Origin of the sequence: Pseudoalteromonas sp. 68 DY56-GL68 (assembly GCF_041414825.1) — a bacterium.
Lineage (GTDB): Bacteria > Pseudomonadota > Gammaproteobacteria > Enterobacterales > Alteromonadaceae > Pseudoalteromonas.
Window position 1 is genome coordinate 245,123 of the sequence record NZ_JAOCZL010000020.1, and the last position, 115,343, is coordinate 360,465.

Genomic DNA, 115,343 nt, shown 5'->3' on the forward strand with positions numbered 1-115,343 from the left:
AGACTGTCCTAAATAGCGTGAGTCAAAATGTTATTGTTATGCGCCGATATAAGCCTATTCAGTGCTGATAAATTAGCTAAGCGTTATCATTAATTAGGCGCTTTTTACAAGTTATAAGGATTCAAAGCTTACAACACAAGTGTTAGACATAAAATCCTAAAATAGTTCGTTATTTTTTAAGGATTTTTAGCCTACCATATAAATACGCGTTATTTTTGTAAATAAGCTAAAAAAAGCCTATGGTTGGTAACTAATTTCGTTTCTCTATTGGCATTCGTATTCGGGTTGTTTTAGAATCAGGAAAAACAAACAGGTCAGACCTGTCAGCGGGAGAGCATAAATGTCTGAGCAAAATATACTTAAAACAGCAAAGGGCGATCGTATCGCCATCGTTAGCGGCTTACGAACGCCGTTTGCAAAACAAGCGACTGCATTCCACCATGTGCCAGCACTTGATATGGGTAAACTGGTTGTCAACGAGATGCTTGAACGTCTTAATTTCGACAAGTCTGAAATCGATCAACTTGTATTTGGCCAAGTAGTGCAAATGCCAGAAGCGCCTAATATTGCTCGTGAGATTGTTTTAGGCACAGGTATGCCTGTTTCAGTAGATGCATACTCTGTATCACGTGCGTGTGCGACAAGCTTCCAAGCAATTGCTAATGTTGCTGAGTCAATTATGGCAGGTTCAGTGCAAGTGGGTATCGCTGGTGGTGCTGATTCATCGTCTGTGTTACCAATCGGTGTGAGCAAAAAATTAGCCGGCAGCTTGGTTGATTTAAACAAGGCGCGAACACTTGGCCAGCGTTTGAAGATTTTCTCAAAACTGCGCCTAAAAGACTTACTCCCTGTACCACCAGCTGTTGCTGAGTACTCTACTGGTTTATCTATGGGTCAAACGGCAGAGCAAATGGCGAAAACGCATAGCATCAGTCGTGAAGATCAAGATGCTTTAGCACATCGTTCTCACACTCTTGCAAGCCAAGCATGGGCTGATGGCAAGCTAAAAGACGAAGTAATGACGGCCCATGTTGCGCCTTATAAGAGTTTTATTGAGCAAGATAATAACATCCGCCATAACTCAACGGTTGAAGGCTACGCGAAATTAAAACCAGTATTTGACCGTCAGCATGGTTCAGTTACTGCTGCTAATGCAACACCATTAACAGATGGTGCCGCTGCGGTATTAATGATGAGCGAGAGTAAAGCTAAAGCACTGGGTTACAACATTCTTGGTTATGTACGTAGCTTTGCGTTTTCTGCAATCGGTGTTCATGAAGACATGCTAATGGGTCCGGCGCACTCAACGCCAATCGCTCTAGACAGAGCAGGAATTACATTAGCTGATTTAGATTTAATTGAAATGCACGAAGCATTTGCAGCGCAAACACTTGCCAATATGAAGATGTTTGCGTCAGATAAATTTGCACAAGAAAAGCTAGGTCGTAGTAAAGCGATCGGCGAAATTAACATGGACAAGTTCAATGTCTTAGGTGGCTCTCTGGCATACGGCCACCCATTTGCGGCAACAGGTGCACGCCTGATCACGCAAAGCTTGAATGAACTTAATCGTCGCGGTGGCGGCCTAGCACTCACGACTGCGTGTGCAGCGGGTGGCTTAGGTGCAGCCTTTGTATTGGAGAGTGCGTAATGACAGATTCAGTATTTAGTTTATCAGTGGCAGATGACGGCGTAGCCGTTGTAACCATTGATGTGCCGGGTGAGAAAATGAACACCCTGCGTAGCAGTTTTGCAGAAGATTTAAAAACCTTACTTAAAGACGCACAAGCACAGGCAGTAAAAGGCATGGTGTTTATTAGCGGTAAGAGCGATAACTTTATCGCCGGTGCTGATATTAAAATGCTTGATAATGCTAATAACCGTGAAGACGCATTAGCGCTGAGCGAAATGTGCCAAGAAGCGTTTTTTGATATGAAAAAACTACCTTTCCCAACAGTGAGTGCCATTCATGGTGCAGCACTGGGTGGTGGTTTAGAGTTTGCTTTAGCTTGTGATTATCGTGTTTGTTCTGACAGCGACATCACTAAACTTGGCTTGCCAGAAGTACAGTTAGGCTTATTACCAGGTGGCGGTGGTACACAGCGTTTACCTAAATTAGTGGGCCTTCAAAAAGCACTTGAATGGATGCTTACAGGTAAGCAAGTTCGTGCTAAGCAAGCGAAGAAAACAGGCTTAGTAAACGACTGTGTGCCGCACAGTGTTTTACTTGACGTTGCTAAAGAATTTGCACTAAAAGGTAAGGCGAAGGTTACTAAACCAAAACTTGACCGTTTAAGCCAATTACTTGAGTCGAACCCATTTGGCCGCAACATTATTTTCAAAAAAGCACAAGAAAATGTGCTGAAGAAAACCGGTGGTCACTACCCAGCACCTTTAGCCATTATTAAAGCAGTTCGTGCAAGTGTTGAGCTTGATCAGTTAAAAGCATACAAAACTGAAGCTGAAGGCTTTGCCACGCTAGTTATGAGCGATGAGTCAAAAGCATTGCGCGGTATTTTCTTTGCAACCACTGAAATGAAAAAAGAATGGCGCAATGATGATGCACCAGCAATCGCTAAAGCTGCGGTATTAGGTGGTGGCTTAATGGGCGCGGGTATCGCTCATGTCAGTGCAGTGAAAGCGGGTGTGCCAGTGCGCATCAAAGATGTGGCTGAAAAGGGCATCAGCAATGCGATGAATTACAGCTATAAAATTTTAGATAAAAAGCAAAAGCGCCGTATTTTGTCTAAAGCTGAGCTGCAACAAACCATGAACCGTATTACCGGCACCACCGATTACAGCGGCTTTAAACACATTGATATCGTAATCGAAGCAGTGTTTGAAGACTTAGCTCTTAAGCAAGGTATGGTGGCTGATGTTGAACGTGAGTGCCAAGACAACACGATTTTTGCAAGTAATACCTCGTCATTACCGATTGCACAAATCGCTGCGGATGCAGCGCGTCCAGAAAATGTAATTGGTCTGCATTACTTCTCACCTGTTGAGAAAATGCCACTTGTTGAGATCATTCCACATGCAGGTACGTCTGAAGAAACCATCGCCCGCGTTGTTAACTTTGCCCGTAAACAAGGTAAAACACCGATTGTGGTTAAAGATATGGCTGGTTTCTATGTAAACCGTATCTTAGCGCCTTATGTAAATGAAGCGGCTAATTTATTGCTTGCAGGTGAGCCAATTGAAAAGATTGACCAAGCCTTAGTTGAGTTTGGTTTCCCAGTTGGTCCATTAGCATTACTTGATGAAGTAGGGATTGATATTGGCTCTAAAATTGCCCCCATCCTTGAAAAAGAATTGGGCGAGCGTTTTAAAGCCCCTGATGCCTTTAACCGCTTAATCGATTCTAAGCGTTTAGGCCGTAAAACAGGTCGTGGCTTTTATCTTTATGACAAAAAAGATAAAAAAGTGGATGAGTCAGTATACGAGCTACTGGGAGTTACGCCATCACCTCGTTTAAACAAGAGCGAAATTGCTAAACGCTGTGTGGCACAAATGCTGAACGAAGCGGTACGTTGTTTAGATGATGGCATTATTGCTAGCCCACGTGACGGTGATATTGGTGCTATTTTTGGTATCGGTTTCCCTCCGTTCTTAGGCGGTCCATTTAGCTATATGGATAAACTGGGTGCAGCACAGGTTACTTCTGAAATGGCCACATTTGCTAATTACAACCCAATTTTTACTCCTTGCGATACATTAAAAGCAATGGCTGAAAAGGGGGGGCGTTTTTACCAAGCAGAAAGTGAAGAGTCGGCAGTTGCCGAAGCTGCACAAGTCGATCCAGTTGAAGTAACCAAAGAAGTGGTTGAAGACGAGCAAGCTTCAGATGAAGTGGATACAGAAACAACTAAAAGCTAATTCTTTAAATTAGTTAGTTAATTTAAAAGCCCTGCTCATTTTGAGCGGGGCTTTCTGTTTCAAAGGAATATTGCTTTAAAGAAATATAAGAAATTTTATGGCATCACTGTGATTTTATATTTAATATAAGCAATTAAATTCAATGACTTAATTTCAACAAGGATGTCAGAGTGTCTACTTCATGGAAGCCTAAGGGTTTTATCGCTATTCTTCTTGGCGTGTTATTTCAGCCATTTGTATTTTTGTACGTTAATAAATTCAGGTTGTTCATTACTTACCTTGTCTTAACGGCCTTATGTTACTTGCTTGACATTAAAATCCAAGCGAGTGCAGGAGAGGCCGATTGGTATCAAGGTATCTATCTCACAAGTGTGTTTATAATTATATGTCCACTCCATGCTTTTTGGATAACAAAGCACTATAACGCAGATAAGAAGCGGCCTTGGTTCGCAAGTTGGTGGGCTGTAACTTTAATTTATCTTACCCTCTCTGCTGCTCTTATTTTAATGAGAATTTTTTCATTTGAGCCTTTCACTTTACCAGCTTCATCTATGGCACCTCAGTTAGATAAAGGGAGCCAAGTTCTAGTTAGTAAAATAGGTTTTGGTAATTATCGGTACTTAGGCTATCAAATTTCAAGATCGCCCATGTCAGCTAAAGTAGGTCGAGGTGATGTTGTTGCCTTTCAGTATCCGAAAAACCCTGATTATACTTGGCTGAAACGCGTAATAGGGGTGGCTGGCGATAGAATTGTTTATCGAAATAAAACTGTTTATATCCAAAAAGCATGTGATGAGGGAGCCGATATTTGCGCTGACTTCATCCCTTTAGAGCAATCTTTCGTTTCTCAAGCTGAAGGTGGACTTAAAGTTCTGCAAGAGGTAAATGATGGTAAACGTTATCAAATTTTACTAAATGAGAATCACCCTGAACAGATAAGTCATTATTTCAACCAAGCTGGCAGTGAAAAGGCGGAATGGATCATCCCTGAAGATCACTACTTTGTTATGGGTGACTCTAGAGATAATAGCTCAGATAGCCGCTTTTGGGGCTTTGTTCCTAAAGATAACGTGATAGGAAAAGTGATTTATACTTGGTAGCTGTAAAGCAGCTTACGCTGCAGTATTGGCCATAAGTGGTATTTAATTAGCTAAGTAGGTTTGTTATAACTAGACTTATTTACTTAGCGATTGATCACCATGACTCTCACCACTGCGCGATTAACTTTACGGTTGTTAAATGCTGATGACTGGCCACTGTTTTACACTTTGCACAATGATGCAGAGGTTATTGAGAAATGCTTTGATAAGCCCTCAGAAGCGCAGCTACGTGCGAAGTTTAATGAACGTTTAAAGCCTTGGCAGCCAGATGCAAACTCGCCACTGTGTTTAGTTATTATTGAAACGAGTACAGGTAAAGAGGTGGGGGTGACAGGCTTTACCTCATCAACCGTTCCTGATATTCAAGAAGTTGGCTACTTATTGCTGCCTAATTTTCATGGTCGTGGCTATGCCACCGAGTCTTTAAAGGTGGTGCTTGATTTTGCTCAGGCTGAGTATTCTGTGAAGGAGTTTAAAGCTGTCGTCACTGAAGGCAACATAGGTTCAGAAAAAGTACTTGAGAAGTGTGGCTTTCAGCTAGTTGATAAGCAATTAGATGCCTATGCTATTGATGGGGTTTTGTATACCGATCATCATTTTCATTTAAATTGCACTGATCACAGGGTGTGATCAGTGCGGTCAAATTATAGGTGAAGCTCAATCGCTTTTCTGTCTTTTTCAGGCATATTTGCAACCACCAAATCAAACGAGTTATCAATCATTCGTTCAATTTCTCCTTGTGGGATAGTGCCATCTAAAATCACTGTATTCCACAACCGTTTATTCATATGGTAACCAGGAATTACAGAAGGAAAAATATCACGTAATGCTTGGGCTTCGTCCGGATCGCATTTTAAGTTAAGCCACCAAACAGGTTCACCATCTTCATTTGTTTGGCCTTCTTTTCCCTCTGCGAGAGTCGCAAACATTTTATGATTTACTTTATAAACATCGACGTCTTGACCAAATGGCTGAGTGAGCATTACCACTGGCTTTTTCATTAAGTATTCATGTACAGCATGTTGATTCATGATCCAGTCCTTGAAGTCATTTTTCGTTGCTATAAAGATAGCATCTTTTTATTCGGTTTGAGACATTTATTACGATAATTCGCTGAAAAATAGACCAATTACATCAGCAAAAGTAAAACTGCAAATTTTTGTTGAACAATAGTAATTACGTGGTAAATTCCTGTCATTAAAAAACGATAGGAATACACCCATGCCTAAGGCTAGTGAAGTCAAAAAAGGTGCCGCTATTGAGCATAACGGCCAAGTTTTAGTAGTAAAAGATATTCAACGTTCAGTACCGCAAGGTCGTGCTGGTGGTAGTTTATACCGCATGCGTTTATATGATGTTGTTACTGGTGGCAAAGTAGACGAAACATTTAAAGACAGCGATATGCTTAAACTTGCTGATTTAACTCGTCGTGAAGCGATGTTCTCTTACATTGATGGTGAGGAGTATGTTTTCATGGATAATGAAGACTACACGCCTTATAACTTAAACAAAGAAGCAATCAGCGAAGAGATTTTATTTGTTAATGAAGAGACGCAAGGTCTACATGTTATAGTAATCGATGGCTCACCAGTGGGGATTGACTTACCTTCAAGTGTAGAACTTGTTGTTGAAGAAACAGACCCTTCAATTAAGGGCGCTTCAGCAAGTGCTCGCTCAAAACCTGCACGTTTGAGTACAGGCCTTACTATTCAAGTGCCAGAGCATATTTCAACAGGCGATCGTATTCGCATTAACACCGCAGAACACAAGTTTATGGGTCGCGCTGAAAAGTAGTCCTAACTGGTTATGTTTGATAAAACCGATTGCAGATCGGTTTTATCATTTTATTTACTTATAAAGTAGTATTTTCATTAATCATTTAATATTACTTTGTTTAAAGATTGAAAAAGGGACAGAAAAAGCGCATTATTAAGCGCTCAAATTATTGCTATGTGGCTGTTTCTATCATGTATACGGGTTAGGTAGCAAAAACAATAATAACTAGCAGTAGTAGATTAAATGTTAGACCACGGATTGGAAAACAGAGAATACGTTAAATTACCTGAAGGGGTTGATATTGCAATCACACCCGCAGGTGTTGTCTCCCGTAGCTATGCCTACATCATCGATTTCTTATTTCGCAGTCTTATTATGTTCGTTGTATCACTTGTATTTAGCTTTTTAGGTGATGCAGGGCAGGGCATTATTCTGATTATTTATTTTATAACATCTTGGGGATACAACATTTTTTTTGAAATGAAAAATGGTCAAACTCCTGGGAAAAAGCGTCTTAAGATCCGCGTAGTACAAGATAATGGCTTACCAGCCAGTTTTTCACAAATTGTTGTACGAAACCTATTACGTCCAGCAGATATGTTACCTATTGGCTATTTTTTAGGGCTAGTTGTCATGATGTTCAACTCTCGTTTTAAGCGTATTGGTGATTGGGCAGCAGGCACTATGGTTATTTATGATGATGAAGTAGAGGCACGTCCTGAACTACCGAAAGGTAATATTGAAATTCCAGTATTGAGCTTAAGCACGGAAGAACAATTAGCAGTGCTTGCTTTTGCAGAGCGCAGTGATGAGCTTTCTGATGCGAGGCGCAGTGAACTCGCTGCAATTTTAGCTGAACCATTTAAGTTAGAGGACAATGAAGCGCAGAGTATGTTAATCGGTTATGCGCGTTTTTACTCAGGTCAGTTAAGTAACTCTAATGAACAGGCGCATAGTGAGACAGTGCAATGAAGCAAACGCAATTTGTAAAATCGAATAGCCAGAGCTGGAATGAATTTAAGGCGCTTTGCGAGCTTGCAGAATCAGAAAGTTTGCCGGTTTATTTTCCTAATATGTACCGTAAGGTGTGTAATGATTTAGCCATTGCCCGCAGTCGCCAATATAGCCCCGTACTTATTGAGCAAATTAATCGTTTAGTTCAGTATGGTCAAAAGCGCTTGTACTTATCTCGCAGCAATCAGTTTTCTGAGATATGGCATGTTGCCCGCACAGCATTTCCTCGGGCCCTCTATGAGAACCGTATAATGCTGGGCATTAACTTATTAGCATTTTGGGGCTTAGCACTTATCGCGTTTATTTGGGTGATGCTTGACCCTGATGCGGTATATACATTTTTGGGGCAAAGCACTGTACTGCAAATTGAAGAAATGTATAACCCCGGGGGCAGTGTACAAACAGCTGAGCGTGGCGCAGCTCAAGATCTCATGATGTTTGGTGTTTATATTTACAATAACATTGGCATTGCATTTCAAATGTTTGCTGGTGGGGTGTTGTTTTGTGTTGGCGCTGCATTTTTCTTACTATTTAACAGCTTTTACTTTGGTGCGATTGCCGCTCACATTGTTAATATTGGCTTTGAAGGGCCATTTTTCTCATTCGTTATAACCCATGGTTCATTTGAATTAACCGCGATTATTATTGCCTCTGCTGCAGGGTGTCAGATAGGTTATGCATTATTGAATCCTGGTCATTTTACCCGCGGCTATGCAATTAAACAGGCCGCACAAAAAGCATTGCCTCTTATTGTTGGTGCGTTTTTAATGCTTGTTCTTGCGGCATTTATTGAGGCCTTTTGGTCGCCACGTGATATAGCCAATGAAATAAAATATAGCGTAGGGAGTGTTTGCTGGGCGTTTGTTTTGTATAGGCTATACAAGGGGATGCGTTATGGAGCTTAATAGGTTAAGTTTTAACCCGCGTAAACGTAGCGCCTATGAAAACTTTGATTTAACTGTATTATTAACTAAACAGCACTTTTTACCTTTGTTTAGCCTTTATATCTGCTTAGCTTTACCAACATTTTTGATATTAGGGTTTTTACTTGGCTGGTCAATCGCTACATTTGCTGTATGGCTATTAAAACCTTTATTTGAACGCCCTTTACTTGATTACATGTCGAAGGCTGTTTTTAGTCAACCAACCTCGATTAAGTCAAGCATACTGGTTATAAAGCAGCTTAAATTTAAGGATATGCTAGCGCATTTAACCGTATTTAGGCTCAGCCCTAATCGTGCATTTTTGGCTCCGGTGGAGCAATTAGAGCGCTTGTCAGCAGAGCGAAAGCAAAAACGTAAGCAAGTTCTTTTTGCAACATCAAAGCCAAAGCAAACCTTATGGATGCTTTTTTGCGTACATTTCGAGTTTATTGTTTTAATGGGACTTTCGGCTTTTTCAATTGCATTGATCCCAAATTCATTTTCTCTTGAAGAATCTATCTATCAATTTCAAGACTCTCCTGCTTGGCTAGAAATTGCTTTTAACTTACTTTATTTATTAAGTATTTCCCTCGTCGCGCCATTATTTGTCACAGGGGGGTTTTTAGCCTATTTACATCGCAGGGTTGAGCTCGAAGGTTGGGATATTGAGCTTGCTTTTAAGAATATAAAAACACGTTTTGCACAGCCTTTGTCATTGATATGCGCTTGCTTACTTAGCTTTTTGGCAGCGATGCCACAAACCAGTTTTGCTGAGGAGCTTGATAAAGATGCTGTTAAAGAACAAGTGATTACACTTTACAATCAAGATGATGTTATTGAAAAGAAAACGACTTGGGTTCCTGATTTTAATTTTGAGCAAGACAACGCAAGTCCATCATCGTTTGATTTTTCATGGCTGAGTAACTTTTTTGAGTTAATTGGATTTACGCTTAGCTATTTAGTATGGGGCTTTGTAGGATTACTTGCACTGTGGCTTGTTTATTATCTTGTTAAGAATAAAGGCTTTTTCACTGGGTTGAAGCTGCCTGAAAAGCCACAAAAAAAATCTGACCATGTTATTCCGTCTTTATTTACTGACATTAAACATGACGAACTTCCTGATGATTTAATTAGTGCTGCACTTGAGAGTTATCGTTCAGGAAACTTACGGTTAGCGCTTGGTTACTTATTGCATCACTCACTTCGCTGGGCACAGGTTCAGTATGAGATAAAACTTCATCGTTCAATGACTGAACGTGAGTGTAAACAAGTAATTGATGCAAGCGTGCCCAAGCAATGGCAAGCTGTATTTAGCACATTATTTTCAGCATGGGTCATTGTTGCTTGGGGACATCGAAAACCTAATATCGACTTTGAACAACTTGCAGAGCAAATTAAGCAAATGTCGTTGCCTGTGGAGTTAAACCATGAAACTTAAGTATTTTATGATTGGTTTACTGGTTTTAACCGTTGCTTTACTCGGGTCAATGTTGGCATCAGTAAAGTGGGAAAAACAGGAAGTAGAGATAGGTTTTCAACCAGAGGTAGCAAAAGACAGCTTCACTCTGGCTCAGCGTTTATTGGCTTCATATGATGTGCAATGGCACAAAGACAAACGTTTAGCCAGCCAAACTAACCCCAATCAATTAACAATAGACCCAAATACTATGCTGGTTGTTGATGAGGCTGTACTTGCTAACTCATATGAGCTAGATCAACAGCTAGTGCAGTGGGTCGCTGACGGTGGGCGTTTAGTGTATGTACTTAACCGACAGCGCGATGAGCTAGGGATTGATAACGCAATTTTTTTCCAAGAGTTAGGGATTGATGTTACAACCGTCGATGATGTGTTTGAATTCAATTTTGTGCTATTAGAAGAAGGCAGCTCAAATACAACACTGACAATTGATGAGACAACGCAATTAGAACTCGAACTTAGCCAAGCTTTTAAAATTGATAGTTGCCAAGGCGTGCAAACAGAAAATCAAGCGGGTGATACTGTAATGTGCGATCTGCCCTTTGGTGCAGGCCGTGTTATTGTTTTACCATCACTGGCCCCTTTTACTAATTATAAGTTACGGCATCTAGATCATGGCAGCCTATTAGTTTGGTTAACTCAAGGTGCCAGTAAAGTGACGTATGTGCCGTATTTAAGTTACCCAAATTGGTTATCTAAGTTGTGGCATTGGAGCTGGCAGTTTGTGGTTAGCTTATTACTGACAGTGGTATTTGCTGTGTGGCATATTAGTAGCCGTATTGGCCGCGCATATGCGCCAGATGTCGATAGCAAAACAAGCTTTAATCAGCATATTCGAGCTATTGCAAATTTTTACACAGAACACGGTCATGAAGCGCGTTTATTTGAAGCGTTAAAAAAAGATTTTAATGCAAAAGTAGAGACGCGAGTCCCTAATTTCAAAATGCTTAGTGCACACAAACAGGCTGAGATTATTGCCAGCCTAACTCAGTTTGATAAAGAGCAAGTCGAGATCTTGCTTTCAAGCGAACTTCCCGAGTCTCGTGAACAACGAACAGATTATATAAAACGATATAGACAATTAAGGAATGCCTTATGAGCACGGAACTAGATACTCACTCATTGAGCCTGGTAGATGCGGCAAACGCAGTAAAAAAAGTGAAAGAAAATATTGCGCGTGTTCTTGTTGGTCAAGATGCCATTGTAGAAGACGTATTAACAGTATTGTTTGCCGGCGGACATGTGTTACTTGAGGGTGTACCAGGGCTTGGTAAAACCTTGTTGGTACGAGCACTTGCTAAAAGCTTGAGTGTTGATTTTTCGCGGGTTCAGTTTACACCCGATTTAATGCCATCGGATGTCGTAGGTCACAGTTTATATGATATGAAATCGGGTGAATTTAATATTAAAAAGGGACCTGCTTTCACCAACATATTATTGGCCGATGAAATAAACCGTGCACCTGCAAAAACTCAGTCAGCGTTACTTGAAGTGATGCAAGAACAACAAATAACCATTGATGGTGACACGCTGTCAATCGACTCGCCATTTATGGTTCTTGCCACGCAAAACCCGCTTGACCAAGAAGGTACGTATCCGCTACCTGAAGCAGAACTTGACCGTTTCATGATGAAGATTGAGCTAGGGTTTCCTTCGTTCGAATCTGAAGTGGAGTTACTAAAACTAAACACCAAGATGGTTTCGAATGAATCAACCGTTGATGCATTGCCTGCTGTATTGAATGCTGCCCAAATTGCACAAATTAAACAGCTTTGTGCAGATATATTAGTGGACGAACAGATTTTAAATTATGCGGTTGATATTACGCGTAGCTCAAGAACGTGGCAGGGAGTTTTACATGGTGCAGGGTTGCGAGCATCTATTAATATTATTAAAGCGGCAAAAGTTATGGCGCTAATGAATGGTCGCGACTTCGTAACCCCTGATGATGTTAAATCAGTGTCAGTTAACATACTTCGCCATCGTTTGATCTTATCTGCTGATCTTGAGCTTGAAGGTGTGTCATTTGATGAAGTGATTAGTGCCATTCTTGCTAGTGTTGAAGCACCACGATCATGAAACGTATAAAGCTAAGACCATCAAAACGCCTAGTACAGATACTGAGTGTTATTGTCCTCTTAGTGGTGGTATCTGCTTTGATTGAGCTTAGCAGCTTATTTATTACGCTACTGCTTTGTATTCCTTTGCTGATTGCTTGTGTTGATTGTTACTTTTCGCGATTTGCGCACAATGTATCTGTAGAGCTTTCAACAAATCAAAATATGGCGTTATATCGCTGGCAGCCAATAAAGTTGCTACTAAAAAATAAAGCGAAACAGGTTCTACGTGCTGATATCAGTATTCATTTAACAAATGCTCTGGAGCTTGCTGAAGCTGTAAAAAGTATTGAACTTGAGACAAACCAACAAGCTGAGCTTAGCTACTCTATGCGTGCCCATAAGCGAGGAGATGCAGATATTTCGGCGGTTGAATTACGTATAACTTCTGCGTTTGGGTTATGGCAATCAAATTGGTTAGCAGCACATCGTACCCAGTTAAAAGTATACCCAGACTTTAGCCGTGTCACGTCGAAGCAACACCTTAATGGCGTGACAAATAAACCAATTAATGGCCTTAAGCTAACAAAAAAACGTGGTGATGGAATTGAGTTTCATCAACTAAGAGAGTATCGCCAAGGTGACAGCGTTAGGCAGATAGATTGGCAAGCAACCAGTAAACGCCGTAAATTGATATCCCGAGAATACCAAGAAGAGCAAAACCAGCATGTAATTGTTATGCTTGATGCTTCAAAGAAAATGGCTATAGAGGCTAAAGAGGGCAGTCACTTTGACCACGCGCTAAATGCATTATTGTTACTATCACACACAGTATTAAAGCAAGGTGATTGGTTTAGTATGCAAAGCTTCAATCAAAACGTGCGTTGGTTACCGGGTGTAAAAGGGGCACAAAACGTGTCGCGGGTCATGAACCACTTTTATGATCTTTACCCAGACCAAAGTAGCAGTGATTATGTGGTTGCTGTAAATCAGCTAATTGCCAAGCGCAGTAAGCGCTCTTTAGTTTTACTCGTTACAACACTCGACGAACAAAGTATTGATGAATTACTGCCTGCGATAAAACTATTACAGAAGCATCATTTAGTTGCTTTAATCAACATAAATAACCGCTCTGTGAGTGAAGTGCTTAAAGAGCCAATTCAAAAGTACGAAGATGCAACAAGTTATTGCGCAGCACTCAGTTTATTAAATACACATAAGAAAAATATGGCGAAATTGAGAAAAGAAGGGGTGATTGCGATTGATTGTAACCCTGAGCAGTTATTGCCTCATGTGCTCAATACATATTTGAATGTGAAACATTCAGGTGCTTTATAATGATGCAGTTAAGTAACTAAAACATACTTGGATGTTAAACGGGACACATAGTAAAAAGGCATTAAAATTTAATGCCTTTTTCATTATGAAATTAAAGTAGCTTATTGCTGTCTATCAATTGCTTCATTAATCTTGTATTGGAAGTAAATAACGTTAAAGAAGAACGTTAAAATACCATTTAATTTTACAGGCTCAGCGCTACCTTCATTAATTAATTCAGTGAGTGAAGTACGGAGTGAGAAAATTAAAATAATGGCTACGACAAATGAGGCTAGCGACACAATAAAGCCGAGCTCAGGTAAAATACCAGCTATTGATAAAACAAGGTTAACCACATACAGCGCCACATAGCCATAAACTAGTCCTTGAGCTATTTGGTTTTTCGCCAGTGAGTTTGCTTTGTTTGTTCTATTTACAAGCCAGTACACACTGTAGATACCTAATGTGATGATACTTAAAAAGAACACGCCCCATGCTGAGAAGCGGTCAAAGTTCAAAATGGGTTTGTTGCTACCATCGTTATTTTGTGTAAGGTTTGCTTCCGGTGCCTCGTAGACGTTTGCAGTATTGTCAGACATGATGTCTCCTAATCATTTTTGTTTATTCCTTATGTGCATCAATGCACGTTCCTATTTTAACAATTTTGACCGCTTTGTATATAAATAATACAATTTTTTATTAGGTTTATGTTTGATATTTAAGAATATAATCTGCCTTTATACTGGCTATTTACATCCTGACGTTTTCACTGCTGCTTAAGTTATGTACACTGCGTGCTTATCACTGTGGGGGCTATTGTGTTTTTTGTTTGTGTGAGTTGTGTATTTATTTTTGTAATGTATTTAGAGTCCGTTTCAAAAGGCATGCCTGTTAAACGTTGGGTGCTTTTAGGTGGGGCGCTAGGCCCTGTTGCTTGGTGCTTGTTTAACATACATTATCGACGTGCATTGATACGTCATATCGGCTTACAAGCGTGCAGTTGGCGACCTTAAACTTCAACGCTTCTTAATAAACTGGGCGCTGATTTATTACGCTGTTTTTTCAAAAAAGCTGTGAACTCAGGTTGTGACAAGGGTTTTGAGTAGTAATAACCTTGTACTGTTTGGCAATTTAATTGCTCTAACATCGCTATTTGCTCTGCTTTTTCAACGCCTTCAGCAACAACATGTAAGTCAAGGTTGTGTGCAATGGTAACGATTGAGTCGACCATATTACGGCCTCGTTCTGATTGCATGTCGTCTATAAAAGCTTTATCAACTTTTAATGTATTGAGTGGGAACTGCTTTAAGTAAGCCAACGATGAGTAACCCGTACCAAAGTCATCCATTGCTAAGTGTATGCCTCTGGCACTAAGAGAACGCATCACTGAAATTGCTTCATTAGGATCGTCCATTACCGTTCCTTCGGTTATTTCGAGCTCTAAAAAGTAAGAGGGTAGTTCATTTTTTTGTAAAATTACATCAATGCGAGTCGTTAAGTCAGGTAAGCTAAATTGCTTTGCAGATAGGTTTACAGCGACACGACCATTAAATAACCCTTGGTCGATCCATGCCTTCACATCACGACAGGCTTTATTAAGCACCACTTCACCGATTTCAATAATTTGCCCCGTTTCTTCTGCGATAGGAATAAACATTCCTGGGCTGATAATCCCCTTTTTAGGTGTGATGAAACGCACAAGTGCTTCCATACCATCCAATTTGCCGGTGCGAATATTCATTTTGGGTTGATAATAAACTTCAAAATGATCTTCTTTTAAACCGTAACGCATTAGGTTTTCTATTTGCAGGCGTTTAACGGCTTGGCGATTCATTGTGTCGTTAAAGAATAAGTAACTATTGCCTTTTTTCTTAGCGTGGTACATCGCTGTATCGGCATTTTTTAATAAAAGCTCAGGTGTATTGCCATCTTCAGGGAACAGTACGATACCAACACTCGAGGTGATTACTAGCTCATGGCCTGCCATGTTAAAAGGTGTGGCAATCGCTGCTAAAAACAGCTTTGCCATTCGCGTAATCGTATGAATGTCGTTGGTGCCTGACATAACAAGTGCAAACTCATCACCACCAAGGCGATAAAATACGTCTTTTTCACGGGTGAGCTTATTTAATCTCATGGCCAATTTGGCGAGCAGGCTGTCACCAAGTTGATGGCCTAAGGAATCATTGATCTTTTTGAAGTTATCCAAGTCAAATACTAATAGAGCATGATGATTATCTTGTTTGGCGAGCTTTTTAAGATTAGTAAAAAATAAATTACGGTTAGGCAAGCCGGTAGTACGGTCTCGGTTTGATAAATTATGTAACTGTGACTCAGCTTTTTTGCGCTCTGTTTGGTCAGAATAAACCACAACGTAATTACATATTTGATTATGCTCGTTTTTGATTTCGTCGATAGAAATCTCTATGGGGAGCAACTGTCGTTGTGCATTTCTAAGCTTAACTTCTTGCTGCCAGTGATCTGTAGCTCTAACCGTTGCTTTTATTTCATCTACGTAGCTTTGATCATAGCCAAAAAGAGCAAAATCTTTCTTTAGATATTGCTCTCGAGTACCGCCAAAAAGGGTCAAAAAGCTGGGGTTTAAATCAACTAATTTAAAGTTTTTATCGTAAATTGCGATGGCATCAGTCAGTGACTCAACACATTTTGCAAATAGGTTTAAACGTGCTTCTGTGGATTTGAGCTGTGATATGTCACGTACGGTGCCAGTCATACGTAGGGGGTTAAGATTGACATCTTTTTCAATAATCTTTCCACGGTCGAGTACCCAATGCCAACGCTCTAAGCTGTCTTTTATACGATAGCTTGCTTCAAAAAAGGCAGTGTGTTCAGCAAAATGTTTTTTGAGGGCTTTTTCAACATGTTGTAGATCATGAGGATGGATTAAATCACGGTTGGGTGGGAAGCCTGCTGCGTTATTCGTATCGGTGGTATATTTATCGTTTATACGAATAACTTCACCTGTTTTTATATTCCAGTCCCACAGAGTATCTCCGCTGCCTTCTACGGTACTTTTTAATCTATGTTCTGAAATACGAAGTTGATGGCGTGAGCGTTTGAGCTTATAAATAACGAATAGCAAATATGGTAATAACAGCAGCATTATAGAGCTAGGTATAAGCAATAGGGTGCTTTGCTCTAGCTCTATAGGGCTTGCAGCGGCTGAAAATATACCGGCCATATTGAGTGTTAGAAATACAGAAATCATTGTTATTATTTTTGTCATTAATGCAATACCTTAATTCGCACCAGATAATTTAATCTAAGCTCGCAAGCGAGTCAAAGAGAATGCGAAGAAAGGGTTGTTTTTGACTGTTTTTTGATTGCTTTATCACTTAACAGCTCTATTCGAGGTCGCGATTCGGCAAATGTCTCTTTTATGTATTGTTGCATTTGCTTTAAGCTCAGTTTATCAAGCTCAACAAGAAGTTGTTGCTGCATATTAAACTTACTATCTCGATTACCAATTGCTAACCAGAGCCTTTGTGAGCGAAGACGAAGATTTTTATCTTTTTCTGCTATATGTGTAATTAACCCTGCTTTTGTATCTTGCCATTGTTGCTCATCTAAAGAATCAATGTGCTGTAGATAGTTACTTATAAAATGCTGATGACGGATGAGTATTTCGTCAGCGGTGTGTTTTGGAGACTGAACATAAAACGCAATGCCAGCACGCGTATTAAAAGGTGCGTAGCCAGCCCCCACTAAATAACCAAGTTGTTGCTTGGTTCTAAGCTCATTAAAATAGTCTTGATTGATAAGGTGATTTAACACCATCATCTTTACTTTTTCAGCTGTGTCATCAGTCAGCGCTTGGTAATAAAGAACCATGGCGTGGTCATTACAATTTAGCTCAACGCGTTGCTGCTCGACATCTGTTATATCGTTAAGAGGGCGTGTTAGGTCGATAATTTTAGTGCAACCTGCTAAATGATCCGCCACTTGTTTTTGAAAAGCCAGTGCATCACTACGCTGCCAATTACCATGTAAAAACGACTCTACGTGTAGCGCTTTAAAGAATTCATGTCTGAAACAATTAAATTGATGAAAACTTGTATCTTTTAAAGCTTGTGCAAGTGCATTCGGTTCTGGGTTCCACGGCATCATTTTAGCACCTAAGATACTGAATAACTCGCTTACCGGCTTGTTTTGATTACTATTACGCCAATGCCTCACAAGTTGCTTTTTATATTCAGCAAAACGTTTTGCGCATATTTCTACACTAAATAAGGCTTCGAGTAATTCATCAACCAGTTCAAGCTGACTTGATGATAAGCCTGCGGTATGAAGCGTTAGGCCACCCTGGTGAGAGGTTAAATGATAACTTAAGCCTGCCAGCTCGGCAGGGTAAAATTGCTCAGCGACACTATCCATAAATAAATCAGCAAACAGCCGAGTTAAAGCCATATGCTTGACATCTTTAATGGCATAGTGCGAGTCCATCGCTAAGTAAAAATGTCCCTTAGCAACGCGAAAAGTCGCATCCTGCTTAAACCAAAAATCAAAGCCTTCTTGTTTTATCAGTAACTCAGGCGTTTTTTTAGGTTCATCCAGTGCTAAAAGTTCAACATTCTTCGTTAGATACGGGTTGGCAACAGGCAAACTCATTTCAGGTAATGGGGTGTTAATTTCACTTAATGCATCAAGCCAGCAAGGTGATATATTTTCGATTTTATAAGGCGTATTGTACCAAGCCGTGGTGTTTTCCGGCTCTACATCTGGATGTATGAGTACAAGGCGCATATTATCTGGCGTTAACCATTGCATTGCAATTTCATGCGCGCAGTGATTAAAGCCTTCCATAAGGTAATCACCTTGCACGTAGTTGGCTTCATCATAGTGTTGCATGTTAATGCTTAAACCACTTACCCAATCTATAAGTCGGGCTTTCTCTTGATTATCAAAGGCAATCTGCAGCAAATTCTTCTTATCTTGATAAAGCCTTGGTAACTTGTCACAGTTTTGGTTTATCAGACAAATGTATTCGAATACCATTTCAACAATATCTTCGTAGTATTCAATACCTTCATCGGTCAGTGCCATACTGATATTGAAGTCTTTGAAGTTACTGCCGTTTATACCACCGCCTGCTGAGAGTGCGTTGATCCAACCTTGCTCTTTTAAAATTGAGTAAAGTGAGCCTTTTCCCTCATAACCTAACAAGTGAGCAATAAAGCTCACCGTTTTATGGCGATAAAAATCATCAATATTTGGCATAGCAAAGCTAATGATGAGCTTTTGCATGTGCTTATGCGGCTCAATGTGCAGCACTTTACCTAAGTCTTGTTTGCGATAAAGTGGCTGCTCAATAATTTCTTTGCTTTTGGGCTGACCTTTAATCTCGCTGAAATAGTGCTTCACCCAGTTGGTCATTGTCGCAATATCTTCATTACTACAGATCACCAGTGTCATCCACTGAGCTTGGTAATGGCTGTTGAAAAAAGCGCGTAACTCGTCACTTATGCAGCCTTCGCGATCTGCCAAGGTTTGCTGGTTACCAACCGAAAATTTAGCAAATGGATGTGCAGGGTTTACCGTTTCTTTATGGGCTTGGTAGATGCGTCTGCCATCATCTTTGATCTTTAATTTAAATTCGGCATCAATCGCGTTACGCTCTTTGGCTGTCTCTTTTGGGCTTAATAGAGGGGCAATAAAAAAGCGGCTAAATTGAGCGAGGGCCTCAGAAAACTGATGATTATTAATATCAAAAAAGTAACAAGAGTGCTCAGTGCCTGTCCATGCGTTAGTGTTACCACCAGATTGTGATACAAAATTAGAAAACCCACCAGACTCAGGGTATAGGTCAGTGCCTAAAAAAAGCATATGCTCTAAAAAGTGTGCAAGGCCTTGCCTATCAAGGGGATCGTCAAAGTGACCTGCATTAATTGCCATTGATGCCGCTGATTTAGTTGATTCTAAGTCTTGCACTAAAAGTACTTTTAGACCATTGTCCAGTGTGAGGGGGTGGTATGTTCTGTTATCATTGCGGCTGATATTCAAAAGGTGCTCCTGAAGAATGCGTTAATGTCCTAACAACAGATGATAAATCAGGAACGCTAAAGGCACTGCAACGAAAATCTACCTGAATATCATAAGAGGATGTTTAATGTGTTTTGTGATGATATTCTAATATAGCGGACAATCAAGCAAACTGGCTACTGTTTTATATTCTTTAATCGGTTGATTTTTTATGAAAACAATCTTAATCATGCGCCATGGCGAAGCAACGCCAATGCAAGCAGATGATGCAGCAAGACAACTGACAACTACGGGGCAACAGGAAGCCAGCAAAATGGGGCAATGGTTAGCAATAAATTATAAACCAGATGCGTTATTGGTAAGCCCTTACATACGTGCCCAGCAAACTGCGAAAGCAGCAACACAAAGTAATCCATTACAATTTAGTGAAACCTGTAATGACATAATTCCAGATGGTACTCCTCAAGTTGCTGCTGACTACCTTGAAACTCTAATCGCCATGCACCCAGAATGCTCAACTTGGTTGGTTGTTGCACACATGCCAATTGTTAGTTACTTGGTTGACCAATTGAGCCCTGGTAACATGCCGATTTTTAACACAGGTGCTATTGCTGTTATTGAATATGACGATACCAAGCAGCGCAGTCATTACTTAAGTATTCACTCACCTAATAACGTCGAAATATAAGTATGAATTTGCTAGATTCATGTTTTTATCAACTATTGAATTAAAATTATGACAATCGAACGTTTACAAACTGGTGCGCGCATGAGCCGTATCGTCAAGCATAATGATACGGTGTACCTTTGTGGCCAAGTGTGTGCAGATGCAGAAAAAGATATCAGCGAACAAACTCAAACCATGCTAGATAAGGTAGAAGTTTTACTTATTGAAGCGGGGAGTAGTAAAGAGCATATGCTAAGCGCCACAATCTACCTGAAAAGTATGGAATACTTTGCAGCGATGAACGCAGTTTGGGATGCATGGGTACCACAAGGTCATGCGCCAGCACGTGCCTGTGTAGAGGCAAAAATGGCGCGCGATGCACTGCTTGTAGAGATTTCGGTTGTTGCAGCCGTTAAGTAACGAGCAGCGTAAGGCGCAGTTGATTGCTCGCTTTAATGATCAATCAGGGCGTGCCGTTGTTGAACTACCAAGTTGGCATTTTTGCGATAATGAGCAAGATGCCAATGACTGCGCTTTACTTGTTTTAAAAGGTATAAAACAAGCAACAACCTCTTCACTGTATTGGTTTAAAGCCAATGACAAAGCTTTACCTCAAGTTGGCGACCTAGCTATTTTTACTAATTGGCAAGAACAGCCCTTAGGCATTATTGAAACCATCGCGGTTACTATTACGCCATTTAATCAAATCACAGACGAATATGCTGCATTAGAGGGGGAGGGCGACAAAAGCCTCGCTTATTGGCAGCGTGTGCATTGGAATTATTATCAGCGAGAGCTAGCAGGTACAGGTTATCAATGCCATCCTGAAATGCCTTTAGTATGTGAGCAGTTTAAATTGGCATTTAAGGAGTCAGAATGAGTTCGAACCCTGTGGTTCTTATTACTGGAGGCGGCCGTGGTATTGGCGCTGCAACGGCTAAGTTATTTGCCGAGCAAGGTTATGACGTGTGTATTAACTATAAGTCAGATCAAGCAAGTGCAGAGCAGGTCGCTGATGAGATAAAAACGCTTGGCGTGAATGCCTATTTGTTCCAAGCCGATATCGCTGATGAGCAGCAAGTACTCGCCATGTTCGCCAAATTAGATGAGCAGGTTGCGCGCTTAGACGTTTTAATTAATAACGCGGCGATGATGCAACCACAAATGCCGCTATTAGAGATGAATGCAAAGCGTATTAACGCCATTTTAAGCTGCAATGTTACAGGCGCATTTTTGTGTGCGCGAGAAGCAATTAAACGAATGGATAAAGGCAGTATTGTGAACGTTTCATCGGGGGCTTCACGAACAGGTTCGCCAAATGAATACTTAGATTATGCCGCATCGAAAGGTGCACTTGATACCTTTACTATTGGCCTTGCCAAAGAAGTAGCCAGTAAAGGTATTCGGGTAAACGCGGTAAGGCCAGGCCTTATTTATACCGATATGCACCGTGATGGTGGCGAAGCAAACAGAGTTGATCGTTTAAAATCTAAGTTACCGCTAGGGCGAGGTGGTGAAGTTGACGAGGTCGCTTCAGCAATTTACTTTTTAGCAAGTGAGCAAGCCTCATTCACAACAGGCAGTTTTATTGATGTGTCGGGTGGTTTATAAAAGCCCCTTATTTGGTAAGTAAGAGGCTTATGGGTTAGTTACATGTTGTTAAGTTTTGGTTTTGAGGGTTGAGTTGATGAAAAACATGGCAAGTATGGCCTTGCCCATTATCAGAATAACGAACAGTAACGTGTAATGTTGCACCATCTCCTCCTGGTGGGGGCTGGCCTCCAAAGTGTGGGCCTTTATTAATATGGCACTGACCTTGTAACCACGCTTGTCTCAGTGCTTGGTTTTGCGAAGAGCTTATTAGCTGCTGCCAAACTGCGCGTTGATGGGGGTTATCAAAAGTATCTTGATTGTAAGTACATTCGGCATAGCTGCTAAATGAACTTAGCGTCAATAATATAAAGAAACTTTTGCTCAAAGCGCTTTTTGTAAAATGATTTTTCATAGTCTTATCCTTTTTAATATGCATAACTTCAATGCTGTATGTGGTGTTAGTGCAATAATATTTAACTAACGTATATCAGCAGTTGATTTTCCTGAGCTTTTTAAGGTCTGCAGGTTGTTAATGTTTTTAAATCAGGCGCTTTTTGGTTAAACACATGGCAGGTACGGTAATCATCCTTAACTGTTATGTGCAGAGTTGAGCCATCGCCTTTAGGGTGAGGAGCACCCCCTCTATGTGGGCCTTTAGAAATCGCGCAATAACCTTTGTCCCAAGCCATCGCTAGGTAGGTATCCTCAGAATTGCGAATCAAGTTCTGCCAAAATTGGATATTGCCTTGGGTGGCTGGGAATTGGGCTTCTTGATTAACATGACACGCTCCAAAACTATTTGTTGAAAGCAGTATAGTAAAGAGGAGGAGTGCTATTTTTAATTGATTTAAAATTGAACTGTTCATGGTTAAACTCCATTAGCTAAATGTTGCATAGTCACTTTGACATTGGCCAAGTGCTGAGTTATTTCGCAAAGTCTGATTTACGCTTTTTAAGCGTTCCCGATCTTCGCTTGCGAGGCTGATGACTGTGTTGCATAAGTGACAGCTAAATCGCATGCCTTGGCTTAGTGCATCTAAATCGATAGCAATTTTTGCACTTTGGCAATGCGGACAATTGATTGTGTTCAAAAGATCCATAATGTATTCCTTGTTATAAGCGCCTTATAGCAAGGCGCTCAAGGTGATTATTTAGATTTATCTTCACTACTACTTGAAACCATGATTGGCTGGATTGCTGCTGTGTAGGCTTCAATGATAGTAGTTACGCCCTGCGGCAGTGGTAGCTGACCAGCGTTGACTGCAACTGTGTACTTGGCAGCATTAGATTTTTCATAATGCTCTTTGTCGGATGATGATGATTGGCTAGTTGATTTAACCGACCCCTCAACTGATGCCGAAAAGCCCAAATAGCTAAATCCTGCTTTAAAGCTGCCGCTAGCCTCTTTGCTTGAACTGCTCGATGATTCAACATCATGTGAATATGAGCTTTTTACTTCCATCTCAAAATTCACATCAACATTTTTAACTGCTAATGAATTTAGCGGTAAAATTGTTAGTAGTGGTAGGTTCAGTGTCGACTTTGCAGGTGTTTTTGCATCACCTGTGTTTTCATCAATTACTGGGCGAATGACTTCCAGTTTCACCATAATTGGCTGACGAGTGCCGTCATCTTTATTTTCATCACTTACAGGTTGAAAACAGGTTTCAAGCAAAAAGCGAGTTTGTGAAATTGCCATATTTGCATTGGCATCTGCTGCTGCATTTAATGGTGCACCAATGAGTGACTTCATTGGTAAACCAGAAAACTGTTGTGCCATACTTACTAATGCATTTTCCATAATATTTTCCTTTTACAATTTTTGTTTATCCAGGGATTTGTGCTCTAAGCGAGCGTTCATAACCTTCAATCAGCTTTTGAAGGCCTTCAGGAGTTTCATCTCCTTGAAGCTTGATTTCGATTTCCACATTGGCGTTATTTTTTTCCTTAGATTTAGAAAAAATGTTTCCGCTAGACTGCGCAGGAAATGCGACAAATAAATCGTTTTGATCATTAGCTGTGACTTCGAGGCTAGCTTTAATATTTACTTCTTGAACTTTGGTCGAGCTAATGGGGGTAAGTGTGATTAATGGAACATCGACATAACTAATTTTTGGCCCATTCTGATCCTTATCAGGAAATGCCATTTGCATTGTTTTTGGTTTTAAAACGCGTTTTACTTGACTATTTGATGCGAGTTTTTCGTTATGTTCGTTTAGGATATTGATAGCAGACTCAGTATCTTCGCTATCGATAAAGGTTTTAATTCTTTGGATGGCATCATCATCTAAATCTGATACATCACTGGTTGGGATTTCGATGATTTCAAAAAATTTATTAATATGTTTTATGCCTTGGGCTTCAACTTCATTTGTAGCTTGTTTTATGCTTGAGTGAAGCTCATGAATTAACGCTCTAAATTTAATCATTTTTTTATTCCATTAGTGACTGGGTTAACTCAGTTATAGGCACTTAAGGAAAATTAATTAATAAGAGCTGATCTTATGATTGTCTTGAGACTGCAATTTTTTTGCGAACAGTTGAGATAGTTCGTTGACTTATACCAAACACTCGGATCAGCTCGTCATTATCCATCCCGTTTTTGATTGAATCTTCGTAGGCTATTTTTCTAAGCAGACTGAATACACCCCAGCGGTTTGGGATTTCTATATAGCCCGAGGAGTCGGCAAGTGAGCAGAGTTTGTCATAGCGTGCTTGTGTTAACTCTATAGAAAGACTTTGTTCTAATTTAGACTTGTGTTTACCGAGGTAAATTTTTCTGCCTCCGTATTCGCCGATAAATTGATAGAATTCTTTAGCTGAAAATGACTCTACAAGTTCGGAAAGAAAAAAGGGTAATCTTGCTAATATTTCTATTTTGTATTCATCGTAGAAAGTATATAACTCATTCATATGATTGATTTTATTAGTATAGATAGCCCCAAAAATTTCGTAATGCATCCTTTGCAACTCCAGCTAATTAGGCTTATCTTGACGGTAAGCCTTGAATTTATTGGTTTTTCTATTTGTAGTTATCAATGAACGGGAAGCACATAAGAACAATTCATATGGATTTTTAACAACTTATTAATATTATCTATTCTTTTTATTTACTTTAGTGTAGCTAATTTAGGACTAAATGGTGGATAAGGTTGGTGTAAATAGGATAAAAACATTTGATTTATATGAAGGTTTTTAAACCTATTTAGTTAAGCAATATACTTAACCAAACACTAAAGCTGACTACACTTAATACCGTTGAGAGCACCACAGTACTTGCGAGCGTCGCTTGATGCTGCTTAATTTGATTGGCGATTAGGTAAGCGTTGACCCCTAAAGGAGAGGCGCTTAAAAGTACTAAAACGTTCAGTAATGATTGTTCTAGATGAAATACGTAGCCTGCAAAAAAGTATACCCCGCACGGTAAAACGACAAGCTTGATGATGGTTGCGATAAGTGATGCTTGTAAGTTGTCGGCCACTTTATAAAACGCAAGGTTCGCTCCTAATACAAATAACGCACAGGCAATGGCAGGTTTAGCAAGTAAGCTTAGGCCATTTACTAAATCATCAAAAAGTGTAAAACCAAGTAGGTTTACAGCAAGGCCGCTACTGATGCTTAATACCACAGGGTTCAGCAGCATGTTTTTAGCAAATGTTCGCCAAGAGAATGTTTGCTGCGATTTAGCACTGAGCAAAAAGGTGAGGGTAAACAAAAGTGCGCTGTGAAAAGTAATGATCATAAACACAATGCCGACCATCTGTTGCCCAAGTGCAGCAATAATAATAGGCAAACCTACCAGTACCGTATTTGAGTAACTACTGCCAAGGGCAAATACAGCATGACGTGACGGCGCAGATTGCTTGCTAATGAGATAGCAGTCAATCACATAGCCAAGGGTATAAATAGCCAACACCGGAATGTAAAAGCTCAAAAACCCCGCAATAGACACACTATTTTGTAAATCGGCTTGAGCCATATTTAAAAATAGAAAAGCAGGCACGCTAATGTAAAAAGTAAACTTACTTAACCCTGCTATATGCTCTTTCGATAAAAACGTGCTACGAGAGCTGATGTAGCCACTTAACACGATAAAAATCAGTGGAAAGATAATCGAAAAAATATGCACATTAGGCCTTATGATAAGAAGACGTTAGCGTCTGAACTCATCACTTTGTGGAAGGTTAATTAAAATAAGTACTGCACCCTTACCACCAAATTCAAGAGGTGCTTGGTGCATGGCAATCACATCAGGGTGCTGCACTAAATATTGCGGTACCTTGTGTTTAAGTATGCGCTCACCAATACCGTGCACAACACAGGCGCAATAGTAATGTTGTTTTTTACACTCATGAATCAAACCCGCTAGCTCGTCTTTGGCTAATTCTTTATTTAAGCCATGTAAATCAAGAGTTAAATCAGGTGGGTAATCTCCACGGCGAAGTTGTTTTGCCAAATAGCTATCGTGACCAGGCTTGACATAACTGACGGTGCCGTGAGTGTCGATATCTGGTACATATTCATCAGAAAAGAAAAATTCTGCCTGATGTTGCTTTTTTTGCTGGGAAAATTGCTTGGCTTGTGACACTTTAGGCTTATTGGTGAATCGAATAGTGTCTTGTTTAAATGCTTTGGCACCACTGATACTTTGACGAAATAAGTCAATATCGTCAGCGCTAATGTGGTTGTTGTCGTGGGGATCTTTTTTCATGGCGGAAGTCTAAACAAAAAAACGCTAAAAATCGAGTAAAAACCAACTGAAAAGACGGTACAATACGCGTCAGAACAGACTTTGAAAGTTAAGGAACATACATGAACCATTTCCAGATAGAAGACGCAATTTTAGACGAGGCAATTGCAGAACTTTCAACGTTGCATGATTGGTTACGTTGGACAACCAGTCAATTTGCCAGCAGTGGTATTTTCTTTGGGCACGGCACAGATAATGCGTGGGATGAAGCAGTTAGCTTACTATTACCAGCACTAAGCTTGCCAATCGACGCGCCAAAAGAGCTAATGCATGCGCGTTTAACCAGCACCGAGAAAAACCGTTTAGCTGAACTAATTGCAGAGCGTATTAATGATTGTACGCCAGTACCTTACCTGACCAACACCGCATGGTTTGCAGGTATGCCGTTTTATGTTGATGAGCGCGTGTTAATTCCACGTTCGCCATTTGCAGAGTTAATTAGCAACCGCTTTGCACCATGGTTAGAAGAGCCAAGCTCAGTATCGCGCATTCTTGATTTATGTACCGGCTCTGCATGTATCGCTATTGCACTTGCGCAAGCATTTGAAGATGCACAGGTTGATGCGGTTGATATTTCTTATGAAGCGCTCGAAGTTGCTGATATTAATATCAGTGATTACATGCTAAATGACCGTGTACTGCCAATTCAGTCAGACGTGTTTAGTGGTGTTCCGGGTCAAAAATATGACCTGATCGTAGCTAACCCACCGTATGTTGATGCTGAAGATATGGCTGATTTACCACGTGAATTCCATCACGAGCCAGAGCTTGGTTTAGCATCGGGTCATGATGGTCTTGATGTTACTCGCACCATCCTAGCGGAAGCTGCTGAGCATCTAACTGATAACGGTTTGTTATTTGTCGAAGTTGGTAACTCTATGGTACATATGGAAGAGCTGTACCCGGGTGCGCCGTTTGAGTGGGTTGAATTCGAACAAGGTGGTCTTGGCGTGTTTGTAATCAGCAAACAGCAGCTTGTTAACTATTTCGCAGATTAACAGCAGATTTTAAAAGCCGAGCCTGAGGGCTCGGTCTCAGTAGTCATTAGGAATGAGGAAAATTAATGGCAGGTAATAGCATTGGACAACTATTTAAAGTGTCCACCTTTGGTGAGAGCCACGGCGTTGCATTAGGCGGCGTTGTTGATGGCACACCAGCAGGTCTTGAAATTAGCGAGGCCGATTTACAAATTGATTTAGACCGTCGTAAGCCGGGGCAAAGTCGTTATACAACACAGCGCCGCGAAAGTGACGAAGTAAAAATTCTTTCGGGTGTATTCGAAGGTAAAACCACAGGTACTAGCATTGGTTTACTGATTGAAAACACTGATCAACGCTCAAAAGATTACGGCAAAATTGCCGATGTATTTCGCCCAGGTCATGGTGATTATACCTATTGGCATAAATACGGTATTCGTGATTACCGAGGTGGTGGTCGCTCTTCTGCCCGTGAAACTGCGATTCGTGTAGCGGCAGGTGCAATTGCAAAAAAATACCTAAAACAATTTCACGGTATTGAAGTGCGTGCTTGTTTGAGTCAGCTTGGGCCAATTAAAGCTGAAGATTACAACTGGGATGAAGTGGAAAACAATGCATTTTTCTTCCCTGATCCTAGTAAATTAGACGCGCTTGATGAATATATGCGCGACCTCAAAAAACAAGGTGATTCGGTAGGCGCTAAAGTTAAAGTGGTTGCTAAAAATGTGCCTGTTGGTCTTGGTGAGCCAGTATTTGATCGCCTTGATGCAGAACTTGCACATTCACTAATGAGCATTAATGCAGTAAAAGGCGTTGAGATTGGTGATGGCTTTGATGTGGTTGAGCAAAAAGGCTCTGAGCACCGTGATGAGTTAACTCCAGATGGTTTCACATCAAATCACGCGGGCGGTGTACTTGCAGGTATCTCGACAGGGCAAGACATCATTGCCTCTATCGCACTTAAGCCAACTTCAAGCATTACCATACCTGGCAACAGCATTAATACTAGCAACGAAGCGGTAGAGATGATCACCAAAGGTCGTCATGACCCATGTGTGGGTATTCGCGCAATTCCTATTGCTGAGGCGATGATGGCGATTACCTTAATGGATCACTTATTGCGCCAACGTGGTCAAAACCCACATGTAAGACACGAACATGGACCAATCAAAGGTTCGATTGATTAACTCGGTTTGATTTAGCAAAGAACTATAAACTTAAAACGCGGCTTGATTTGCCGCGTTTTTGATTGAAAGTGTGAGCTATATATTTTCTAAGAGTGATGTGCTTTATCTTTATATAAACCAATTTATTAACATGGCAATTAATGCAAAAATTTTTTTCATTGCGGGTTTATTGAACTGTTCATTTGCATTAGAATCATCACAATTTAGGGACTAATTTTAAAAAGGATATTTTTATGTCAGAACAATTCAACTTGTGTTTTAGCACACAAAGCCGTGCTGCATTACCCATCGATATTAGTAATAAAGAAGCTTATAAACAGTTTCGAAAAGATAATCCCCATATTTTTGGTTCTTTTATACCTGCAGGTACCCCTTTTATTTTGAGTGAACCAGGTTCAAAAAGTGTTAAAAATTTACGTGCTAATCGTCCAGACCTTGCATGTGCTCTGGACAGTGTTAATAGCTGGTCTCAGTCGACTAAGCGCAATATCACTAAAATGGCTAATGATTTCGGTAGCGATAATACATTTGCAATCGCAGAGTTATACGAAAAAGAACTCCAGCCTTACCTCAAAGAGATGGCGGATATAATGAGCTATAAGGTTGACTCTATTGCTGCTTCGGGGGCCGCTGCAACTGCTATCAACTCGAAAGAAGCTAGGTTAAGCAATTTTGGTAAAGCGTTATTTAAATATCAGAAGAGCTTAATGGCAATTAGAGCTGCAGCTAAAAATAAAGCGCCTAAGCATGAACTTGTTAAACTAGGTTATAAAGCAAAAGCAGCCCATTTAGAAGTGAACGAAAGATTTACTCGAGAGCTTAGCGCTATTGCAAATCGAGTGAAGAGCGGCAGTAGAGGGAATATTTGGTCTAACCCTCAACGCGGTATCAATATAGCCAAAAGTGCTCGAAATGCTGCACCTATACAAGTTACATCGCTATCAGGTATTCGTAGCCTGCGTTCTTTAGAAGTTGGTTCATCAGTACTTGGTAATGGCTTAATTGCTTTAGATGCAGCGGTACGAGCAGATAAGATATATGGTGATTATAAATCAGGGGCAGATTGGCACAGAACTTTGGCTGTGGAAACGACAGGTTTCGGCTTAGGAACTGCATCGGGTCTTGCAGCAGGAGGTGCAGTTGTTAAGCTTGGAGCGGGTTTAGCTATTGCTGCCGGTCCTGTAGGCTGGGTGATACTTATTGGTGTAGGGCTAGCAGCAGGTTATGTTGCAGCTAAAGTTGGTGACTATTCTGGTCAATCGGCTGCCGGTATGCTTTATGATAAAAGTTCAAATATGAGTTTCTTTTAATGGAAATAAAAAGTGTTTTTGAAGTTTTAAATGTAATTTTTGTATTAGGCTTTCTCATTTCGGGATTTTGTTTTACGCGCTTAACCATTCGTCATCTTGACAAAAAAATTAAAGAGGAAGGTGAAGGAACACCGTCATGGGATAGGGGCGGGATGGGTCTTAGAGTAGGTATGTATGCGGTCACACTGATAAAGAATAAGTCAGATAAAGCATCTCTTACAGAGGATGAGATCATTCTACGTCATGCAAGGCCTATCGACCGTGTTCTAGCTTTTTCTATGAGTATAAGTTTAGTGGCTATATTTATATTATGGCCTTTAGGGAAATGGCTGGGCTATTTAGTTTAGTATTTGTTTTGGTTAACTTCAGCATTTAGGCATGGAGCTAGATTTAATACATGCAGTTTTTAGTAATGAGCCAACTAACTACAAGTAACTGTATTATAAAAGTTCAAATATGAGTTTCTTTTAATGGAAATGAAAAGTGTTTTTGAAGTGTTGAATGTAATTTTTTTAGTTAGTTTCTTAATTTCAGGGTTACTTTTTACACGGCTCACAATCCGCCGATTAGATAGAAAAGTGAAAGAGGAAGGAAGCGGAACGCCAAGTTGGGACCGTGGTGGAATGGGTCTTAGAGTTGGTATGTATGCAGGAATATTAGTTCGAGGTAAAAAAGGAAAAACCCCTCTAGCAAATGAAGATATCATTTTACGCCATGCAAGACCAATAGACCGTTTTCTGGCATATTTTATGGATATCAGCCTAATTGGTATGATTCTTCTAGGTATAACGGGATTGTGTTTGGGATACTTTGACTAGCAATAACTTAAAGTGGCTTAGTGTTTAGAAATTAATGCAATTAAATGAGCGCGATGATTAAAAAAATCATCACGCTTTTTTATGCCTGTTAGAATTTTAATAAGGGGAGTAGGCTGTGTTTGCTATCAGTCCACATTGCCAGCTCGCTATGTGGGTAGCGTTTAATGGGCGACAAATCACTGATAGATACACGATTTAAAAAAGCCTGATTGTCAGTTAGCACCACCCAGTCTGAGCCTATGTCTGATGGGCTATGGCCTTGATAGCTAAACTTTAACATAGCCTTATTAAAGTGTTGGCTATGTGCCTGTAATACTGGCAATAAGTCAATATGGTTATTTGAGATATGCACAATTAATACGCCATTTTCATTGAGTCTTTGCCAATAAAGCGATATTGCTTCTTGGGTTAGCAAATGCGCAGGAATTACATCACTTGAAAATGCATCAATAATTAATACGTCAAATATTTCGCTCGCATTATTTTTTAGCGCTATACGGCCATCTCCCAAGGTCACTTTGAGCTTAGCTTCACTGTTTTCTAAGTAAGAGAAATAACGCTTTGCCATCTCGACCACAGCAGGGTTTAACTCAAAAAAGTGAATACTATCCTGCTGGTCTGCAAACCGAGCTAAAACGCCTGCACCCAAACCAATCACGCCAATGTTTAGTGCGCTGTGTTGCTTTAGTATGGCAAGTGATTTAGCGACACCAGTATGTTGGTGGTAGTAACTTTGCCCAAACTGTTGGTTTGCGTTTAATGGTTCAGAGTCATGAATCGTGGTGCCGTCAATTAAGCGCCTTTCTTTTATTGATTGAGTGTTTATATCTTTAACCGCTAAATAGCCATAAAAGTTGCGGCTAGTGGCAACGTTATATTGGTTAAAGTTTACCGCTAAAAAACAATAACATGCTAACCAAGTAACTGAGTTGATTGCGAGAGTGAATTTGAGCTGTTTTGTCTTTGTTTTAGCTTTTATTTGGTAATAACACACAAAACTAAAAATAACCGCTAATGTAAGTAAATACTCGTCAATTTGGACGAATAGCAATGGGGCAATGAGCGTACTGAAAAGCGAACCTAACACACCGCCAAGGGCGATATAGAAATAAAAAATCGTAAATTGCTCATTTTCAGGGGCCTTGCTTCTAAGCTCACCGTGGCAAATCATGCAGGCGATAAATAGAATCAGGCTGTAAATTATAAGCTGGGCTAGGGCATTGAATAAGCTGCCAAAATAAAACATCAGCAGGCCTGCAAAAGCCGAAAATATAAACGCATATGCCCACTTATGACGCTGATAATTTGCTTTGTTGGCAAACGTGTAACTAAAGGTGAGCAAGTAAATTACAAAGGGCAGTGACCAAAGTAATGGCATGGGTGGAATATTAGTGCTGATCATATGCGTGGTAGATACCAACATGGCTGAGCTTAAGGCACTGAGTAACAGCCATTGACCTTTACCTTTTAATACCGTGATATGCCTAGTTTGAATAGGCGCTCTTGATATGTCGGGTGTTTTTTTTAGTAAAAATATTACAAGAAGTGTTAATAACAAGCAGTAGCTGATAAGTCCAAATAGCCAGTAGGTAGTTTGCTGCTCTAAAGAAAATAGTAATTCATAAACGAGCGGGTAGCTCATTAACGCCAGTAAAGAACCCAAGTTTGAGATGGAATACCAATGGTAAGGCACTTGTGCTGAAGCAGTTTGCACATACCACCTTTGTAAAAGTATGCTGGTGGCGCTCAGTAGAATAAATATTGGACCAATTTCTATAAATAAATTAACAAACACCGCAAGCGTAGGCGGCCACTTTGTGAGATTTGGGGCTGCAAATTTTGTCACAACAATGAGTGTGGCACAGGTGACTAAAACTATATGGGTGACTACCTGCAACTTAATATGAAAGCGACCCATGTTATGCGCATAGAAATAGCCAATAAGTAACATGACTTGATAAAACACTAAACTTGCTGACCAAATAGAGGCACCACCACCAAATTGCGGTAGAAGTTGCTTTGAAAGCATCGGCTGAATTTGAAAAATTAAAAAAGCACTGATGAAAATAGTGAGCGTTGATAAATATTTATACATTGTTTTTATTACCTATTTTGACATAACAAAAACAATCTAATAGGCAGAGCAAAGTGACAATGGAGTAACCCTTGAGTTTCTCTTAAGAAAACCTTAATCTTTGATTCGTAAATATTTATTGGAGAAGTAAGTGGCGCGTTATCGAATCGGCAAATTTGCAATTGATGAGAGTCGATGTTTAATTTCATCGCAAGATTATGAGCAAATAGTCGAGCCAAAGGTCATGGATGTATTACATACTCTTTATTTAAATAAGGGGGAAGTGGTAAGCCAAGAAGTAATCTTTGCAAAAGTATGGCCTAATGCTACCTACAACCCAAGTTCAGTACAGCGTTGTATCGCATTGCTACGAAAAGCACTCCAAGAAGATGCCAAAAATCCACAGTTTATAATTACACACCCTAAGCGCGGTTATAGCCTTGAAAAAGTAACTGAGGGGCAAGCAAAAACATTAAAAGCGCAATTTTTGCCGTTGTTAGTTGTTCTGCTAATTAGTTTTGTTGTTATTGCTTGGCAGCTAATACCTCAACAAAAAGTAAATGCTCACTTTAACCTGTTAATGCCACTCACTTCGAGTGAATTAAATGAAGCTAACTTATCACTTTCACATAGTGGTAAGTACCTCGCTTTTGTGCGAGGCGATAAAGAGAGCCAACATATTTGGATTAAAGAGCTCTTAACAGAGCGAGAGGTGAGGCTGACTGAAGATGCCGCAAGCTACTACGCGTTGGGGTGGTCTACCTCCGATAATGCGATCGCGTTTGTAAAAACCGTAGACCAAACACAATCACTCAACACCTTAAGCATAGATTTATCAAAATTTCTGCCATTAGAGCAAACTACTGTGAGTGTTTTTAATGACAGCGTATTAACCAGTCACCAAATAGATTGGGGGGCTGATAAGCGACTCTATTACATAGAAAAAGAGAAACAAAACAACGATACTCGACTTGTCTCACTGGATTTAAACACTAAACAAAAGACACGCTTAGTAACAGCAGCACAACAAGATTGGTTACTTGTGAGTGCGTTATCTAAAGATGGTAGTAAAATCGCATTAGGCATTGAAGCAGGGCAAAACAAATACCGTATTGATGTACTTGACCTTACCAATAGAAAATTACAAACCATTACTATCATAGAAGATGGTATTCAAGGCTTAAGCTGGCACCCAAATAATCAAGCGTTATTAATTAGTCAACGCAATCAGCTTATTCACTTAGACCTTGGTGGTGAGCTACAGCTAATTCCATTTAATAATTATCAAATAATTCGTGATGCACAGTACACATCAAACGCTGAAGCTATTTTGATGGAGTTAGTAAATGTTGATGTGGATATTGTCAGCCAAACACGCGCTAAACCAGACACTCTGACCAAACTCGTTGATACCTCATCAATCGACTTTCTTCCCGTGTTTTCGCCAGATTCTACTCAATTTGTATTTGAGTCACATCGTTTTGGATTAAAACAATTATTTTTATACGACAATGGTAAGCAAACACGTATTTTTTCAAACCCTGATAACCATGAGTTATTTGGGATTGTTTGGAGCCAAGACGCTCGACAGGTTTACACTGCAAGTAAAGATACATTATTTAAAATTGATTTAAGCAGTGGCACTTATGAATCAATTCCTCATGGTAATCACTCTTTTTATTTAAGAGAAATGTATCATAATGAAAACGCAATTCTGGTTTCTTATCGCGCAGAGGATGGACAGACATTTCACCCGGCTAAATTTGATTTAACAAGTCTAACTTTGACACCATTCACAGGCTCAGGGAAACGCTTAAGTTGCTATGGTATGGATTTAGATGAGCAAGATCAGATTTATTTTTCGAACAGTAACGAAGTGTTTCGAGTTAATAGGCATGGCGATATAGAGACTGTTTGGCAAGCAGCTAACAATGACATCATTGGTATATCTGTGAGTAACCAGCAATTAGCCGTTACCATGGAGTATGCTGATAAAGTCAGCTTTCAGCGTATTGATTTAGTAACTGCCAAAACTGAACGTTGGCAATTAGCCCAACCTAAGCAACATATGCTGATCAACAGTGCTCATGATTTAAGTGAGTTTTTATATCTTACAGAACCAATTAGAACTCGCAAATTGGTTAAACTCCAGTAGTTTATTATGCTTATTTATTCCCTAATCAACTCCACAATCTGTTTTAACTGTTCATGGCGAACAGGGTTGTGGGCATGATTACCATACAGTAGCACAATATCAACCATAGGAAGGGTTGGCAGCGAGCCATCGCTGATTTCTTCCACACTCGCTTGCATGCTTATTCGCGCCATACTCCCAATGGCATGGCCTTGTTCAATTAGGCCATGTAACGCACCCACAGAGCCACAGCAGGCAACAATATTAAAACGACGCTCGGCTTTTAACAGACCCTCAATACTGGCTTGGTGAAACTTACAGTCTCGTTGAAACAAGGCAATTGGAAGTGGTGTTGAATCGTTAATCTCAAAAGCAGGGCTTTTCACCCACACGCCTTGGCTTGATTGTAATAAGTAACCTTCTTCGCTGTCAGGTGAGCGAGTGGCAATTACTAAATCCAGCATGCCTTGGTCGAGCTTGGCTCTAAGCTCAGTGCTTGGGGCGCAGCTTATTTGTAAATCCAGCGCATTAAACTGTTGGTGTAAGGCATCAACAAGCTCAGGTAGTAAAGAGTGGGCATAATCGTCAGGGCAGCCAATGCGCACACGTAAATTGCCAGTGCCTGCTTTTAATTGCTTAAACGCCTCATCATGAAGTGTGATCAGTTGCTTTGCATAACTTGCAAGCTGGTGGCCTTGCTGGGTTAGCACCAGTTGGCGCCCTTGCTTTTCAAAGAGTGGACTTGCTAACTCTTGTTCAAGCTTTTTCATCTGCATGCTTACCGCAGATTGAGTTCTACAAATTTGTGCTGCGGCGCGGGTGAAACTTCCCGTATCAACAAAGGCGCAAAAAGTTCTGAGGGCATCAATATCCATTATGTATCAACTTTTCTTATGGGTTGTATAAAAACTATTGGCGAGTAATTAACCGCTCGCTACTTTATAGTGAACTTAATCTACTCGTTAAAGGACGTATAATGCAATTATTTATTGGCAATAAAAACTACTCAACCTGGTCATTGCGGGCATGGTATTTACTGAGTAAATTCAATGTTTCATTTGCAGAGAAGCAACTAGTCTTAGATACCCCTGAATTTTATGAAGTGCTAAAAACGAAGTTTCCAGTGCAAAAAGTGCCTGCCCTTATAGATAGTGATTTAATTGTGTGGGATTCACTCGCTATTTGTGAATACATCAATGATGCTTATCTAAATGGTGCTGCTTGGCCTAGTGACATAGCCCAAAGAGCAAAAGCGCGGAGCTTAGCCGCCGAGATGCACTCTGGTTTTGTTGCACTTCGTAATGAAATGCCTATGAATATTCGTGCTAAAAGGCATGTTGAGTTATCAGACCAAGCTAAAAAAGACATTGCGCGCATGGATGAGATATTTTCGGCTCAGCAGCAAAGTTACCCTAATGCTTGGTTATTTGGTGATTTTTCTATTGTTGATGCGATGTTCGCACCTGTGGTGCTGCGCTTTAAAACGTACCAGATTGAGCTTTCGAGTGCAGCACAAGCTTATTGCCAGCATGTACTTGCGTGCCCAATCTTGCAAACATGGATTGCTAAGGCATTAGCAGAAACAGATATTGTTGAATGTGATGAGGCTGGCGAGGAGCTTATTTAATTAAACTGAAAAGTAGTTACCTATATTTTGTTATTGCCCTGCTATTTAAATGAACTAATTAATAGCCCTACTGAAAGACTGTATTGATTTTTTGCTGTGAACATAAATTTTGTAGCTTTCTATTTGTAATACTTAATCATTGGTGTATAAAAGATATACAAGTTAATAATAATTACGAATTTAGCATAGCAGGGAGTTGCATAGGTGCTGGTAGCTGCTTTTTATAAATTAAAAGAAAAAATCCGTTTCTCTATTCGTTTAACTGTTGTGGCTGTATTTGTGCTTGCAACCTCACTTACAGCAATTATTGCAATCAGTTTGCAATACTATTTCAGCGAAAAAATGGCATTAGAGGCGAGTGTAAAACACTTCAATTTAACCACAGACTCAGTGGCAGGTTATCTCACAAGGATTAATGAAAAGTCCGAAAACACGTTAAGTGTAATGATTCAAAATAGCACCCTTGTTACATCGAATAAAATCGACAAAAGTGAATTACGAAATGTAATGAGTGAAATAATGCAGCTAAATCCTCAATTTTATGCCATGTATGTTGGTTATGAGAATGGAGATTTTTATGAGCTTATTAATTTAGAAAGTAGCAATATCGTTCGTCAGCAGCTCCAAGCGATAGAAGCAGATCGTTGGGTAGTGATACACATTGCAGGGGAGGGAGAAGCGCGAACCCACCAAACTCATTACCTTGATGAACAATTTAATTTGCGTATTTCACAAAGTAAAGCAACTAATTATGACCCCCGTGAACGGATCTGGTTTAAAAACGCGAATTCAACCCATGTCAGTAAAACGAAGCCTTATTTTTTCACACATTTGCAAGCGCCTGGGCAAACCTATTCTATAAAATCAGCGGATCAAAAAAGTGTATTAGCACTTGATGTGAGTTTGTCGAGTATTTCGGAATACTTGGCTCGTCAGCAAAAAAAGATTAGCAACAAGTACTTAACCGAGTTATATATTTACAATAAAGAAGGGGAAATTATAGCCTCTAACCAGCAAAAAAATAACCTTCAGTTACCCACATTAACACAGCTTACGTTAAGCGAATACCAACAAGCTGTGTTGAATAAATACCCCTACCTAACGGTATCAAACGAGACGAATTGGCCACCACTTGATTTTAGTGTTGGAGGGACGCCCAAAGGCTATAGCATTGATTATATAAATGGGATTGCCGAGATGCTGGGCTTAAAAGTCACATATATCAATGGTTACGCATGGTCAGAATTTTTACAGCAATTTGCCAATAATGAGATTGATATTATTCAGCCTATCTTCAAAACACCAACTAATGAACCGCTGGGGTTGATGAGTGAGCCAATAACAACCTTGCCATTTAGTATCATAACTAAAGAGGGGGAGCTACCCATTTTAACTATGAAACAGTTAGCGGGTATGAAGTTAGCGATAGGTGAAGGGTGGTCGGTGATAGAGGTCATAAAAAAACACTTTCCAGATATTGAAATTATTGAACTTGCAAGCACCAAAGCCGTGTTAGATGCAGTTAGCCAAGGAAAGGTTTTTGCAGGGCTCGATAACGAAGCCGTGTTTAAATACACGCAAAAGCAATTTTTTATTAAAGGCATTCAATACAACCATTTGGATGCTTTTAGCCATGATTTATTACCCGATACATTGCACCTATTATTTCACCCTGAAGATGCCGAGCTTAAAGGTTTAATCGATTTGGCAATTAAACGGTTACCTACTGAGTACTTAACAGCTTTACAAAATAAGTGGTTGTCAAATGAGTTGCATGTTACTTCAAAGGTTGTAGGAACAGTACCTTACCCAGAGCTTTTGACGCTACTTGAGCAGAGTGATCAGTTTTCCAAACTTAGGCTTATGACATTAAATGGCATTGAAAAATATGTTTATATAACCCCTTTATCTGCCAATAACGAAGATGGTGACTTTTTGGCAATTGCGGTACCTAAAGAGGGAGTGCTTAGTTCTACACATGAGAAAATTAAGCTTTCTACTTTAATTACAGCCGCTTGTTTAATTATGGTGCTACCTGTTTCGTGGTTTTTTGCTTCACCGATTGTCGGGCCAATTAAAACACTGGAAGGTGAGAACTTAAAAATAAAAAAACGCCAGTTTGATCAAGTCTCTACTTTAAAAAGTAACATTAAAGAAATTCATAATTTGGCGTCTTCGATGGTCGAAATGAGCCAATCAATTCAACAACATGAACAAAATCAAAAAGCGTTAATGGAATCATTTATCGAGTTAATAGCGCAAGCTATCGACGATAAGTCCCCGTATACCGCCGGTCACTGTGAGCGGGTTCCTGAACTTGGAATCATGCTTGCGAAGGCTGCGTCAAGTTCAAATGAGCAAGCATTTAAAGACTTTGAATTTAAAAACGATGATGAGTTTAGAGAATTTAGTCTAGCAGCTTGGCTTCATGACTGCGGAAAAATTACCACGCCAGAGCATATTGTCGATAAAGGAACAAAGCTCGAAACTATCTATAACCGGATTCATGAAATAAGAACCCGCTTTGAAGTGTTATGGCGAGATGCTGAAATTGACTATTTACAAGCTGCACGCCGAGCGCCAGAAAAAGAAGGGGATTTAAAGTCACAACTGAAAGAGAAACACACTCAGTTACGAAAAGATTTTTCATTCATAGCATCCTGTAATGTAGGTGGTGAGTTTATGGATGAAGCGAGCCTTGAGCGGTTGGAGAAGTTAAGCAATATCACATGGCAGCGGTATTTTGATGACAAAATAGGGTTGTCACCGGTGGAGGAGATTCGTCATAGTAATGCTGATGAACAACTCCCTGCAACAGAGAAACTATTAAGTGATAAAGCAGAGCACCTAATACCCCATGATAAGCCAATAGAATACGATGAGCGCTTAGGTATTAAAGTGACGATTCCTGAATACAAATACAACCTAGGTGAATTGTATAATTTAAAAATTACACGTGGCACGCTAACAACAGAAGACCGCTTTAAAATTAATGAACATATTATAAGTACCATTCGAATGCTTGATAATGTACCGTTTCCCGATGAGCTGGCTAGAGTACCTCGTTACGCATCAACTCACCATGAGACATTAATTGGCACAGGGTATCCGCGTAAATTAACTGCTGATAACTTATCTATTCCAGAGCGTGTGTTGGTTCTTGCTGATATTTTTGAAGCGCTTACAGCCGCAGATCGGCCTTATAAAAAAGCCAAACCTTTGAGTGTTGCAATTGATATATTGGCGAAAATGGTGGATGAGCAACATGTAGATCGTGATGTTTTCACACTGTTTTTACGCTCCGGAATTTACTTGAGCTATGCAAAACGGTACTTGAACCCTGCACAAATTGATGAGGTCGATCTAACAAAGTACCTATAGCTTTTACTTTGAACCTAAAAGTCCGTACAATTCGGCTCGTTTTTAGCGCGTTATTTTAACCCTTTTGACGAGACGAATTCAGCCTGTATGCACCATATTGCCGATTTAATCGCTATTTTTGAAAACACCTTTTATCAAAGCTATAACACGCGTTTGATAAAGGGCGAAGATGAACCTATTTACCTGCCTGCTGATCAGCAAACACCTTATCACCAAATCGTGTTTGCTCATGGTTTTTATGCTAGTGCCTTACACGAAATAGCCCATTGGCTGGTGGCCGGTGAAGCTCGACGATTAAAAGAAGATTATGGTTATTGGTATTGCCCTGACGGTCGTGATAAACAGCAGCAAGCTGAATTTGAAGCGGTTGAAGTAAAACCTCAAGCTATTGAATGGGCGCTAAGTGTGGCTGCGGGGTTTGATTTTAATGTCTCTGTTGATAATTTAAATGGTGAGCAAACCTGCCGATTTGATTTTCAAGCGCGGGTTCACCAGCAAGTGTTAAGCTTTTTAGCATCTGCCTTTAATCAGCGCACGACAGCGCTACTCAAAGCATTGAGTGATTTCTATAAAACCCCATGGCCATTAACGGCTGCACAGTTTACGTGGCAGCGTGATTTTCATGGCAACCAAGGAGCTTTATCTAATGCAGTTTAAATTAGGTTTGATTGTTAACCCTGTTGCCGGCTTAGGGGGCAGTGTGGCACTGAAGGGCAGTGATGGGGCAGATACGGCAGCAAAAGCGATACAACTCGGTGCAGAGCCCAAAGCTAATTTACGCACCCGTGCAGCCCTTGAAGTTCTTCTAACTCATCAAGATGCACTCACTATTTACACTGTAAACGGTGAAATGGGCGAGCAAACGGCAAGTCAGCTAGGCTTTAACACTCAAGTGGTTTATCAAACAAAAGATATCACAACACCCGATGATACTGAGCAGGCAGCCAAGTTATTAGTTGAGCAAGGTGTCGACCTTATTTTATTCGCAGGGGGCGATGGTACGGCCCGCAATATTTGTCATGCGGTTGGCGATAGCACGCCTGTGTTAGGTATTCCAGCTGGCTGTAAAATCCATTCTGGGGTTTATGCTATTACCCCAAAAGCAGCTGGGCGTGTTGTTGAGATGCTCGTTAAAGGTGAACTTGTTAGCCTTGGTGATGCAGATGTGATGGATATCGACGAAGAGGCATTTCGTGAAGGCACGGTAAAAGCTAAGCGCTATGGTGAAATGCAAGTGCCTAGTGAAGTGCGTTATGTACAAGCGGTTAAAAATGGCGGCAAAGAAACTGATGAATTAGTACTTGCTGATATTGCTGCTTATGTTGTCAGCGAAATGGATGAAGACTGCTTATATGTGATGGGTAGTGGTTCTACAGTTGCGGCAATTATGGAAGAGATGGGCCTTGAGAATACCTTGCTAGGAGTTGACTTAGTGGCAGACCAAGAACTTGTTGCTAAGGACTTAACTGCCCAGCAATTACTTGAGCTTACACAAGGGAGAGCAACCAAGTTGGTGATCACCTTAATTGGTGGACAAGGGCATATTTTTGGCCGTGGCAACCAACAACTAAGCCCTGCACTTATTCGTGCGATTGGTCGCGACAATATTATTGTAGTGGCGACTAAAACTAAATTACAGGCCTTAAATGGCCGACCACTGATTGCCGATACAGGTGATAGTGAATTAGATGATGAACTAAGTGGTTATATTCGTGTAACCACAGGGTTCAATGACCATATTATGTATGCAGTGGGTCATCAAGATGGGCTGCACCCAGAGGAGAAATAACAATGAGTTTAGTAAGTTATATTGATGCAGCGCAGCAATATTTTGATGATTTGGTTGATAAAGCAACCGACGATGAGCTATTTGCTGGTGGTTATTTACGTGGCCACTTTGATTTAGCCGTTGGTTATGCCCAAGTGGAAGAGCTTAATCTGACGACTGAAGAATTAAACAGCCAAGTAGAGTCAAGCCTCGTAAAGGCGTATCGCAATGGTGAGCTTAATGAAGACGATAAAGCATTAGTGGTTCGCCTTTGGGATGAAGTAAAGTCACTGGCTTAGTAAGTGTCTATCAAAAGAATATGAGCGGCTTTTTTGCCGCTTTTTTATATAATCCGTTTACCTAATAAGGGTAATTTTATTAACTTAAAATTTACCTTGTTGTAGAGATACGATAAGGTTAGCAAGACGTTTTTCTAGGGAATAAAAAAATGAATAACAATAATAATGTGCAGGCACAAAGTGGTGCAATCGCACGTTTTTTAAATACAATAGAAAGGGTTGGGAACAAACTTCCTGATCCAGCCATAATCTTCTTAGTGGCTATGCTGCTTATTTGGTTATTGTCATGGCTGTTTTCAGGCATGACATTTGACGCTATTGACCCACGTACTGGTGAAGCTATCGTTGTACATAATCTTTTAGCGGGTGACTCCCTTGCCACCTTCTTATCTTCGATGGTGAAAACCTTCACTGGCTTTGCGCCGCTAGGTGTAGTGCTGGTTGCTATGTTAGGTGTTGGCGTTGCTGAGCACTCAGGCTTTATCAATACCGGCCTTAAATTAATGTTAAAAGTAACCCCTAAGCAGCTTTTAACCCCGTCTATTATTTTAGTGGCGATTGTTAGCCATACCGCAACTGATGCCGGTTATGTGTTAGTGATTCCGCTCGCTGGGGTTATTTTCTATGCGATGGGGCGTCACCCGCTAGCTGGTATTGCTGCCGCGTTTGCTGGGGTAAGTGGTGGCTTTAGCGCGAACTTTATTCCATCAGGTATTGATCCGTTACTGCAAAGCTTTACGCAAAGTGCGGCGCAAATTATTAACCCTGATATGGCGATTAACCCACTTAATAACTGGTTTTTCACCTCAGCTTCAAGCTTATTTATTATCTTACTAGGTTGGTACATCACAGATAAAATCATTGAACCGCGTTTGCAAAATACCCCACTTGATGGTGACACTGAAGACTTACCAGCGTTTGATGAAGCGCGTAGCGATGAAAAACGTGCATTTTATATTGCAAGCTCTGTAATGATTGCAGGTCTTGCTTTACTTTGGTTTGTATCTGCCCCTGCTGATTCTGCTCTACGTAGCCCAGATGGTTCATTAACTAACTTCCGTTCGCCTTTAATGCAATCTATTGTACCGCTCATCTTCTTATTGTTCTGGATCCCAGGTGCAGTATATGGCTTTGTGGTTGGTACGTTTAAAAGCTCAAAAGATATGATAGATGCGATGAGTAAGGCTATGGGTGGTATGGCTTACTATATTGTTATGGCATTTTTCTGTGCGCTATTTATTGCGGCATTTAGTAAATCAAACTTAGGTGCATTACTTGCTATTGAAGGGGCGCAATTACTTAAAGCGATGGCATTACCTAGCTCTGTCACAGTGGTTGGTATTATCTTTTTAACAGCATTTGTAAACTTGTTCGTAGGTTCAAGTTCTGCAAAGTGGGCGTTATTAGGGCCAATCTTTGTACCCATGCTGATGCAGTTAGGAATTTCTCCCGATCTTTCGCAAGCGGCTTATAGGGTAGGTGACTCAAGCTCTAATATCATCACCCCACTGATGCCTTACTTCCCGCTTGTGGTGGTTTACTGCCAAAAGTATGTTAAGGATACTGGTATCGGTACGCTCATTGCTATGATGCTGCCTTATTCAATTGCATTCTTAATCGGTTGGAGCATCTTCTTACTGGCGTATTGGGGCTTAGGCATCCCACTTGGCTTACAGTCGAGTTATGTATACCCAGCCGTCGGCTCATAACGATTAAAGTAACTAAGCCTCAGCAATCCAAGCTGAGGCTTTAAAAAGATCTAAGGTTAATGCCAATCACGGCTTACAGCTTTACTGCAGACACAAAAAAACCTTGTCACTTTCATGACAAGGTTTTTACTTAAAGCTTACTGTTCTATTAGTTAGATGTGAAGCTCACTGGACGGCGCTCTTTACGTGGGCCGCCGCGTTTTTCACCACGATCTTTGTCTTTGAAGCTGCGCTTTTTGTCGCCACGATCACCGCTTGGGCGTTCAGAGCGAGGAGCCGCAGGACCTTGGTCTTGCGTTAGCGTCATATTCATAGGACGTTTACAGATAAATACCTTCTGGAAGTGATCGAGCACATCTTTTGGCATATTCTGCGGTAATTGAACAGTACTGTGACTGTCGTGTAAGCGGATATCACCAATGAATTTACTTGAAATATCAGCTTCGTTAGCAATCGCGCCTACAATGTTCTTAACTTGCACACCGTGCTCACGACCTACTTCGATACGGTAAGTATCCATAGGACCCATGTTACGGCTATTGCGTTCACGCGGCTCACGAGGTTTACGCTCACGTCCTTGACGGTCGCCACGATCACCACGTTCATTGCGACGACGCTCATTACGTTCACCACGCGGTTGAACTTTAACTTCTTCAACTTTGATTGGTGATTGTTGCTGTGCTAAACAAAGTAATGCACCTGCTAAGTCTTCAAAGCTTAGCTCAAGTTTTTCTGCCATATTAGCGGCAACTTGATTAAAGAAAGTGATGTCTTTGTTTTCAAGCGCAATAGTGAGTTTGTCTTGTAGCGCTTTAATACGCTTTTCTTCAACTACTTTTGCTGTTGGTAAATCAACTTGTGCAATTTCAGACTTCGTATGGCGAATGATATTTTTAAGTAAATAACGCTCGTTATGTTTTACGAAAAGAATTGCTTTACCTGTACGACCCGCACGACCAGTACGACCAATACGGTGAACGTAGGCTTCTGAGTCTTGTGGAATATCATAGTTGATTACTAAGCTTAAACGGTCTACATCAAGACCACGTGCTGCAACGTCTGTTGCAATAACAATATCAACTAGACCGTTTTTCAAGCGGTCTACTGTGCGTTCACGTGCTTGTTGGTTCATGTCACCATTAAGTGGTGCCGCAGAGAAACCTTCGCGCTCAAGTAATTCAGCTAATTGTACAGTGTCGTTACGTGTACGTACGAAAACAATTGCACCATCATATTGTTCAGCTTCTAAAAAGCGAACGATAGCTTTGTTTTTATGTACGTGCGCATTCCAAAATACTTGCTCAACCGTTGATACAGTTGAGTTACGCGCAGAAATATGAACTTGCTCAGGCTCATTCATATATTTGCTGCTGATATTTTGGATTTGCTTAGGCATGGTTGCAGAGAAAAGACATGTTTGCTTTTCACGCGGTGTTTTTTCCATGATGTTCTCAACATCATCGATAAAGCCCATGCGTAACATTTCGTCTGCTTCATCAAGAACAAGGGCTTGTAAGCTCTCAAACTTGATTGTACCACGGTTAATGTGGTCGATTAAGCGACCTGGCGTTGCAACAATAATTTGCGCGCCACGACGAAGTGCACTTAATTGGATGCTGTAGCTTTGGCCACCATAAAGGGCTAAAACTTCAACTCCACGAGTATGCTTAGCATATTGTTCGAATGCCTCAGCTACTTGGATCGCAAGTTCACGCGTAGGCGTTAAAACAAGGATCTGTGGCTGTTTCACAGACGGGTCAATATTATTTAGTAACGGCAGTGCAAATGCTGCTGTTTTACCTGTACCCGTTTGCGCTAGTCCCAGTACGTCCTTTCTTTCTAGCAATAACGGTATACATTGAGCTTGGATTTCAGATGGAGTCTTGTAACCCAACTCTTCAACTGCTTTAAGGATTGCAGGAGAAAGATTTAGAGATTCAAACGTGACTGGTTCTGACATTAATACGCCTCAACGAATTTAAAGAGGCGCGCATTGTATAGGAAATACAAGGCAATTGCTTGTATAAATTACAACTAATTTGTATGTGGTTGATGTTGGTCATAATTTAATCAGTTTAAATTTGCCAAAATCAACCATGTTTACAATTTATTGATATAACCCTAAATTTTCTTTAGCGTATGCTTCGAATTCAGTGAAGCCACCAATGTGGGCTTGGTCAATGAAAATCTGTGGTACGGTTGGGCAAGGTTTGCCAGCAGACTGTTCTAAATCAGCTTTGCTGATACCTTCTTTGATTATGTCGATATAACGGTATTTAAAATCGTCACGCTCATTTGCTAGTTTCTCAGCAACGTCTTTAGCACGGACGCAAAAAGGGCAGCCTTCACGGCCAAAAATTACAGTTAACATATCGCTCTCCTCGATGTGAATGTGTTTGTCTGGTTATCATCTTAACGAATTAGATGAATAAAAACAGTGCATAAAATCGATTGTACTGTTCTGTTTTTTCTCTTTATAAATAATTTAACTACTCAAGTGTTCGCAAGCGTAAGCCTAGTTCGGTTGAGTAACCCATAGAACGTGCAGTAATGATCAGTTGCTCATCAATCACATAATAGGTGGGGTAAGCAGACACTTTATAATCTTTACCTGTGTTTCGACTGCCCAGTAGTACCGGCATGGTTAACTGTAATGAGTCAGTAAACTGCTTTATTTCATCAATATTTTGATAATCAAGAGCGATCGCTATCGCATTTAGCTTACCTTGTTGATGGGCTGTTTCTAAATTTGGCATGCTGTAGCGACAAATTGAGCACCAAGGGGCAAAAAAGTACACCACGGTTTGTTTACCTTGTAACTGTGCAATACTGATGCGCTCAGTTGGGTCTTCGAGTGTGGCTAAATTAAAATAAGGTGCGGGTGTTTTATCTGTTGAGAGTAAGTTACGTTGCTGAAATGTCGTCACAACATAAAAAACGACAGCCATCAACACAGCAGTTTTCATCACACTGATAAATTTTTTTAAAAAAGTAGGATTTTTTTTCATTCTCACCTTGTACGTTCTTAGCCTTTTAAAATCAACCTATTCGGACCAGTTTTAGGCTTTTTAAATTTCACTTTTTAGAAAAAACACTAATTTTTTTTACTAAAAAATCTTGAAAAGAATTTACCCGCCCATAAATAGTTTAGTGAGGACGCCTGATGGGTCCCAAACCAACTAAAGTAATTGAAATTTATAATGTTAATTTAACTTTGTTAGCGTTTGTTCAAACGAAGAACACTAACAAAATATCGCTTAAATATGAGGATATAATTATGCGTACAGTAGACTTATCACCACTTTATCGTTCATTCATCGGCTTCGATCATTTAGCATCATTAATGGATGCGGCAGCACGTACCGACAAGCAGCCAAGTTTTCCTCCATACAACATCGAAGCACTCGATAAAGACAAATATCGTATCACTATGGCTGTAGCCGGTTTTAGTGACAGTGAATTGACCATTGAGTCAGAAAACAACACCCTAAAAGTCAGCGGCACTAAAGCTGATAAAGAAGATAATGCGGAGCGTAAATTCATTCATCAAGGCATAGCAGAGCGTAACTTTGAGCGTAAATTCCAATTAGGTGACCACGTCAAAGTGCTGGGTGCAGACCTTGAAAATGGTTTACTCAGTATCGATTTACAACGTGAAATCCCTGAAGCCTTAAAACCACGTAAAATCGAAATCGGTAATGGTAAATTACTCGAAAATAAGTAATACCGACCAGCATTATTTCCCTAGTTAGTTTCGCCGCCTCATTTGAGGCGGCTTTTTTGTTATAGTTTTTCTAAATTATCTAAGCACCACTTAGCACGTTTTAACGTTGCTTGCTTAAGTGACTCATCTTGTTTATACCAATTGTTGTAAATCATTCCAATACGAGGGTTTTGAGATAGCCGTTGTTCGTGCTCTAACATAAAGTGCCAATATAAACTGTTAAATGGACATGCGTCATCAGTTTCTTTTTCTTTAACGTTGTAGCTACAATGCTTGCAGTAATCACTCATCTTATTGATGTAATTACCACTGGCAGCATAAGGTTTAGTGGCAATTAATCCTCCATCTGCGAACTGGCTCATGCCACGCGTGTTCGGCATTTCCACCCATTCGATAGCATCGATATAAATCCCTAAATACCAAGCATCGACCTCATTTGGATCAATCGCAGTTAGCAAGCAAAAGTTACCGGTGATCATTAAACGTTGAATGTGATGTGCATAGGCCGTTTGCAAACTTTGTGTAATGGCATGGTGCATACAATTCATGTTCGTTTTGCCGTGCCAAAAATAGTCGGGTAGGGTACGTTTCGCATTCAAGGTATTTTTACTCGCGTAATCAGGCATATTTTGCCAATAAATACCGCGAACATATTCACGCCAACCAAGAATCTGCCTAATAAAACCTTCTACTTGTGCAATATCGATGTGTTGTTTTTTAAAGCTACTTAATACTTGCTCAATGACCTGCATCGGGTGCAGCATTTTGGTATTAAGCGCGAATGATAAACGACTATGATACAAAGACCATTGATAGTCTGATTGACATGTCATGGCGTCTTGAAATTGGCCAAAATGAACAAGTAAGTGTTTACAGAAAAAATCGAGTAATTGTTTTGCTTCCGAGCGCGTAGTTGGCCAGATTAGGGTTTCGTTACACTCTCCAAAAGTATTTATTTTATGTTTTTTTATACGCTTTAGAATATCACTCACATCATGGCTAAAGCACAAAGGTTCAGGTATATCTTTGAGATCGCTTTGTTTTAACTTATTTCTGTTTTGCTGATCAAAATTCCATTGCCCATCAAGCGGTTCATTATTCTTATCCATTAAAATGTTAAAGCGCTTACGCATGGCTCGATAGAAAAACTCCATTTTTACATGTTTATCTTTTTTGAAATATTGAGGTATTTCATTAAACGGTAGCAAAAAGTGTTCTGTATCGTACGCATTTACCTTAAGTGAGGTTTGTTTTGTATAATCGAGTAGTTGCTGTTTAAGTCGATATTCATCAGGAAATTGATACTCAATAGTTTGGCAATGGTATTGTTTAGCCAAATTAGTCAACAGGGTGGGTAGCGAAGAGCTGCCAGAGGTTTCATCAAGGGTAAGATGAAGTACATTAAATCCTGCTTTTTTTAATGCACAAGCAAAGTTTTCCATAGCAGCAAAAAAAGCCGCAATCTTTTGTAGGTGATGTTTTACATAGTCGGTTTCTTGTTTTAGTTCGGCCAATACATACAACACATCTTGCTGATCGTCTTCTTTAAACCAACTATGACTGGCGTTAAGTTGGTCGCCAAAAATAAACCGTAAAGTTGAGTATTGCACTATAGTAAACCTAACTGACTTGTGACTAAATAAATCGATACGAAGTAAATGCAGATATAGATCGTGAAATTAATTAGTGTGTTAATATAAGGAACTAAACTCTAAAAGGGTGATGGCATGCAAATTCAGTTTAAAACAGTGATATTTTTAAGTTGTGCGTATTTAATGTTTACGAATGTAGTAAACGCGACGGTTTACCAGTGTGAAAAAAACGGCATGGTTGAGTTTAGCCAGCAACCATGTGGAAAGGACGCTCGATTAGTAATCATTAAAGAGCAAAATCCGCATGTTTCTGATGTATTTGAATCAGCACCTGTAAAGCCAGATTCTGGTGTAGATAGCTATATCCGAGTAAAGCAAATAGATGCCGAAATTCAACAGCACCACAACAAAATAGACACTTTAACCCAACGCTTAGATAATGATATTGCCAGCTTAAGTAAACAAGCTGACGAACAATTGAATAATGTAGTGGGGAATAAAAAAGTAGCTGCAATTGCAAAGCAAATGACTGCTACATCTCAGCGCTACAAATTACTTATTGATAATGAACAGCGAGGTATCGATAGACTAAATACTGAAAAAGCGATGCTTTTAGCAAAAAGTGATCAAACTGTAGATGCAGAGGTTGATAGTTTTATCCGAACACAGCAAATAAAACGAGAAATCACTGAGCATCAAAACAAGATCGACACACTCTATGCACAGCTAAACAGCCAGTTGAGTCAACTTGAACAACAAACCCGTCCTCGTGCTGTAAATTTGACAGGCGTGAGTGCTGACGAAGCATTGTCTGAAAAAATGACTGCTGTAACGAGTAAGTTTGATACCCTAATTGCGGTTGAACAACGCCAGATTGATAGGCTAAATACTGAGTTAGGGCAATTATGAGCTTAGCTGTGTTGCTTGTTTTTGCGCTAAAGAAACAACATTACTATATGAAAAAAGATAACTTTTTACGATATTCTTAAATATAAGTATCGCCTGTGACCATGCCTGACATAGGTGACTGTTCAATTTAATTGATTGTTTTTGAAGTGTGTCCCAAAAGGCATCGCAAAGTAAGTCAATGTCAGTACAATTAACGTTTAAAAAGCTGAGATTGTTTGCCATATAGTGAATAAATGGGATCACAAGGGGTAAATCATCTAAATGATTTATTACCTTATTAAGTGCACAATATAAAATGTAGCTTTGCTGATTAATGCTTTCTTGACTTGGAATTGTCATTTGCAATGGCTTCTCATTCATTAACGTATGAAATGTCTTTGTAAATTGATGAAAATCCGGTTTTATCAGCTCAACATTTTGTTGTAAAAGCTTTTTTTGAAAAATAGATAGACTCATTAATTATCGCTTAATAGCACTCGCTATAGTTTTTCTTATTATAATACCAACTATAGACCATTTTTCTCGAAAATAGGAAATTAATGACAGGGCTGTCATAATGTTTTTATCTACAAAATAGTCTAACTAATTCACCCAATGAGGTTGCTAATTGAGCGCTACGTGCTTATAATAGCCGCCATTGATTTGAGGTGCTTGTCACTCAAACTGCGATATTTAGCAATTAGCTTTAATATCCATTGGCGCGGGATGGAGCAGCCTGGTAGCTCGTCGGGCTCATAACCCGAAGGTCGTCGGTTCAAATCCGGCTCCCGCAACCAATTCAGTGTTTACACAGCAATGTGATAAACATACACAGTAAGTTATTTTACTGTATTGAAGTCGCGCATTCTGGGTAATGCGCGTTTTGCGTTTAGGCTATCTAGTTTAATTTAGTCAGATAAATGACTCGCAACCAAGCTTGGCCCTAGGCCACACAGTTTTATGCTTTAGGTGTGACGCCCCGCTTGGTTCGGGGCGTTGTTGTATCTGGTCTAGCATGATTTACTTAATACCCCAGTGGTATAAATCATTATTAAACTCAGTATTTCAGGGCTATATGCCCTTTTTTTGTTTGTATGGAGGATTTTCGTGACAAAACTTGAGCAAGATTTAGTAACCATGCTCTCACCAGCCGTAGAAATGTTAGGTTTTGAGTTACATGGTCTTGAGTTTGTGCAAGCTGGTCGCCACTCTACATTACGTGTTTACATTGATCACGATGCAGGGATTACGGTTGATAATTGTGCCGATGTAAGTCGTCAAGTTAGCGCGATTTTAGACGTAGAAGACCCGATTACAAACGAATATGATTTGGAAGTTTCGTCTCCTGGTGTTGATCGTCCATTATTCAAACAAGATCACTACGAGAAGGCGCAAGGAGAAGAAGTACGCGTGCGTACCAAGCTTCCGCAAGATGGTCGCCGTAATTTTAAAGGCGATTTAGTATCAGTTAGCAGTGATATGATCACACTTTCGGCAGATGGCACTGAGCATATGATTATGCTAAGTAACATTGAACGTGCGAACATCATCGCAAAGTTTTAATTCGAGTGCGAAGGAATAGGGCAAGCGAGGCATAACCCATGGCAAAAGAAATATTATTGGTTGCTGAAGCCGTCTCCAATGAGAAAGCGGTTCCAAAAGAAAAGATTTTTGAAGCGTTAGAGTTCGCATTAGCGACTGCGACAAAGAAAAAACACGATGGCGAAATTGATGTTCGCGTATCAATCGATCGTAAAACAGGTGATTACGACACGTTCCGTCGCTGGAAAATTGCAGAAGTTCAAGAAGACGGTTCGTTAGAACATCCTTACAGCGAAATTACGTTAGAAGCGGCACAAGTTGAAGATCCTGAGTTACAACTAGGTGATTATGTTGAAGAGCAGATTGAGTCAATCAAGTTCGACCGCATTACAACGCAAATGGCAAAACAAGTTATCGTACAAAAAGTACGTGAAGCTGAACGTGCGCTAGTTGTTGAAGAATATAAAGATCAACAAGGTGAGTTAGTAACTGGTGTTGTTAAAAAAGCAACGCGTGACGCTATTGTACTTGACCTTGGTAACAATGCTGAAGCGGTTATCTACCGTGATGACATGTTACCGCGTGAAAACTTCCGTCCAGGTGACCGTATTCGTGGCTTACTTTACGAAGTTAAACCAGAAGCACGTGGCGCGCAGTTATTTGTAACGCGTTCTAAGCCTGAGATGCTGATGGAGCTTTTCCGTATTGAGGTACCTGAGATCGGCGAAGAAATGATTGAATTACGTGCCGCAGCACGTGATCCAGGTTCGCGTGCAAAGATTGCAGTAAAATCTAACGACAAACGTATCGACCCTGTAGGTGCATGTGTTGGTATGCGTGGTGCACGTGTTCAAGCTGTGTCAACTGAGCTTGGCGGTGAGCGTGTTGATATTGTTCTTTACGATGACAACCCTGCGCAATTCGTTATCAATGCAATGGCGCCAGCAGAAGTGGCATCTATCGTGATGGACGAAGATACACATTCAATGGATATCGCTGTAGAAGCCGATAACCTAGCACAAGCAATTGGCCGTAATGGTCAAAACGTTCGCCTTGCTAGCCAGTTAACTGGTTGGGAATTAAACGTCATGACTGTTGATGACATGCGTGCGAAGAACGAAGCTGAATCAGACAAGCTGATCAATTTATTCACTGAGTACCTAGATATCGATGACGAGTTTGCAACATTACTTATCAACGAAGGTTTCTCAACACTTGAAGAAGTTGCCTATGTTCCAGCATCTGAATTCTTAGAAATTGACGGTTTAGATGAAGAAACAGTTGATATTTTACGTTCTCGTGCAAAAGACGCATTAACAACAAAAGCGCTTAAGACAGAAGAAAGCCTTGATGGTGCAGAGCCTGCAGAGGATTTACTAGCACTTGAAGGTCTAGAGCGTCACCTTGCATTTGTAATGGCAAGTAAAGGTGTAATAACACTTGAAGACTTAGCTGAGCAAGGTATTGATGAGTTAGTGGATATCACTGACCTTTCAGAAGAAGAAGCTGGCAAGCTTATTATGGCTGCGCGTAACATTTGTTGGTTCGCAGACGAGTAATTTATTAACGGAGGTATTACACACTATGGCAGAAGTAAATGTTGAAAAACTAGCCGGAGATATTGGTACAACTGTTGATAAATTATTGCAGCAGCTTGAGCAAGCCGGTATCAAAAAACAAGCAGGTGATATGGTAACAGAAACTGAGAAGTCAACGTTACTTGATCACCTGAGTAAGCAGCATGGTGGCACGGGCTCGGAAGGCCCTGCTCGCATGACTTTGCAACGTAAGAGCAAAAGCACGTTAAGTGTAACTGGCTCTACAGGTAAAGCGAAGTCAGTCCAAGTAGAAGTACGTAAAACGCGTACCTACGTAAAGAAAAGCGCCGTTGAGCAACAGCAAGAAGAAGAGCGTTTAGCTGCAGAAGAAGCTGCCCGTAAGGCAGCAGAGCTTAAAGCCCAGCAAGAAGCTGAAGAACTTAAAGCGAAACAAGAGGCAGAACGTAAAGCAAAAGAAGAAGCTGAGCGTAAAGCCAAAGAAGAGGTTAAACGCAAAGCTGAAGCTGAGCGTAAAGCGAAACAAAAGCAGATGACCCCAGAGCAAAGTGCTAAGTCTGAAAAAGATCGTGCCGAAGCTGAGCGTCTGCAAAAAGAAGCAGAAGAGGCCGCATTGAGAAAAGCTGAAGAAGAAGCGAAACGTCAAGCAGAAGAGGCAAGAAAGCTAGCTGAAGAAAATGAAGCTCGCTGGAAGAAAGAAGAAGAAGAGCGTAAGCAGCGTGAAGAAAACGCTGATCACCACCTTACGACTTCAACTTACGCGCGTGAAGCAGAAGATGAATCTGATGCACGTGAAGAGCAAAGTGCTCGTCGTAAGAAAAAGAAAAAAGGACCTCAAAAAGAGAAGGCTCCTTTACCTAAGGGTAAAAAAGGCAAATTAAAAGCACCAACTTCACTACAGCATGGTTTCCAAAAGCCAACTGCAGATGTTAAAAACGAAGTACGCATTAGTGAAACAATCACCGTTGCTGAACTTGCATCTCGTATGGCTGTTAAAGGTGCTGAAGTTGTTAAAACAATGATGAAGATGGGTGACATGGTTACCATCAACCAAGTGATTGACCAAGAAACAGCACAACTTGTTGCTGAAGAAATGGGCCACAAGGTTATCATCGTTAAAGAAAACGAATTAGAAGAGAAAGTACTTAACGACCGTAGCGAAGAAGGTACAGCTGTACCTCGTGCTCCAGTTGTAACCGTAATGGGTCACGTTGACCACGGTAAAACGTCAACACTTGACTATATTCGTTCAGCAAAAGTTGCATCTGGTGAGGCGGGTGGTATTACCCAGCATATTGGTGCATACCACGTTGAAACTAACGGTAACATGATTACCTTCTTAGATACGCCAGGTCACGCCGCGTTTACATCAATGCGTGCGCGTGGTGCAAAAGCAACGGATATCGTAATCCTTGTTGTTGCTGCGGATGATGGTGTAATGCCACAAACTAAAGAAGCGGTTCAGCACGCCCGTGCTGCTGGCGTTCCTTTAATTATCGCAGTAAATAAGATGGATAAAGAAGGTATCGACCCAGATCGCGTTAAGAATGAGCTAGCTCAACTTGACGTAATCCCTGAAGAGTGGGGCGGTGATACACAGTTTGTACATATTTCTGCAAAAACAGGTTTAGGTATTGATGACCTACTTGAAGCAGTACTAATGCAAGCAGAGCTTCTTGAGCTTACTGCGCCTGCAGAAGGTATGGCGGCGGGCGTTGTAATTGAATCACGTCTAGATAAAGGTCGTGGTCCAGTTGCATCTATTCTTGTACAATCTGGTACACTGAATCAAGGTGATATCGTTCTGTGTGGTCTTGAATATGGCCGTGTACGTGCGATGAAAGATGAGAACGGTAAAGACATCAAGTCTGCGGGTCCATCTATCCCAGTTGAGATTTTAGGTCTATCTGGTATCCCTGCTGCGGGTGATGAAGCAACAGTAGTTAAAGATGAGCGTAAAGCGCGTGAAGTAGCACTTTACCGTCAAGGTAAGTTCCGTGAAGTGAAGCTTGCTCGTCAACAAAAAGCGAAGCTTGAAAACATGTTTACGAACATGGCTGAAGGCGATGTATCAGAAGTTAACATCGTTCTTAAAGCTGACGTACAAGGTTCAATTGAAGCAATCGCTGATTCATTAACTAAGCTTTCTACCGATGAAGTTAAAGTGAAGATTGTTGGTTCAGGTGTAGGTGGTATCACTGAAACTGATGCAACGCTTGCAGCGGCGTCAAACGCAATCGTTGTTGGCTTTAACGTACGTGCTGATGCATCAGCTCGTAAAGTAATTGAGTCAGAAAACTTAGACTTACGTTACTACAGCGTAATCTACAGCCTGATTGAAGAAGTTAAACAAGCGATGTCAGGTATGCTTGCACCAGAATTCAAGCAAGAGATCATTGGTCTTGCTGAAGTTCGTGACGTGTTCAAGTCACCTAAGATTGGTGCAATCGCAGGTTGTATGGTTACTGAAGGTATCGTTAAGCGTAGCGCGCCTATCCGTGTACTTCGTGATAACGTGGTTATCTATGAAGGTGAACTTGAGTCACTACGTCGCTTTAAAGATGACGTTCAAGAAGTACGTAACGGTATGGAATGTGGTATCGGCGTTAAGAACTACAACGATGTTAAAGTTGGCGACCAAATCGAGGTATTCGAGACGGTTGAAGTACAACGTTCACTTTAATTTCGTTTAAGTTTTTGCTTTAAATGGGGGCCTAGCCCCCATTTGTGTATTCGTAATTAAATTAACTTATTCTTTAACATCAATAAGTTATTATTTTAGAGTGAAATGAAATGAGAGAATTTTCTCGCACTGATCGTGTTGCACAGCAAATTCAAAAAGAGATTGCTGTTATTCTTCAACGCGAAATCAAAGATCCACGCTTAGGCATGGTGACAGTGTCTGCGGTTGAGGTATCTCGCGATTTATCTTACGCAAAAGTATTTATCACAGTGTTTAATACTGACGATGAAGATAAAGCCAAGCAAAGTGCAAAAATCTTAAATGAAGCAACGGGTTATATTCGTTCTTTATTAGGTAAACGCATTCGTGCGCGCATCATGCCTGAGTTACGTTTTGTTATTGATAACTCGCTTATGGAAGGTATGCGTATTTCAAACTTGGTTGACTCAGTTATTCGTGAAGACAATGCCAAGCATGTAGACGAAGATGACAGCGAAGAAGGCACTAAAGACTAATGGCTAGACGCAGTAAAGGTCGTGCTATTGACGGCATCTTATTACTTAATAAGCCGCAAGGTATTTCATCAAACAAAGCATTGCAGCAAGCAAAGGGCATTTACTTTGCGCAAAAAGCGGGCCACACCGGTGCGCTTGATCCGCTCGCCACGGGTATGCTGCCTATTTGTTTTGGTGAAGCGACTAAGTTTACCCAGTTCTTGCTTGATACTGACAAAACCTATGTTGTACGCGCCAAACTTGGTGAGCGAACTACTACCTCTGATTCAGATGGTGAAGTGGTTGAAACGCGCGACGTATCGGTCACGCGTGAACAATTAGCTGAGCAAATTGCCAGTTTCTTAGGTGAGTCGGATCAATATCCTTCGATGTACTCTGCGCTTAAATACCAAGGTCAGCCTTTGTATAAATATGCCCGCGAAGGTATTGAAGTGCCGCGTAAGTGTCGAAAAATTAATGTATTTAGTTTAACGCTTGATGAGTTTGATGAAGCGAATAACGAAGTACAAATGACGGCACACGTGTCGAAAGGCACTTATATTCGTACTATTGTTGACGACTTAGGTGAAAAGCTTGGCTGTGGTGCGCATGTCATCATGTTACATCGCAGTGCCGTTGGCCATTATCCAAGTGAAAAAATGGTTACGCTTGAGCAACTTGAAGAAAAGCTACAGCAAGCAAAAGCAGACGATGTTGCGCCTTCAAGCTACCTCGATGAGCTACTACTGCCTATGGATACTGCTTTGGTTGACCTACCAGTGATCGAGATTACCCAAGAGCAGGGCGTGGCATTTAGTCATGGTCAAACCGTGGTTATCGGTAAGCCCGTACCAGATGGTGTGGTAAAAGTAATGGCTGATGGGGTGTTCATTGGTACCGGTGAGCGTCATAAAGACGGCCACTTAAAATCAAAGCGTGGCTTATCAAATCAACTGCCTGAGTAAAGATTACCTTGTAGTTATGAGCAAAGCTGGGTAGAATACGCCCCGCTCAATCGTTTTGGCTGAATTAGTGATCGGCTAAAACACAATTTAAATTAATTTTTGGAGTTACTATGTCACTAAGCAATCAAGAAAAAGTTGAAATCATCGCTAAATTTGCACGCGCTGAAGGCGACACTGGTTCACCTGAAGTACAAGTTGCACTTCTAACTTTCGATATCAACAAGCTTCAAGGTCACTTTGCTAGCCACAAGCACGACTTCCACTCACGTCGTGGTCTTCTTCGCAAAGTAAGCCAACGCCGTAAACTGCTTGACTACCTTAAAGGTAAAGACATTGCACGTTACACTGCGTTAATCCAAGAGCTTGGCCTACGTCGCTAAGAACTAGATTACGAGAAAAGGGGCTATTTAGCCCCTTTTTTTGTGCGCGTATGAAAGGTATACTAGCGCACACCTAGGGAGTGGATGCTTCCTAGATATCAAAAAACATCATTGCCAATTGTAGTACTTAATTGATTTTTCTTAAGTTTAATTAAGTACTGTAATTGGTACTTTGATGGACTATTTTTTACCAATTCGGAGCACTGCTCTGAGTTGCTTTTACATTTAAAGGACATTTTTAAGTGCAAGCAATTATTAAAGAATTTCAACTAGGTCAACATACAGTGACGCTAGAAACAGGTGCTATCGCTCGTCAAGCTGACGGCGCAGTACTAGCAAGCATTGGCGATACTTCAGTATTAGTTACTGTTGTTGGTAAGCGTGATGCACAACCAGGTCAAGACTTCTTCCCACTAACAGTTAACTACCAAGAGCGTATGTACGCTGCGGGTCGTATCCCAGGTGGTTTCCTTAAGCGTGAAGGTCGTCCTAACGATGGCGAAACGCTTATCGCGCGTCTAATCGACCGTCCAATCCGTCCACTTTTCCCAGACGGTTTCGTAAACGAAGTACAAGTAATCGCGACAGTTGTTTCTGTTAACCCAGAAATCCAACCTGACATGGTTGCTATGATTGGTACTTCAGCAGCACTTGCTATCTCTGGTATTCCATTCAATGGTCCTATCGGTGCATCGCGTGTTGGTTTCATCAACGGTGAATACGTACTTAACCCAACACTAGCTGAGCTTGAAGAAAGCCAATTAGACCTAGTTGTTGCTGGTACTGATAACGCAGTACTTATGGTTGAATCAGAAGCTGAAACACTATCTGAAGACGTGATGTTAGGTGCGGTTGTTTATGGTCATGAGCAATCTCAAGCTATCATCAACGCAATCAACGAATTCAAAGCTGAAGCGGGTAAACCAGCTTGGGATTGGACTGCACCAGAGAAAAACATCACACTTGCTGAGAAAATCTCTGCAATTGCTGCTGATAAAGTAGGTGAAGCATACCGCATCACTGACAAAGTAGCGCGTAAAGAAGCACTAGGTGTAGCGAAAGAAGAAGTCGTTGCTACATTAACAGCTGAACTTGCTGAAGGCGAAGAGCTAGATACGCAAGAAGTTGGTAAACTATTCGGTTCTTTAGAAAAAGAAATCGTTCGTGGCCGTATCATCGCTGGTGAAAAACGTATCGATGGTCGTGAACCGGATATGGTTCGTGCACTAGACGTAATGACGGGTGTGTTACCACGTACTCACGGTTCTGCAATCTTCACGCGTGGTGAGACACAAGCACTTGTGACTGCAACGCTTGGTACTGAGCGTGATTCACAGTTAATCGACGACTTAACAGGTACTAACAAGCATCACTTCATGCTTCACTACAACTTCCCTCCGTTCTGCGTGGGTGAAACAGGTTTTGTAGGCTCTCCTAAGCGTCGTGAAATTGGTCACGGTAACCTAGCTAAGCGTGGTATCGCTGCGGTACTACCTACACTTACTGACTTCCCATACTCAATCCGTGTAGTATCAGAAATCACTGAATCAAACGGTTCATCGTCTATGGCATCAGTATGTGGTACATCACTAGCACTTATGAATGCCGGTGTACCAATTAAAGCATCTGTTGCTGGTATTGCGATGGGTCTAGTAAAAGAAGGCGAAGATTTCGTTGTTCTTTCTGATATCTTAGGTGATGAAGATCACTTAGGTGACATGGACTTTAAAGTAGCGGGTACTTCAAACGGTATCACTGCACTACAAATGGATATCAAGATCGAAGGTATCACTAAAGAAATCATGCAAATCGCTCTTAAACAAGCGAAAGCAGCACGTCTACACATCTTAGGTGTTATGGACGAGGCGATTGCAGCACCTTCTGAAGAGTTATCTCAATTCGCACCACGCATCTACACAATGCAAATCCCTGCGAAGAAAATTGCTGAAGTTATCGGTAAAGGTGGCGCAACTATCCGTCAACTTACTGAAGAAACTGGCACAACGATCGAAATCGAAGATGACGGTACAATCAAGATCGCTGCAACTGACGGCATTAGCGCAAACGATGCAATCAAGCGTATCGAGCAACTAACTGCTGAGCTAGAAGTAGGTACTATCTACACGGGTAAAGTTGTACGTATCGTTGATTTTGGTGCGTTCGTTAATATCCTTCCGGGTAAAGACGGTCTAGTGCACATTTCACAAATCAGCACAGAGCGTGTTAACAACGTAACTGACCATTTAAGCGAAGGCCAAGAGGTTAAAGTTAAAGTTCTTGAAGTAGATCGCCAAGGTCGTGTACGTCTAAGCATTAAAGAAGCGATGGAACCAGCTGCTGAAGAAAAAGCAGAAGAGCCAAAAGACGCTGAATAATGATTGAATAACCAGTAATTTGCTGGATATCAGAAAAAGGGGCTGTTTAGCCCCTTTTTTTATGCTTTAATGAAACCTATCAGCTTCGACTTTGTCTACAGAGCATTCTTCAGGTATTAAGGATTTTAATGAATTTTAAACACTTAGCATTGACCGCCGTGGCTCTTTTTTCTCTAAGTGCATGTCAAACAACGTCACAATCTGAGTCTTTGCCTATCGTAAATGTGCCGTTCACGGCACCGTTGGCCTCTGATTTTCGCAACGAAATTACGATTGCTCGCTATTCTGAGTTATTGAGCCGAACAGATTTAAGCCCTGAGCAACAAGCAAAACTATATTACGATCGCGGTGTGTTATTTGATAGCTTAGGGATGTCAACATTGGCACGAATAGACTTTAATCGTGCTATAAAGCTTAAACCTGATCTTGCTGAAGTCTATAATTTTTTGGGTATTCACCACACACTGATGCAGCAATACGAGCAAGCGTATGAGTTTTTTGATTCAGCTCTCGAGTTAAATGAGCAGCACGAATATGCCTATTTAAACCGTGGTATTGCGCTTTATTATGGTGAGCGTCCATTACTGGCTGCAGATGATTTACAACAGTTTCTAAATCGAGCGCCGAGTGATCCTTATCGTGTGCTTTGGTTGTATCTCGCCCAAGCTGAAGCAAATAAAGAGCAAGCGTTGATTGATCTTAAAGCGAATGCACAAGGGGTTGATGAGTCGCAATGGGGTTATCAACTTTTAGCACTTTATTTGGGCGATATTAGCGAATTTGAATTTTTATCGGGTATTATCGAAGGCGTAACGTCAGAGCAAGAGTATGCTCATCGTTTATGTGAAGCCTATTTTTATTTAGCTAAATTACATCAAGCTGCGGGTGATAAATACCTCGCTGCCGATTACTTTCGATTAGCCCTTTCTACTAATGTGCATGAGTTTGTTGAGTATAAGTACGCACGCTTAGAGCTTGAGTTAATGGCTGGTGAAGACGCGAGCTAATCAATACTTGTTAGTAGGGTTATTACTGAGTTTGTGCGGACTTTCAAGCTCAGTATCCTACTTTTCACCGTCTTATCTTTATTATATTAGCAAAGCACCTTCCCAAACAGCAGCTATTTATTATTTAGCGCCTCATGTTGTTAATACACAATTAGCTAGACTTAGCACTTCGCAACTTCGTCATTTGGCTGAGTTTGATAACACAGATGCCAAATATCAGCTAGCTTTACGTTTTTTACAGCAAGGTAATTTTTCTGCGGCGCAATTGTGGTGGCAAACACAGTTTGACTCTTTTGACTTGAAACAGCAGCAAAACCTCGCAAAGCAATTAGTCATAAACGAGCAGTGGAGTGCTCTAGAGTCATTATGGAAGACAAATCGATTACCTGATGGCGATGCTAAGCAAACATGGTTTTTACAACAAAGCATGCCCACCACCAAAATAACAACCGAGTATGCCAATTTACATAATTTTTCCTTGTCGTTAGACGCTGTTACAACCAATCCAATATGTCATTTTAATGTGTTAATGATGGCGGACCATAAAGATGGTATTGCTGCTTTACAATCTTTTAAAGGCCAATATCAGTCTAGTCCAGAGCCTGCTATTAATAGCTTTTGTTTTAGCGATGTTGTTTATGTAGGCAATCAATATCGCTGCGAGGAAAATAATAACGCATTGCAATGTGACTGGAGAAAAGCAGAAAATCACACATGGCCAGCTGGTTTTGACTTTATTGTCATGATGTCGAAAGAGGGGAGTGCAAACGTACAAGGTGGTATTATGCATATTAATTCATCCCAATCATACGCAGTATTTTTGCATGAGCTAATGCACTTTAATGGTTTTGAGGATGAATACCCATTGCCAGAAAAAAAACAGCAATGGCTGTGCCAGCAAGAAGGGCTAGTGGCACCTAATTTATTTATTGCAAGAAACAGTTTGCCGCCAAATGGATGGCAGAAAAGCGTGGCTTGCAAAAACCAAATGGCTTATAAACCCAGTTTAAATTGGTCAATAATGCAATACCAAAAGGTGGGATTATCTGAACAATATCGCCAACTTTGGTTAAAACAAATTAACTCCCCCTTAACAAAGCCAGTAAGGTACGCTGATTATTTTGCCTTTATTGGTGTAAAGCCTGTAATAACAACAGCTTTAAGCTCTAAAGAATTTTCTGACTAATCGCTTATTTATTGCTATTTTAATACGTAAAGTGGTTAAAAGTTGGCCGAATAGGTGTGTCTCCTATAGACAAAATAGCACCCAATCAGTATAACTATACGCATTGTAAGCTTTTTTTGAAGCCAACCTTTAACCATCCAAATGAACAGTACGCAACTAATTATAACTAGCAGCGGTATTGATATTCTTATGACACTAAAAGGCTCCTTATTATGACTTTGCTCTGGATACCCCTGTTATCCTTGATTGGCAGTGTTATTTCATCCTGCACTTCAAAACTAACACGTAATCAAAGTACTGCTTTGACCATGTTAGCGCCTTTGATTGCTCTTGGAATCGTATTTTCCTATACACCAGCCGTTTTTTCTGGTGAAACTATCCGCTATACAGCAGAGTGGATCCCACTGTTGAATATGCAAGTCTCATTTCGACTTGACGGGTTAAGTTTATTATTCCTTTATATGATTTTGGGTATTGGTACCTTAGTCATTTTCTATGCACGCTATTACTTAAGTAATAACGATTCGCTGCCCAAGTTATATTGTTACCTTATGCTATTTATGACGGCCATGGTTGGCATTGTGATGTCTAACAATGTCATTCAACTATGGCTATTTTGGGAATTAACAAGTATTAGCTCGTTCTTATTAATTAGTTATTGGTGGCATAAGTCAGAAGCGCGTAAAGGTGCAAGAATGGCGCTAGCAATTACGGGAGCGGGCGGTCTTGCGTTATTAGCGGGTTTACTTTTAATTGGTGATATCGTTGGTAGCTATAACCTTGATGTTATTCTTGCTAGTAAGGCATTAATTCAATCACACGACTTATATGAAGTTGGTCTGGTACTTATATTATTAGGTGCATTTACTAAGTCTGCGCAGTTTCCTTTTCATTTCTGGCTACCTCATGCTATGGCTGCACCGACACCCGTTAGTGCATACTTACACTCAGCAACCATGGTTAAAGCCGGTATATTTTTGCTTGCGCGATTCTATCCTGCACTATCAGGTACGGATACGTGGTTTATTTTAGTTGCGATGACAGGTTTATCGACTTTGCTTGTTGGTGCTTACATTGCGTTATTTAAACATGACTTAAAAGGACTGCTTGCTTACTCTACCATCAGTCACTTGGGTCTAATTACTTTGCTATTAGGTTTAGATACCGAACTTGCAACTGTGGCAGCTATTTTCCACATTATTAATCACGCGATATTTAAAGCGTCACTGTTTATGGCTACGGGTATTATTGACCATGAAACTGGCACCCGTGATATGCGTAAGTTAAATGGGATGTGGCGTTTTATGCCATATACAGCAACACTTGCTATGGTGGCCGCAGCTTCTATGGCAGGAGTGCCTCTATTAAATGGTTTCTTATCAAAAGAAATGTTTTTTGCTGAAACCTTACATCAGCAAGTACTAGGCTCTATGTCTTGGCTTATTCCTGTATTAGCAACTTTAGCGGGTGCCTTGTCTGTAGCGTACTCAGCACGCTTTATACATGATGTTTTCTTCAATGGTGATCCGATTGATTTACCAAAAGAGCCCCACGAACCGCCGCGCTACATGCGCGTACCTATCGAAATTTTAGTGGTATTGTGTTTATTGGTCGGTATGTTCCCTCACTTTTCCGTCAGTGATATTTTGGCCTCAGCATCCTACGCTGTACTGGGTGATGCTGCACCAGATTATAAATTATCTGTTTGGCATGGATTTAACCTACCTCTGTTAATGAGCTTTATTGCAACGTGCTGCGGGATACTGATTTATGTACAGCGTAAGTATTTGTTCCAGTTCCAAGCATCACTGCCAACAATCAGTGCGAAAAAAGGTTTTGAGGGTGGGTTATATCGTGTGATCAAGTGGTCACAAGAGAAGATAAACCATATCGAAAATGGCTCGTTGCAACGCTACGCTTTTGTCATGATTACGGTTGTTTTACTGTGCGCTGGATGGCCTTTGTTTGAAATGCGTCAACTTGCTGGTGCCAGTGAGCTAACGCCCATTGATTTTCATAATGCCATTGGCGCAGGCTTGTTGATTATTGGTGCATTAGCAACCGTATTTTGGCATCGTTCACGGATGATATCTTTAATCATGATTTCAATCGTAGGCCTGATGGTGTCTGTTGCTTTCACCCGATTCTCTGCGCCAGATTTAGCACTGACTCAGTTAACGGTTGAAGTTGTCACTGTAATGCTACTGATGCTAGCACTATTCTTCTTACCACAACGTACCCCAAAAGAGTCAAGCTCATTACGTATTTTACGTGATCTGGGGATTTCGTCGGCTATAGGTGTGGTAGTTGCGAGTATTTGTTATGCGCTATTAACAAGACCACTTGAGTCAATTTCTGACTTCTTTGTTGCCAATGCTAAAACTGGCGGTGGTGGTACAAACGTGGTGAACGTTATTCTAGTCGACTTTAGGGGTTTTGACACCTTAGGTGAAATCACCGTTTTAGGTATAGCCGCGTTAGGTATTTATAAATTGCTTATCAATTTACCTTTATTTATGCCTGCAAGTGATAGTGAAGGGCGTCCGTGGGCGAGAGAGCGTTATCCAATTCTTCTTGCAAGTATTTCACAAAGCTTATTACCTTTGGCACTGTTAGTTTCTGCATATATCTTTTTACGAGGCCACAATTTACCAGGCGGTGGATTTATTGCAGGCTTAGTCACAGCCATTGCATTTATATTACAGTACATGGCGAATGGCTCTAATTGGATAGCAGAGCGGTTTGATGTGAATTACCGTAAGATTATCGCATCGGGCATTGCTATCGCTTTATTCACAGGTGTTGGAAGCTGGGCATTTGGTCGTCCATTCTTAACAACGTGGTTTGATTATTTTGATATACCGTTAGTTGGCAAAACAGAGCTTGCCAGCGCTATCGTATTTGATTTAGGTGTGTATTTAACTGTTGTAGGTGCAACGCTGATGATTTTAGCTAGTTTAGGAAAACTAACGGCTAATACACCCAAGCAAGAGGTAAATATTTAATGGAAGTATTGTACGCATCATGCGTGGGCGTGCTGGTTGCATGCGGCATTTATTTAATTTTAAGAGCGCGAACCTTTCCGGTCGTGTTAGGTTTAACCATGCTGTCTTATGCGGTAAACCTATTCTTGTTTTCATCAGGACGATTAACAATTAATAAAGCGGCGGTTTTGGGCAGTGCCAGTGAGTATGCAGATCCACTCCCTCAAGCTTTAGTGTTAACGGCTATTGTAATCGGTTTTGCAATGACCGCTTTTGTCGTTATTTTGTCAATTCGTGGTCGTGCCGATTTGGGTAATGATCATGTTGATGGACATTTAGTTAAGTCTTCAAAGGAGCGAAAATGATTCAGCATTTAGCTTCTTTACCTATCTTAATTCCCATGCTGACAGGCATTATTTTACTTATGCCTCCATGCGGTAAGAATCTTCATATTCGCCGTGTGATGTCGGTATTAATGTCAATTATAACCCTTGCTGTTAGTGCATTTTTACTACTTCATGTAAATAGTACGGCACCCATGGTATATGCCATCGGCGACTGGTCGGCTCCTTTTGGTATTGTATTGGTTGCTGATAGGCTCGCGACTTTACTAGTAGTGTTAACTAGCTTACTAGGTGCGGTTGTTGTGCTATATAGCTGCGCAGGTGATGATAAAAAAGGAAGCTTCTTTCACCCTCTTGTTCACTTCTTAATTTTAGGCGTAAACGGTGCATTTTTAACTGGAGATGTATTTAACCTATTCGTATTTTTCGAAGTATTGCTAATCGCATCTTATTCATTATTGATGCATGGCGGAGACAAGCACAGCACCCGTGCAGCTCTACAGTATGTGATTCTAAATCTGATTGGCTCGAGTGTATTTCTTATTGCACTTGGTGTTTTATATGGCGTAGTGGGTACTTTAAATATTGCTGATTTAGCCCAGAAAGTACCTCAGTTAACAGGTGACGATGTTTATTTAGCTAAAATCGGTGGTTTACTACTAATAGTCGTTTTCGCCCTTAAAGGTGCGCTGTTACCACTACATTTGTGGTTACCTAATACCTACGCAAGTGCCACCCCAGTTGTTGCAGCTTTATTTGCGATCATGACTAAGGTGGGTGTGTATGCCATGCTTCGTGTGTACACCGTTATCTTTGGTGATAACGCGGGGGAGCTTGCACACATGGCACAACCTTGGTTATGGGGACTTGCACTGGCGACCATCATTCTGGGCTCGATAGGCGTTCTTGCAAGCCAAGATTTTAGAAAGCTAATTGCAAACTTAGTGATCGTATCCGTGGGTACTTTGGTTGCCTTAGTCGCTATTCAGAATGTAGCGGCGACTGCGGCGTTACTTTACTACTTAGTTCATTCAACGATTGTTTGTGCTGTGCTCTTTTTACTTGCTGATTTGATTGCGCATCAGCGTGGAAAAGTGGCCGATCGTCTTGTTGCAGGGCGTGCTGTTGCACAACCTTTTTTATTAGGAATTAGCTTTGTAATTGCTGCATTGACGGTGGTAGGCATGCCGCCACTATCTGGTTTTGTAGGTAAAATTTGGATTCTAAAAAGTACCTTAGATAGTGAGAAGGGCATGGTGTTTTGGCCAATTTACTTACTTTCAAGTTTAGCCTTATTGGTTGCTATTTCTCGTGCTGGCACAAGCCTTTTTTGGGACCGAAAGTTCAAAGAAAGTGAAGCTGTCGAAGGTATAAAGGCACACCCATTAAAAGTCACGGCGATGTTACTATTGTTAGTTTGCTCTCCTTTGATGGTCATTTTTGCCGGTCCAATTTCAGATTTTATGCTTGCGACATCTGAGCAATTGTTCGATATCAACAGCAGTATTAATAATGTACTACAGGGAGGCCGCTAAATGCGTTTAGAAGCTCGTTTTCGTTGGCTACCCACTCCGTTTCGCAGTGTTTTACTCTTCGTAGTGTGGTTATTACTCAACAATAGTGTGTCGCCTGGGCATCTACTGCTTGCTGCACTCTTTGCAATTACAATTCCATGGATCACCTTTCCATTTCGTGATCCACAGCCGTTAATTGTTCGACCTGGCCTCGCATTTAGGCATTTATTGTTAGTCTTGTACGATATTGTAACGGCTAACTTGCAGGTTGCCTTACTGATCCTTGGGCCAACTAAAAAGCTACGCCCAGGCTTTGTTAAAGTGCCACTTGATTTAAGTCATGATATGCCAATTACGATATTAGCAAGTACAGTATCATTAACACCTGGCACGGTCAGTGCTGAGGTGTATCCAATTCCTGAGTCGCTTGCAGAAGGTGAAGAAATAGACCAACGTTATTTGCTAATTCATGTGTTGGATTTAGCTGATGAAGCTGAACTTATTAATACGATTAAACAGCGTTACGAAGCCCCGCTTAAGGAGATTTTCCGATGCTAGATACGGTATTCCTCATTGTGTATGGAATGATTGCCATTTCTCTTTTATTGAATTTATGGCGCCTTATTATTGGGCCTTCAGTTCCAGATCGCATTTTAGCGCTTGATACCATGTTTATAAATACCATTGCATTGATCATTCTTTACGGTATGAGCATGGACACAGACTTGTATTTTGAAGCGGCTTTATTAATTGCGATGCTTGGCTTTGTGAGTACGGTAGCTGTATGTAAATACTTGCTACGCGGCGATATTATTGAATAAGGTAACAAATGATGAGTGAATGGGTTGTTTCAATCTTATTGTTAATTGGTGGTTGCTTTATTCTGATAGGCTCGATCGGTTTGGTTAAGATGCCTGATTTTTTTATGCGCCTGCATGGGCCTACCAAAGCGACGACACTGGGGATGGCCTCACTGTTAATAGCGGCGATGGTTTATTTTACTTTCACACACGATGGTGTAAGTGTAAAAGAAATTCTTATTTCTATCTTTTTGCTCATTACAGCACCTATCAGTGGTTACATGCTGATTAAATCGGCTATTCACCATAAATTGCGCGCAAAAGAGGGCACCAAGGGCCAAGACAACATCGAAGAGGATTAGTCTGTAGTATTTATAATATGTGATCTGCGCTCGTGGCTTTTATTGAACGGGCAGATCGCATAGAATGCCCCGTCATTTAGCACACTAGGTAAATAGATCATTATGCGAGTAGCACTTGGAGTAGAATACAACGGCGCCCGTTACAGTGGTTGGCAACGTCAATCACACGTCAATAGCGTACAGCAAGAAGTAGAAACAGCGTTGTCGCGTATTTGTAATCATCCTGTTGAGATTGTTTGTGCGGGTCGTACAGACGCAGGTGTTCATGGTACAGGCCAAGTCGTGCACTTTGATACTCATGCTGAACGCGAAATGGTCGCGTTTACGATGGGGATGAATACCTTACTACCAAAAGATATTTCTATTCGTTTTGCTAAGCCTGTTTCTGAAGATTTTCACGCACGTTTTAGTGCGACAGCACGCCGTTATCGTTATGTGATATACAATTATACCTATCGCGGTGCGATTATGAGTGAAGGCGTTACTCATTTTCATCACCCATTAGACGAAACTAAAATGCAACAAGCCTGTCAGTATTTAATAGGTGAGCACGACTTTACGTCGTTCAGAGCACTCCATTGCCAAGCAAATACAGCAAATCGTACTATTCACCATTTGTCGGTAAAACGCCAAGGTGATTATGTGATCATTGATATTAAAGCCAATGCGTTTTTACATCACATGGTACGTAATATTACTGGTTGCTTGATGGACATTGGTTTACATAAGCATGAACCTGTTTGGTTAAAAGAGTTACTTGATTTAAAAGAGAGAGCCAAAGCCAGTGCGACAGCTAAAGCTGCGGGTCTTTATTTAGTGGATGTGGATTACCCTGAGCAGTTTGAGCTCCCTAAAACACCATTAGGGCCTTTGTTTTTACCTGATTCAGACAGTTAACACTTGGTAGTACACTACTAAGACCAGTTTTTTATATCGTCTGCGGGTAATTCATGTTTTAATTGAAAAAATCTGTCTGTTTATTGGTTGTCAGAAATACAAATAAGTATTCACAATTAAACAGACTGCGACACAGAACAGTATTAAGAGAGTTGCAAATGAGTTGGTTAGAAAAAATCTTACCTAAAACGACTAAATCGTCAGGCCGAAAAGAAATCCCAGAAGGGGTTTGGGCAAAGTGTACAGACTGTGATTCAATTTTATATAAAGCAGAATTAGAAAAGTCACTTAATGTATGTCCAAAATGTGATCACCATATGCGTTTGAGTGCTCGTAAGCGACTCGAAAATTTTTTAGATGATGCAGATCGTCAAGAAATTGGTGCAGAACACGAACCAAAGGACGTTTTAAAGTTTAAAGATTCTAAAAAGTACTCTGACCGCATTACACAAGCACAAAAAGTAAGTGGCGAGAAAGATGCACTTGTTGCAATTAAAGGACGCTTAAAAGGTATTCCTGTTGCTGCGGTGTCGTTTGAGTTCTCATTTATGGGTGGTTCTATGGCGTCAGTAGTCGGCGCTCGTTTTGTTGAAGCTGTAGATCAATGTTTAGAGCATAACATGCCACTTATTTGTTTTTCAGCATCAGGCGGTGCACGTATGCAAGAAGCGCTTATGTCATTAATGCAAATGGCAAAAACAAGTGCTGCACTGGCTAAAATGAGCGAAAAAGGCTTACCGTTTATCTCAGTATTAACCGACCCAACAATGGGTGGTGTATCTGCGTCACTGGCAATGCTTGGCGATATAAACGTTGCTGAACCAAAAGCACTTATTGGCTTTGCCGGCCCTCGTGTAATCGAGCAAACAGTGCGTGAAACACTGCCTGAAGGTTTCCAACGCAGTGAATTCTTGCTAGAGCACGGGGCAATCGACATGATTGTTGACCGTCGTGAAATGCGTGACACCCTTGCGCGTATCTTAGCGAAATTTATGAACTTGCCTTCTACTGAACAAGAGCATAGAGTAGCGTAAATTTCAGCTTAACTGATTAATCGCTATGACAGAAATCCTTCCTAGCCAATCATCAAGCCTTGATGATTGGCTTTGTTATTTAGAAAGTGTTCACCCCGCCAATATTGAAATGGGCTTAGAGCGCGTTGCTCGCGTTGCAAACCAAATTGGCTTACTCGATACACCGAGCAAAATAATATTAATCGCAGGTACCAATGGTAAAGGCACCACAGCGCGTTGCCTAGAAAGCTTATTACTAGCACAAGGTTTTAGTGTGGGTACATATGCTTCTCCACACCTAATTCGTTATAACGAACGCGTACGTATTAATGGCCAAGAGCTTGATGACCAATTCCATGTTGATACTTTCGATATGCTGGAAAAGGGCCGTGGTGAGACGCCACTGACGTATTTTGAGTACGGCACGTTAGGTGCACTGGCAATTTTTAAACGTCACGCTGTTGATTATGTATTGTTAGAAGTGGGTTTAGGTGGTCGCTATGATGCGACTAATATTGTCACACCACATGCGTGTGTGATCACAACTATCGATCTAGACCATAAAGAATACCTAGGTGATACACGCGAGCTTGTTGGCTACGATAAAGCAGGTATCTTCCGACCTCACATACCCGCAATTGTTGGTGATTTAGATATTCCACATACAGTAACTGATTACGGTAATGAAATTGATGCTGATATGGTGTTATCTGGCCGTGATTTTAAATTCACTGAAGACAGTGAAGGTTTTAATTGGCAGTACAAAGGTAAAGACTTGCGCTTAGCAAAACCTGCGATCCCTTGTCAAAATGCAGCCACTGCGTTGACCTTATTGGCTAAACTTGACTTACTACCTGGTGAGCAACAAGTACGTGATTGTTTAGCTAATTTAACAGTTGAAGGACGTTTTCAGCAGCTAAGTGAACAGCCACTTATTTTTACCGATGTGGCACATAACCCTGAATCGGCCCGTTATTTGGCGCGTAAATTAAGCGTGTATAAAGATCAAGGGTTTAAAATTCATGCATTAGTCGCTATGCTTGCAGATAAAGATAAAGTGGCAGCAATGTCAGCCGTGGCGGATGTTGTTCATGAGTGGTCGTTAGCCAGTTTAGATTGTTTTCGCGGCGATAAGGTTGAAAACCTTGCAAAGGCATTGGCTGAAACGACATCAACAGCGCCTAGTACGCAATATGACAGTGTTGAAACTGCGCTAGACACACTATTACCAAATGTAGACAATAACACCTTAGTAATTGTGTTTGGCTCATTTATAACCGTGGCTGCAGCAATCAGCTATTTTAAAAAATAGAGAGGAATTCGGTGAACGCAGGGTTTATTAATCGCTTAGTAGGGACCACCATTGTGGTTGTGGCGGCTATTGTCTTTATTCCAAATATTTTGGATGGAGAGAAAGTTCACTATACAGAAGGTTTTAAAGCAATTCCTGAACGCCCTGAGTTCACAACGATTGACTTACAAGATGAAATTGATAGTAAAGTTGCCTCTGCAGAGCAGCCTGCTGAAATACCTGTCGAAAATGCACAAGCGAATGACGCTGAGCTTACAGCAGAGCACACTGAGCAATTTGATGATGCGCCTAAAATGGTTGAAGCATCAACTCAAGATCCTGTTGCAGTTGTTAAAGCAGCCAAGCCAGTAGTAAAAACATCGGAGCCTGCTCGTAAGCCAGAAGAAAACCTCACGCAAATGGCTTATGTAATCCAATTGGGTAGTTTCTCTCATGCGCCTAATGTAAAGTCGTTACTTGAAAAGCTTAAAGCGAACGGCTTTAAAACCTTTACGCGTCCAATCAAAACCCCGAACGGAACATTGACAAAAGTCTTTGTAGGTCCTTCACTTAGCAAGAAAGAGTTAGAGAGTAAGCTCCCTGAGTTAAAGCAGTTAACCAAGTTAAACGGCAAAGTTACTCAGTTTGAAATTACAAAATGATCTGGCAAAGGATACCCAAACCACCGGTAGATCCATGTTTCATCGCTATCACAGGGCTTTGAACTTAGGTCGAGGTAATCAGCAGTAGGTACCTTTCAAGTTGCCACAACACAGTAGTGGAAGCCCTGTGAAGCGCCCGAAGGGCATGGCTAAAACGCATTTATTCTGCGTTATTGATTTTGACAATGGGACACCATTCCCTACAATCAATGCCTTGCCTAAATGCGTTTTATCTCATGCTGAATTCTTGCATCCACAGGTGGTTTGGGTATAGAATGCGCCCCAAATTAACGACTAGTTGGTTCTTATGATCTGGGTTGATTACGCCATACTTGGCATTATTGCACTATCCACTATCATCGGCTTAATACGTGGCTTCGTAAAAGAAGCAATGTCATTAGCTGTATGGGCTGGCGCATTTATCATCTCTAGTTTGTTTTACCAATATTTAGCTTCCTTCCTAACAAGTATTTCAGAACCCCTTTTAAGAAATGCAGCCGCAATAGCCATATTATTCTTTGCGACACTCCTGTTGGGTGGATTACTAAACTATATTTTAGGTGAGCTTGTACAACGTACTGGTTTATCTGGCACCGACCGTGTATTCGGCATAGTGTTTGGTGCTCTTCGTGGCGTGTTGGTCGTAAGCGCGTTACTCTTCTTTCTTGATGCTTTTACCGGTGCACCTAATACGCACTGGTGGGGTAACTCTATTTTGATTCCAGAATTTGGCTTTGTTGTTGAGTGGTTCTTTTCGTACCTCGAAAACAACTCAAGCTTTTTAAATTCGGTAAACCGTTAATCGGCGAGGATAAATTTAATGTGTGGTATCGTTGGCATAGTCGGAACTTCTCCTGTTAATCAGGCGCTGTATGATGGCTTAACTGTTTTGCAACACCGCGGTCAAGATGCAGCTGGCATCATTACCATTGAAAATAATACGTTTAGCTTACGTAAAGCCAACGGCCTTGTGAAAGATGTGTTTCATACCCGTCACATGAAACGCCTTCAAGGTACGATTGGTATTGGTCATGTTCGCTATCCGACAGCTGGATCTTCTAGCTCGTCAGAAGCGCAACCTTTCTATGTTAACTCACCGTTTGGTATTGCACTTGCACACAATGGTAATTTAACAAACGCTGAAGCATTAAAAGAGCAATTATTTTCAGAAGCTCGCCGTCATGTTAATACAACATCTGACTCTGAAATATTACTTAATATCATGGCGCATGAGTTAAGTAAGTCTAATAAGCTAAAACTCGATGCTGAAGATATCTTCACAGCAGTAACGGAAGTAAATAACAAAGTAACGGGTGGTTACGCAACAATAGCAATGATTATCGGTCACGGTATTGTTGCCTTTCGTGACCCGAACGGTATTCGTCCACTTGTATTTGGTAAGCGTGAAACAGCAAACGGTACTGAGTACATGTTTGCATCAGAAAGCGTTGCATTAAAAACAGATGGCTTTGAGTTTGTACGCGATGTAGCGCCAGGCGAAGCTATTTACGTGACTGAAGAAGGTCAGCTTTTCTCACAAGCGTGTGCTGAAAAGGCCACATATGCGCCGTGTATTTTTGAGTTTGTTTATTTTGCGCGCCCAGATTCAACCATTGATCGTATGTCTGTTTATGCAACGCGTGTAAACATGGGGACTAAGTTAGGTGAAAAAATAGCACGTGAATGGGCTGATAAAGACATCGACGTGGTTATTCCAATCCCTGAAACATCATGTGATGTGGCGCTTGAAATTGCATCAGCGCTTAACCTGCCATACCGTCAAGGTTTCGTTAAAAACCGTTACATTGGCCGCACCTTCATCATGCCAGGTCAAGAAATGCGTAAGAAGTCAGTTCGTCAAAAACTGAATGCCATTGACCGTGAGTTCAAGGGTAAGAATGTATTGCTGGTCGATGACTCAATTGTTCGTGGTACCACGTCAGCGCAAATCGTTGAGATGGCTCGTGAGTCAGGTGCAAAGAACGTTTATTTTGCATCAGCTGCACCAGAAATTCGTTTCCCGAACGTGTATGGAATTGACATGCCTTCGGCTGCTGAGTTAATTGCTCATGGTCGTGAAGTGGAAGACATTAATGCAAGCATTGGTGCTGATGGGCTCATTTTCCAGTCTCTTGATGATTTAATCTCAGCGGTTAGCCAAGAAAACCCTGAAATTACTCGCTTTGAAACATCGGTATTCGATGGACAATATATAACGGGTGATATCGATCAAGAATATCTTAACCATATCGATCGTCTACGTAATGATTCTGCAAAATCAACGCGTGAAAACGCAATGTCTTCAGGTTTAGAATTACATAACCAAGAAGAAAACAGTGCAGACTAATTAGTTTTTAGACTAATACATGAAAAAGGAGCTAGATAGCTCCTTTTTTGCTTGTGGAAAGAAAGGAAATAATTTAGGTAAACATTGGGTGGACTATACCATTTGTCCACAGAATTGCTGTTGCAGCAAGGATTATGACGAGTAGAATTAATCCGCAAGTGACCACTGAACTGGCATAAATAAAGCCTCGCTCTTCAGGAATGTGCATTAAAATTGGTACCCCAGTATAGAGCAGGTAAACAGAGTAGGCGAGAGCTACAAGTCCTACACACACCACAAACCAAAGCTCTGGTAGAAACGCCGCAAATGAAGACATAAATACCGGTGTTGCTGTGTAAGCAGCAAGTTCTAGGGTTTGAGTAAAGGTGGGTTTTGCACCGAAGGTCACGGCCATCCAGTGTGCTAAGTAAGCTAGTGCAAACACACCTGCAATAAGCGCGAAGTACATGGCTATTGCAATCAATAGCGCGCTATCATGCGTTAAAAACACTGCTTCACCGGAGCCAATGCTCCACCCCAGATGGACTGATGAATAATAGCCCATGATGGATGGAATACATGCAATGAGTAAGATGTGCGATAAGCTGTAACGCAAGCTTTCATGTCGATTATCTATTGTTTGCCATTCTTCGAGTGGGTGGGCGTATAAGCCCCATAAGTGGTTCAAAATCATAATTGTTGCCCCTGTAAATAGGAATATGAGCTGTTTTATTTTTGTACAGCTTTGATTAAGTTATGGTCCACTTATCACATATTGTCAAGAACCTGAAATACTGGAAATGATGGGTTATATATAAGTCTTTAGTGCATATAGAAATTAGTCCTGTACTGATATGGGTCATAGAATGACAATGTATTTATATGGTAAAATCTACTCACGTTTATTGATGAGAAATTATTTAGTGCCTTACTCTGCTTTACTCGCTCCTATCCATTCTTTTTTAAAGTGTGAAACGCCTGATGAGTGGATTGCTGCGGCAATCAAACAAGAAAACTTAGATGTGGTATTAATTGATCACCTTATTTGTGAATTGAAAGCTGCTCAGTCAGCGATGTTTTTAATTCGTAAGTATGCAGTTGATAAAGAAAGTGGTGATGCATTACTTGCATGGCTAAAACCTTTTGAAACTCTTATTTATAAACGAGAAGGGGATTGGCGAGAGCTTGCAGATAAAAACAAGCTAACTAAATCAATGATCCCAAAATCGAACTCGCCTTACGGGCAAGATCTGATTGATAAAATGGTCATGCTTATAAAAGAAGAGCTACATCACTTTTATCAAGTGCTTGAGATCATGGATGAGTACGGTATTGAATATAAAAGTATTACGCCATGTCGCTACGCAAAGGGTATGCTGCGCCATGTAAAAACCTACGAGCCAGATGCGCTAGTCGATAAACTCATTATCGGTGCTTACATCGAAGCCCGCTCGTGTGAACGGTTCGCTAAGCTCGCTCCTCATGTTGATAAGCGGTTAGGGGATTTTTATATTTCATTATTGCGCTCAGAAGCCCGTCATTACCAAGACTATTTAACACTCGCGCAAGAAATCAGTGAATTTGATATTACCGAACGTGTTGAGTTTTTTGGTCAAATTGAGGCTGAGCTGATTGCAACGCCTGATGACGATTTTAAGTTTCACAGTGGTTTGCCAGTTTAAAAAGCGATGTAATCCAACAGCAAGGAGCGATTATTAATAAGCTCTTTGCGATCATTTTACTTTTTTATTTTATAAACCCCTACCCTCAGCTATTCCCAAGAGCCTTATTCATTATTAAAAATAAATATTGACAATGCTGTAAATCTCAAGTACCCACAAAAGGTCCGAAGTATTGACGTATGTATTTTATAACCTTAATTAAAACAAAATGGATGACCCCTTGATATTGAGGGTAAGGAAATAAGATGAAATATAAGTTGATATTAATGTTGGCTGTAAGCGCTTTGTTTATTGCAAATGATGCTGCAGCAGCACTTACAGAAGCAAAAGCGTGCGATACATGTGACTATAGTGAGGCACTGCGTATTGCAAAATTGTATTATGAGAGGCCTAACTGTGAGGTCAGGAATTTAAATAATGGTAAGCCAGAGTTTGGGGTAACGACCTATCTTTGTAACACAACTTCAAAAGAGGTTATTGTCGCTAATGCACTGCAGCGAGTGGCGTTTAAATTTATAATTACTACAGAGCAACAGACCCAGTACAGTAAAGCGGTAAAAGTCAAAGCAATAGATACTACACTTAATAGTGCTGAAGCCGCTGCACTTGATGACTTTTATGAGATAGATAGTGAATTTAGGCGGGCTGTGAATGAAGCCGGTACTGTTGCAACTAACTCAACAGTGACTGTACATGCAGGAAACTGGGGGGATGATTCAACACGTTCCGCGCTTGCTAGTTCTGATGAAAGTTGTGCCAATCACCCATCTTTTTATTTAACGAGCATTGATGCAAGTAGAAGTATTAAAAAAGAAATGCATGCTCAAATAGCCACTCGCCTTGGTAAAAGTAGCTGGAATGAATTTATTACTGATACTCAGGTGAAAGTTTCGGGGATTCATATTGGTAAAAATAGTGCAGGGATTTCACTTTCATTAAGTCACGATAAAGTCGGTGTGTATGCAACGCGTTCTTATGGTAATTCAAGTAATAAATTAGTGTTTAAAGTGGGTTATCATGGTCAATCAATAACTAATGGGGCAAGAGATCTGAATCTTACTTTCACTCTAGATAGAGGGGCTTCACTCGTTGATGGCATTGAAATTGGCACTTTTATGAGTGGCATCAATGTTACTTTAACAGATACACTTGTTTCTAATTGTTTAATCGAAAATTTAGAAAGTATTGAAGGTGCAACAACGCAAATGAGTTCGCCTGGAGGTGGTGGCGGAATTGGCGGAATTGTTACAGGCCCAGGAGGCGGTACGCTTATTAGAGGGGGTGGCTGTACTCGAGAAATAAATTATACAACCTGTTCGACCTCGGGTGGGGTGACAACTTGTACAAATAGTTCCGTGAGAACTAGCTGTTAGGTGATTTTAGTATAGAGGTGTTATAGCCTCTATACTAAGCAAAGTAATCGACTTACTTGTCTAATTAAAGTTTTTGCTAAGCAAAGCTAAAATTTTATCAGTTTGATTAGTGTCAAAATCATAACGTTTTAATATTTTTTCTGCATCTCCATTTGCCACAATAGTTTTTAATCCTGTATATAAATCTTGTTGAAAATAGGCAGATTGAGGGTGATTTTTGGCTGTAATAACGTGTAGCTTTTGAGTTGATAGGAAAGGGGTGATGACCTTTATTTCCGAGTGTTTGAGGTTTTGCAAGGTTTCGTTATTTTCTAACCAGTATAATGCAACTTCTTTTGTACCGGCAACAAGGTCTACACGGCCATGTATTAAAAGGGTTAAGCTTTCTATTAGACTATGTGTTGTCGTAACCGCAAGTTGAGGATGGTGTTCAAACTCTTCACTTATAACATAGTCTTCTCCTTTGCTGATTGTGTAAGGAGTCAGGGAGTATAAGGAGCCTGAATAGGTAATCTCACTATCGGCACGTTTTAAAAGCACAATATCAGCTGTAGCAATAGGTAGGGAGTAGGTAAAGATTTTCGCTCTTTTTAGGGTATAAAAAGCACCAATAACCGCAACACGTTTATGCCGCTGCGCAAGCTTTAATGCGCGAGCCCAATGAGTATATTCAATCTCTACATTTTTATTTTGGCTTTTTAGTGCGCTAACAACGAGTTCATGAACCCAGCCAGGCTTTTCATTATTGTCGATAAGGAAAGGTGGGAATGGTTCTGTGACTAATCGCCAAGTTTGGCTGTTAAGAGAAAAACTTAGCATTAAACAACAGAACAAACAGGTTAACTGAACAATCATGACACACACTTTTTAGTAAAAACTCTATTCAAGCATAGTCAAAGTTTCTACTATTTAAAGTGGCGCGCTGATTAGTTCCTGATTCGCAGGTGTAACCCTTAGGTATGATCCTTGTTCATACCAATCACCGAGTACGGTGCGGGTCAGTGTGTTATTATTTATGCTGTAGTGATGTACGTTGGGCCTGTGTGTATGACCGTGGATCATATTAACAACCTGATGCTTTTCAAACATTGCTAATACCGCATCTTCAGTCACATCTAGAATTTCTAACGCTTTGCCAGCTTGGCTTTGTTTTGATTTTTCGCGGGCGTTGCGGGCAATTTTCTTACGATACCAAAGCGGCATAGCAAGCATTAATTTAGGCCACCACCAACCACGACTTTTTTTACGGAATTTTTGATATTCAACATCTTGGGTGCACATTTCATCACCGTGCAAGATAACTGTTGGAGTACCATATAAATCAATAACAACTTGTTCAGGTAATAAAGTCATACTCGCGCTTTTTGCATAGTCTTCTCGCATAATGAAATCGCGATTACCATGAATAAAATACACCTCAGTTCCACTTTCACTTACTTGGCTTAAACGTGCGGCAACATTGATTGAAAGGTCTGTTTGATAGTCATCACCGACCCATACTTCAAAAAAGTCGCCCAAAATGTACAATGCATCAACGTCATCATTAATAATCTTGTTATCAAGAAAATCAAAAAATGCTGCTGTGATATCAGGGCGGTTTTCTGTTAAATGGAGATCGGCAATAAAATAACTTTGTTTCATGGTTACTCGCAAAAAAGCGGGCAAAGGCCCGCTTAAAAAGACTAAACGATTAAATTAGCTAACCGTTACTTTTTCGATGATGACATCTTCAAGAGGTACGTCTTGGTGGAAACCAGCACTGCCAGTTGCAACACCTTTGATTTTGTTAACCACATCCATACCCTCAACAACTTCTGCGAACACGCAGTAGCCCCAGCCTTGTGATGTTTCACTGCTGAAGTTTAAGAAGTCATTGTCGTTAACGTTAATGAAGAACTGCGCAGTCGCTGAGTGTGGATCTGGCGTACGTGCCATTGCTAATGTGCCTACTTTATTTGCAAGGCCATTGTTCGCTTCGTTTTCGATAGGGTTGTTTACTTCTTTTTGAACCATACCAGGCTCAAAACCACCGCCTTGTACCATAAAACCATCAATTACACGGTGAAAAATAGTACCGTTGTAAAAGCCAGAGTTTGCATACTCTAAAAAGTTTTTAACTGTGTTTGGTGCATCGCTTTCGTGCATCTTGATAGTGATGTCACCAAAGTTTGTGTGTAGTACAACCATGAGGTTTCCTATATCTGGTTTAATAATAGGTCTATTTTATAGTAGTTGACTTGGATTAACAAAGAGCTTGTTGAGACAGATTAACAAAGTGCTTATTCAATTGATAAAGCGCTAGAGCAGCGGCTTTGCAAGTGTTACCATAAAGAATCTCAAAACACCGTCAAGGACATTTTATAAATGGTACAAATTTACAACACACTTACGCGACAAAAAGAGCAGTTTAAACCCCTTGTTGATGGCAAAATCGACATGTACGTGTGTGGTATCACCATTTATGATTACTGTCACATCGGTCATGCTCGTACATTCGTCGGTTTTGACGTGATTGTTCGTTATCTTCGTCATATTGGTTATGACTTAAAATACGTTCGTAACATTACAGATGTTGACGATAAAATTATCAAGCGTGCTAATGAAAATGGCGAGTCAATTAATGATTTAACGACTCGTATGACCAAGGCGATGCATGAAGACTTTGATAGCTTAAATATGCTGCGTCCTGATGTTGAGCCAACGGTGACAAACCATATGGATGAAATCATCGCGATGGTTGAGCGTTTAATTGCTAAAGGCCATGCCTATGTTGCAGCAGATGGCGACGTATTGTTTGATGTATCTACATTTGAACAATATGGTGCCTTGTCACAACAAGACCTAACCATGCTTCAGGCTGGTTCACGCGTTGAAGTTGCACAAGATAAGCAAGATCCACTTGATTTCGTACTTTGGAAAAAAGCCAAGCCCGGTGAACCATCATGGTCATCACCATGGGGGGAAGGGCGTCCTGGTTGGCACATCGAATGTTCGGCGATGAGCTCTAAACACCTAGGTGAGCACTTTGATATTCACGGTGGTGGTTCAGATCTACAGTTCCCGCACCATGAAAACGAAATTGCTCAGTCATGCTGTGCAAATAACGGTAAATACGTGAATACGTGGATCCACACAGGTATGGTACAGGTTAATAAAGAGAAGATGTCTAAGTCATTAAACAACTTCTTTACCGTGCGTGATGTATTAAAAGAGTACGATGCTGAGTCAGTTCGTTACTTCTTAATTTCAGGTCATTACCGTAGCCAGCTTAACTATTCGCAAGAAAACCTTGAGCAAGCGCGCTCCTCTCTTGAGCGAATTTACACTGCACTGCGCGGCGTAGCGCCAATTGAATGCGATTTAGCAGGTAATGAATATGTGGCTAAATTCAGAAAGGCGATGGATGATGACTTTAACACACCTGAAGCACTACCTGTATTATTTGAGTTAGCAAAAGAGCTAAACCGTGTTAAAGACAGCGATGCAGAGCAAGCAGGTAAACTTGCTTATGTACTGCGCAGTGTTGCAGAGGTATTAGGTGTAGCACAACAAGACCCAGAAGCTTTTTTACAAGGTGGCCAAGCTGATGACGAAGTAGCACATATCGAAGCGTTAATCGCAAAACGTAATGAAGCCCGTGCTAGTAAAGATTGGGCGGCGGCTGATGAAGCCCGTGATGCATTGAATGCGCTTGGTGTGGTACTGGAAGATTCTGCTGGTAAAACAACATGGCGTAAAGCATAAGTATCAATCGAAAAGTTGCATATCAAAAGGTTGCCAATATCGGCAACCTTTTTTGTTTTTAGAAATTTATTTTTAATATTGACCTCAACTAAAGTTGAGGTTTTACCTTGGCGTTACTTTGCTTTAACAAGGACTGACTTTGAATATCTTACTTGCCATGGTCCCTGCCTTTTTATGGGGTACCACTTACGCAGTGACCAAATATGCCACACCAGATTGGCCACCATTGTTATTAGGCGCAGTGCGTGCATTGCCAGCGGGGCTATTACTTTTATTACTCAAGCCAAGTTTACCGACCCGTTCACAATGGCTCAGCTTATTGACCTTAGGTGCTGTGAATATAGCGCTGTTTTTTGCTTTTATTTTTATTATGGCAGTGAACCTTCCTGCAGCGATTGCAGGTGTTGGTATGGTATCAGTTCCTGTGGTGGCACTTTTATATGCATGGTTTGTAAAAGGGCAGCGACCAGCACGAATACAAGCTATCTGTGCGGCAGCACTTGTTATGTTAGCCTGGCTGTTATTTGATCCTACCTATGTTGCACTGAATGTACTTGGCGTTGCAGCTTTATTTGGTGCCTTACTGACTATTGTAATTGGTAGTACTTTAGTACAAAGCTTATCGGTTCATATACATTGGTGGGTTGTACTGACATGGCAGTTAATCATTGGCGGCACTATTTTGTTATTGGCTGCGTTTATTGATGGCAGTTTTATACACCCAGAGCACTATCTAGTGGTGTTTTCACCTATTTCAACATTGCAATACGCTGCATTGCTTTGGTTGATAATACCTAACACGGCTATTGCCTATATACTGTATGTGTGGTTATTGGGGCGTATGACTGTTGCTGAGTTTTCATTCGGGACTATTGCAAACCCAATTGCGGGCATCGTATGTGCTGTTATTTTACTTAGCGAGCAGTACCAAGATTGGCAATACTTGATTATGGCTATGATGATCGTATTTTCAGTACTGCCACAGATGTTGAAAGTTATTCGTTCTAGTAGATAAAAAGCATAAACAAAAAGGGCTGCCAATTGGCAGCCCTTTTTACATAACTTAACGTTTAGCTGTGATATTTTTCACATGCTTCAAGCGTGTTTTCGATTAAGCTTGCCACAGTCATTGGGCCAACACCACCAGGTACTGGTGTAATGAAATGTGCTTTTTGTTCAGCGATATCGTATTCAACATCACCAACAAGCTTACCAGATTCAAGGCGGTTAATACCTACATCGATTACGATAGCACCTTCTTTAACCCAATCACCCGGAATAAACTCAGGCTTTCCAACCGCAACAACTAATAAATCAGCGCGGCGAACATGAGTTTCTAAATCTTGAGTAAACTTATGACATACCGTTGTTGTACAGCCTGCAAGTAAAAGCTCAAGTGACATAGGGCGACCAACAATGTTTGACGCGCCAACAACCACAGCATGCATACCTTTGTAACGAACACCGGTAGAGTCGAGTAGGGTGATGATACCTTTCGGCGTACAAGGGCGAAGTGCCGGCATACGCTGCGCTAAGCGACCAATATTATACGGGTGGAAACCATCAACGTCTTTATGAGGGGTAATACGCTCAAGAATTTTTTCAGCATCAAGGCCTTGCGGTAGAGGTAATTGAACTAAAATACCGTCTACTTCTTTGTCTTCGTTTAGTTGGTCTATTAATGCAAGTAAATCTTGTTCAGTGGTGTCGCCAGGTAAATCATAAGACTTAGATACAAAGCCGACTTCTTCACATGCTTTACGTTTAGAACCAACATACACTTGGCTTGCTGGATCTTGACCTACTAACACGACTGCGAGTCCTGGAGCACGTAATCCGTTCGCTACACGCTCTGCAACGCGTTCTGCTACATTGCTGCGTACTTGTTTAGCTATTGCCTTACCATCGATGATGTTTGCCGTCATGGGTGACCTTTCATTGGGGTTAGTTAACTTGATACTGATACATTTAAATATGATTATCCGATAAAGGGGTGTGGATAAATAAATCATATTTATTTTATGTTGCGTATTTTCGCAGAAAAGCATCATAGCGCCAAGATGCAATCTTATATAAAGCGTCGATTTATAAAAAAGAGTCCAAATTTTAGCTTATATTTGCAATATTTAACCATTATGAACTAAAAGTGACCGATTGAATTATTTTCTTAAAAAAATGTTTGACCTAACCCAGCCAAATCACTATTATGCACCCCGTTGTTAACGAGGTCACTCGCAAACAATAGTAAGCATCGGCGATTAGCGCAGTTTGGTAGCGCACTTGGTTTGGGTCCAAGGGGTCGCAGGTTCAAATCCTGCATCGCCGACCACTTCTTCTTTAAGAAGCGGCGCTTACAGGCAAACTTTTGAAGTTTTCGATGCGCCCGTAGCTCAGCTGGATAGAGCAACGCCCTTCTAAGGCGTTGGTCGAAGGTTCGAATCCTTCCGGGTGCGCCATTTGAAAATATGTAAATGCCGTGGTGATTGTAGCTCAGTTGGTAGAGCCCCGGATTGTGATTCCGGTTGTCGTGGGTTCGAGCCCCATCAGTCACCCCAATTTACTCTAAGATATCGGCGATTAGCGCAGTTTGGTAGCGCACTTGGTTTGGGTCCAAGGGGTCGCAGGTTCAAATCCTGCATCGCCGACCACTTTTAGAAAATTAAAGGTCAAAGAACGATTGGTTTGGGTATATCCAATTCAGTCGAAGGTGCAAATTTTGCATCGCCGACCATTTTCTTGAATGGTCTTTATTTTCAAAACTTCTCTCAGTATCGGCGATTAGCGCAGTTTGGTAGCGCACTTGGTTTGGGTCCAAGGGGTCGCAGGTTCAAATCCTGCATCGCCGACCACTTATAAAAGTTTATAGTAAAAAAACGATTGGTTTGGGTATATTCAATTCAGTCGAAGGTGAAAATTTTGCATCGCCGACCACTTTTAAGCTTTAATTCCTCACTAAAAGCTTCTTAAATTCATATTACATATCTTCAAACCAGCTTAATTCATCTTTGCTATTTTACTGCGTTCGTTTTTTACGCATTTGAACGCTGATTGCTGCTATATACGCCAAATAATTGCCCCCTAGACTCGACTATCATAAATATTAGGTTATAATGCCGCGTCTATTGTTTAACATAGTGCCCATAGAGGCAAAGCAGCAATGGTATCTCATGGTTACAATGCGCCGTTTTAAGTTGAAATTTTCAGCGTTAAAACTTGCTATCACTCATAGAGATCACCTTGTTTGTAAGGAAGGCGAACAGTCGCCAAAATTGAAGATTGAGGTAAATCATGCAAGTTTCTGTTGAGACGACTCAAGGCCTTGAGCGCCGTCTGACCATCACCGTTCCTGCAGAGAACGTTGAGACTGAAGTAAAAAAACGCTTACAACAACTGTCTAAAACCCAGCGTATCGATGGTTTCCGTCCTGGTAAAGTACCAGCGTCTATCATCAATAAACGTTACGGTGCAGCAGTACGTCAAGAAGTTGCTGGCGAATTAATGCAACGCAACTACATTGAAGCAATTGTTTCAGAGAAAATTAACCCAGCAGGTGCACCTACTTTCGCTCCTAAAGCGTTAGAAGCTGGTAAAGATTTAGAATTCGATGCAACTTTCGAAGTTTATCCAGAAGTTGAAATCCAAGGTTTAGACAAAATCGCTGTTGAAAAACCAGCTGTTTCTGTAACTGATGAAGACTTAGCTAACATGCTAGAAACGTTACGTAAGCAACATGCTTCGTGGACTGAAGTTGACGCAGCTGCAGGTGAAAATGACCGTGTAACTATCGATTTCGTTGGTTCTATCGACGGTGAAGAGTTTGAAGGCGGTAAAGCTGAAGACTTCCCTCTAGAACTTGGTCAAGGTCGTATGATCCCAGGTTTTGAAGACAACATCGTTGGCAAAAAAGCGGGCGAAGAAGTTGTTGCTGAAGTAACTTTCCCTGAAGAGTACCACGCTGAAAACCTTAAAGGTAAAGCGGCTTCTTTCACAATCACTGTGAAGAAAGTTGAAACTCAAGAGCTTCCTGAGCTTAATGATGAGTTCGCAACTAAATTCGGTGTAGCTGAAGGCGGTGTTGACGCTCTTAAAGAAGAAGTTAAAAAGAACATGACGCGTGAGCTTGACCAAGCGGTTAAAGCTAACGTTAAAGATCAAGCAATCAAAGGTCTTTTAGAAAATAACGAAATCGAAGTGCCAAAAGCGCTAGTAGATCAAGAAATTGATGCTCTACGTCAGCAAGCTGCACAACGTTTCGGTGGCGACGCTAAAAACATGCCTGAACTTCCAGCTGAGCTTTTCCACGAGCAAGCTATTACTCGCGTTAAAACTGGCCTATTATTAGGTGAAGTTATCAAGGCGAACGAGCTTAAAGTTGATGATGCTAAAGTTGAAGAGCTAATCGCAACAGTTGCTTCTGCATATGAAGATCCAACTGAAGTTGTAGAATACTACAAAGCAAACGATCAGCTTATGCAACAAATGCGCAACGTTGCTATGGAAGAGCAAGCAGTTGAAGCAATTCTAGCTAAAGCAAACGTGACTGACGTTGAAAAAGCATTCGACGACATCATGAATCCACAGCAAGGTGCTTAATAAGTCATTGACTTAAGCCCTCGCTAGCGATTAAATGGCTCGTGTTACTCTGTATTTATACAGCGTACCCGGGCCATTTTAGTTTGTGGATATGAGTTTCACAAAAACCAACAATGCTGATGTTATTACAGAACTTTGTTCGATGAGGATTGAATTTGTTCTGATAAGTTCCTATATAGTTTAAAAGATTAAATAGATAGCTTTATTAATATTAGTATAAATGTGCTTTCCTTATTGTAAGGATGAGTCGCAGCGGATAAGGAATTAAACAAGAATGAACAGCGGTATGATAGACCCTCTAAACGCATTAGTCCCTATGGTTGTTGAGCAAACAGCGAAAGGTGAGCGCTCATATGATATATACTCTCGTCTTTTAAAAGAGCGCATTATTTTCTTAACTGGCCAAGTTGAAGATAACATGGCAAACCTGATTCTTGCGCAAATGCTATTTTTAGAATCAGAAAACCCAGAAAAAGATATTTATCTTTACATTAATTCGCCAGGTGGTTCAGTGACTGCTGGTATGGCAATTTACGATACAATGAATTTTATTAAGCCAGATGTAAGCACAATTTGTGTTGGTCAAGCAGCAAGCATGGGTGCATTTTTGCTATCTGGTGGTGCTAAAGGTAAGCGTTTCTGTTTACCAAACTCACGTGTCATGATCCACCAACCATTAGGTGGCTTCCAAGGTCAGGCATCTGATTTTGAAATTCATGCGCGTGAAATTCTGTCAATTAAAGATAAGCTAAACCGTTTAATGGCTGAGCATACGGGTCAACCGTTAGATGTTGTATCGCGCGATACCGACCGCGATAACTTCATGACTGCCAGTGAAGCAGTTGAATATGGCTTAGTCGACTCGGTATTCACGAATCGTGAAACTAAGTAATCTGAATAGCTAGTAATTACGTATTATTAGCTATTACCCTTTACTATGCGAAAACTAAAAATCTTTGATATAGTTACACATAGTGAATTAGCAGCAGATAGATGCTGCTACCAACGTAATAAAAGAGGTAGCTGAATGTCTGACACTCCTACAGACGGCGACAAAAGTAATAAATTGTTATACTGCTCTTTTTGTGGCAAAAGCCAGCATGAAGTACGTAAGTTAATTGCCGGTCCTTCAGTATACATTTGTGATGAATGTGTTGAGCTGTGTAACGATATTATCAGGGAAGAAATCAAAGACATTGCGCCTAAGCACAACGCGTCTGATAAACTGCCTGTACCAAAAGAGATTCGTAATCACTTAGATGACTATGTAATTGGCCAAGATCACGCGAAGAAAGTGTTATCTGTTGCAGTTTACAATCATTACAAACGTCTACGTAATCAAACTATCAACCCAGATATCGAACTGGGTAAAAGTAATATCTTGCTAATTGGTCCTACGGGCAGTGGTAAAACACTTCTAGCTGAGACAATGGCACGTTTACTTGATGTACCATTTACTATGGCTGATGCGACTACGCTAACTGAAGCCGGTTATGTAGGTGAAGACGTTGAAAATATCATTCAAAAGCTACTGCAAAAGTGTGATTACGATGTAGAGAAAGCACAACGTGGTATCGTTTATATTGATGAAATTGATAAAATTTCACGTAAATCAGATAACCCGTCAATCACCCGCGACGTGTCTGGTGAAGGTGTTCAACAAGCTTTACTTAAATTAATCGAAGGTACGGTTGCATCAGTACCACCACAAGGTGGTCGTAAGCATCCGCAGCAAGAGTTTTTACAAGTTGATACATCTAAGATCTTATTTATCTGTGGCGGTGCATTTGCAGGCTTAGATAAAGTGATTGAACAACGCAGTCATAAAAACACAGGTATTGGTTTTGGTGCTGAGGTTAAAAACTCATCGGGAAGCCGCAGCTTAAGTGAGACGTTTAAAGATGTTGAGCCAGAAGATCTTGTAAAGTATGGTTTAATCCCAGAGTTTATTGGTCGTCTACCTGTTGTTGCAACATTGACTGAACTTGATGAAGCCGCGCTTATTCAAATCCTTAGTGAGCCTAAAAATGCGTTAACAAAACAGTTTTCAGCACTTTTCGCGATGGAAGATGTTGAGCTTGAGTTCCGCGAAGACGCTTTATCAGCGATTGCACATAAAGCAATGGAGCGTAAAACAGGTGCACGTGGCTTACGCTCGATTGTTGAAGGTGTGTTACTCGATACTATGTATGAGCTGCCATCAATGGATGAAGTAAGCAAAGTTGTTATTGATGAAACAGTGATAAAAGGTGAGTCTGATCCAATTTTGATTTACCAAAGTGGTAATCAAGACAAAGCAGCATCAGAGTAACCTCTTGATAGTTCAAATATTAAGCAGTTAAGCATTAAAAAGGAGCCAAAGGCTCCTTTTTTTATAAATTTGTTGAACTTTCTCTTACATATCCCCATATACTTGAGTAATCTTTAAAATAAATGAAGTGCGAAGAGAATATAATGACGCTTGAGAGAACAGATCGAGTCGAAATCCCCGTGTTGGCACTGCGCGATGTCGTGGTCTATCCACACATGGTGATCCCGCTTTTTGTTGGTCGTGAAAAATCAATAAAATGCCTAGAAGCGGCGATGGACAAGGACAAACAAATTTTCCTAGTGGCGCAAAAAGACGCCTCAGTTGATGATCCGCAGCAAGATGATATTTACCGTGTTGGTACAATTGCCACAGTACTTCAGTTATTAAAGCTACCTGATGGCACCGTTAAAGTGCTTGTCGAAGGAACACAACGCGCAAGTGTAGAGAAGTTTCTAGATAATGATGATTTCTTTGTTGCAGAAGCGCAGTTCATTGAATCAAGCCATATCGACGAGCAAGAACAAGATATCTTCATCCGCAGCGCAATTAGCCAGTTTGAAGGCTATGTAAAGCTAAATAAGAAAATTCCACCAGAAGTACTTACTTCTGTGTCAGGGATCGATGAAGCTGCACGTCTGGCTGATACTATGGCGGCACATATGCCACTTAAGGTACCTGAAAAGCAAAAAGTGCTTGAGATTGCCGATGTAACAGAGCGTCTTGAGTACTTAATGGCGTTGATGGAAGGCGAGATAGATTTATTGCAAGTTGAGAAGAAAATTCGTACCCGCGTGAAAAAGCAGATGGAAAAATCGCAGCGCGAGTATTACCTCAACGAGCAAATGAAAGCCATCCAAAAAGAACTAGGTGAGCTTGATGATGTACCGGATGAATTCGAAGCGCTGAAAAAACGTATCGAAGAGTCGGGCATGCCAAAAGAAGCACAAGAAAAAGCGAACGCTGAGCTTGCTAAGTTAAAAATGATGTCGCCAATGTCGGCAGAAGCGACTGTTGTGCGCTCTTATATTGATACATTAATCAATGTGCCTTGGAAAAAACGCTCAAAAGTGAAAAAAGACTTAGCGGGTGCGCAAAAGATTCTAGATACCGACCATTACGGCTTAGATAAAGTGAAAGAACGCATTATTGAGTATCTTGCTGTGCAGCAACGTACCAATAAGTTAAAAGGCCCTATTTTATGTTTAGTAGGACCTCCAGGTGTGGGTAAAACCTCTCTGGGTCAGTCAATCGCTCGCTCTACAGGCCGTAAATATGTGCGTATGGCATTAGGTGGCGTACGCGATGAAGCTGAAATCCGTGGTCACCGCCGTACTTACATTGGCTCTATGCCTGGTAAGTTAATCCAGAATATGACCAAAGTGGGTGTGAAGAACCCATTATTCTTATTAGATGAAATTGATAAGATGTCATCAGATATGCGTGGCGACCCTGCTTCAGCATTACTTGAGGTGCTCGATCCAGAGCAAAATAGCCATTTTGCTGATCATTACCTCGAAGTGGATTACGACTTATCAGATGTGATGTTTGTTGCCACCTCAAACAGCTTTAACATCCCAGGTCCATTACTGGATCGTATGGAAGTAATTCGTTTATCGGGTTATACCGAAGATGAAAAGCTGAATATCGCAAAACAACACTTAATTCCAAAACAAGTGAAGCGTAACGGTTTAAAAGAGTCTGAGGTTGAGATTGCAGACAGTGCGATTATTGGCATTATTCGTTATTACACACGCGAAGCGGGCGTTCGTAACTTAGAACGTGAAGTATCAAAACTATGCCGTAAAGCCGTTAAGAATATCCTGCTTGATAAAGGCACCAAAAAGGTACTTATTGACGAAAACAACCTTGAAGAGTTCTTAGGTGTACAACGCTTTGACTATGGCAAAGCAGAAGACGGTGACCGAATTGGCCAAGTAACGGGCCTTGCGTGGACTGAAGTAGGTGGTGATTTGCTGACTATTGAATCAGCGGCTGTACCAGGTAAAGGCAAGCTAACTTATACCGGTTCGCTTGGTGATGTAATGCAAGAGTCAATTCAGGCAGCGATGACGGTTGTTCGTAATCGTGCTGAAAAGCTTCGCATTAATAGCGACTTTTATGAAAAGCGTGATATTCATGTGCACGTACCTGAAGGTGCAACGCCAAAAGATGGCCCAAGTGCGGGTATTGCCATGGTGACAGGTTTAGTATCGAGCTTAACTGGGAACCCAGTACGCTCTGATGTAGCCATGACTGGTGAAATTACGCTACGCGGTGAAGTATTACCAATTGGCGGCCTTAAAGAAAAGCTACTTGCAGCACACCGTGGTGGAATTAAAACCGTTATTATTCCAAAAATTAACGAACGTGACTTAAAAGAGATCCCTGATAACGTATTAGAGGGCCTTGAAATTCACCCAGTTACTTGGATTGATGACGTTTTAAAACTGGCTTTAAAGCACCCAGTTGAGAGTTTTTCTGTCGAAACTGAAAAAAACCAGTAAAAAACCGCAAAAAAGTGCATTTAGGGGCTTTTCAAATACCAAAGGTATGATAAGTTAAGCACTAGTTTTCAAGCCTAGGCCTTATGTGGCCTAGGGTTGAGAAAAATATAATAAACTGAGCATAAACTTAATTTGCTCATAAATTTTCAAAACAGTGATGTTAATTTAAAAACAATCGCTCTTGATAATAACAATGAAAGAGGATGATATTGTGAATAAATCTCAATTAATCGATCAAATCGCAGCTGATGCTGACATTTCTAAAGCGGCTGCTGGTCGTGCACTAGATTCATTCATCGAGGCTGTTTCAGGCGCTCTTAAAGATGGCGATTCAGTGGCGCTAGTTGGCTTTGGTACTTTCTCTGTACGTGAGCGCGCAGCACGTTCAGGTCGTAACCCGCAAACTGGTGAAACTATCCAGATTGCTGCAGCAAACATTCCTTCTTTCAAAGCAGGTAAAGCGCTGAAAGACGCAGTAAACTAATCAACACACGATTAGTTAGGTGAAAGATACTTAATTGCACTTAGATCAAATTAAGTATCTTAGCGCCAGTTACTTCAAGTGGAAAAGCGTATCTGGTAAGATACGCTTTTTTTACATGAGCAGGGTTGATACCAAATCCGTAATGATACCTCATTAGGCTAATTGGTATAATTTTTACCTGATCAGAATAGAGATAAATAAATGCTTGAGAAAATCAGAGAAGGTTCGCAGGGACCTGCAGCCAAAATTATTCTAGGCGCGGTGATTTTATCTTTTGCTTTAGCTGGGATTGGTGGTTATTTAGGACAAACCACAGAGCAGCCCGTTGCAGAAGTAAATGGAGTTAAAATTAGCCAAACCGAGTTCAGCCGTGCGTACCAAAACGAACGTAGCCGTTTAGAGCAACAATTTGGTGAATACTTTGCACAAATCGCTGCTGATCCAAATTATATGGCGCAAATTCGTCAAGGCGTAATTGACCGTTTAGTACAACAAGAATTGCAAACTCAACTAGCGGCAGAATTAGGTCTTCGCGTCAGTGATGAAAGTATTCGTAAAGCTATTTTAGAAATGCCTTACTTCCAAGTTGGCGGCCAATTTAGCAACGATCGTTACTTACAAGTTATTCGTCAAATGAACTTCCAGCCAGATGCTTTTCGTGAGTATTTACGTGAAGATATGACACGCAGCCAATTGGTTGGTGCAGTGGCGGGTAGTGATTTTGTTTTAGAAAACGAACTGAACAATAGCGTAGCGCTACAACAGCAAACACGTAGCATTGATTATGTGGTGGTTGATAAAGAGTCTTTGCAAGAGGGTATCGAAGTAACTGAGCAAGAGATTGCAGATTACTACGACTTAAACCAACCGCAATTTTTGTCGCCAGAGCAAGTATCAGTAAGCTATATTGACTTAAATGCAGCAAATCTTGAATTAGATTCAAGTGTTTCTGAAGATGACGTAAAAGCATACTATGACCAAAACAGCGCACAATACGTTGAGCCTGAAAAACGTCGTGTTTCGCATATCTTAATTGATAACAGTGAAGATGATGATGCCGCAAAAGCGAAAGCTGAAGAGCTATTAACACAGCTTAATAACGGTGCTGATTTTGCAGAATTAGCTGAATCATCATCTGATGATGTTGTTAGCGCTGAAATGGGCGGTGATCTAGATTGGATTGAACGCGACATGATGGACCCTGCGTTTGAAGACGCAACTTATGCTCTTGAAAATAAAGGTGACATATCAGGCGTTGTAGAATCAGAATTCGGTTATCACATCATTAAGCTTACTGACATCCAAACACAGCAAGTAAAACCGTATGCAGACGTAAAAGATGAACTTCGCGCTGAACTTGAACGCTCTAAGAAAGTTAATGCGTTTTATGAGAAGCAAACTCAAATGGGTGAACTTGCGTTTGAAATTTCAGATACTTTAACAGATGCTGCAGATGTAGCTGGCGTAGAAGTACAAAAAACGGAACTTGTTACACGTAATGCATTACCTGAACCGCTAAACAACCCTCAAGTAGTTGCTGCCATTTTCTCACCTGAAGTGTTAGAAGATCGCATGAACTCAGAAGTGATTGAAGTCGGTGATGAGCATGCTATCGTTGTGCGTGTAAACGATCATAAAGCGGCTACAACTAAACCGCTTGAAGACGTTTCTGAGCAAATCAAAGCAACATTAGTAGCACAAAAAGCATCGGAACTTGCTAAAGAAAAAGCACGTACTCTGTATGCTGATATTGAAGCTGGAAAGAGCTTAAATGATGTAGCGACCGCTGAAGGACTAACTGTTCGTCAAGAAGCTACGCTTGCTCGTCAAGCTTACACGGTGTCGCCTGCAATTGTTCAACAAGCATTTAAAATGGCACACCCTGAAGATAAGCCAGTTGTTGATGTTGTTGACCTAAGCAATGGTGATACAGCAATCGTTGCATTAAAAGCTGTTAATGAAGCACCTAAAGCTGAAATTAATGAGCAACAAAAGCAAAATATCACCATGGCTCAAGTGAATAAAAACTACATGGTATTTATTGCAGCACTTAAAGCGCAAGCTGATATTCAGGTACCAAAAGTGGTTCAAGCTACTGAATAAGTAGCAAAACGACTTAAGTAAAAGGCGCCTCTGGCGCCTTTTTTGTTACCACAGAGAAGGAGTAATTATGCAATATAGTTTTATTGAGCAACTGCCGAGTGCCGAAGAATACTGTGAAATGCGCCGCAAAGCGGGTTTGTCGGCTCGTTCACTCGCGGCGGCTAGAGCAGGTTTACCATATTCTCTCTATGCTATTTGTATTCGCAAAGGCGAAGAGCTGATTGGCATGGGCCGTGTAATTGGCGATGGTGGTTGTAACTTTGAAGTGGTTGATATTGCTGTGGCACCCGAGTTCCAAGGCAAAGGGTTAGGACGTGTCATTATGGAACATGTTGATCGCTACATTGAATCGGCAGCCTTTGAGGGCAGCTATGTCACAATAGTGGCTGATAAACCAGGTTTTTACGAAAAGCTTGGCTACAAGTTTGTCGCACCACAAAGCCAAGGGATGTATAAAAAGTTTTGAGTATCATAGACAAACATAGCGCAGATCATTACACATGGGGTAACAATTGCGACGGTTGGCATTTGGTAAAGTCTAATGCACTGAGTGTTATTCAAGAACATGTCCCTGTGGGTGGTGCTGAAGTAAAGCACTACCATAAGCATGCAGAGCAATTTTTCTTCGTGCTTAGTGGTTGTGCCACTATCGAGCTTGATGGGCAAATACACCAACTGACCGCGCAACAAGGTTTGCATGTAAGTGCTGGCCGAGTTCATCAGCTAAGTAATCAAGGTACTGAACCATTACATTTTATCGTTACATCAACACCGCCAAGCCATGGTGACAGAATTGATGTGTAAAAGCCGAGGGGAAAGAGTAAGGTTAATTGAGTGCTCAAATCACCCGCGTAGGAGGCGTTTTAACGCCGAATTAAACTGATAACTGACAGCTCACTGTCAGCAATTCAACAGCTTCTGTGTTACTTTTGATTGTGGATCTTGGAAGATTGCTTCAGTTTGCCCATACTCAACAATTTCACCATGATCGAGTACCACGAGTTGGTCGCTAATATGGCGGACTAAACTTAAATGATGCGTAATCAGTACATAGCTCAAGCCCGTATCTTTTTGTAAACGTAGTAATAAGTTTACCGTTTGTGCGCGTACAGATGGGTCTAGAGACGATAAAGCTTCATCGAGCACCACAACCTTAGGATCTAGAATTAAAGCGCGTGCAAGCGCTATGCGTTGCAACTGGCCACTACTAAACATGTGTGGGTAATAATGCTGATGATCTAATAGCAAACCCACTTTTGCTAGAGTCTGCTTTATTTTTTCTTCACGTTCATCTTTGTTTAAATCAGTGTTGTACTGTAAGCAGTCATTGAGCATATCGCCAATAGTCAAACCAGGATTGAGTGAAGCTTCAGAGTCTTGGAATATCAATCTTATATGACGACAGTCGTTATCACGTAAGCCATCATTTTCAATAATATTACCATCCAGTAAAATCTGTCCTTTGTCGGCATTATCGGCCCCAGCAAGTAGCTTGGCAAGGGTGCTTTTACCTGAACCGGTTTCACCAATAATCGCAATGGTTTCGCCTTGACTTAAGCAGAACGAAATATTTTTTAACACTGAAAAGCGCTTACGTGAAAATAACCCTGCACGTAAATTAAAACTCTTTGATAACGCTTGAACTTTTAACAGAGGTTGCATTATTTCATCGCCTTAATGAGGGGAAAATGGCAAGCATAACTGTGGCTATGATGTTTAGTCAGCTTAGGTGTTACAACACATGCTTTTTGTGCTTGTGGACAACGTGGCCCCAATCGGCAGCCTATCGGTAAGTGCTGCAAGGTCGGAATAGTTCCTTTTAGCGCATAAAATGGCTCTTTGTGGGCCAGGCCTTGCTCATAATCAGGTAAGCTTTTTAGAAGAGCTTGGGTGTACGGATGGTGAGGCTGCTTAAAAATACGGTTAGTCGGACCTGCTTCGACCATTTGTCCGCAGTATAAAACATGCATACCATGTGACCATTCAATAATCTCTTCTAGTTCATGAGAAATCATTAGTATCGACATGTTTTTTAATTGGTTTAAGCTCTTTAGTAACCGAAATACCTGTGCACGGGTGGTGCTTTCAAGCGCAGTTGTAGGCTCATCAGCAATAAGTAATTTAGGAGTACGGGCAATTGCCATGGCAATCATTACTTTTTGACAGATCCCTTCAGAGAGCTCATGAGGGTAGCTGTCGAGTACCTTTTTATGATCTTTGATACCCACTTTGTGGATTAATGCTTTTACTCTGTCTTTACGTTGTCTATTACGCTTTAAAAAAAAGCCACTCGTCGCTTGCGCGGGCAGGGTTTCAGCTATTTGATCAAAAATTTTGGCTGTAGGGTCAAGGCAGCGGCTTGGATCTTGGTAGATCATTGCAATATCTTGGCCGACTAGTTTTCTGCGTTGTTCTGTCGACAAGCGCATTAAATCAACACCGCGCCAATGCATTCTATCTGCTGTAATGTGCCAACGTTTATTTAAAACACCGACAATTGCTTTTGCTATTAAGCTTTTGCCTGAGCCTGATTCACCGACAAGAGCATGAACCTCACCTTCCTTAAGGGTTAAGCTAACTCTATCAACTGCACGAATTACTGTGTCAGAGGTGCGTAACTCTATCGTGAGATTGCGAATATCGAGTAATTGCATAGTTAATCAGCCTTACGTTCTTTAAGCACTTGTCGCAGTCCATCACCCACTAAATTGGTGGACAGGACTGCTAAAAATAATAATACGCCTGGCAGGCCAACAGTCCAAGGGGCAAGATAAATTAAACCTAGGTTTTCAGCTAATATTGCTCCCCATTCCGTAGTGGGAGGTTGTGCACCTAACTTTAAAAAGCCTAGTGCTGAAATATCGAGTATTGCTGTTGACAGAGCCATGGTAAAAATAACCACGATATGCTCGTAAATATTTGGAAAAATACCACGTGCTAAAATATGCCAATTAGATGCGCCATCGAGTTTAAAAGCAGTAATGTAGTCTTTACTCAGCTCTTCAACAATTAAATTCCTTACTGAGTGAATAAATTGTGGTAATAACGCTAAGATAATAGCCCAAACTGTATTCATTAAACCTGGGCCAAGAATTGCGATGATAATTATCGCCAGTAACAGCGATGGGATAGATAACGTGATATCGAGTAAGTGATTCAAAAAGCTTGAGCGAATACCACGACTAATACCAGCAAAAGTACCAACTAATACACCTATAACAGTGGTAATTAGTGCAGCAACAACAGATAAGCCAAAGGTATAAGTTGCCCCGTTCATTAAACGTGACAATACATCTCGGCCTAAATCGTCAGTACCTAACAAAAACCTAACATCGCCAGCATCATGCCAAGAAGGAGGTAGTAATAAAGCATCGCTATGCTGCTGATTCACGCCGTAAGGCGCAAGTAGTGGAGCGGATGCAGCAAGTAACGCAAGTGCTATAAACAGCCACAAACCAACTAGTGCAGGGTGATTTGTCTTAAACTTTCGCCAAAACCGCGCCAGTGGCGATTTATTCGACTCTTCAGAGAATAAATTAAACTTTGCCATGTGCTTGGTTCCGCGATAATGGATCGAATAACGTATAAGTCAGCTCAGCGACTATGGTAGCCAAAATAACAAACATAGACACAGCAAGTAAGCCACCTTGAATAGCAGGGTAGTCGCGTTGATAAATACTGTCGATAAGCCAACGACCAATCCCCGGCCAAGAGAAAATAACTTCCGTTATCATTGCCAGCGTTATCAAAGTACTAAACTGTAGACCAATTTGCTTGATTACAGGCAGTAATGCATTACGTAGTGCATGGTGGATAATTAATTGCGCACGATTTAATCCTTTTGCACGGGCTGTTTTAATATAGCTTTGCTCGAGCACTTTGAGCATTGAATCACGAGTAAAACGAACCAATACTGTTGTTGGATACATGGCTAACACGATTGTTGGTAAGGTCAAGTGATGCAGCGCATCTAAAAATGCCATGCCATGATAGGGGAAATCATCGGCAATAATATCAATGAGGATAAACCCCGTAACGGGTTCTATTTCGTACAGTAAACCCATCCGGCCTGACATTGGAAACCAGCCTAACTGCAGTGAAAACACCATAATTAGTAATAGGGCTAACCAAAATACGGGCATTGAATAGCCGACTAAGGTTCCTGAGTTAATTAATTTATCGGGCCAACGTTTATAATAAGCCGCTGCTAAAATCCCTCCAGGTACTCCCACAAGTACAGACACAATAAGTGCATATGTGCTTAGTTCAAGAGTCGCAGGAAACAAATCAATAATATGTGCAAAGACACTTTCTCCTGAGGCAAAAGAGATGCCCCAGTCACCCTGTATAATCCGTTCTAAAAATGCAAAATATTGTACTATGTAATTTTCAGTAAAATGAAATTTTGCCTCAAGCGCATTCGTTTGAGCAAATGTGCTATTGGTAACGCCGCTTAAGTTTGTCAGAGCGTCACCTGGGAATAAGAAGCTTAGCGAAAAAGTGAAGACACTTAATGTTAGCATCATAAATAATAATAGGGCTAAGCGGCGAAGAATATAGTCTAGAATCATTACTCCTTCCTCGCGTTAGCCAGTGAAATGCCACCAAATGGACTTAGACTAATACCTTTGACGTCACTACTTGACGCCTGAAAACGCATACCGTGTGCAATCGGTAATATCGGCATTTCTTGAACAATTATTCGTTGTGCTTGGTTATAAAATTGTTTGCGCTTTTCTAAGTCGGTGGTATCTAGAGCTTGAGTAAGCAGTAAATCGAACTCTGGATTACACCAGTTTGCAGGGTTTTTACCACTAAAAGTAGCAGTACAACTTAGTAACGGGCTCATAAAGTTATCAGGGTCAGGCGTATCGGCTGCCCATCCCAGTAGTACACTGTCGTGACGATGCTCACCAATGCGTTGTAAAAAGGTGTTCCACTCGTACTCTACAATACTGACATTAACGCCAATTTTACGTAAATCACTTTGCATCAATTCAGCCATTTTACGTGCATTTGGGTTGTAAATTCGGCTTACTGGCATGGCCCAAATATTCATATCAAAGCCATCTTTATAGCCCGCTTCGGCAAGTAAGGTTTTAGCAAGCTCAGGGTTAAACTCGGGCATCGCTTTTTGTGCTTCAAAAGCCCATGATGCTGGAGGCAATAATGATTGTGCTTTTATGCCATTTCCGTAATAAACAGCCTGCATAATTTTATCTACATCAATAGCGCTGGCGAGGGCTTGTCGAACACGCACATCATCAAACGGTGGGCGTTCCGTATTGAAGGCCCAATAACCAATATTGAGGTTTTGCTCTTTTTGAACTTTGATATCTTCACGTTGTGACAAAATACTGAGCTGTGCGCTACTTGGGTGCGCAGTCACATCGCATTCTTTAGTGAGCATTTTCGCAACCCTCGTTGTCCCATTGGGTGTAATGTCATACACCAATTGCTCAAGCACGACGGGGTGTTTCCAATAATCAGGGTTACGATAGTAACGAATTAAGCGGTCACGACGGTATTCTTTATATACATAGGGACCTGTACCAACAGGGTATTGATCAAACAGGTTCTCTTGTTTACGATCTTTGAGCTGCATAGCATATTCTTTCGATAGCACGACAGCAAAATCCGTGGCCAAATTCGCTAAAAAGCTACTTTCAGCGTTGTATAATTCAAACCGAACTTGGTAATCAGAAACGCGTACAATGCGGCGAATTAATTGATCAATTCCCACACTTTGAAAATATGGGTAGTTAGCATCACCAACAAAATGGTAAGGGTTGTAAACATCAAATAGGCGACTGAAGGTAAAAATAACATCATCAGCATTAAAGTCTCGGGTTGGTGTAAAGTACCGAGTAGTGTGAAATTTTACCCCTTTACGAAGCATAAATGTGATGGCTTTACCATCAGGGCTAATCTTCCAATCAGTGGCAAGCTCTGCCTGAAACTCGGCAGAGACAGGGTCAATACTGAGCAAGCGGTCATATAATTGATTAGCAATAATATCAATAGTTGAACCAGTGGTTGTCACTTGCGGATTAAACGACACGGGATTAGCTTCAGCGCAATACACTAAGCCTTGGTTTTTTTGTTCTGTGGTTTTTTCTTCGCTATCTAGGCAGCCGACTAAGCACACCAAAGACAAAGCAAGTAACGGTTTAAACACCTGATTAGCCTCTAACTATTGCTGCTGATCTAATAAATTGTATTTTTTCAAATAGCCACGTAATTGATGATACGTTAATTCTAAGTGTTCTGCAGTTTTCTTTTGATTAAATTGACTATATTCCAGTGCTTTTTTTATCACATTAATTTCAAAGTCATTTGATAGCTGTTTTAAATTACAAGGAAATTGAATGTCAGGTTTATTGAGAATCACAGGTTCTTGATTTTGTGTTGTTACAATAGGTGCAGCTTCCACATTTGCAACAGGCGTACTGCTCACTGCGGCTTTAACACGTTGTTTAGGTCTAAATTTACTCGCAAATGGGTCTAAAATAATCTGGTGAACGGGAATATGTTCATTGCCATGACGGTATAAGCTACGTTCCACAACATTCTTTAATTCACGAATATTACCTGGCCAATCATAAGATTGCAGTGTTTCGATGGCGCTACGCGTAAAGCCACTGAATAATTCCCATTCGAGGTCGCGGGCCATATTTATCGCAAATTGCTCTGCAAGCAGCATGATATCTTCTTGGCGTTCACGCAGCGGAGGCAGGGTGATAACATCAAAAGCAAGGCGGTCGAGTAAATCGCTTCTGAATTCGCCTTGTTCAGCAAGGGTCGGCAAGTCTTCATTGGTTGCGCAAACTAGGCGGGTATCGACTTTAACAGTTTGCTTACCACCAACGCGTTCAAATTCGCCATATTCAATTACGCGCAGAAGCTTTTCTTGCACCATGGCCGAGGTATTCGCTAATTCATCAAGGAATAATGTGCCGCTATTGGCGCGTTCAAATCGGCCTTCATGACGTTTACTGGCACCGGTGAATGCACCGCTTTCATGACCAAATAGCTCACTTTCAAGCAGGTTTTCATTAAGTGCAGCACAATTTAGCTTTATGTAGTTTTGTTCCCAACGTTTAGATAAGAAATGTAAACGCGCAGCAATCAGTTCTTTACCTGTACCGCGTTCACCAATAATAAGCACAGGCTTATCAAGACTTGCCAGTTGTGAAACTTGGTCAAGTACGCTTAAAAAGCTGTCTGATTGGCCGAGTAAATTATCCTGTTGGCGAAATTGGCTCATATTCCCTAACTCTTAGTCATTTTTACTAAGATCTAGTGTATTTCATTATTTATGAGAACTAAAGAAATTTATAAATTTAGTTTAACTGTTTGAATATATTAAGTTATTCTACATCTATAAAAGTTGGCAAGCATATTGATACTAGATATACCAACTGATTAAGTTAAAACACCAAAGAGGTAAATGTTATGGGAATTTTTTCACGTTTTGCAGACATCGTTAATTCTAATATCAATGCCATCTTAGATAAAGCAGAAGACCCAGAAAAAATGGTTCGTCTGATCATCCAAGAGATGGAAGATACATTAGTAGAAGTTCGCTCTACGTCAGCAAAAACTCTTGCTGAGAAAAAAGAGCTGGTACGTCGCGTTGAAACTTTGAAAGTTCAAGTTGCAGATTGGCAAGAAAAAGCTGAATTAGCGCTCAGTAAAGACCGTGATGATTTAGCACGAGCAGCACTGATTGAAAAGCAAAAATCAGCAGATGCAGTGGCAGCAGTTGAAACTGAGCTTGAGCATGTAGAGTCTCACATTGAAAAACTACAGCAAGAAGTAAGTACGTTACAAGAGAAGCTAGCTGATGCAAAAGCGCGTCAAAAAGCAATCATCTTACGTCAACGCTCTGCTGAGTCACGTCTTGAGGTGAAAAAAGCGCTCGACAGCTCAAAAGTTGAAGATGCTTTAAACCGCTTCGAACGTTACGAAAACAAGATCGATGGTCTAGAATCACAAATAGAGTCTTATGATCTTGGTAAAAAATCATTATCAGACGAGATTGCAGGTCTTCAGCAAGACGAAAAGATTGATGATGAGTTAGCTGAGCTTAAGAAAAAGTTAGCAGATAAAAAATAATAAAATGGGGGCGTGTCCCCCAATGCTTAAACACATAACGGATTGACAGGAGAGTATCATGTTCAACGCAGAAGTTTTGATGGCACCCATCATTGTATTTATGGTGGTGGTTGCCCCACTTTGGCTTATTCTACACTACCGTAGTAAAAAGCAAGTGAGCCAAGGTTTAAGTGAACACGAGCATCGCCAGCTACTAGAGCTTGCACAAAAAGCAGATAAAATGGCAGAGCGTGTTGAAACATTAGAAGCCTTACTTGACCAAGAGGCTCCGCAGTGGAGACGTAAAGTATGAGTACCAAACGCGAATTATTCAGAGACGCGGAGCGTGGTAAAATAGCCGGCGTGTGCGCGGGGATCAGCGACTACTTCAATATGGAGCTTTGGCTGGTACGTATTTTAGTTGTGACAGCAGTGTTATTATCAGGTGGTCCATTTATTGTTGTTGCTTACATTGCTGCGTGGTTTATTTTAGATAAAAAACCGGCTGAAAAAACAGTTAAAAACGCAGACAGCATTCACCAAGACCCGCTTGAAGTAAAATTTAAAGTATGGCAAAAAGGGGAGCCACCTCGCCGTGCATTGCAAGACTTAAAAGATCGTCTTGCTCGAGTTGATGGTCGTTTACAAGAGATGGAACGCTATGTCACATCAACAGAATTTACGGTTAGCCGTGAAATCAACAAACTTTAAAGGATATAAACGCACCTTGTTTGCATCGTGATACCAAGCGCAAATAAGGTGCCAGACACTTTATGAGCCAATCATTCGCAAAGAACACCTTTAATTCGTTAAAAAATAAAGCAGAAAAAGCACTTCACCGTAGTTTAGATCAACACGTGAAATTAGCTGTTACAGGGTTAAGTGGCAGCGGCAAAACTGCGTTTATTACCGCCTTGGTTAAACATTTAACCAGCCAAGCTGACGATAAAAACTTACCTTTTTTCGATGTGATGCGTGAAAAGCGTCATATCGCTACAAAAATAGTGCCGCAGCAAGCACTGACAATTCCGACATTTGACTACACGAATGCATTATCGGCGTTGTTACCTGTTGAAGGTGAACCCGCATGGCCTGCATCCACTGAGCGTATAAACACCTTACGTTTGGCAATTAAATACCAAAGTAACTCAGGGCTTCGTGGTCATTTTGCACCGCAATCAACGCTCTATTTAGACATTATTGATTACCCTGGTGAATGGTTACTCGATTTGCCAATGCTGGAGCAATCATTTGCTGATTGGTGTGAATTACAATACTCACTCTTGCAGCAAACAGCCCGTAACGAGAAGGCTAAGCCATTTTTAACCGCCCTTGCTGAGCTTGATTTATCAGCCAGTGTTGATGAAAGCAAACTGGCTGATGTCGCAGCGCTTTATCAACAGTTATTGGTCGGCCTTAAAAAAGACACCAAACTTGCTATGCTGCAACCTGGTCGTATGCTGATGCCCGGTGAGCTAAAAGGAGCACCATTACTGCAGTTTTTCCCAGTTGCGCATGTGCCTGACGACATAATCGAAGGGTCAAATTTAGCGCATCTTAAAAAGCGCTATAAAGCCTATGTAAAAGAGGTTGTAAAACCTTTTTACGAGCAGCATTTTCGTCATTTTGACCGACAAATTGTGCTGGTGGATGTGCTCAGTGCATTGAATGAAGGCAGCGAAACGCTGCATGAGCAAAGCCGTGTTATCAACCAATTGTTGGCGCATTTTAATTATGGTGAGGCGAGCTTCTTTAAACGTTTGTTTAAACCAAACATCGACAAGTTATTGTTTGCGGCCAATAAGTCAGACCATATTAGTGCCCAGTATCACAAAGATTTAGCATTATTGCTCGATTCAATCGTGCATGACCAAACGAATCATTTAAAGTTCGAAGGCGTGCAAATTGAGACCATGGCAATGTCATCTATCTGCGCTACAGAGCCGCGCCAAGTAGCTGAAAAAGGCCAACAGTTAGCCTGTATTTATGGCAAGCCTTTAGGCGAGCAAGAATGGCTGACGTATTTACCGCCGCAGCCACCGTCACGCCTTCTCAATAAACAAGAGTGGCCAAAACAAAGCTTTGAGTTTTTATCGTTTTCGCCACTTCCATGCCCTGATAAACGGTTAAAGCATATTCGTTTAGATCATGTCATGCAGTACCTGATAGGAGATAAACTAACATGAGTGAGCAACCGAAGGAGATGAACTTTCAGGCTGGTCGACGTATTTCAAGTTCTGCAAGCAATGAAGCTCCTGCAAAGGAGTTAACTGTTGCTAAAGTAATAGAGAACGCCGAATTTATTGATGCAGAAGAGGAACTGCAAGATAGCATTGAACTGGAGCCTGTGTATAAAAAGTCGAAATGGCAAACCCTAAAAGGGGTGTTTGTTGTGAGCTTTTTAGTTTTAGTGTTACTTGAGTTTGCTATGTCGCTGTTTGTGACGTTTCAGCAATCGATTATTTTAGGCTCGGTGTATCTAACGGCTGTTCTCAGTGGTGTGCTATTGATTGCCCGTGTTATTTGGCGCGAGTACCGTATGCTGAGAAGTTTAAAGCGTAATCAATTGCATCGTACTGAGGCCGACCGCTTACTCAATAGCGAGCAAGTAGGTGAAGCACTGCCGTGGCTTGAAAAGCTTAATAAACATCAGGAACTTACAGGGTTTGAAGAGTTTAAGCAGCAAATAGCGAGTCACCATACCGATAAAGAAATCATGACCTTATACGCCGATAGCTTATTGGTAAGCCAAGATCAACAAGCGAAAAAACTGATTAACCGTTTTGCGACTGAGTCAGCTTTGTTAGTTGCGCTAAGTCCACTGGCTTTAGTCGATATGATGGCGGTGTTATGGCGTGGCACTAAGCTCATTGAGCAAATTGGCCGTATTTACGGTATTGGTTTTGGTTATGCAAGCCGTATTAAATTGTATCGCTTATTGGTTAAGCAAGTGTTGTTTGTTGGCAGTGCAGAGTTGGTATCAGATCTAGCTGCCACGGCACTAAGTGCTGAATTGCTGGGGAAATTGTCGGGCCGTGCAGCACAAGGTCTAAGTGCAGGTATTTTTACTGCGCGCATAGGCTATAAAGCGATGGAGCTTAGCCGTCCGTTACCTCGCTTGGAACATAAACGCAGCTTGCTAAAAGAAACCGCTAATAGTATTGCCCGTAAAATTGCTTCACGTACCAGTGATAAAGAGACCGAAAACACAAAATGACAACTTTTGTGTACAGTTAATAAAAATGGCTGAGTGATATTTAGCCATCTGAGCATCCGGCATGCTTGTGCATTGTGGGTATCTACGTTTTATTTATGAGTATGAAGTACTGATAATAAAAACGAGAACACACAATGACTAAGCATCACTTACATACACAATGTATTCATGGTCCAGAAAAACCAAATGACCCACATGGCGCACTGAGTGCGCCACTTTACCAAACCTCTACCTTCGCATTTGCTAATGCAGCCCAAGGTGCAGCCCGATTTGCCGGTGAAGAGCAGGGCTTTATTTATACCCGTTTAGGTAACCCGACAACGCAAGAGCTTGAGCAAAAAGTAGCCCAGTTAGAAAACTGTGAAGCAGCGGCTGCCACAGCGACCGGTATGGGAGCGGTGTCCGCATCTGTACTTAGCTTTTTACAACAAGGTGACCACCTAGTGGCATCAAGTGCGTTATACGGTTGTACCTTTGCATTTTTTGCTCACATGTTGCCGCGCTTTGGGATCGAGGTCACTTTTGTTGATATGACTAACGAAGCTGAACTACGTGGCGCGGTTAAAGCAAATTCAAAAATGATTTTTGCAGAAACACCAATCAATCCGACCATGGCGGTGCTTGATTTAAATTTAATTGCCGACGTTGCCAAGCAGCATCAACTGATAAGCGTTATCGACAATACCTTCTTAACACCTTTGCTACAGCAACCTACTTCGTTTGGTATTGATATTGTGGTGCACAGTGCAACTAAATACCTAAATGGCCATGGTGATGTGGTGGCAGGGCTTGTGTGTGGCACAGAGGAACATATCAACCTGATAAAAATGACCGTGTTAAAAGATATTGGTGCAACGATTAGCCCTCATGATGCATGGTTAATTAATCGCGGTTTAAAAACTCTCGCTGTACGAATGGAGCGTCACTGCACCAGTGCGCAAGTCGTCGCTGAATATTTAGAGCAACACCCGTTAGTGAGCCAAGTATATTACCCTGGGCTTAAATCACACCCAGGTCATAAATTTATTGGCTCACAGATGAAAGCGGCCGGTGGTGTAATTGCCTTTGAAATAAAGGGCAACCTAGAAGATGGTGAAACATTTATAAATAACACCCAGCTTTGCACCCTTGCGGTCAGTTTAGGGGATGCTGAAACGCTCATTCAACACCCTGCATCAATGACCCATTCGCCTTATACACCCGAAGAAAGAGCAGCCGCAGGTATTAGTGACGGTTTAATTCGCTTATCAGTTGGTTTAGAAGATGTTAACGATATAATTAACGATCTCAAAACTGCATTTACATTTATTGGTTAGTGTGTAATTTAAAGTTTACAGTAACTTGGTCTTTAACCTCTTTATTTTTGGTTTGTGTAAACTTCCTAAACTTTTTGTGTAATTTTAAGTTTACAGTTAGGTTGTTTTTGAAAGTCTCGGAAACAACCCTAGCTATTAAACTTTTGCTTACTTTTAAATAGTATCAACCAACAAGTTAATGAAACTCTGATCGATGCTGATCACGATTTAACGAAGAAGGTTATTATGGCTAAAGCAAGTAATTACACCTCCAAGCAACCTGATGAAAATGGGGTTATCCATTGGAGCGAAGAAGAAAATAAAATATGGTCTGAGCTCGTTGCTCGCCAGCTCGCTTGCATCGAAGGTAAAGCCTGTGATGAATATTTAGCAGGTCTTAAGAAAATCAATTTACCAACAGATCGTATTCCACAACTCAGTGAGCTTAATGATGTGCTGCTTGAGGCTACGGGGTGGCAAGTTGCCCCTGTACCAGCTCTGATCGATTTTGATGAGTTTTTCCGTTTATTAGCAAACAAGCAGTTCCCAGTTGCGACGTTTATTCGCAGCCGTGAAGAGTTTGACTACTTACAAGAGCCAGATATCTTCCATGAGATTTTTGGTCACTGCGCCATGCTAACTAACCCTGCATTTGCTGAGTTTACTCACAAATACGGCCAATTAGGCTATGCCGCTGAAAAGAAAGATCGTGTTTATTTAGCGCGCCTTTACTGGTTTACTGTTGAGTTTGGTTTGATGCAAACTGAGCAAGGCCTGCGTATTTATGGTGGTGGTATTTTATCGAGTCCTGGCGAAACACAATATGTATATTCAGATAAGCCAGAAATCAATGCAATGGATGTATTAGATGTGCTACGTACACCTTATCGTATTGATATAATGCAACCAGTGTACTACACCATAAGCTCAATCAATGACTTATTCGATATTTCACAAATGGATATCATGTCTTTGGTGAGTAAAGCAAAAGAATTAGGGCTACATGAGCCAAAGTTTCCACCTAAAGAAAAATTAGCAAGTTAAGGATTTATAATGTCTTCATTAAGCACACAAAAGTGTGAAGCGTGTCGTGCGGATGCGCCTAAAGTATCTGATGCTGAATTAGCAGAATTGATCAAAATGATCCCAGATTGGGTTCCTGAAGTGCGCGACGGCATTATGCAATTAGAGCGTGTTTACAAGTTTAAAAACTTCAAGCAAGCACTTGAGTTCACGAATAAAGTGGGCGATATGGCCGAAGAAGAGGGCCACCACCCAGGCCTTTTAACTGAGTGGGGTAAAGTAACTGTTACTTGGTGGAGTCATTCAATCAAAGGCTTACACAAAAACGATTTTATTTGTGCTGCTAAAACAGATGACGTATTCGCTGCATTATAAAAAGCATCTCTAAAACTTTTAAAGGCGTAATCGCAAGATTACGCCTTTTTGCTTTTGCAAAGGGGAAAAAGTAACATGATGAGAGTTTTAAGGAATACTATGAAAAATAAAAGTTTATTAATTTCTACTCTGCTTATTTTTTTACCGCTTGTCGATAGTTTGTTTGTTCCTCAAGTGTTTGGTATTCAATGGCATAGCCCCAAAATGATGTATCAGATAGGGGTTTATCTGATGTTTATAAAATTACTGATGGTGATAGCGGGTATTTTTATCCTTCTTAAACATGAAAGATTACTCCATCAAGATACAAAGCCAACTCGTTTGATGCGTCTGTTATCTTTTATCTTCGCAGGGTTGCAAGTGGTGATAATGGCATCTGTTTGTTTTTGGTATTTAGTGGCAGGCACTCAGGCAAAGCATTTTAAGCAGCAACAACATATTAATGTTTTTACTGCAGATTATGGTGTTTTTGCTGATGTTTACCATCACTTTACTTATCTTTGTTATGACAAACAGGGTTTTTATCATCAAGAACCAATAGCTTCATTACAATGGCTAGGGGAATTTAGTTTTACTGTGAATCAAGATGAATTAATTATTCATCATGAAGATAGCTTGGGTGAGCACAGCAAACATATCTCACTGCAAGGTTTTAATTGTTCTTAATGCAATTAATACCTTTGCTCTTATCAGACATTTCGTAAATTAATCTTTTTTCTTAATAAACATTTTATTTACATACATTGTTTCTACACTTTGTTTAAGCACCTTATCAAGGACTCTTAATGCAGTGGACGCAACGTTAAACAGAGAGAACGTTATGTTTACTAAGTTAAAGTTAAATACCCAGCTGTACCTAGCCTTTGGTGCAATGGTCCTTCTTCTCGGTGTTGTTAGTGTTGTTGCACTTATAGCACTTAATTCTGGATACGAAAATTTTGTAGATTATCGTGCAAATGCGCGTGATAGTAATATTTCAGGTCGAATCCAATCAAATGTTTTAAGTCTTCGCTTAAGTGCTCTTAAGTATTTAAAGGATCAGAACCAAGCAAGTATTAATGAATTTACTAATCGCTATCAATTACTAAATGATCTCATTCAATCTGGAAAGCGGCAGTTTAATGATGCAAACAAGGTTAAAGCGATCACAACCATAGAGCAAGAGGGGTTAACTTATAAATCAGCCTTTGAAAAAATTGTTAACCTCGTTAATAAGCGAAATGAAGTCGTATCCAACATGCTTGATGCTAATGGTAAATATATGCGAGAGGGGATCAGTGAAATAATCCAATTAAGTATGCAAAAAAATGATGTTCCAGCTTTGTTTTACAGCTCACAATTACAAGAGTCACTCCTGTTAGGTCGTTTGTATGCCGCTAAGTTTCTTGTCAATAACACGCAAGAAGAACTTAATAGGGCGAAGCAAGAGTTTACAGTTTTATTGGATAAGCTAGAGAATTTGACAAAAACAGTGAGTGGCAATAAAGAGCAAACGTTACTCGCAGATGTAAAACTCAGAACCAATGAATACATTGAAGGCTTAGTGCTTGTTAACGAAGCAATTAGCGAACGTAACACGGTGATATCAGGTACCTTAGATAACATAGGCCCCGCAATTGCCGAGCAAATAGAGCAAATAAAGTTAGCCAGTCAAAATCGTCAAGATGAAATAGGTCCGATGCTACAAGCTAGCAGCAAAAATGCAATTAATACGATTTTAGTATTTTCGCTAATTATTATTGCTGTAGGTATTTTCTTAAGTATCTTTATATCTCGGCTCATAAAAGCGCCTATTGGTGGCGAGCCAAGCGAGATAGCTCGTATTGTTCAATCAATAGCACAAGGAGATTTAACCTATCGTTTCAGTCAGCAGGGTAATGAAACGGGTATTTATTTAGCGATGCGGGACATGGTGTCTAAACTTAATGAAATGCTCACCCAAATCAGTGACTCAACGACTCAAGTTTCGCAAACTTCGCAAGAGTTAACTACCATCACAACAAATTCTAAGACAGGTGCTGAACATCAATCAGACCAACTGACGCAAACAGCCACAGCAATGCATGAAATGTCTGCAACAATCAATGAAATAACCCAAAGTGCGCAATTAGCAGCAGAGGCAGCTACAAAAGCAGATAACGAGGTTTTAACAGGAACACAAGTGGTCTCGCAAACGCATGCTGCGATGGGAGAGCTTGTAGAAACCATGCTTCATGTTAGTAAAACCATTGCTAATTTAGAGGCTGAAACAGAATCTGTTGGCTCAATACTGGATGTGATCAGAGGGATAGCGGATCAAACTAATCTACTTGCTTTGAATGCAGCAATTGAAGCTGCTAGAGCAGGAGAGCAAGGGCGCGGGTTCGCAGTTGTTGCTGATGAGGTTCGCTCATTAGCTAGTCGTACTCAACAGAGCACCGAAGAAATACAAGTGATGATTTCAAACTTACAAAATGAAGCGAAGAAATCAGTAGACTCAATGAAAGAAAATATGGTCAGTGTTGAGCAAACGGCAGAAAAAACAGAGCAAACAGGCAGCGTGCTTGAACAAATATCGCAATCAGTAGGGACCATTAAAGATATGAATGTACAAATAGCGAGTGCGTCTGAAGAGCAAAATGTTGTCAGTCAGCAAATTAGTGAAAGTGTGCAGCATGTGAATGAGAAAGCTCATGAAACAATGGATGGAGCAGAGCAAGCAGCTGCTATTGCTGATGGACTGGCGCAAACAGCGCTGGAACTTGATCAGATTGTGAAGCAATTTAAAGTTGCTTAAAAGCGCTTATTCAAGCCAGCTTTTGCTGGCTTGAATAATGCTACACCGGTTAAATCAAAGAGATACAAGCTAGCTTGGCTTGTTAATCTTTGCGTGTGTCTAACATATCATCATGTTTTTCTAGATCCCAAGGAAGATCGCCTGGACTGTTATCTAAAAAGTGTAAATAGTTTTCAAATTGGTCGAGAATATCTTTTACAACATCATTTTCTTCAAAGCCATAAATATCGTATGACAACCCACCGCGACGTAAAAACACTTCTGCACGATAATACAGTTGCGATTCACTATCTGCAGCAGCGGGCTCGGCATATGCGAAGCTCGGTTTAGCATGCTCGGTAAGCCTAATGTCGTATACAAAGTCGACATGATGATGACGTGTTACTGTTAGATATGCTCGGCCAATATCAGTGTCAACATCAACAGAGGCTTGCCAATTACGGTTAATTAGCTCGCTTTGCACTTCTTTCATTGCAGTTACAACAATCTTATTTATAAATGCATGCACCTCTTGCTGATTAGGGTAATCAATCATTGCTTTTAAGCGATGTTTCCACAGAGAGAGGTCTAAATTTTTATTAATGAGCGTATGAGCTTGTAAACTCACATCTCGGTGGCCCTCAATGCGAAGAGCACGCCATAGTCCCGCACAGGCAAGAAGCATAATAATAGCAAAGGGCAGGGCACTGGCTATGGTCATCGTTTGAAGTGCTTTAAGGCCACCTGCTAAAAGTAATACCGCAGCAACAGCACCTTCGAGTACAGCCCAAAAAACTCGCTGCCAAGCAGGGGTATGAATACTGCCGCCTGATGCTAATGAATCAATAACTAATGAACCTGAATCAGATGACGTCACGAAGAACGTGATAATCAAAATAACAGTTAAGAAAGAGGCAAATGATGAAAGCGGTAACGCATTGAATAATTGAAATAAAGCAACAGCGTGATTTGCTTCAACATCAGTAATAAGTGAATTAAACCCTTCGTTCATTATCAAGTTTAATGCTGTGTCACCAAAGATGGAAAACCATAAAAAAGTAAATAAACTTGGCACTAACATGACACCCACAACAAATTGCCTGATTGTTCTACCACGACTGATTTTTGCTATAAACATGCCAACAAAAGGGGCCCAAGCGATAGTCCAGCCAAAGATAAATAGTGTCCAATTTCCTATCCAGTCACTGCGGCTATATGCTTGCAAGTTAAAGGTTCTTTCTACAATTCCACTTAAGTAGCTACCTGTATTTTGTAAAAATGATTCTAAGATATGGATACTTGAACCAACAAAAAACACAAACAACATTAACGTTACTGCGATAGCCATATTGAGTATAGATAAGCGTTTTACTCCCTTATCTAACCCCGCAACTACCGATATAGTTGCAGCACCGGTTATGACGGCAATTGTGACAATTTGCACTGTTGTATTAATGGGAATACCTTCCCACAAATAATGTAAGCCTGCATTGATTTGAGTTACAGATAGCCCCAATGTGGTTGCAATCCCGAACAGGGTTCCCAAAATTGCAAATATATCGACGCAATGACCAATAGGGCCATGGATCTTATCACCAATTAGCGGGTATAAGGCTGAGCGAATGGATAACGGAAGGCCATGGCGAAATGCAAAGTAGGCAAGAACAAGACCGACGACGCCATAAATTGCCCAAATGTGGAAGCCCCAGTGAAAAAATGCGATTTGCATCGCTTGCTTTGCTGCATCAATAGTTTCTGCTGCGCCACTAGGCGGTGAGGAATAGTGAAGAACAGGCTCTGCAACACCGAAGTAAAGAAGTGCTACACCATAGCCTGCTGAGAAGAGCATAGCAAACCATTCTAAAGAGCTATATTCCGGCTCTGCGTGAGCGGGGCCTAACTTTATATTACCCCAGCTAGAGGCTGCTATGGATACTATAAATACTAGGAATACCGCAACAGATAACATATAAAACCAGCCGAAGGTTTCTGTTATCCAAGATAGCGTTACTGAAAATGCTTTACCTGCTTGTTCAGGGTCACTGATTGTACCAAGCACAAGTAAAAAGATAATAGAGACTGCCGGTAAAAATACGGGTAGTAAAATAGTTGAGCGTAAGGTTTTTCTTGCCATAAATAAATCCTTTATTTTAAAGCTAACTTTAAGCGTACTTATCAACTACCTTATTGGATCAAATAATGAATAGCTAGTTATAAAGGATTGTTTTTGAATATATTGATTGCTTTTCCAGTATTAAGGGGGAGTTAATAAAGATGTACCACGCGAATCAAAAATAAGTGTATTCACCTAAACGGGTAGACTTTAGTTTAGGAGTACACAACTCGTACTAGATAGTATGAATACAGTAGCTCCTAATTCACTATTTTAAGCCTTCGTTTAAGAGATTAATTTAAAGCTCACCTTGCACCTCAACTTCTTGACCTGTTTGTAATTGTTCAGCACCTCGAATAATAACCATATCGCCGGCACTAAAAATCACTTCAGTGAGATAAACAGTGGGTCAGAAGTAACGCTGAATAGCAGTAAATACGCGATGAAGTGTGTATTTGAAATAAGATGTAACAATTTAAGAAATAAAACTTAAAGCGACGAGTATAAAAAAGCGCCAACCATTATGGCTAGCGCTGTAATGAAAATCGGTTATTGCAAGCAGTTACTCGTCAATTGAACGAAGGAGGGCATTAATACCCACTTTTTCGCGAGTTTGTTGATCAACTTTTTTCACTATGATGGCAGCGTAAAGGCTGTGTGAACCATCTTTTGAAGGCAATGAGCCTGGTACAACAACTGCACCGGCAGGTACGCGACCGTAATGGATTTCACCTGTTTCACGGTCATAAATGCGCGTACTTTGGCTGATATAAACACCCATTGAAATAACTGCACCTTCTTCAACGACAACACCTTCAACAATCTCAGAGCGTGCGCCAATAAAGCAGTTGTCTTCGATAATCGTAGGGTTTGCTTGTAGTGGTTCAAGTACGCCACCTATGCCTACACCACCAGATAAGTGTACGTTTTTACCAATTTGAGCACACGAGCCAACGGTTGCCCATGTATCAACCATCGTCCCTTCATCAACGTAAGCGCCAATGTTGACATAAGATGGCATGAGTACCACGTTTTTGCCTACGAAACTCCCTTTACGAGCAACTGCATTTGGCACAACACGCATGCCACCTTGTTGGAATTGCTCTGGTGTATAGTCGCTAAATTTAAGTGGTACTTTATCGTAAAACTGATTAACACCATCGTTCATTGGCTGGTTATCACGAATACGAAAAGATAATAGCACTGCTTTTTTCAACCACTGATGTACAACCCACTCACCACTGATTTTTTCAGCAACACGTGCAGCGCCGCTATCAAGTAGTTCAAGTGCGTCGATAATAGCTTGTTTTACGTCGCTTGATACCGTGCTTGGGCTGATGCTATCGCGGTTGTCCCAAGCGTTTTCGATCATGGTTTTTAAATCTGACATAAGGTCCTCTTATTCGGTTTCTGCGTTGAGTTTTTTACGCAATGCTTGATGAATTTTTGCTTGTTCTTCGTCTGTTAATGCTTGGTATTCGTTATTTGATACCACGAAGAAATCTTCTGCACGTTCACCGACAGTGGTTATCCGTGCGGCATGAATATGTAATAAGTGTGCTTGAAATACTTCGGCAATTTTCGTAAGTAACCCAGGGATATCCACGGCCTGAATTTCGATTAAACTGCGATCTTTTCGGGCATGTGGTCGAAGCACAATTTTGGGTTTAATATTAAAGTCTTTAAAACGCTGTGAGCGGTTCTTCTTAAAACGGATTTTCTTTTTAGGGTCACTAATTGCAGCGTCTAGTGCACGTTTAATTCCTTGCGCACGGTTACTGGCAATTGGGTCGCCATTCACTTCCAGAATAACAAAACTAAACAGCACATAACCGTCTTTCGTTGTGAGGACTTGTGCATGTTGAATTTGTGCTTTTTTAGAGCCGATGACACTAACTAAACGAGCGAACAGCCCGCCTGAGTATGGACTATAAGCAAATACTTGCGTTCCCCCATGCATGGCGGTATTAGATACCATCACACTGGGCTGGCTTAAATCTTCACAATTGAGTAAGTGTTCGGTGTGCCACGAAATTTGTTGTTCACTAAAAGCGGTAAAGTAATTAGCTTTAAAGCGACTCCAAATTAAGTCGATCTGATCTTCGTTACAGCCGTGGTTCAATAAGCGTTGTTTAGCTTGTTGTTTTTTATCACGAATTTGGTCACGTTGGTCCATCGGGTTTTCAAGCCCTAAACGAAGTGCGCGCTGGGTGTGTAAATAAAGCTCTCGTAGTAGGGTATTTTTCCAATCGTTCCACAAGTTATCGTTGGTGGCACGAATATCGGCTAATGTTAAGCAATATAAGTAATCGAGCTGACGCTCTGTTTTTACTTTGCTGGCAAAGTCTTTAATGACATCAGGGTCATTGATATCTTTACGCTGCGCCGTGACCGACATGAGTAAATGATTAGCAACAAGCCACGAAATGAGTTTACCATCGGACGCAGGAAAGCGATGAAGCTTAGCAAAGGCAAGGGCGTCTACAGAGCCAAGCTCTGAGTGATCGCCACCACGACCTTTGGCAATATCATGGAAAATACCTGCTAAATAAAGTAGCTCAGGTTTATCCATGCGCGTGACAATTTCACTACATAGCGGAAACTCGCTGACTTTTGATTTATCAAAATACTTGTAAATATTGTTGATTAATTTGTGCGTGTGCTCATCCACGGTGTAAGCATGAAAGAGGTCAAACTGCATTTGTCCAAAAATATTTCGCCATTGCGGTAAATAGGCAGCAATCATGCCGTGCTTGTGCATAAGCGTGAATGCACGACCCATGCCGTTAGGATGCTTAACAAGTCGTAAAAATGCTTCGCGGCAGGCTGCGTAATCTTGTAAATCACCGAGTAAACGGCGTCGTACTTGGCGCATTGTACGTATGGTACTTGGGTAAATATGGGTGATTTCAGGATTGTCAGCAATATGCTCGAACAACACAAATAGTTGATCACGGCGGAAAAACACCGATGGGTTTTTTACCCGAATTTGATGACCAATACGCTCAAAGTTACGATCGAGCTCAACGACAGGTAACTCACCTGCGCCCGGTAAAATGCTTTGCTCAAAGTATGAAAGCAGCATTTGATTAAGCTCTCGTACGCGGCTCATAATTCGGAATAAGCGTTTCATCATGCGCTCAACGGAAGCTTTACCATCACTACCAAAACCAAGTATTTCAGCTGCGTGAGGTTGATGATCAAACAATAAACGGTTTTCAGAGCGACCCGCAGCGATGTGCAGCGCAAATCGAA

The 115,343-nt window shown here is 40.9% G+C and carries 106 protein-coding genes and 6 tRNA genes (1 of these 112 cut by a window edge); 79 read left to right on the plus strand and 33 right to left on the minus strand.

All coding sequences use genetic code 11. The features are described from left to right. The first annotated feature begins 340 nt into the window (after positions 1 to 340). The 4 genes from fadI to NYF15_RS12980 all read left to right on the plus strand — a co-directional run bounded on the left by fadI (position 341) and on the right by NYF15_RS12980 (position 5,606). Entirely contained in the window at positions 341 to 1,651 is a 1,311-nt protein-coding gene (gene fadI, locus NYF15_RS12965) for an acetyl-CoA C-acyltransferase FadI (protein ID WP_062569780.1), read from the plus strand. Beyond that, a complete protein-coding gene (gene fadJ / locus NYF15_RS12970; protein WP_371353777.1) occupies positions 1,651 to 3,876 on the plus strand; it encodes a fatty acid oxidation complex subunit alpha FadJ in 2,226 nt (741 codons plus the stop codon). The genes fadI and fadJ overlap by 1 nt, the downstream gene beginning before the upstream one ends. Positions 3,877 to 4,046: 170 nt before the next feature. Next, on the plus strand, positions 4,047 to 4,976 hold the full coding sequence (gene lepB / locus NYF15_RS12975) for a signal peptidase I (RefSeq protein WP_371353778.1): 930 nt from the start codon (positions 4,047 to 4,049) through the stop codon (positions 4,974 to 4,976). Positions 4,977 to 5,075: 99 nt separating this feature from the next. After that, entirely contained in the window at positions 5,076 to 5,606 is a 531-nt protein-coding gene (locus NYF15_RS12980; protein WP_371353779.1) for a GNAT family N-acetyltransferase, read from the plus strand. Between the two features lie 14 nt (positions 5,607 to 5,620). Here the strand turns inward: NYF15_RS12980 and NYF15_RS12985 are convergent, their stop codons facing one another. After that, positions 5,621 to 6,007, minus strand: a complete 387-nt coding sequence (locus NYF15_RS12985) for an MmcQ/YjbR family DNA-binding protein (protein WP_062569784.1) — start codon at positions 6,005 to 6,007, stop codon at positions 5,621 to 5,623. Between the two features lie 190 nt (positions 6,008 to 6,197). Between NYF15_RS12985 and yeiP the strand changes: the two genes are divergently transcribed. The 7 genes from yeiP (at position 6,198) to NYF15_RS13020 (ending at position 13,561) form a co-directional block, all read left to right on the plus strand. After that, a complete protein-coding gene (gene yeiP, locus NYF15_RS12990; RefSeq protein WP_130150514.1) occupies positions 6,198 to 6,770 on the plus strand; it encodes an elongation factor P-like protein YeiP in 573 nt (190 codons plus the stop codon). Between the two features lie 225 nt (positions 6,771 to 6,995). Next, positions 6,996 to 7,724 (plus strand): RDD family protein, encoded by a 729-nt coding sequence (locus NYF15_RS12995; protein ID WP_371353780.1) that lies wholly within the window; start codon positions 6,996 to 6,998, stop codon positions 7,722 to 7,724. Beyond that, the gene (locus NYF15_RS13000; protein ID WP_130150516.1) at positions 7,721 to 8,671 is read left to right on the plus strand and encodes a stage II sporulation protein M; all 951 of its coding nucleotides are present in this window, start codon (positions 7,721 to 7,723) and stop codon (positions 8,669 to 8,671) included. Before NYF15_RS12995 ends, NYF15_RS13000 begins: the two co-directional genes overlap by 4 nt. Beyond that, positions 8,661 to 10,127 carry a hypothetical protein gene (locus NYF15_RS13005; RefSeq protein WP_371353781.1) on the plus strand — a complete coding sequence of 489 codons (1,467 nt, stop codon included), beginning with the start codon at positions 8,661 to 8,663 and terminating at the stop codon, positions 10,125 to 10,127. Before NYF15_RS13000 ends, NYF15_RS13005 begins: the two co-directional genes overlap by 11 nt. Further along, positions 10,117 to 11,265 (plus strand): DUF4350 domain-containing protein, encoded by a 1,149-nt coding sequence (locus tag NYF15_RS13010; protein WP_130150518.1) that lies wholly within the window; start codon positions 10,117 to 10,119, stop codon positions 11,263 to 11,265. The genes NYF15_RS13005 and NYF15_RS13010 overlap by 11 nt, the downstream gene beginning before the upstream one ends. Next, positions 11,262 to 12,245 (plus strand): MoxR family ATPase, encoded by a 984-nt coding sequence (locus NYF15_RS13015; protein WP_130150519.1) that lies wholly within the window; start codon positions 11,262 to 11,264, stop codon positions 12,243 to 12,245. The genes NYF15_RS13010 and NYF15_RS13015 overlap by 4 nt, the downstream gene beginning before the upstream one ends. Further along, positions 12,242 to 13,561, plus strand: a complete 1,320-nt coding sequence (locus NYF15_RS13020) for a DUF58 domain-containing protein (protein ID WP_130150520.1) — start codon at positions 12,242 to 12,244, stop codon at positions 13,559 to 13,561. The genes NYF15_RS13015 and NYF15_RS13020 overlap by 4 nt, the downstream gene beginning before the upstream one ends. A gap of 101 nt (positions 13,562 to 13,662) precedes the next feature. On the opposite strand, the gene NYF15_RS13025 is transcribed toward NYF15_RS13020, so the two are convergent. Beyond that, a complete protein-coding gene (locus tag NYF15_RS13025) occupies positions 13,663 to 14,139 on the minus strand; it encodes a DUF4234 domain-containing protein (RefSeq protein ID WP_130150521.1) in 477 nt (158 codons plus the stop codon). A 219-nt stretch (positions 14,140 to 14,358) separates the two neighbouring features. Here NYF15_RS13025 and NYF15_RS13030 point away from each other — a divergent pair, with 219 nt between their 5' ends. Further along, positions 14,359 to 14,553 (plus strand): hypothetical protein, encoded by a 195-nt coding sequence (locus tag NYF15_RS13030; protein ID WP_341803059.1) that lies wholly within the window; start codon positions 14,359 to 14,361, stop codon positions 14,551 to 14,553. Here the strand turns inward: NYF15_RS13030 and NYF15_RS13035 are convergent. Together NYF15_RS13035 and NYF15_RS13040 are read right to left on the minus strand one after the other, a co-directional pair. Beyond that, positions 14,550 to 16,664, minus strand: coding sequence for an EAL domain-containing protein (locus tag NYF15_RS13035; protein WP_371353911.1), 2,115 nt, complete (start codon positions 16,662 to 16,664; stop codon positions 14,550 to 14,552). The two genes, NYF15_RS13030 and NYF15_RS13035, sit on opposite strands and share 4 nt — an antisense overlap. Before the next feature lie 176 nt (positions 16,665 to 16,840). Next, positions 16,841 to 19,561 (minus strand): insulinase family protein, encoded by a 2,721-nt coding sequence (locus tag NYF15_RS13040; RefSeq protein ID WP_371353782.1) that lies wholly within the window; start codon positions 19,559 to 19,561, stop codon positions 16,841 to 16,843. A 190-nt stretch (positions 19,562 to 19,751) separates the two neighbouring features. Here NYF15_RS13040 and sixA point away from each other — a divergent pair, with 190 nt between their 5' ends. Genes sixA through NYF15_RS13060 form a run of 4 tightly spaced genes read left to right on the plus strand, consistent with a single transcriptional unit; the run spans position 19,752 to position 21,818 of the window. Further along, the gene (gene sixA / locus NYF15_RS13045) at positions 19,752 to 20,228 is read left to right on the plus strand and encodes a phosphohistidine phosphatase SixA (RefSeq protein ID WP_130150525.1); all 477 of its coding nucleotides are present in this window, start codon (positions 19,752 to 19,754) and stop codon (positions 20,226 to 20,228) included. A 48-nt stretch (positions 20,229 to 20,276) separates the two neighbouring features. Further along, positions 20,277 to 20,627, plus strand: a complete 351-nt coding sequence (locus NYF15_RS13050; protein ID WP_237118175.1) for a RidA family protein — start codon at positions 20,277 to 20,279, stop codon at positions 20,625 to 20,627. After that, positions 20,608 to 21,087 carry an ASCH domain-containing protein gene (locus NYF15_RS13055; RefSeq protein ID WP_371353783.1) on the plus strand — a complete coding sequence of 160 codons (480 nt, stop codon included), beginning with the start codon at positions 20,608 to 20,610 and terminating at the stop codon, positions 21,085 to 21,087. Before NYF15_RS13050 ends, NYF15_RS13055 begins: the two co-directional genes overlap by 20 nt. Continuing rightward, complete coding sequence (locus tag NYF15_RS13060; protein WP_371353784.1) at positions 21,084 to 21,818, plus strand: SDR family oxidoreductase; 735 nt, start codon at positions 21,084 to 21,086, stop codon at positions 21,816 to 21,818. Before NYF15_RS13055 ends, NYF15_RS13060 begins: the two co-directional genes overlap by 4 nt. Positions 21,819 to 21,852: 34 nt before the next feature. On the opposite strand, the gene NYF15_RS13065 is transcribed toward NYF15_RS13060, so the two are convergent. The 8 genes from NYF15_RS13065 to smrB all read right to left on the minus strand — a co-directional run bounded on the left by NYF15_RS13065 (position 21,853) and on the right by smrB (position 26,511). Further along, positions 21,853 to 22,212, minus strand: a complete 360-nt coding sequence (locus tag NYF15_RS13065) for a hypothetical protein (protein ID WP_371353785.1) — start codon at positions 22,210 to 22,212, stop codon at positions 21,853 to 21,855. Positions 22,213 to 22,312: 100 nt separating this feature from the next. Further along, complete coding sequence (locus NYF15_RS13070) at positions 22,313 to 22,666, minus strand: hypothetical protein (RefSeq protein ID WP_371353786.1); 354 nt, start codon at positions 22,664 to 22,666, stop codon at positions 22,313 to 22,315. Between the two features lie 12 nt (positions 22,667 to 22,678). Continuing rightward, positions 22,679 to 22,900: a hypothetical protein gene (locus tag NYF15_RS13075; protein ID WP_371353787.1), complete on the minus strand. Its 222-nt coding sequence runs from the start codon at positions 22,898 to 22,900 to the stop codon at positions 22,679 to 22,681. A 47-nt stretch (positions 22,901 to 22,947) separates the two neighbouring features. Beyond that, positions 22,948 to 23,601: a DUF2589 domain-containing protein gene (locus NYF15_RS13080; RefSeq protein ID WP_371353788.1), complete on the minus strand. Its 654-nt coding sequence runs from the start codon at positions 23,599 to 23,601 to the stop codon at positions 22,948 to 22,950. Between the two features lie 25 nt (positions 23,602 to 23,626). Next, positions 23,627 to 24,229 (minus strand): DUF2589 domain-containing protein, encoded by a 603-nt coding sequence (locus NYF15_RS13085; protein WP_371353789.1) that lies wholly within the window; start codon positions 24,227 to 24,229, stop codon positions 23,627 to 23,629. Positions 24,230 to 24,302: 73 nt separating this feature from the next. Then, the gene (locus tag NYF15_RS13090; protein WP_371353790.1) at positions 24,303 to 24,761 is read right to left on the minus strand and encodes a hypothetical protein; all 459 of its coding nucleotides are present in this window, start codon (positions 24,759 to 24,761) and stop codon (positions 24,303 to 24,305) included. Positions 24,762 to 25,005: 244 nt separating this feature from the next. Then, positions 25,006 to 25,929 (minus strand): AEC family transporter, encoded by a 924-nt coding sequence (locus tag NYF15_RS13095; protein WP_371353791.1) that lies wholly within the window; start codon positions 25,927 to 25,929, stop codon positions 25,006 to 25,008. Between the two features lie 24 nt (positions 25,930 to 25,953). Beyond that, positions 25,954 to 26,511, minus strand: coding sequence for an endonuclease SmrB (gene smrB, locus NYF15_RS13100; RefSeq protein ID WP_371353792.1), 558 nt, complete (start codon positions 26,509 to 26,511; stop codon positions 25,954 to 25,956). 101 nt (positions 26,512 to 26,612) lie between these two features. On the opposite strand from smrB, the gene prmB reads away from it, so the two are divergent. The 5 genes from prmB to NYF15_RS13125 all read left to right on the plus strand — a co-directional run bounded on the left by prmB (position 26,613) and on the right by NYF15_RS13125 (position 30,842). After that, on the plus strand, positions 26,613 to 27,548 hold the full coding sequence (prmB, locus tag NYF15_RS13105) for a 50S ribosomal protein L3 N(5)-glutamine methyltransferase (protein WP_341803054.1): 936 nt from the start codon (positions 26,613 to 26,615) through the stop codon (positions 27,546 to 27,548). A 65-nt stretch (positions 27,549 to 27,613) separates the two neighbouring features. Beyond that, positions 27,614 to 28,714, plus strand: coding sequence for a chorismate synthase (aroC, locus tag NYF15_RS13110; protein ID WP_371353793.1), 1,101 nt, complete (start codon positions 27,614 to 27,616; stop codon positions 28,712 to 28,714). A gap of 233 nt (positions 28,715 to 28,947) precedes the next feature. Next, positions 28,948 to 30,024: a hypothetical protein gene (locus NYF15_RS13115; protein ID WP_062569803.1), complete on the plus strand. Its 1,077-nt coding sequence runs from the start codon at positions 28,948 to 28,950 to the stop codon at positions 30,022 to 30,024. Beyond that, a complete protein-coding gene (locus NYF15_RS13120; RefSeq protein ID WP_130150535.1) occupies positions 30,024 to 30,371 on the plus strand; it encodes a hypothetical protein in 348 nt (115 codons plus the stop codon). Before NYF15_RS13115 ends, NYF15_RS13120 begins: the two co-directional genes overlap by 1 nt. A 123-nt stretch (positions 30,372 to 30,494) precedes the next feature. Continuing rightward, a complete protein-coding gene (locus NYF15_RS13125; protein WP_371353794.1) occupies positions 30,495 to 30,842 on the plus strand; it encodes a hypothetical protein in 348 nt (115 codons plus the stop codon). A gap of 88 nt (positions 30,843 to 30,930) precedes the next feature. On the opposite strand, the gene NYF15_RS13130 is transcribed toward NYF15_RS13125, so the two are convergent. Further along, positions 30,931 to 32,937: a spermidine synthase gene (locus tag NYF15_RS13130; RefSeq protein WP_371353795.1), complete on the minus strand. Its 2,007-nt coding sequence runs from the start codon at positions 32,935 to 32,937 to the stop codon at positions 30,931 to 30,933. Positions 32,938 to 33,067: 130 nt separating this feature from the next. Here NYF15_RS13130 and NYF15_RS13135 point away from each other — a divergent pair, with 130 nt between their 5' ends. Next, positions 33,068 to 35,071: a winged helix-turn-helix domain-containing protein gene (locus NYF15_RS13135; RefSeq protein WP_371353796.1), complete on the plus strand. Its 2,004-nt coding sequence runs from the start codon at positions 33,068 to 33,070 to the stop codon at positions 35,069 to 35,071. Between the two features lie 14 nt (positions 35,072 to 35,085). On the opposite strand, the gene NYF15_RS13140 is transcribed toward NYF15_RS13135, so the two are convergent. After that, positions 35,086 to 35,925, minus strand: a complete 840-nt coding sequence (locus tag NYF15_RS13140) for a LysR family transcriptional regulator (protein ID WP_371353797.1) — start codon at positions 35,923 to 35,925, stop codon at positions 35,086 to 35,088. Positions 35,926 to 36,026: 101 nt separating this feature from the next. Here NYF15_RS13140 and NYF15_RS13145 point away from each other — a divergent pair, with 101 nt between their 5' ends. From NYF15_RS13145 to NYF15_RS13170, 6 genes are all read left to right on the plus strand, one after another. Next, a complete protein-coding gene (locus NYF15_RS13145) occupies positions 36,027 to 36,677 on the plus strand; it encodes a glutathione S-transferase family protein (protein WP_130150540.1) in 651 nt (216 codons plus the stop codon). 204 nt (positions 36,678 to 36,881) lie between these two features. Continuing rightward, positions 36,882 to 40,058: an HD domain-containing phosphohydrolase gene (locus NYF15_RS13150; protein ID WP_371353798.1), complete on the plus strand. Its 3,177-nt coding sequence runs from the start codon at positions 36,882 to 36,884 to the stop codon at positions 40,056 to 40,058. 87 nt (positions 40,059 to 40,145) lie between these two features. Beyond that, on the plus strand, positions 40,146 to 40,715 hold the full coding sequence (locus NYF15_RS13155) for an elongation factor P hydroxylase (RefSeq protein ID WP_371353799.1): 570 nt from the start codon (positions 40,146 to 40,148) through the stop codon (positions 40,713 to 40,715). Further along, entirely contained in the window at positions 40,705 to 41,847 is a 1,143-nt protein-coding gene (locus NYF15_RS13160; RefSeq protein WP_371353800.1) for an ATP-NAD kinase family protein, read from the plus strand. The genes NYF15_RS13155 and NYF15_RS13160 overlap by 11 nt, the downstream gene beginning before the upstream one ends. A gap of 2 nt (positions 41,848 to 41,849) precedes the next feature. After that, on the plus strand, positions 41,850 to 42,125 hold the full coding sequence (locus tag NYF15_RS13165) for a YfcL family protein (protein WP_062569812.1): 276 nt from the start codon (positions 41,850 to 41,852) through the stop codon (positions 42,123 to 42,125). A 149-nt stretch (positions 42,126 to 42,274) separates the two neighbouring features. Further along, a complete protein-coding gene (locus NYF15_RS13170; RefSeq protein ID WP_371353801.1) occupies positions 42,275 to 43,834 on the plus strand; it encodes an AbgT family transporter in 1,560 nt (519 codons plus the stop codon). Positions 43,835 to 43,982: 148 nt separating this feature from the next. Here NYF15_RS13170 and NYF15_RS13175 read toward each other — a convergent pair whose 3' ends face one another. The 3 genes from NYF15_RS13175 to NYF15_RS13185 all read right to left on the minus strand — a co-directional run bounded on the left by NYF15_RS13175 (position 43,983) and on the right by NYF15_RS13185 (position 46,842). Then, positions 43,983 to 45,794 (minus strand): DEAD/DEAH box helicase, encoded by a 1,812-nt coding sequence (locus NYF15_RS13175; protein WP_371353802.1) that lies wholly within the window; start codon positions 45,792 to 45,794, stop codon positions 43,983 to 43,985. Between the two features lie 147 nt (positions 45,795 to 45,941). Next, positions 45,942 to 46,205 carry a GrxA family glutaredoxin gene (locus NYF15_RS13180; protein ID WP_062569816.1) on the minus strand — a complete coding sequence of 88 codons (264 nt, stop codon included), beginning with the start codon at positions 46,203 to 46,205 and terminating at the stop codon, positions 45,942 to 45,944. A 118-nt stretch (positions 46,206 to 46,323) separates the two neighbouring features. Next, the gene (locus NYF15_RS13185; RefSeq protein ID WP_371353803.1) at positions 46,324 to 46,842 is read right to left on the minus strand and encodes a TlpA family protein disulfide reductase; all 519 of its coding nucleotides are present in this window, start codon (positions 46,840 to 46,842) and stop codon (positions 46,324 to 46,326) included. A gap of 269 nt (positions 46,843 to 47,111) precedes the next feature. Here NYF15_RS13185 and NYF15_RS13190 point away from each other — a divergent pair, with 269 nt between their 5' ends. Next, the gene (locus tag NYF15_RS13190; RefSeq protein WP_237118196.1) at positions 47,112 to 47,558 is read left to right on the plus strand and encodes an Hsp20 family protein; all 447 of its coding nucleotides are present in this window, start codon (positions 47,112 to 47,114) and stop codon (positions 47,556 to 47,558) included. 59 nt (positions 47,559 to 47,617) lie between these two features. Here NYF15_RS13190 and NYF15_RS13195 read toward each other — a convergent pair whose 3' ends face one another. Then, a complete protein-coding gene (locus NYF15_RS13195; RefSeq protein WP_371353912.1) occupies positions 47,618 to 49,171 on the minus strand; it encodes a cryptochrome/photolyase family protein in 1,554 nt (517 codons plus the stop codon). Positions 49,172 to 49,285: 114 nt separating this feature from the next. Between NYF15_RS13195 and NYF15_RS13200 the strand changes: the two genes are divergently transcribed. Beyond that, positions 49,286 to 50,059, plus strand: a complete 774-nt coding sequence (locus tag NYF15_RS13200; protein ID WP_371353804.1) for a hypothetical protein — start codon at positions 49,286 to 49,288, stop codon at positions 50,057 to 50,059. Here NYF15_RS13200 and NYF15_RS13205 read toward each other — a convergent pair. Next, positions 50,054 to 50,515 (minus strand): globin, encoded by a 462-nt coding sequence (locus NYF15_RS13205; protein ID WP_130150550.1) that lies wholly within the window; start codon positions 50,513 to 50,515, stop codon positions 50,054 to 50,056. The genes NYF15_RS13200 and NYF15_RS13205 overlap by 6 nt on opposite strands. A gap of 243 nt (positions 50,516 to 50,758) precedes the next feature. Here NYF15_RS13205 and NYF15_RS13210 point away from each other — a divergent pair. The 22 genes from NYF15_RS13210 to purF all read left to right on the plus strand — a co-directional run bounded on the left by NYF15_RS13210 (position 50,759) and on the right by purF (position 74,440). Continuing rightward, positions 50,759 to 50,835 (plus strand) — tRNA-Met (locus tag NYF15_RS13210). Between the two features lie 310 nt (positions 50,836 to 51,145). After that, positions 51,146 to 51,601 (plus strand): ribosome maturation factor RimP, encoded by a 456-nt coding sequence (rimP, locus tag NYF15_RS13215; RefSeq protein WP_062569821.1) that lies wholly within the window; start codon positions 51,146 to 51,148, stop codon positions 51,599 to 51,601. A gap of 38 nt (positions 51,602 to 51,639) precedes the next feature. After that, a complete protein-coding gene (nusA, locus tag NYF15_RS13220) occupies positions 51,640 to 53,139 on the plus strand; it encodes a transcription termination factor NusA (protein ID WP_130150551.1) in 1,500 nt (499 codons plus the stop codon). Between the two features lie 25 nt (positions 53,140 to 53,164). Next, the gene (infB, locus tag NYF15_RS13225; protein ID WP_371353805.1) at positions 53,165 to 55,819 is read left to right on the plus strand and encodes a translation initiation factor IF-2; all 2,655 of its coding nucleotides are present in this window, start codon (positions 53,165 to 53,167) and stop codon (positions 55,817 to 55,819) included. Positions 55,820 to 55,929: 110 nt separating this feature from the next. After that, positions 55,930 to 56,334, plus strand: coding sequence for a 30S ribosome-binding factor RbfA (rbfA, locus tag NYF15_RS13230; protein ID WP_054553174.1), 405 nt, complete (start codon positions 55,930 to 55,932; stop codon positions 56,332 to 56,334). Beyond that, the gene (truB, locus tag NYF15_RS13235; RefSeq protein ID WP_054553173.1) at positions 56,334 to 57,278 is read left to right on the plus strand and encodes a tRNA pseudouridine(55) synthase TruB; all 945 of its coding nucleotides are present in this window, start codon (positions 56,334 to 56,336) and stop codon (positions 57,276 to 57,278) included. The genes rbfA and truB overlap by 1 nt, the downstream gene beginning before the upstream one ends. Positions 57,279 to 57,388: 110 nt before the next feature. Then, a complete protein-coding gene (gene rpsO, locus NYF15_RS13240; protein WP_054553172.1) occupies positions 57,389 to 57,658 on the plus strand; it encodes a 30S ribosomal protein S15 in 270 nt (89 codons plus the stop codon). A gap of 242 nt (positions 57,659 to 57,900) precedes the next feature. Further along, a complete protein-coding gene (pnp, locus tag NYF15_RS13245; RefSeq protein ID WP_371353806.1) occupies positions 57,901 to 60,033 on the plus strand; it encodes a polyribonucleotide nucleotidyltransferase in 2,133 nt (710 codons plus the stop codon). Between the two features lie 128 nt (positions 60,034 to 60,161). Continuing rightward, positions 60,162 to 61,040, plus strand: a complete 879-nt coding sequence (gene nlpI, locus NYF15_RS13250; RefSeq protein ID WP_130150555.1) for a lipoprotein NlpI — start codon at positions 60,162 to 60,164, stop codon at positions 61,038 to 61,040. Continuing rightward, complete coding sequence (locus NYF15_RS13255; protein WP_371353807.1) at positions 61,024 to 62,226, plus strand: hypothetical protein; 1,203 nt, start codon at positions 61,024 to 61,026, stop codon at positions 62,224 to 62,226. The genes nlpI and NYF15_RS13255 overlap by 17 nt, the downstream gene beginning before the upstream one ends. A gap of 212 nt (positions 62,227 to 62,438) precedes the next feature. Beyond that, the gene (locus NYF15_RS13260) at positions 62,439 to 65,231 is read left to right on the plus strand and encodes a monovalent cation/H+ antiporter subunit A (protein WP_371353808.1); all 2,793 of its coding nucleotides are present in this window, start codon (positions 62,439 to 62,441) and stop codon (positions 65,229 to 65,231) included. Then, positions 65,231 to 65,575, plus strand: coding sequence for a Na+/H+ antiporter subunit C (locus NYF15_RS13265; protein WP_062569829.1), 345 nt, complete (start codon positions 65,231 to 65,233; stop codon positions 65,573 to 65,575). Before NYF15_RS13260 ends, NYF15_RS13265 begins: the two co-directional genes overlap by 1 nt. Beyond that, positions 65,572 to 67,089 carry a monovalent cation/H+ antiporter subunit D gene (locus NYF15_RS13270; RefSeq protein WP_341803035.1) on the plus strand — a complete coding sequence of 506 codons (1,518 nt, stop codon included), beginning with the start codon at positions 65,572 to 65,574 and terminating at the stop codon, positions 67,087 to 67,089. The genes NYF15_RS13265 and NYF15_RS13270 overlap by 4 nt, the downstream gene beginning before the upstream one ends. Further along, positions 67,090 to 67,626 (plus strand): Na+/H+ antiporter subunit E, encoded by a 537-nt coding sequence (locus NYF15_RS13275; protein WP_371353809.1) that lies wholly within the window; start codon positions 67,090 to 67,092, stop codon positions 67,624 to 67,626. After that, positions 67,620 to 67,889: a K+/H+ antiporter subunit F gene (locus NYF15_RS13280; protein ID WP_062569832.1), complete on the plus strand. Its 270-nt coding sequence runs from the start codon at positions 67,620 to 67,622 to the stop codon at positions 67,887 to 67,889. The genes NYF15_RS13275 and NYF15_RS13280 overlap by 7 nt, the downstream gene beginning before the upstream one ends. An 8-nt stretch (positions 67,890 to 67,897) precedes the next feature. Continuing rightward, positions 67,898 to 68,230, plus strand: a complete 333-nt coding sequence (locus NYF15_RS13285) for a Na+/H+ antiporter subunit G (protein WP_062569833.1) — start codon at positions 67,898 to 67,900, stop codon at positions 68,228 to 68,230. A gap of 102 nt (positions 68,231 to 68,332) precedes the next feature. Beyond that, the gene (truA, locus tag NYF15_RS13290) at positions 68,333 to 69,127 is read left to right on the plus strand and encodes a tRNA pseudouridine(38-40) synthase TruA (protein WP_371353810.1); all 795 of its coding nucleotides are present in this window, start codon (positions 68,333 to 68,335) and stop codon (positions 69,125 to 69,127) included. A gap of 158 nt (positions 69,128 to 69,285) precedes the next feature. Further along, positions 69,286 to 70,161, plus strand: a complete 876-nt coding sequence (accD, locus tag NYF15_RS13295) for an acetyl-CoA carboxylase, carboxyltransferase subunit beta (protein ID WP_130150560.1) — start codon at positions 69,286 to 69,288, stop codon at positions 70,159 to 70,161. Positions 70,162 to 70,186: 25 nt separating this feature from the next. After that, positions 70,187 to 71,452 (plus strand): bifunctional tetrahydrofolate synthase/dihydrofolate synthase, encoded by a 1,266-nt coding sequence (gene folC, locus NYF15_RS13300; protein WP_371353811.1) that lies wholly within the window; start codon positions 70,187 to 70,189, stop codon positions 71,450 to 71,452. 11 nt (positions 71,453 to 71,463) lie between these two features. Continuing rightward, entirely contained in the window at positions 71,464 to 72,093 is a 630-nt protein-coding gene (locus tag NYF15_RS13305) for an SPOR domain-containing protein (RefSeq protein ID WP_371353812.1), read from the plus strand. Positions 72,094 to 72,400: 307 nt separating this feature from the next. Further along, entirely contained in the window at positions 72,401 to 72,895 is a 495-nt protein-coding gene (locus NYF15_RS13310) for a CvpA family protein (RefSeq protein WP_036969851.1), read from the plus strand. A gap of 18 nt (positions 72,896 to 72,913) precedes the next feature. Then, complete coding sequence (gene purF, locus NYF15_RS13315; RefSeq protein ID WP_130150563.1) at positions 72,914 to 74,440, plus strand: amidophosphoribosyltransferase; 1,527 nt, start codon at positions 72,914 to 72,916, stop codon at positions 74,438 to 74,440. 73 nt (positions 74,441 to 74,513) lie between these two features. Here the strand turns inward: purF and NYF15_RS13320 are convergent, their stop codons facing one another. Further along, on the minus strand, positions 74,514 to 75,113 hold the full coding sequence (locus NYF15_RS13320) for a Yip1 family protein (protein ID WP_371353813.1): 600 nt from the start codon (positions 75,111 to 75,113) through the stop codon (positions 74,514 to 74,516). Between the two features lie 229 nt (positions 75,114 to 75,342). Between NYF15_RS13320 and miaE the strand changes: the two genes are divergently transcribed. Together miaE and NYF15_RS13330 are read left to right on the plus strand one after the other, a co-directional pair. Beyond that, positions 75,343 to 76,101, plus strand: coding sequence for a tRNA isopentenyl-2-thiomethyl-A-37 hydroxylase MiaE (miaE, locus tag NYF15_RS13325; protein WP_193988975.1), 759 nt, complete (start codon positions 75,343 to 75,345; stop codon positions 76,099 to 76,101). A 245-nt stretch (positions 76,102 to 76,346) separates the two neighbouring features. Next, positions 76,347 to 77,474, plus strand: coding sequence for a hypothetical protein (locus NYF15_RS13330; RefSeq protein ID WP_371353814.1), 1,128 nt, complete (start codon positions 76,347 to 76,349; stop codon positions 77,472 to 77,474). A gap of 60 nt (positions 77,475 to 77,534) precedes the next feature. Here NYF15_RS13330 and NYF15_RS13335 read toward each other — a convergent pair whose 3' ends face one another. The 3 genes from NYF15_RS13335 to NYF15_RS13345 are packed head-to-tail and all read right to left on the minus strand — an operon-like array spanning position 77,535 to position 79,661. Further along, positions 77,535 to 78,329: a substrate-binding periplasmic protein gene (locus NYF15_RS13335; protein ID WP_371353815.1), complete on the minus strand. Its 795-nt coding sequence runs from the start codon at positions 78,327 to 78,329 to the stop codon at positions 77,535 to 77,537. Between the two features lie 54 nt (positions 78,330 to 78,383). Then, the gene (locus tag NYF15_RS13340) at positions 78,384 to 79,115 is read right to left on the minus strand and encodes a UDP-2,3-diacylglucosamine diphosphatase (RefSeq protein ID WP_371353816.1); all 732 of its coding nucleotides are present in this window, start codon (positions 79,113 to 79,115) and stop codon (positions 78,384 to 78,386) included. A gap of 54 nt (positions 79,116 to 79,169) precedes the next feature. Beyond that, entirely contained in the window at positions 79,170 to 79,661 is a 492-nt protein-coding gene (locus NYF15_RS13345) for a peptidylprolyl isomerase (protein ID WP_062569843.1), read from the minus strand. Positions 79,662 to 79,838: 177 nt separating this feature from the next. On the opposite strand from NYF15_RS13345, the gene cysS reads away from it, so the two are divergent. Together cysS and NYF15_RS13355 are read left to right on the plus strand one after the other, a co-directional pair. After that, positions 79,839 to 81,218 carry a cysteine--tRNA ligase gene (cysS, locus tag NYF15_RS13350; protein ID WP_371353817.1) on the plus strand — a complete coding sequence of 460 codons (1,380 nt, stop codon included), beginning with the start codon at positions 79,839 to 79,841 and terminating at the stop codon, positions 81,216 to 81,218. A gap of 139 nt (positions 81,219 to 81,357) precedes the next feature. Further along, on the plus strand, positions 81,358 to 82,233 hold the full coding sequence (locus tag NYF15_RS13355; RefSeq protein WP_371353818.1) for a DMT family transporter: 876 nt from the start codon (positions 81,358 to 81,360) through the stop codon (positions 82,231 to 82,233). Between the two features lie 55 nt (positions 82,234 to 82,288). On the opposite strand, the gene folD is transcribed toward NYF15_RS13355, so the two are convergent. After that, positions 82,289 to 83,143: a bifunctional methylenetetrahydrofolate dehydrogenase/methenyltetrahydrofolate cyclohydrolase FolD gene (gene folD, locus NYF15_RS13360; RefSeq protein ID WP_054553151.1), complete on the minus strand. Its 855-nt coding sequence runs from the start codon at positions 83,141 to 83,143 to the stop codon at positions 82,289 to 82,291. Between the two features lie 327 nt (positions 83,144 to 83,470). Here folD and NYF15_RS13365 point away from each other — a divergent pair. From NYF15_RS13365 to NYF15_RS13425, 13 genes are all read left to right on the plus strand, one after another. Then, positions 83,471 to 83,547, plus strand: a tRNA-Pro gene (locus tag NYF15_RS13365). Between the two features lie 50 nt (positions 83,548 to 83,597). Continuing rightward, a tRNA-Arg gene (locus NYF15_RS13370) sits at positions 83,598 to 83,674 on the plus strand. 23 nt (positions 83,675 to 83,697) lie between these two features. Further along, positions 83,698 to 83,773: transfer RNA gene (locus tag NYF15_RS13375), tRNA-His, on the plus strand. Positions 83,774 to 83,789: 16 nt separating this feature from the next. Then, a tRNA-Pro gene (locus NYF15_RS13380) sits at positions 83,790 to 83,866 on the plus strand. Between the two features lie 124 nt (positions 83,867 to 83,990). Then, positions 83,991 to 84,067, plus strand: a tRNA-Pro gene (locus NYF15_RS13385). A gap of 439 nt (positions 84,068 to 84,506) precedes the next feature. Then, entirely contained in the window at positions 84,507 to 85,811 is a 1,305-nt protein-coding gene (tig, locus tag NYF15_RS13390) for a trigger factor (RefSeq protein ID WP_062569848.1), read from the plus strand. A 274-nt stretch (positions 85,812 to 86,085) separates the two neighbouring features. Then, positions 86,086 to 86,703, plus strand: a complete 618-nt coding sequence (clpP, locus tag NYF15_RS13395; RefSeq protein WP_062569849.1) for an ATP-dependent Clp endopeptidase proteolytic subunit ClpP — start codon at positions 86,086 to 86,088, stop codon at positions 86,701 to 86,703. Between the two features lie 135 nt (positions 86,704 to 86,838). Continuing rightward, positions 86,839 to 88,122, plus strand: a complete 1,284-nt coding sequence (clpX, locus tag NYF15_RS13400) for an ATP-dependent protease ATP-binding subunit ClpX (RefSeq protein ID WP_062569850.1) — start codon at positions 86,839 to 86,841, stop codon at positions 88,120 to 88,122. A 143-nt stretch (positions 88,123 to 88,265) separates the two neighbouring features. After that, entirely contained in the window at positions 88,266 to 90,626 is a 2,361-nt protein-coding gene (gene lon / locus NYF15_RS13405; RefSeq protein ID WP_130150583.1) for an endopeptidase La, read from the plus strand. A 193-nt stretch (positions 90,627 to 90,819) separates the two neighbouring features. Further along, complete coding sequence (locus tag NYF15_RS13410; RefSeq protein WP_175580427.1) at positions 90,820 to 91,110, plus strand: HU family DNA-binding protein; 291 nt, start codon at positions 90,820 to 90,822, stop codon at positions 91,108 to 91,110. A gap of 201 nt (positions 91,111 to 91,311) precedes the next feature. Beyond that, the gene (ppiD, locus tag NYF15_RS13415; RefSeq protein ID WP_371353819.1) at positions 91,312 to 93,213 is read left to right on the plus strand and encodes a peptidylprolyl isomerase; all 1,902 of its coding nucleotides are present in this window, start codon (positions 91,312 to 91,314) and stop codon (positions 93,211 to 93,213) included. Between the two features lie 67 nt (positions 93,214 to 93,280). Then, the gene (locus tag NYF15_RS13420) at positions 93,281 to 93,679 is read left to right on the plus strand and encodes a GNAT family N-acetyltransferase (RefSeq protein ID WP_371353820.1); all 399 of its coding nucleotides are present in this window, start codon (positions 93,281 to 93,283) and stop codon (positions 93,677 to 93,679) included. Continuing rightward, complete coding sequence (locus NYF15_RS13425; protein WP_371353821.1) at positions 93,676 to 94,017, plus strand: cupin domain-containing protein; 342 nt, start codon at positions 93,676 to 93,678, stop codon at positions 94,015 to 94,017. Before NYF15_RS13420 ends, NYF15_RS13425 begins: the two co-directional genes overlap by 4 nt. A gap of 96 nt (positions 94,018 to 94,113) precedes the next feature. On the opposite strand, the gene NYF15_RS13430 is transcribed toward NYF15_RS13425, so the two are convergent. From NYF15_RS13430 to pspF, 6 genes are read right to left on the minus strand one after another with little or no spacing between them, the layout of a single operon-like run. After that, positions 94,114 to 94,875, minus strand: coding sequence for an ATP-binding cassette domain-containing protein (locus tag NYF15_RS13430; RefSeq protein WP_062569855.1), 762 nt, complete (start codon positions 94,873 to 94,875; stop codon positions 94,114 to 94,116). Beyond that, positions 94,875 to 95,867: an oligopeptide/dipeptide ABC transporter ATP-binding protein gene (locus NYF15_RS13435; RefSeq protein WP_237118215.1), complete on the minus strand. Its 993-nt coding sequence runs from the start codon at positions 95,865 to 95,867 to the stop codon at positions 94,875 to 94,877. The genes NYF15_RS13430 and NYF15_RS13435 overlap by 1 nt, the downstream gene beginning before the upstream one ends. Before the next feature lie 2 nt (positions 95,868 to 95,869). Beyond that, complete coding sequence (locus tag NYF15_RS13440) at positions 95,870 to 96,763, minus strand: ABC transporter permease subunit (RefSeq protein WP_130150589.1); 894 nt, start codon at positions 96,761 to 96,763, stop codon at positions 95,870 to 95,872. Continuing rightward, positions 96,750 to 97,784 (minus strand): ABC transporter permease subunit, encoded by a 1,035-nt coding sequence (locus NYF15_RS13445; protein ID WP_130150590.1) that lies wholly within the window; start codon positions 97,782 to 97,784, stop codon positions 96,750 to 96,752. The genes NYF15_RS13440 and NYF15_RS13445 overlap by 14 nt, the downstream gene beginning before the upstream one ends. Continuing rightward, positions 97,784 to 99,391 carry an ABC transporter substrate-binding protein gene (locus tag NYF15_RS13450; protein WP_130150591.1) on the minus strand — a complete coding sequence of 536 codons (1,608 nt, stop codon included), beginning with the start codon at positions 99,389 to 99,391 and terminating at the stop codon, positions 97,784 to 97,786. The genes NYF15_RS13445 and NYF15_RS13450 overlap by 1 nt, the downstream gene beginning before the upstream one ends. Before the next feature lie 15 nt (positions 99,392 to 99,406). Beyond that, positions 99,407 to 100,480 carry a phage shock protein operon transcriptional activator gene (gene pspF, locus NYF15_RS13455; protein WP_371353822.1) on the minus strand — a complete coding sequence of 358 codons (1,074 nt, stop codon included), beginning with the start codon at positions 100,478 to 100,480 and terminating at the stop codon, positions 99,407 to 99,409. A 188-nt stretch (positions 100,481 to 100,668) separates the two neighbouring features. Here pspF and pspA point away from each other — a divergent pair, with 188 nt between their 5' ends. From pspA to NYF15_RS13505, 10 genes are all read left to right on the plus strand, one after another. Further along, entirely contained in the window at positions 100,669 to 101,331 is a 663-nt protein-coding gene (pspA, locus tag NYF15_RS13460) for a phage shock protein PspA (RefSeq protein WP_062569861.1), read from the plus strand. 58 nt (positions 101,332 to 101,389) lie between these two features. After that, entirely contained in the window at positions 101,390 to 101,623 is a 234-nt protein-coding gene (gene pspB, locus NYF15_RS13465; RefSeq protein ID WP_130150593.1) for an envelope stress response membrane protein PspB, read from the plus strand. Further along, positions 101,620 to 102,021, plus strand: coding sequence for an envelope stress response membrane protein PspC (pspC, locus tag NYF15_RS13470; RefSeq protein ID WP_062569862.1), 402 nt, complete (start codon positions 101,620 to 101,622; stop codon positions 102,019 to 102,021). Before pspB ends, pspC begins: the two co-directional genes overlap by 4 nt. 62 nt (positions 102,022 to 102,083) lie before the next feature. After that, a complete protein-coding gene (locus tag NYF15_RS13475; RefSeq protein WP_371353823.1) occupies positions 102,084 to 103,496 on the plus strand; it encodes a YcjX family protein in 1,413 nt (470 codons plus the stop codon). Next, positions 103,493 to 104,527 carry a TIGR01620 family protein gene (locus tag NYF15_RS13480; protein WP_371353824.1) on the plus strand — a complete coding sequence of 345 codons (1,035 nt, stop codon included), beginning with the start codon at positions 103,493 to 103,495 and terminating at the stop codon, positions 104,525 to 104,527. The genes NYF15_RS13475 and NYF15_RS13480 overlap by 4 nt, the downstream gene beginning before the upstream one ends. 134 nt (positions 104,528 to 104,661) lie before the next feature. Continuing rightward, positions 104,662 to 105,843: a methionine gamma-lyase gene (megL, locus tag NYF15_RS13485; protein ID WP_237118218.1), complete on the plus strand. Its 1,182-nt coding sequence runs from the start codon at positions 104,662 to 104,664 to the stop codon at positions 105,841 to 105,843. Positions 105,844 to 106,032: 189 nt separating this feature from the next. After that, entirely contained in the window at positions 106,033 to 106,866 is an 834-nt protein-coding gene (gene phhA, locus NYF15_RS13490; protein WP_346729896.1) for a phenylalanine 4-monooxygenase, read from the plus strand. 9 nt (positions 106,867 to 106,875) lie between these two features. After that, the gene (locus NYF15_RS13495) at positions 106,876 to 107,220 is read left to right on the plus strand and encodes a 4a-hydroxytetrahydrobiopterin dehydratase (protein ID WP_036969771.1); all 345 of its coding nucleotides are present in this window, start codon (positions 106,876 to 106,878) and stop codon (positions 107,218 to 107,220) included. Between the two features lie 99 nt (positions 107,221 to 107,319). After that, complete coding sequence (locus tag NYF15_RS13500) at positions 107,320 to 107,886, plus strand: hypothetical protein (RefSeq protein ID WP_371353825.1); 567 nt, start codon at positions 107,320 to 107,322, stop codon at positions 107,884 to 107,886. Between the two features lie 154 nt (positions 107,887 to 108,040). Beyond that, positions 108,041 to 109,996 (plus strand): methyl-accepting chemotaxis protein, encoded by a 1,956-nt coding sequence (locus NYF15_RS13505; RefSeq protein ID WP_371353826.1) that lies wholly within the window; start codon positions 108,041 to 108,043, stop codon positions 109,994 to 109,996. A gap of 82 nt (positions 109,997 to 110,078) precedes the next feature. Here NYF15_RS13505 and NYF15_RS13510 read toward each other — a convergent pair whose 3' ends face one another. The 3 genes from NYF15_RS13510 to glnD form a co-directional block, all read right to left on the minus strand. Next, the gene (locus NYF15_RS13510) at positions 110,079 to 112,109 is read right to left on the minus strand and encodes a BCCT family transporter (RefSeq protein WP_371353827.1); all 2,031 of its coding nucleotides are present in this window, start codon (positions 112,107 to 112,109) and stop codon (positions 110,079 to 110,081) included. A 541-nt stretch (positions 112,110 to 112,650) separates the two neighbouring features. Then, positions 112,651 to 113,478, minus strand: coding sequence for a 2,3,4,5-tetrahydropyridine-2,6-dicarboxylate N-succinyltransferase (gene dapD, locus NYF15_RS13515; protein ID WP_130150603.1), 828 nt, complete (start codon positions 113,476 to 113,478; stop codon positions 112,651 to 112,653). Between the two features lie 9 nt (positions 113,479 to 113,487). Continuing rightward, positions 113,488 to 115,343 carry the 3' portion of a [protein-PII] uridylyltransferase gene (gene glnD, locus NYF15_RS13520; protein ID WP_371353828.1) on the minus strand. 763 nt of this gene lie beyond the right edge of the window, so the window shows 1,856 of its 2,619 coding nt (coding positions 764–2,619); the start codon falls outside the window, past its right edge — the gene reads right to left on this strand; the stop codon is at positions 113,488 to 113,490.

Coding starts and splice junctions, on each gene's coding strand:
- NYF15_RS13170 (WP_371353801.1), top strand. CDS start 42,275: ATGAATAACAATAATAATGTGCAGGCACAAAGTGGTGCAATCGCACGT.
- NYF15_RS13160 (WP_371353800.1), top strand. CDS start 40,705: ATGCAGTTTAAATTAGGTTTGATTGTTAACCCTGTTGCCGGCTTAGGG.
- fadI (WP_062569780.1), top strand. CDS start 341: ATGTCTGAGCAAAATATACTTAAAACAGCAAAGGGCGATCGTATCGCC.
- NYF15_RS13275 (WP_371353809.1), top strand. CDS start 67,090: ATGCGTTTAGAAGCTCGTTTTCGTTGGCTACCCACTCCGTTTCGCAGT.
- NYF15_RS13065 (WP_371353785.1), bottom strand. CDS start 22,212: ATGAAAAATCATTTTACAAAAAGCGCTTTGAGCAAAAGTTTCTTTATA.
- NYF15_RS13070 (WP_371353786.1), bottom strand. CDS start 22,666: ATGAACAGTTCAATTTTAAATCAATTAAAAATAGCACTCCTCCTCTTT.
- NYF15_RS13280 (WP_062569832.1), top strand. CDS start 67,620: ATGCTAGATACGGTATTCCTCATTGTGTATGGAATGATTGCCATTTCT.
- truB (WP_054553173.1), top strand. CDS start 56,334: ATGGCTAGACGCAGTAAAGGTCGTGCTATTGACGGCATCTTATTACTT.
- NYF15_RS13010 (WP_130150518.1), top strand. CDS start 10,117: ATGAAACTTAAGTATTTTATGATTGGTTTACTGGTTTTAACCGTTGCT.
- pspB (WP_130150593.1), top strand. CDS start 101,390: ATGTTCAACGCAGAAGTTTTGATGGCACCCATCATTGTATTTATGGTG.
- NYF15_RS13185 (WP_371353803.1), bottom strand. CDS start 46,842: ATGAAAAAAAATCCTACTTTTTTAAAAAAATTTATCAGTGTGATGAAA.
- NYF15_RS13335 (WP_371353815.1), bottom strand. CDS start 78,329: ATGATTGTTCAGTTAACCTGTTTGTTCTGTTGTTTAATGCTAAGTTTT.
- sixA (WP_130150525.1), top strand. CDS start 19,752: ATGAAAACAATCTTAATCATGCGCCATGGCGAAGCAACGCCAATGCAA.
- infB (WP_371353805.1), top strand. CDS start 53,165: ATGGCAGAAGTAAATGTTGAAAAACTAGCCGGAGATATTGGTACAACT.
- prmB (WP_341803054.1), top strand. CDS start 26,613: ATGAACCATTTCCAGATAGAAGACGCAATTTTAGACGAGGCAATTGCA.
- NYF15_RS13345 (WP_062569843.1), bottom strand. CDS start 79,661: ATGGTTGTACTACACACAAACTTTGGTGACATCACTATCAAGATGCAC.
- rpsO (WP_054553172.1), top strand. CDS start 57,389: ATGTCACTAAGCAATCAAGAAAAAGTTGAAATCATCGCTAAATTTGCA.
- NYF15_RS13510 (WP_371353827.1), bottom strand. CDS start 112,109: ATGGCAAGAAAAACCTTACGCTCAACTATTTTACTACCCGTATTTTTA.
- purF (WP_130150563.1), top strand. CDS start 72,914: ATGTGTGGTATCGTTGGCATAGTCGGAACTTCTCCTGTTAATCAGGCG.
- NYF15_RS13145 (WP_130150540.1), top strand. CDS start 36,027: ATGCAATTATTTATTGGCAATAAAAACTACTCAACCTGGTCATTGCGG.
- pspC (WP_062569862.1), top strand. CDS start 101,620: ATGAGTACCAAACGCGAATTATTCAGAGACGCGGAGCGTGGTAAAATA.
- NYF15_RS13090 (WP_371353790.1), bottom strand. CDS start 24,761: ATGCATTACGAAATTTTTGGGGCTATCTATACTAATAAAATCAATCAT.
- NYF15_RS13320 (WP_371353813.1), bottom strand. CDS start 75,113: ATGATTTTGAACCACTTATGGGGCTTATACGCCCACCCACTCGAAGAA.
- NYF15_RS13125 (WP_371353794.1), top strand. CDS start 30,495: ATGGAAATGAAAAGTGTTTTTGAAGTGTTGAATGTAATTTTTTTAGTT.
- cysS (WP_371353817.1), top strand. CDS start 79,839: ATGGTACAAATTTACAACACACTTACGCGACAAAAAGAGCAGTTTAAA.
- NYF15_RS13310 (WP_036969851.1), top strand. CDS start 72,401: ATGATCTGGGTTGATTACGCCATACTTGGCATTATTGCACTATCCACT.
- NYF15_RS13115 (WP_062569803.1), top strand. CDS start 28,948: ATGTCAGAACAATTCAACTTGTGTTTTAGCACACAAAGCCGTGCTGCA.
- NYF15_RS13085 (WP_371353789.1), bottom strand. CDS start 24,229: ATGATTAAATTTAGAGCGTTAATTCATGAGCTTCACTCAAGCATAAAA.
- NYF15_RS13340 (WP_371353816.1), bottom strand. CDS start 79,115: ATGAAACAAAGTTATTTTATTGCCGATCTCCATTTAACAGAAAACCGC.
- NYF15_RS13075 (WP_371353787.1), bottom strand. CDS start 22,900: ATGGATCTTTTGAACACAATCAATTGTCCGCATTGCCAAAGTGCAAAA.
- NYF15_RS13495 (WP_036969771.1), top strand. CDS start 106,876: ATGTCTTCATTAAGCACACAAAAGTGTGAAGCGTGTCGTGCGGATGCG.
- NYF15_RS13165 (WP_062569812.1), top strand. CDS start 41,850: ATGAGTTTAGTAAGTTATATTGATGCAGCGCAGCAATATTTTGATGAT.
- fadJ (WP_371353777.1), top strand. CDS start 1,651: ATGACAGATTCAGTATTTAGTTTATCAGTGGCAGATGACGGCGTAGCC.
- pspA (WP_062569861.1), top strand. CDS start 100,669: ATGGGAATTTTTTCACGTTTTGCAGACATCGTTAATTCTAATATCAAT.
- dapD (WP_130150603.1), bottom strand. CDS start 113,478: ATGTCAGATTTAAAAACCATGATCGAAAACGCTTGGGACAACCGCGAT.
- NYF15_RS13260 (WP_371353808.1), top strand. CDS start 62,439: ATGACTTTGCTCTGGATACCCCTGTTATCCTTGATTGGCAGTGTTATT.
- NYF15_RS13130 (WP_371353795.1), bottom strand. CDS start 32,937: ATGTATAAATATTTATCAACGCTCACTATTTTCATCAGTGCTTTTTTA.
- folD (WP_054553151.1), bottom strand. CDS start 83,143: ATGACGGCAAACATCATCGATGGTAAGGCAATAGCTAAACAAGTACGC.
- yeiP (WP_130150514.1), top strand. CDS start 6,198: ATGCCTAAGGCTAGTGAAGTCAAAAAAGGTGCCGCTATTGAGCATAAC.
- nusA (WP_130150551.1), top strand. CDS start 51,640: ATGGCAAAAGAAATATTATTGGTTGCTGAAGCCGTCTCCAATGAGAAA.
- smrB (WP_371353792.1), bottom strand. CDS start 26,511: ATGAAAAAAGATCCCCACGACAACAACCACATTAGCGCTGACGATATT.
- NYF15_RS13025 (WP_130150521.1), bottom strand. CDS start 14,139: ATGTCTGACAATACTGCAAACGTCTACGAGGCACCGGAAGCAAACCTT.
- NYF15_RS13440 (WP_130150589.1), bottom strand. CDS start 96,763: ATGGCAAAGTTTAATTTATTCTCTGAAGAGTCGAATAAATCGCCACTG.
- NYF15_RS13080 (WP_371353788.1), bottom strand. CDS start 23,601: ATGGAAAATGCATTAGTAAGTATGGCACAACAGTTTTCTGGTTTACCA.
- NYF15_RS13480 (WP_371353824.1), top strand. CDS start 103,493: ATGAGTGAGCAACCGAAGGAGATGAACTTTCAGGCTGGTCGACGTATT.
- NYF15_RS13435 (WP_237118215.1), bottom strand. CDS start 95,867: ATGCAATTACTCGATATTCGCAATCTCACGATAGAGTTACGCACCTCT.
- NYF15_RS12980 (WP_371353779.1), top strand. CDS start 5,076: ATGACTCTCACCACTGCGCGATTAACTTTACGGTTGTTAAATGCTGAT.
- NYF15_RS12985 (WP_062569784.1), bottom strand. CDS start 6,007: ATGAATCAACATGCTGTACATGAATACTTAATGAAAAAGCCAGTGGTA.
- tig (WP_062569848.1), top strand. CDS start 84,507: ATGCAAGTTTCTGTTGAGACGACTCAAGGCCTTGAGCGCCGTCTGACC.
- NYF15_RS13140 (WP_371353797.1), bottom strand. CDS start 35,925: ATGGATATTGATGCCCTCAGAACTTTTTGCGCCTTTGTTGATACGGGA.
- clpP (WP_062569849.1), top strand. CDS start 86,086: ATGAACAGCGGTATGATAGACCCTCTAAACGCATTAGTCCCTATGGTT.
- NYF15_RS13270 (WP_341803035.1), top strand. CDS start 65,572: ATGATTCAGCATTTAGCTTCTTTACCTATCTTAATTCCCATGCTGACA.
- NYF15_RS13420 (WP_371353820.1), top strand. CDS start 93,281: ATGCAATATAGTTTTATTGAGCAACTGCCGAGTGCCGAAGAATACTGT.
- NYF15_RS13190 (WP_237118196.1), top strand. CDS start 47,112: ATGCGTACAGTAGACTTATCACCACTTTATCGTTCATTCATCGGCTTC.
- NYF15_RS12995 (WP_371353780.1), top strand. CDS start 6,996: ATGTTAGACCACGGATTGGAAAACAGAGAATACGTTAAATTACCTGAA.
- aroC (WP_371353793.1), top strand. CDS start 27,614: ATGGCAGGTAATAGCATTGGACAACTATTTAAAGTGTCCACCTTTGGT.
- NYF15_RS13410 (WP_175580427.1), top strand. CDS start 90,820: ATGAAAGAGGATGATATTGTGAATAAATCTCAATTAATCGATCAAATC.
- NYF15_RS13205 (WP_130150550.1), bottom strand. CDS start 50,515: ATGAGTCTATCTATTTTTCAAAAAAAGCTTTTACAACAAAATGTTGAG.
- NYF15_RS13285 (WP_062569833.1), top strand. CDS start 67,898: ATGATGAGTGAATGGGTTGTTTCAATCTTATTGTTAATTGGTGGTTGC.
- NYF15_RS13330 (WP_371353814.1), top strand. CDS start 76,347: ATGAAATATAAGTTGATATTAATGTTGGCTGTAAGCGCTTTGTTTATT.
- NYF15_RS13500 (WP_371353825.1), top strand. CDS start 107,320: ATGAAAAATAAAAGTTTATTAATTTCTACTCTGCTTATTTTTTTACCG.
- NYF15_RS13430 (WP_062569855.1), bottom strand. CDS start 94,875: ATGCAACCTCTGTTAAAAGTTCAAGCGTTATCAAAGAGTTTTAATTTA.
- NYF15_RS13035 (WP_371353911.1), bottom strand. CDS start 16,664: ATGCTGCTGTTATTACCATATTTGCTATTCGTTATTTATAAGCTCAAA.
- lon (WP_130150583.1), top strand. CDS start 88,266: ATGACGCTTGAGAGAACAGATCGAGTCGAAATCCCCGTGTTGGCACTG.
- NYF15_RS13175 (WP_371353802.1), bottom strand. CDS start 45,794: ATGTCAGAACCAGTCACGTTTGAATCTCTAAATCTTTCTCCTGCAATC.
- nlpI (WP_130150555.1), top strand. CDS start 60,162: ATGAATTTTAAACACTTAGCATTGACCGCCGTGGCTCTTTTTTCTCTA.
- NYF15_RS13265 (WP_062569829.1), top strand. CDS start 65,231: ATGGAAGTATTGTACGCATCATGCGTGGGCGTGCTGGTTGCATGCGGC.
- NYF15_RS13445 (WP_130150590.1), bottom strand. CDS start 97,784: ATGATTCTAGACTATATTCTTCGCCGCTTAGCCCTATTATTATTTATG.
- NYF15_RS13120 (WP_130150535.1), top strand. CDS start 30,024: ATGGAAATAAAAAGTGTTTTTGAAGTTTTAAATGTAATTTTTGTATTA.
- folC (WP_371353811.1), top strand. CDS start 70,187: ATGACAGAAATCCTTCCTAGCCAATCATCAAGCCTTGATGATTGGCTT.
- megL (WP_237118218.1), top strand. CDS start 104,662: ATGACTAAGCATCACTTACATACACAATGTATTCATGGTCCAGAAAAA.
- NYF15_RS13020 (WP_130150520.1), top strand. CDS start 12,242: ATGAAACGTATAAAGCTAAGACCATCAAAACGCCTAGTACAGATACTG.
- NYF15_RS13180 (WP_062569816.1), bottom strand. CDS start 46,205: ATGTTAACTGTAATTTTTGGCCGTGAAGGCTGCCCTTTTTGCGTCCGT.
- pspF (WP_371353822.1), bottom strand. CDS start 100,480: ATGAGCCAATTTCGCCAACAGGATAATTTACTCGGCCAATCAGACAGC.
- NYF15_RS13060 (WP_371353784.1), top strand. CDS start 21,084: ATGAGTTCGAACCCTGTGGTTCTTATTACTGGAGGCGGCCGTGGTATT.
- NYF15_RS13005 (WP_371353781.1), top strand. CDS start 8,661: ATGGAGCTTAATAGGTTAAGTTTTAACCCGCGTAAACGTAGCGCCTAT.
- rbfA (WP_054553174.1), top strand. CDS start 55,930: ATGAGAGAATTTTCTCGCACTGATCGTGTTGCACAGCAAATTCAAAAA.
- NYF15_RS13015 (WP_130150519.1), top strand. CDS start 11,262: ATGAGCACGGAACTAGATACTCACTCATTGAGCCTGGTAGATGCGGCA.
- ppiD (WP_371353819.1), top strand. CDS start 91,312: ATGCTTGAGAAAATCAGAGAAGGTTCGCAGGGACCTGCAGCCAAAATT.
- NYF15_RS13050 (WP_237118175.1), top strand. CDS start 20,277: ATGACAATCGAACGTTTACAAACTGGTGCGCGCATGAGCCGTATCGTC.
- NYF15_RS13505 (WP_371353826.1), top strand. CDS start 108,041: ATGTTTACTAAGTTAAAGTTAAATACCCAGCTGTACCTAGCCTTTGGT.
- clpX (WP_062569850.1), top strand. CDS start 86,839: ATGTCTGACACTCCTACAGACGGCGACAAAAGTAATAAATTGTTATAC.
- NYF15_RS13000 (WP_130150516.1), top strand. CDS start 7,721: ATGAAGCAAACGCAATTTGTAAAATCGAATAGCCAGAGCTGGAATGAA.
- NYF15_RS13155 (WP_371353799.1), top strand. CDS start 40,146: ATGCACCATATTGCCGATTTAATCGCTATTTTTGAAAACACCTTTTAT.
- NYF15_RS13475 (WP_371353823.1), top strand. CDS start 102,084: ATGAGCCAATCATTCGCAAAGAACACCTTTAATTCGTTAAAAAATAAA.
- NYF15_RS13200 (WP_371353804.1), top strand. CDS start 49,286: ATGCAAATTCAGTTTAAAACAGTGATATTTTTAAGTTGTGCGTATTTA.
- truA (WP_371353810.1), top strand. CDS start 68,333: ATGCGAGTAGCACTTGGAGTAGAATACAACGGCGCCCGTTACAGTGGT.
- accD (WP_130150560.1), top strand. CDS start 69,286: ATGAGTTGGTTAGAAAAAATCTTACCTAAAACGACTAAATCGTCAGGC.